This is a genomic window from Laedolimicola ammoniilytica (assembly GCF_025567165.1).
Classification (GTDB): domain Bacteria; phylum Bacillota; class Clostridia; order Lachnospirales; family Lachnospiraceae; genus Laedolimicola; species Laedolimicola ammoniilytica.
Genome location: NZ_JAOQKC010000001.1, coordinates 119215 through 233364, shown reverse-complemented (window position 1 = coordinate 233364; position 114150 = coordinate 119215). Strand labels below are relative to the sequence as shown.

Here is a 114150-nt window from a genome sequence, read left to right as displayed (position 1 = left end):
GGACGTTGGAGGCCGGGAGGCCGTCGACGCCGTCTTTATAATCTTTATAGCGCACTACTTTGGATCCCCCAAACTTCATGCCCTCCGGGCTGTTCAGGCCCTCGCGGATCTGGGCCATGCGCTTGTCGGCTTCGGCGCCGTTGAATTCATAGGTTTTGAGAGTTGTCTCATAGTGTCCGTACTTGGCGTACAGGTCATCCAGGGCATCCCAGACCGTCTTGCCCTCGGCCTTGTAGGTATCGGCCATCTCACAGAACATCATGGCTGCGCCTACGGCGTCTTTATCGCGTACATAGCTGCCGATGAGGTAGCCGCAGCTCTCCTCGAAGCCGAAGACGTAGCGGTCTTCCTCTCCTGCCTGTTCCAGCTTGCCGATCTGCTCGCCAATCCATTTGAAGCCGGTCAGGGTCTGGATGACTTCCACACCGTAGGCTTCCGCGATACGGTCGACCATGGAGGTACTTACGATGGTGCGGACAGTCACCGGATGCTCCGGCAGGGTTCCTGCTGCCTTTCTGCAACGCAGGATGTACTCCAGTAAAAGAATGCCCACTTCATTTCCGTTCAGGCGCTCATATTTGTCGCCCTTTTTCGCCACCACGCCCAGACGGTCGCTGTCCGGATCCGTGGCAATCAGCAGATCCGCGCCGGTCTTCTCACACCACTCCAGGCCAATCTTCAGGGCGTCCGGAGACTCCGGGTTCGGGTAGGGGCAGGTGGGGAAGTCGCCATTGGGCTTTGCCTGCTCGGTGACGATCTGCAGATCTTTGATACCGATGTATTTCAGGATACTGGTGACCGGAATCAGGCCCGCGCCGTACAACGGCGTGTAGACTACCTTCAGGCCGGAGGTCAGCTCCTTCTTCGTCCGCTTGCGGATGATAGCCGCCAGGAACGCTTTCAGGGTCTTCTCGTCGATCAGGACGATCTGTCCGTCCTCCACGTACTCTTCGAAGGTCTTGCCGCCCCGGGCCTGGCTCTTATCTGCTGCCCAGATATGCTGTTGAATCCGATCCGCCGCCTCGTTGGTCACCTGGCAGCCGTCGGAACCATATACCTTGTAGCCGTTGTATTCCCGGGGGTTATGGCTGGCGGTCACTACGATTCCCACAGTAGTCTTCAGATGACGCACTGCGAAGGAAAGGGTCGGGGTCGGCATCAGCTTCGGGTAAATGTATGCCTTGCAGCCCTGCATGGCCAGCACCCGGGCCGCCTCGCGGGCGAACTCCTCCGAATGGTTCCGGCTGTCATAGGCCAGCGCAGCGCTTGGATGATCACTCTGCTCTTTCGCGTAAGCCGCTACGCCCAGGGTAGCTTCCTGAATGGTCTCCAGATTCATATGATCCGGTCCCGGTGCCATGGTGGCGCGCAATCCGCCTGTTCCAAATTTCAGATTCATATTCTTACCTCACTTTCACTCCTCTGTCGAGCGGAGAAGCTGTAATGTTCCGATGATTTGATAGGATCCTGTCTCTTTCGGAAGGTAAATGCTGTCTCCAGCCTTCAGGGACATTTCCCCGAAGCTGGTCTTCAGGACGCCTTCGCCTTCCAGAATCAGAAGCGATTGAAAGCCTTCGGCAGTATCGCCTGCCACACTTTCGCTTATCTCATATAATTGTACCACAAAATACGGACATTGCACTAATAAAGTTCTGGAATATCCATTTTTCCGGATACGGGGACCCATGGGGCGGTGTCCGGCCAGGGGCGGCATGAAGCCTGCCACCAAGGCGGCTTTCTCAATGTGGAGGGGGCGCTTCTCATGGTTGGCATTTTCCCGGTTGTAGTCGTAAACCCGGTAGGTCACGTCGGAGCTCTGCTGAATTTCCGCCACGGTGATGCCGGCGCCGATGGCGTGGAGGAGGCCCGCCGGGATGTAGAAGACGTCGCCCTTCTTCACAGGCATTTTCCGGCAGACCTCCAGAATGGTCTGGTTCTGGATGCGCTTGCGGAATTCGTCCTCGGATATCTTGTGCTTCAGGCCATAATACAGATATGCGCCCGGCTCGCAGTCCAGCACATACCACATCTCAGTCTTGCCACTTTTATGTTCCTTTTCCTCGGCAAATGCATTGCCCGGGTGCACCTGTACGGACAGGGCCTCCCGGGCTTGGATGATTTTAATGAGCAGGGGAACGTCCTCCAGGCCCTCGTTGAACCAGGAGAGCATCCAGTCTTCGGTACCCCAGATGTACTCTTTTCGGATGGGTGTCAGCTTCTGTGGCTGTGTGGGCTGCATGCGTGGCGTCCCCCTTTCTCTTTTTAAATATCATATTTTCCCAGTTTTTTACTTTTCTATTTATCGCTGCGCAAAATCGCCGGTCTCATAACGCTCGCAAAACCACTCGTAGGTCTGACGGAGTCCGGTCTCCAGATCGATCTTCGGCTCCCAGCCAGTGGCCCTGATACGGCTGATATCCGTGAGTTTTCTGGGCGTTCCGTCGGGCTTCGTCGGATCCAGGACAATCTCGCCCGCGTAGCCGGTCACCTTTTTCACCAGCTCGGCCAGCTCACGGATGGTCACTTCCTGACCGTAGCCCACGTTGAAGAAATCGTCGCCGTCATAATGATCCATCAGATACAGGCAGGCGTCTGCCAGATCGTCCACGTTCAGGAACTCCCGTAAGGGCTTGCCGCTGCCCCAGACCGTGACAGTGGGCGCATGGTTGATTTTCGCCTCATGGAACTTGCGGATCAGGGCCGGAAGCACATGGGAATTCTCCAGGGCGAAGTTGTCATTGATGCCGTAGAGGTTGCAGGGCATGACACTGATATAGTGGGTGCCGTACTGACGGTTGTAGAAGGCGCACATTTTCAGGCCGGCGATTTTCGCCAGGGCGTAGGCCTCGTTAGTCTTCTCCAGGTAACCGCTTAAGAGGTACTCCTCCTTGATGGGCTGCGGGCAGTCTCTGGGGTAGATGCAGGAGCTTCCCAGGAACAGCAGCTTCTGCACCTGATTTTTGTAAGCCGCGTCAATGACGTTGGTTTCGATCTGCAGATTTTTCATGATGAAATCTGCCGGGTAGGTATCGTTGGCGTGGATGCCTCCCACTTTGGCTGCGGCCAGAATCACGTAGTCCGGCTTTTCCTCAGCGAAGAAGGCCTCCACATCGGCCTGACGGGTCAGATCCAGCTCGGCGTGGGTTCTCGTTACAATATTTTTAAATCCAGCCTTTTCCAGGCAGCGAACCAAACCGCTGCCGACCAGGCCACGGTGGCCTGCCACATAGATTTTTTTGTTGCGGTCGAGGGGTTCGACTGCCTGGGTATTCTTTCTTTCTGCCATGATATTCCCTGCTTTCTTCTTACATTTTTTACCAATTTTAAAAATATATTTCTTTTTACTTCTCTGTTGTACCACTATACAATTATTCTCATTCAGATTTACTTTCTCACTATCTTTGCATGAGTTTTAACTGTCTGATCTTTTTATTTCAACACGCCTGCCGTTGTGGAATTCTTCACCAGCTCCATATCGTGCTCTGTCATAATCTTCACCAGCTCGTCAAAGGATGTCTTCCGCGGATTCCAGCCCAGGGTCTCTCTGGCCTTAGTCGGGTCGCCCAGCAGCAGATCTACCTCCGCCGGACGGAAGAACTCGGGAGATACCTCCACCAGCACCCGGCCTGTAGCCACGTCGATGCCCTTCTCGTCCACGCCCTCGCCTTCCCAGCGAAGCTGTACGCCCGCATGGGCAAAGGCCGCCTCCGTGAACTCACGGACGGTTCTTGTCTCGCCGGTGGCAATGACGAAATCCTCCGGGGTGTCATGCTGGAGAATCATCCACATGCACTCCACGTAATCCCTGGCGTAGCCCCAGTCGCGCTTAGCGTTCAGATTTCCCAGGTACAGCTTCTCCTGACGGCCCGCCAGAATGTTGGCTACGGCCAATGTAATCTTTCTCGTTACAAAGGTCTCGCCCCGGCGCTCGGACTCATGGTTGAAGAGAATGCCATTTACCGCAAACATACCGTAGGCTTCCCGGTAATGCTTCGTGATCCAGTAGCCGTACAGTTTCGCCACCGCATAGGGAGAACGGGGATGGAACGGCGTAGTCTCCTTCTGGGGAATTTCCTCCACCTTGCCGAACAGCTCGGAAGTGGACGCCTGGTAGATCCGGGTGGTTTTTGTGAGACCTGCGATGCGGACTGCTTCCAGCACCCGCAGCACGCCGATGCCGTCCGCGTTGGCGGTATATTCCGGCTCCTCGAAGGACACGGCCACATGGGACTGGGCAGCCAGGTTATAGATTTCGTCGGGCTTGATTTCCAGCATCAGGCGCACCAGATTCATGGAATCGGTCATGTCGCCGTAGACCAGATGCAGACCGTCGCCTTTCGCTTCCCGCTCCTTTAAAAGGTGCTCGATACGCTCCGCAGTGTTAGTAGAACCCCGGCGGAATAAGCCGTATACCTCATAGCCCTTCTCCAGCAGAAGCTCCGCCAGATAGGAGCCGTCCTGTCCTGTAATTCCTGTGATTAACGCTGTCTTTTTCATCTTCGTTCTCCTCATTTTTCTGCGCCTTCCGCTGCAAAGCCTCCGGCTGTACTGATCGTTACAAAATATGGCTCAGTTCTATCTCATCCCAATGAAATGTGATTCGATTGATATCCTCATTTCCGCTGCTGGTTCCCACATGAATCTCGATGTACTCGAAATCGTGGAAGGCCTTGACCGCGTGCCGCTGATTTTTGCGGATGCAGACGGCTTTTCCCTGGCTTAAGGGAATCTTCGTGCCCTCCAGAATCAGCTCGCCGGTGCCCCGAAGGACAGTCCAGATCTCATCCCGGTGCTCATGATAGTGATAACTGGAGGTCATGCCATCATAAATGCAGATCTTCCGGGTCAGGGTCGTCTGTCCCTGGCTCTCAGTGTCGTCCAGAGTCTCCAGAGTACCCCAGCGGCGCTCCTCGAACATGGGCCGGGAATCAAAGGCTGACGCAATGGCTTTCACATTGGCAGTCTGGCTCTTGTCTGCCACCAGAATGCCGTCCTGGGCGGCCACCACCACCAGATCCCGGGTTCCCATGACGGCCACGGGCATCTTCAGTTCGTTGATGACCTGGGTGTTCTCGCAAGTGTCGTCCAGCACCACATTTCCGATGGTGTCGGTGCTCATCTGGTCTGCCAGGGCGTCCCAGGTTCCCAGATCTTTCCAGTATCCGTCGAACTCCACAGCGGCCAGGTGCTCCGCTTTTTCCAGCACCTCGTAGTCGAAGCTGATTTTCGGTAGGCTCTCGTAGGCTGCACAAAGGGCGTCGTAGTCCTCCGGTACGCCGTACTTCTTCGTGCGCTCCAGGATATCGCCGATCTTCACGCAGAATACGCCGCAGTTCCAGAGAGCCCCTTCCTTCAGAAGAGCCTCTGCCTTCTCCTCGTCCGGCTTCTCCGCGAAGCCCCGGACTTTAAACCAGCCATCCTTCTTTTCTCCCGGCAGGATGTAACCGTATTTAGTGGCCGGGTAGCTGGGCGCTGCGCCCATCAGTCCTACCTCTGCGCCGGATTCCCGCATGATCGCCTCCAGCTTCTTTACCGTCTCAAAGTAGCTGCCCTCGGTGTAGGGATCCACCGGCATGATCGCCGCATAATCCTCCCGGCTGGCTCCGTGCTTCAGAAGCCAGGAGCAGGACAGCAGCACAGCCGCGAAGGTGTCCCGGCGCCCCGGCTCCACTGCGATCCGCGCCTCCTTCACCTGACTTTTGATGAGCTCCACCTGCTCACTGCCAGCCGTGATGACGGCCTGCTCTGCGATGCCCGCTTCGCCCAGCTGCTCCCAGACTCTCTGGAGCATGGAACAGCGCTCCATGGAATTATTTTCTTTATTGACTACCTTCAGATACTGCTTGGGCCGCGCGTCGTTGGACAGGGGCCAGAGCCGTTTTCCGGATCCTCCGGACAGTAATACGTAGTACATACAGCTTCTCCTCTGCGAAATGATATTCTCACATTAAATATGTATTTTATTGTTTACTTTCCCTTTTGTCTTTCTCTTGCTTTTGCAAGTATATACCTGTATATTAGAATTAACAAGTGAGGATATTGCCGGAAACAGGTATTATATTGCTGTTTCTATTTTCCGCAGGAGGTCTTTTCCCATGAAAAATTATTTCGATAAATTCCCCGATTCCTATCTGGAAAGCTCCAGGCGGCGGATTCAGACGCCCAGCGCCTTCGCCCGGTCTGCTTTCTTCTATGTGCAGGAAACCGGCTACCTGAAGCTTCGGGAAAGCCATGTGGCCAGCCGTAAGAATCTGGAATCCTATCTGGTGGTGCTGGTGCTGTCGGGCAGCGGCGTGCTCATGTACGACGGAACCCTCTACGAGCTGCAAAAGGGCTCCTGCTTTTTCATTGACTGTATGGTGCCCTATTATCATCAGAGCAGTGAGACCGATCCCTGGGAGCTCATCTGGGTGCATTTTAACGGCTCCTCCTCCCGGGAATATTATCAGTATTTTGCGGCCAACAGCGCGCCCGCCTTTCTGCCGGCGGACTTTGATACGCTCCGGCAGAAGCTTACAGGGCTTCTGGATCTGAATGAAAATTCGGATTTTCAGACGGAGATCAATTCCGCCCGCCTGATTGTAGATATTCTGTCCATTTTATTGCAGGACATTACGGAATCCCGGGAAGAAAAATACCCCGGCCGTCTGAAGATGACCGAGGTAAAAAAATATCTGGATGAACATTATACGGAAAAGTTTTCCCTGGACGAGCTCTCGGAGCGGTTCTTTCTCAGCAAATACCACCTGTCCCGGGAATTTCACCTGTATTATGGCACGACTCTGAATCAGTATGTGATCTCCCGGCGGCTGACCCAGGCCAAAAAGCTGCTGCGTTTTTCCGCCCTGACTCTGGAGGAGATCGCCCGGGGCTGCGGCTTCTATGACGCCAGCTATCTGAATCGTCAATTTAAAAACTCCGAGGGGATAACCGCCTCGGAGTTCCGTAAAAAGTGGAAAAATTAGGTTTTTCTCTGTTTTATTTGTAAGTCAGGGCCTGGGTGGTGGCGTCATCCGCATTTTCCGCAGTGATCCAGTAGTAACCGGGCTCGATAACAGACGCGTTGTCCAGACCGGCGATGGTGCGGAGCGCCGATACCATACAGGCATACCCCATGCCGAAGGCGTCCTGAGCCATGACGCCGGACAGACTTCCATCCTTCACAGCATCCACCAGCCTGGAGGAAGCGTCAAAGCCTGCGGCCACGACGGTCTGTCCTTCCGGCGCGAACTTGGACACCACTGCAGCCAGCACACGGGTCACATCATCATTGGATCCGAAATATGCCTTCAGATCCGGGTGATCCGCCATAACGGCAGCCACGATCTCCTCAGCGCTGCGCTCATCCTGGTTTACATAAGTTGTATCTATAATCTGTACATTCGGATGATTCTGTTCGATTTCCTCCCGGAAGCCCTTCTCGCGCTCGATGCCGGTCTCGGTCTCGGAGTTGTGTACCAGAAGCGCCACCTCGCCGGAATCACCGATGGCCTCGCAGAGCTTCGCTGCGGCTTCTGCAGCCGCTTTACAATTATCTGTCTTGGTCTCGCTTACAATCAGGGCATTGTCAATGCTGGAATCTACTGCGAAGACCGGTACGCCGTTGGACTCCGCCAGCTCCAGCTGGGTCTTGCCGGAATTCACATCAATATAACCTACGATCAGGGCGTCCGGATTCTTGTCCAGCATTTGGTCGATGATATCGATCTGCTCGGACACGCTCTCTTTGGCCGGAGCGTCATAGGTCACCTTCACTTTTGCGTTACCGGTGTAGCCCAGAGCTTCGTTTAGGTCTGCCACAGCCTGCTCCGCACCTGCTTTCACGCGTTTCCAGAAGCTGCTGGCGGAATCCTTTCCGACCATGGAAATGGCGGTTCCTTCCGGAACTTCAATACCTTCTATGGAAAGATAATTGATTCCATCCGCTTCCATGCTGAACAGTTCCCGGAAATTCTCCGGCATCGCGTCCTCGTCCGGATTCTCTGCCGTCTCGGCAGTCTTCTTCGGTTCTTCCGTCTTCTGCTCCGTCTTCTCTGTCTCTTTTTCCTGTATTTCTTCTGTCTTTGCTTCCTGCTTCGGCGCTGTAGTCTTTTCTCCCCCTACTGCACAGCCTGTCAGAACGCCTGCAACGCAAAGAAATACGATAAACTTTTTCATCATGTTCTTCTCCTGTATATCTTTTGCAGCCTTCCGGCTTATCTCTGCCCATGGATGGGTAAAATTTACGTTACAAAGTATAACGTAAAAAGGGATATGCCGCAAGACATATCCCTGAAAATACCGAAAATCTTAAGAAAATTGTTACTGTTTACACAGTAACACGCTTTAGTTGATAACTACGCCCTTCTGCAGCATGACATTGGCGTACACTGCGCTCTCGCCGGTGGCGATGATCGCGTAAGCCTTCTTCGCCTCCTCATAAAACTGGAAGCGCTCGATATTGCCCACGCAGGCAGCGCCACGCTCGTCGTGTTTCGCCACGATCTCCTTGTAGGTATCCCAGATCGGAGTCTTTACCGGATCACCCGGCATAACCTCCATCAGATTCATGGGCTTATCCACATAGGTGTCCAGAGGAATCACCTGCAGGATCGCGTCCAGAAGCTCCGGCACGCCATGTCCGTCACAACGGATCACGATCGCGTCCTTACCCATGGATTCGGCCGGGAAGTTGCCGTCTGCGATTACGATACGGTCACTGTGTCCCATTTCACAGAGCACCTTCAGCAGCTCCGGGGACAAAATCTTCGGAATTCCTTTTAACATAATACTTCTCCTTTTCCCATACCGGCCGCAGGCCGGCATATTTTAGAAAGGGCACACCAGCCGGTGTGCCCTCTGTAATTTTTATTTGGTTTTCAGATATACTGTCTGACCAGATTACTCGTACAGGTTCTGTGCGATCTCTGCGTCACCGCAGTTCTCTGCTGTATACCACTGGCATCCTGTATCTGTATCCTTAACAGCTGCGGTGTTTCCTGTAGCTGCATCGTACAGAAGCTGAACCAGAGTTTCACCCATAGCTACCGGAGCCTGAGTAATGGAACCAAGCAGAACGCCATCCTTAACTGCCTGAATCTGAGCTGCGCCAGAGTCAAAGCCTGCTGCAACGATCTTGCCCTCGCCAACGCCGCACTTGTTCAGGTTCTCATTTGCGGTGATGATAGCGTTTGCGGAATGCTCGTTGGAGCCGTAGATTGCGATAGTATCCTTCTCGTTCATCAGAGCGGTTGCATCTGCTGCAGACAGCTCAGAGGTAACGCTTGCCGGTACACGAACGTCGATAACAACGTCAGCGCCATCGGTCTTCTCAGCCTTGGAATCTGCGATGTACTTGTCGTTTCCAACTACGTTAGAAGTCTTGCCATCAGCCTTAGCCAGCTCAGCGAACTTGTCGATGAAGCCAAGACCTCTGTTGATAACGGACTCGGAAGTAGCATCCTGAGCTACTACACCAACACGAACCGGAGCGGTTGCGTTAGCTACCTGATCCTTAACTGCCTCGTAAACCTTCTCTGCTGCCAGAGCGCCTGCTGCGTAGTTGTCAGTAGAGCAGTTTGCAAGTACGGATCCTTCCGGAGCGCCCGGAACACCAGAGTCAAATCCGATTACCGGAATCTTGCTGTCCATAGCCTTCTGAAGCAGATCCTTAACGGATTCTGTATCCAGAGCTGCCAGACCAACTGCTGTCGGGTTAGCGTTCAGAGCACTCTCAAGCTGCTGAACCTGCTGGGAAATGTTGGACTCACTGTCCGGACCTACGAAGTTAACAGTAACTCCGAGCTCTGCAGCCTTCTGCTCAACACCCTTCTTCACTGCCTGCCAGTACTGATGCTGCAGACCCTTGGAAACGATTTCGAAAGACATGTTGCTTGTGTCAACTGCCGCTGCTGCGTCGTCTGTAGTCTTCTCAGCTGCGTCATCCTTGGTCTCCTCTGCTGCCGGTGCGTCGGTTGCGGCATCCTTGGATCCACCACCGCAAGCGGTCAGGCCTGCTACCATTGTCGCTGCAAGAATTGCTGCTAATACCTTCTTTTTCATGTAAAATCCTCCTTTTATTAAGTTCTCCTTATTGGATTCTTTTTATATGAACTGCTCGCCGCAGTACACATCGTTATATCATTTTTTGATACTTATTTGTCCAGCTTCTTGTTCTTCAGAACGTCGATGTAGACCGCTACAATCAGAACCAGGCCGATGATAATCTGCTGATAGTTTGCCTGAAGTCCGATAAGCGGGAGTCCTGTCTGGAGTACGGACATAATGAATACTCCCAGGATAGTACCGGAGATGCTTCCGGCTCCACCGCTCATGGATGTTCCTCCGATGATAGCTCCGCCGATAGCGTTCAGCTCTACGCCACCGCCGCCTCCGGGTGCCATGGACTGGAATGCGGAGCTGTAAGCCAGCGCTGCAAGTCCTGTGAAGATACCGGAGAATATATACGCCATAGTCTGATATTTCGCTACGTTGATACCGGACAGGCGGGTTGCCTCTTTGTTACTTCCGATGGCGATGATGTAACGTCCTGTACGTGTCTTATTAAGCACGATGCTCATAACCACTGCCAGAATCATGACCCACAGGAAACACAGGGGAAGTTTGAGCTCGCCTACTGTCAGCTTGAACAGGCTTCTGGTCCAGCCGTTGGGTGCGGTAGCGCCCGGCCAGGTTACACTGGCTCCGCCGGTGGCGATAGCGCCCAGACCTCTGGCAATCATCATGGTACAGAGGGTTGCCAGGAACGGAGCATGTCCGCCCTTGGAAACAATCAGTCCGTTGATAATTCCCATTACCAGACCGCAAATCAGGGTTGCCAGAATACCTACGATAACCGGCATTCCCTGACGTGTAATCAGGTATCCGCCAATCAGTGCGTAGCAGAACATACCGGTTCCGATGGAAAGGTCAACACCGCCTGTAATCAGGCAGAAGGTTACGCCGATTCCAAGGAATGCCAGGTAGTATGTATAATCCATGATACTTAACAGTGTAGAATACTGCCGGAATGAGGGGCTTACCGCGCTGAAGAACGCTATCAGGGCAATCAGCACAATCACGACGACAATTTTCTGTACACCAATCGCTCTCACAAGCGGATTGTTTGTAAAAGCATTTCCGTTTTTCTTGTCTGTCATTGTCTTATTCCCTCCTAATTTCTAAGCGTTGCCGCGTGCATGATCCGCTCCTGTGTGGCTTCTTCGATTCCCAGCTCGCCGGTCTTTCTTCCCTCACACATGACTACGATACGGTCACTCATTCGCAGAATCTCTGTCATCTCTGAAGAAATCATGATAATGGATTTTCCTTCCGCTACCAGCTCATTCATCAGGTGATAAATCTCGCTCTTCGCGCCTACGTCGATACCTCTGGTAGGCTCGTCGAAAATCAGGATGTCACAGTTTCTTACCAGCCACTTGGCGATAACCACCTTCTGCTGGTTTCCTCCGGACAGGTTGACTACCAGCTGATCCACGCTGGGTGTCTTGGTCTTCAGGGCCTCTACATATTCCTGAGCTACATCCTTCTCCTTTTTCTTATCAATGAAGATACCCTTCATGAAGTTCTCCATGGTAGCCATGGTGGAGTTCTCAGCTACTGTCTTGTCTACTACAATACCGAAACGCTTACGGTCCTCGGAGAGGTAACCGATACCGCATTTAACAGCGTCCTGCGGAGTCTTGATCTCTACCTTCTGTCCATTGACATAGATATCGCCGCTGTCCTTGGGGTCTGCTCCGAACAGCGCTCTGGCTGTCTCGGTACGACCCGCGCCCATCAGTCCGGAGAAGCCGAGGATTTCGCCCTTATGAAGCTCGAAGCTTACATCCTTTACCATTCTTCCCGCATTCAGGTGCTCTACCTTCAGAACTACCGGCGCGTCCGGCGCAACCTGGCTTTCTGTCTTCGGGTCCTCATAGATAACACGGCCAACCATCATGTTGATGATGTCGTCCTTGGTGGAATCCTTGGTAATCAGGGTTCCTACATATCCGCCGTCACGCATAACGGTTACACGGTCTGTGATAACCTTAATCTCGTCCATACGGTGTGAGATATATACGATACCCATCTGCTTGTCGCGCAGGTCGCGGATAATCTTGAACAACTCCTCGATCTCTGCCTCGGTCAGCGCCGCTGACGGCTCGTCGAAGATAATAACCTTTGCGTCGTGGGAGATAGCCTTCGCGATCTCGCACATCTGCTGCTTTCCGACTGTCAGGCGGCTCATGGTCTCCTTCGGGTCGATATTGATACCAAGCTGATCGAACAGCTTCTTTGCTTCTTCATTCATCTTCTTATCGTCGATGAGCTTTCCGTTCATGTACTCACGGCCGATAAAAATGTTCTGAGCTACGGTCAGATGACCCATCATGTTCAGCTCCTGATGCACGATAACGATACCTGCATCCTGGGCCTCTCTCGGATTGGTGAATTCTACTTCCTTACCCTCGTAGGTAATGGTTCCCGCATCCTTATGGTAAATACCTGTCAGAACCTTCATCAGAGTTGACTTGCCCGCTCCGTTCTCACCCATCAGGGCGTGAACCTCTCCCTTGCGGACCTCCAGGTCTACGTGATCCAGCGCATGTACGCCGGGGAACGACTTGTCAATTCCCTTCATGGTTAAAATTACGTCACCCATTTTTCGCTTCCCCCTTCCGATTAATTCCGTCTGCGCCGGCTTCTAAGGTCAGCGTAAACAACCACCAGTACGATGATACCAGTAATGATATACTGATAATTGATCTGGAATCCCATAGCCAGGATTCCTTCCTGCAGAAGGGCTATAATCAGAACTCCTACCAGAGTTCCGGCGATGGATGCCACGCCACCGGTCATGGAGGTACCGCCCATTACGCAGCCCGCGATTGCCTCGTTGTTGAAGGTATCGCCCAGACCCGGCTGAACGGTGGTGTATGCTCCTACATAGAAGATAGCTGCAAGTCCTGCCAGCAGGCCACAGATGATGTAGGCAAGCATTTCCCATTTCTTTGTATTTACACCGGACAGACGAACCGCCTCGCGGTTGCTTCCGATACAGAGAATGTATCTTCCGGCTTTTGTCTTATTTAAAATAATGGAGCAGATAACCGCGCCGATAACCAGATAGATAAGGCCGGTCGGGATATCCACGCCGTTTACTTTCATCTTAACCAGATTACGGAACCAGCCGTTGGCGTCTGCTGACTGGGGCCAGCTGACAGACTGTGTCTTGGTAAATACGGAGCCGACGCCCTTGGCAATCATCATGCTCGCCATGGAGGTGATGAAGGAAGGCAGTCCTGCGTAAGCTACCAGGAAGCCATTGATGATACCGAAGATGGTTCCTACCAGAATGCTCACCAGCAGACATACCGGAAGCGGAACTCCTTTCAGAGTCAGCAGGTATCCGGAAATCAGTGCTGAGCAGAACATCACCGGTCCAATCGAGAAATCGATACCTCCTGTCGCAATTACGAATGTTACACCCAATGCAAGAAATCCTAAAAAGTAAGCGTAGTTCAGAGCACTTACGATTCGAGAATAACTTACAAAACTTGCATTTGTCTTAATCAGCGGCGTCGCAATGGCAAACAGTATGTACAGCACCACCATAACACACAGCAGAACCAATGTGTTAAAGCCAATTTTCTTGACGAACGCATTTTCCTTTATCTTCTCCACTTTCCTTCCTCCTAACTTCTGACTGCTCCCCCGTCTCACCCCATAAGAGACAAAAGGAACGGAACAACCATTTCTTCAGTCTTGTCCGCTCTGTCAATCTATGACTATTATATGTCCAAAATATGAATAAAGTAATAGAAAATCTTTTTGGAAAAGTTGAAAATCTTCTTTAAATCAACGCGAATAGGGTAAAAATCTACTATTTTCCAACATAAACAAAGATTTAACAAGCCCGGCGCATACGCGCCGGGCCTGCTAAACCTTTATTTCGTCACCGGGAAGAGCAGCTTCTGGTTCTCCTGGGTATACATATTCTCTTTTGTGATCAGCTCCGAACCGGAGTCGATGCTGGTCTCGGTCTTCCGTCCGCGCGTCACGTCCACCGCAGTCTCCACGCTCAGGTATCCCATGTTAAAGGGCTTCTGAACCACCAGCGCGTCAAAGACGCCAGATTCCAGGAACTGGATCTGTTTGATGGAGCTGTCGATGCTGCCCATGTGGATAGTTCCGGTCTTTCCCTGATTCCGGACTGCCCGGGCCGCGCCAACAGCGGAATACTCGTTCAGCCCCACGATGAGATCCATGGATGGATATTTCTTCAGAAGATCTTTTGTCTGCTCATAAGCCTTATCTGAATCGGAATCACAGAAAACGATCTCCGCCACCTGCGTCCCGGCTTCTCCCAGGCCCGCCCGGAAGCCGGCCTCCCGGCCCACCGCCGTGGAGCTGCCCTTCACATGGCCCACGATTCCGATGACGCTGTCTGCTTTCACAAATTGCTTCATATAACTTCCAAGCTTATACCCGGCTGCGTAGTTGTCCGTAGCCACTACCGCGCTGCCCATGGGCTGATCCATGGTAGAATCCGCCAGCACCAGCCGGATACCGGCCTGTTCGATCTGCTCCGCGTAAGGGACTGTCTGATCTGTACTGCAGGGACAGAGTACGATGGCGTCGGGCCGGGCGGCAATGGCGTCGAGAATCATCTGGTTCTGTGCGTCGATCTCCCGCTCATTTTCCGGGCCCTCCACGGTCAGGTTCACATTATATTCCTCCGCCGCGGTCTGGCCGCCCAGATACACTGAGGTCCAGAAATCCGTATCATCCAGCGCCTTCTGAATCAGTACGATATTCAGGGGTCTGGCCGCGTCCCGGCTCTTTTTCCAGTACCAGAGACTTCCTGCCAGCACGATCAGGGTCGTTCCGGCAATCAGAAAAAGTCTCGCTCTTTTCTTACTCATTTTCAACTGCCGCCACGTCCTTTCCCGCCGGAATCACCACGATGGCGCAGGTTCCCCTGCCCGGCTCGCTCTCGTACCGGAGCCCGTATTCCGGGCCATAGAACAGCCGGATGCGCTCATTCACATTGGAGACGCCCACGCCGTTTGATTTGGTGTCCCGGACGTGCTTCTCGAAGATGTGGGCCAGGGCCTCGGCGTCCATGCCGATGCCGTCGTCCTCCACCTCCAGCTGAATGAGGCCGCCCTTCCGGAAGCCCCGGATTTCGATGGTACCTTTTCCTTCTTTATATTTGATGCCATGGTAAATGGCGTTTTCCACCAGAGGCTGCAGCAATAATTTTACAATTTTTTCCTCTTTTATGTCGTCTTCGATGGAAATGGAATATTCCAGCTTGTCCTTATATCGCATTTTCTGGATAGTCAGGTAGGCCCCGGTGCAGTCAATCTCCTCGCCGATGGTCACCAGCTCCTGTTCGTTGCTGATGGTCCGCCGGAGCAGTCTGGCCAGGGAGGACGTCATGGTCACAACCTCTTTATTCTTCCCCCATTCCGCCATCCAGATGATGGAATCCAGGGTATTATACAGGAAATGGGGACTAATCTGGGACTGGAGCGCCTTCAGCTCGTACTTGCGCTTGGCCCGCTGCTCCCGCTCGGTCTGGTGCATCAGGTTCTGGATCTCTTCGGTCATAATATTGAAGCTGCGGGTCAGGGAGCCGATCTCATTGCCGTCCCGGACCTCCAGGGCCGCATTGCTGAAATTGCCCCGCTCCACCTCCTTCATGGAACGCTCCAGGCCCTTGATGGGCCGCGTGATGGCGCTGGAAAGTAGATAGGCCAGAGCCAATGCCACAAGAAAGAGCACCAGGGCCATTACCACGTAGATCAGCCGGGCCGCGTCCGCGTCTGCCATCAGCTCCGCCACATTGGAGACGCCCACCACGGTCCAGCCGGTGGCCTCCGACCGGGAGATGGTGTACAGCTTCCCGTCCTCCGTCAGGAAAGAGGAAGCCGTGCTGTCCATAACCTCAGAAATCCGTTCATGCTTCATGCCGCTGTAGATCAGCTGCTGCTGGGGATGGTAGACGATACTTCCGTCCTTGTCCAGAATATAAATATAGCCCTTATTGCCCAGGCTGATACGCTCGCACAGCTCCCGGATGGAGTTGTAATTCAGATCCACGAAAAAGACGCCGCAGACACCGGGATTGGCCTTATTGGTGATGCTCCGGCTTAAAGTTACGACCCAGTCATACTTGTCCCGCACCGCGTTCTGCACATGGGAGGAGGAGATGGCCGCCTGACCGTCAAGCTCCAGGGCCTCCTGATACCAGGACAGTCCGCTCACCCGGATATAGGGATTCAGCTCCGCTTCCCCATCGTTGATGACCGGAGCCCGATCCTCAGGCAGCAGCGCTATATTCGTGATGTCGCCGCGGGTATCCACCACAGTCCGGAACACGGTGGTAATTCGATCCCGCAGCTCCTGTGCCCGCTCGTCGCTTAAGTTCTCTGTGAAGAGATAATCCCGGACGTCGTAATTGCTGGACACGATATAGGAAATATTTTCCATATAATTCATGTAGGAATCGATATCGTTGTTTACCTGGCCGATGAGCTGCGCAGTATATTCCTGGGAATTTTTCAGAATTGTATCCTCTGTGTACTTCAGCGAAATCAGCAGATAGGTCAGCAGCGCAAAGACAATCAGCACGCTGAAAGCCGCGATGATGGATGTACGGATACTGTGAAAACGCATCAGCAGATTCTTTTTCATTTCTTCCGTTTCTCCTTCGCGTACTCCGTGGGGGTCTTGCCGGTGGCCTTCTTAAAGGCCACGCTGAAATAATGGGGATCGGAGAAGCCCACCTCCCCGGCCACCTCATAGGCCCGCTTAGACGTATTTTCCAGGAGCTGCTTCGCCTTCTCCATCCGCTTCCGGGTCAGGGCCTCGATAAAGGTCTCGCCGGTATGGGTCTTGAACATGGTGCTGAAATAGCTGGTGCTCATGGCCAGATAGGTGCAGACTGAATTCAGTGTCACGTCAGACTTCATGTAATTATGCTCGATATATTCCATGGCCCGGCCGGCCTGCTTTTTGCCGTAGCTGTCCCGCTGCTCATTCAGAAGTCTTGAGATACTCTCACAGATGGCAATGATGTCCGTGGACATGTTCCGGAGCCGCTCATAGGTATAGAGCCGGTTCATCAGCTCTTTTTCCTCTTTATAAATCTCGTTCTCCTGCTCCTCCTCCAGATCGGCGCTGTTCACCACGCTCAGAAGCAGATTCTGCATGTAAATGATGGCGCGGGTCCGGTTCGTCCGACGCTCCCGCAGCTCCTGGGCGAAGCCCCGGATCTCGGTCTCGATCGCAGCCGAATCGCTGGCCTTGACAGCCGTCAGCACCCGCTCCGCCCAGTGGGGCACATCCACCGGAGCGCTCTTGCGCGCGTCCAGCATGCCGGACCAGAGTATCTGGGCGCCGCCCAGCAGCCATTTCAGCTCCAGGGCCGCCCTGGCCTTCTCGAAGGACTGATAGAGCTTCATCAGATCCGTCACATCCTCACCCACGCCGATGGTGGTATCGATAAGCAGCAGCTCTTTTACGGTCTTCCGGATCTCCGTCAGTGTCTCTTCCATCTTCCCGTCCAGTTCTTTCTTCGTATCCCCGCAGAAGATGATCACAGTCCGGGCGTCCATGTTCTGAAACACCACGCCCAGCCCTTTCTGCTCCACCAGTTCCTGGGTAATATTATAGATGGAAAATAAGGCCAGCTCCTCCCGGACGCCCGGATACTGATTCAGGAACGGCGACAGATCGTCGCCCTCCACAATGGCCGTATTATAGAAGGAACCCGGCAGAGAAATATCCAAATCCTTCATCTTCTCTTCCAGGTCCTCCGTTCCCTCGTCCCCGCGCAGAAGACTGTTCAGGAAACGCCCGCGCAAAAGAGGCCTGTTGCTCTGATAGGCCCCTTTTAATTTCTTTAATGTAGTTCGTTTGGCTCGTGCCTCCTCCAGGCGTTCCTTCGCTTTCAAAAGCACCCCGGTCAGCTCCGAGGGCGTAATCGGCTTCAGGATATATTCCATAACCTGATAACGCACCGCCTGCTTGGCGTACTCGAATTCATCGTAGCCGCTGATGATAATCGTCCTGGTATCCGGACAGTTCTCAAAGATATAGCGCGCCAGCTCAATGCCGTCCACATAGGGCATGCAGATATCCGTCAGCACCAGATCCGGCTTTTTCTGACGGATGGCCTCCATGGCGTCCCGCCCGTTCTCGCAAGCCTCCACCAGCTCAAATCCCAGTTCCCCCCATGGAATATTTTCGCCGATCGCCTCGCGGGTCAGAGCCTCATCGTCCACCAGCAATACCTTATACATTTTGCTTTCCCCCAATAACCTGTTTTATCCGATAAACTGATTAACCAGACTCATAATCCTGTCAAAAAACCGGGTAATGAAATTGCCGACCTGCTTCGTGTCTACCTTGCTCAGATCCAGTCCCATATCCTTCAGCTTGTTATAGATCTCACCGGCCTGCTTCGCCAGGGCATCCACGTCGATGTCCAGCTTGCTGATCTTGTGCATCAGGTCAATCAGCTGCTGAATCTGATCGTCGCTCAGCTTAATATCGAATTTTTCCATAGCGTCACGGATGATTTTCTCAATATCCGCATCACTGCTTACATTATTTTCCAGGATCTGCTGTTTGATGTAGGCTACCATGTCGGAAGCGGTCTCGGAATCGCCCAGGGAAGTGCCCAGGTCACCGGTCACCACCAACTCGTTCACTGCAGTCTCCAGGGCCTGCTCATCCACCTTGCTGCCGTTCATTTCCGCGTAGCCTTTGACTGCTCCGATCAGGGCGGAGGTTCCGGAGATATTGGACGGAGCCGCCACGTATACATTGGCGTCCTGAAGGCCTGCGGTCAGCAGCGCATTCGTGTACATGTCGATGGTGCAGTAGCTGATATTATAAGTAGTCACATTGAGGCCCTCTCCCTCGTCCGCCGGACGAATCAGCACGGATGACAGGGCGTGGGTGCCGATGACGCTGGAGGAGAGATAGGAATCCAGATACTGATGCTCCTCCGCATTGGTGATGCTGATCACGTCATAGTCGCTCAGGTCGCTCTCGCTGATACCCAGAAGCCCCAGCACGGTCGCCCGCTGATCGGCGCTTAAGTCCGCGCCCAGAGCCAGAATCGGCTTGTCGCCTTCTGCCGCCTGGGCTGTCACACCCATACCAAGTACCAGCGTAAATGCCAGTACCAATGCCGTAAGTTTCTTTATGCTTTTCATGATTTTTTACCTCCTGCTTTCCGCCGCGGATCGCTCATCCGCACGTACAGCCATGCGTAGAGATCCTTGTAGACCGTAGCCCGGTCCGTCTCATTCAGGATCTCATGTCTGTCATTTTCATATAAAATCCAGGTGACATCCTCCATGCCCACAGCCTGAAAGGCTTTCCGTACCTGCTCCACGCCTTTTCCGAAATTGCCCACCGGATCCTCGGTTCCCGATACGAACAGAATCGGCAGATCCTTCGGCATTTTCTGAAGATTCTCCGGTTTGGAGGCGTCCTCGATGCTGTAAAACAGGTTATAATAGCCGTTCAATGTAAACAAAAAGGTGCAGCGCTCATCCTTCAGATAAGCATCCACAATCCGCTCGTCCTTCGTCAGCCAGTCTCTGGTGGTCCGGGCCGGTCGGAAATGCTTATTATAGCCCCCGAAGGCCAGATTGTCAACAAAGGGCCAGCGATAGCGCCATCCCTTCACCTTTGCCACGGCCCGGCAGAGGTTCTGGCCGAACCGCAGGGCCGCCATGGGCTGGGTACCGGTTCCCATGATAATCGCGCCGTCCAGCTCGTCGCCGTAGCGGCACAGATACTGGCGCAGCAGAAAGGATCCCATGCTGTGGCCCAGGATGTAATAGGGCAGAGCCGGATACCGCTTCGCCGTCTTTTTATGCAGGGTTCTCACATCCCGCAGCAGAATCCCGTTACCGTTCTTCTCCGCGAAATATCCCCAGTCCTCTTTCTCCACGATGGAGCCGCCGTGGCCCAGATGGTCGTTGCCCACCACCAGGAAGCCCTTTTCCGTCAGATAGGACGCGAACTCCCCGTAGCGCTCGATATATTCCACCATGCCGTGGAAAATCTGAAGGATCGCTTTCGGTCTGCCTGTCTCCGGCCTCCATTCCACCCCGTGGAGCTTCGTCCGCCCGTCCGCGGACGCATAGGTAAATTCCCGTTTTACTGCCATTCTGTTTTCCTCAAAAAAGGGGCGTCCCAGAGCATCTCCCGCGCGCATCTGCACGGAGACCGCTTTGAGATACCCCTCTCATCTCTCTGTATCTTTTATTTTCCTGCAAGCATATTCTCCGCGAAATCCTGAATAGCCTTTGCCGCCCGCTCATAGGTCATCTGCGTGGTATTGATGCACAGATCGTAGTTCTGCATGTTCTCCCACTCCTGACCGGTGAAATAGCGATAATAATCGCGGCGGTACTTATCTGTCTTGCTGATGAACTTATCCGCAGTCTTCCAATCGATCTTCTGACGGTTCATCTCTTTCTCGATGCATTTTTCCCGGGACGCGTAAATGTATACACGAACCAGTCCCGGCTTATCGCGGAGCACATAATCCGCCGCGCGGCCGATAACCACGTAATTGGACTCGTCTGCCAGCTCCCGGAGCACCTTTGCCTGGTAGTTGAACAGGTTATTGTTCGAGGTGAAGTCCTCCTTCTCCGGCGGGATCAGTCCGCCGCTGTATACCTTCTGGGACGCCCGAAACAAAAGGCTCTGCTTCTGATCCTCGTCCGCTCTGGCAAACAGCTCCTCGCTGATACCGCTGTCGTCCGACGCCAGACGCAGGATATTCCGGTCATAAATCTCCACGCCCAGATTCTTTGCAAGAATTTTTCCGATAGAGGTCGCCCCGCTTCCGCAGGTTCTGGTGATTGCAATTATGAATTTGTCCATATACAAGCCTCCTCTTTTATCTGCTTATAGTTATTTTTATTGTAGTTTTTTTTCGTAGGTTTGTCAATTGCTGTTTCGCTTGTCAAACGGAGACTGCTCTGCTATTATCAGATTAGATTTTCATCTGATTTTTCCATAGTATATAAAATAAGGCAGGTATCCTCTTTATGAAGCATATCACTACAAAATTTCAAAAGCTCTCCACGCCTGCGGCCGTCCTGGTGTCCCTGGGCGCAGCCCTGGTTCTGGCGCTGGTATTGGAAATCGGGGTTTTTCAGTTTTCTTATTTTACACAGGGCTCCGGGAGTTATGCGGAAACAATGCTTGATCTCTCCGGGGTGGAGGGGTGGAACGGCGAGGCCCTGGCGCTGCTGCCGGAGAATCCATCGGTCTCTCTGGACGGATTTTCGCTTCCGGTCCGCAGTGCGACCATCACCACAGCCGGTCCGGCGAAGGTGCTGACCGGGACGTTAGGGATCTGTGACGCGGCCAGCCCGGCGAAGACGGCCGGGGCGGGCACCTTCACGGTGAATCCCGGCGGCCGTGAGAATACTGCTACGGTGCGGATCCAGAGCCGCGGCGATCTGACCCGGCTGCGTCTGACCTTTGAGGAACTGAATGAGCCGGTTTTTCTGATCTCAGTCACCCTGAATGCCCGACAGCCCCTCACCATTCACTGGCTTCGTGTATTCCTTCTGACCGGACTTCTGGCCGCGCTGTTCCTGGCCTTACGCTTCCGCCTCTATGCACAGGATTATCAGCCGGACAGGCGCAGCCATAAGCTCCTGAATCTGGGCGTGCTGCTGCTTGCTCTCTTTATCTCTGCTGGAATTCTGTATGGAAGCGACGCTTCCCACCAACTTCTGCGGCCCTACCCGACCCTGGAGGAGGTTCGCTCCCCGGAGATGGTGGTGGACGCTTACATGCAGCAGCTGGACGCCTTTGAAAAAGGACAGCTGGAGCTTGACCTGGACGTCAATCCGGCCCTGGAGGAGCTCGGCAATCTCTACGATAAGGGCGAGCGGGATCTGAACCACATCACGTATCACTGGGATCGGGCCTATTACCACGGGAAATACTATTCCTACTTCGGACTTGCACCACTCTTTATGGTCTATTATCCCATCTACTGGCTGACCGGCATGCTGCCGACGACTGTTTTCGCCGGATCCTGCCTCACGGTTTTTGCTATTCTATGTATCTTCGCGGCCATTCAGGGGCTTATGCGGCTCTTCCGGCCCAAGGCCAATCTGCTGCTTTTCCTGCTGGGGGAAATGGCCGTGGTCGGCGGAAGTTTTCTGTGGCTTTTACAGGCTTCGGCTTCCAGCTTTTATTATCTGCCGCTCATCGCCTCCTTTGGCTGGCTGGGCGCGTTTACGGCATTGGCCTGCTATGGATATCTGGCGGAAAAGCCCTGGAAACGGGTACTGCTCTTTGCGCTCTGCGGCCTTTCTGTGGTCATGCTGGTGCTGTCCCGGCCCAATGCGGCGCTGCTGGCAATGGCCTTTGCTGCTCCGCTGTTCCTGCGGATTCTCTTTGATAAGAAGCGGTCGGCGCGGCAGCGGTTTCTGGAGAGCGCCCTGCCGTTTTTGATACCGGTTCTCATTGGGGCAGCCGGAATTATGTATTATAATTACATCCGGTTTGGTTCGTTCTTTGAGTTTGGTACTTCTTATCAGCTGACGGAGAGCGATATCCGGTTTAATTCGGTGACTTTCAGCCTGCATCATTTCGGTTCCATGCTGTATCACTATTTTGCGGAGTCCTTTGTATACACAGAATTTTTCCCCTTCCTGCGTTTCACCACGGAGAAATGTGTGGATTTCGGCAACTATCTCTATCAGGAATACAGCGCAGGACTCCTGCAAATGCCGCTGAATCTGGGCATATTCCTGTTGATTCCGGCCGTATTCACGCGGTCTTCTTCCTCTGACCAGAACGGGCTTCTGAAAAAACAGACCGGCGTACTGGTTCTGCTGGCGGCTCTGGGCCTGGGGTATCTGGATTTTATGCTGGGCGGAATCCATATCCGCTATGTCTGCGACCTGACCCTGGCTCTGTCAGTGCTGGCCCTGTTCCTGATACTGGAGCAGATCCATTTTGACGGAACGCGTTCCGCGCGGATTCTGTACGTAATAGTGCTGTGCGCGATACTGGTGACGATTGGGAGAGGAGTTCTTACGATTTTCTCGAATGAGACCAATGATGTGTTACTAAAGAATCCGGACTTCTATCTGTATGTGAGCCGGATATTCCACTCATAAATGCGATAATATTTTTTATGTAATAAAACAGGGCTGTTACAGCAGAATATTACAGTTTTCCATATCCCATGTTCGCCCGTTTCTCGTTACAGCAGTATGCCTGGCTCAGACTAAAGTCTGCTCCATTCATACAGCTGTCTCGAAAAGGCGGACATCTGGATATAGGAAAAACTGTTTATACTCTCTGCAACAGCCCTTTATACTGCATTTTACAAGCTACGCTTAGATGTTCAGCAGCTCGCTGTAAGCCTTCAGCGCTCCGTCTGTATCATGAGCCAGTACGCGCTTTGCCAGCACCTTACCCAGCTGTACGCCCTCCTGGTCGAAGCTGTTCAGGTTCCATACAAAGCCCTGGAACATGATCTTATTCTCAAAATGAGACAGCAGCGCGCCCAGTGTCTCCGGAGTCAGCTGATCGCCCACGATAATGCTGGAGGGACGTCCGCCCGCGAAGTACTTGTTGCGGTTCTCATCTTCCTTGCCGCAGGCGAAAGCTACCATCTGGGCAACGACATTCGCGCAGAGCTTCTGCTGGCTGGTGCTGTCCTGAATGTCCACGTCTACGCCACACTGGTTGTTCTTGAAGCCGATGAACTGCAGCGGTACGATATCGGTTCCCTGATGGAGCAGCTGATAGAAGGAATGCTGTCCGTTGGTTCCCGGCTCACCGAAGATCACCGGTCCGGTTACATAATTTACCGGCTCGCCGAAGCGGTTCACGGATTTTCCGTTGGACTCCATATCTGCCTGCTGCAGATGTGCCGGGAAGCGGCTCAGTGCCTGAGAGTAGGGAAGTACTGCGGTGCAGCCCATGCCCAGCACGTTGCGCTCATATACGCCAATCAGAGCGTCCAGCATAGCCGGATTCTCCAGAAGGTTCTCCTTCTTTGCCAGGACATCCTCTGCGGCTGCGCCTGCCAGGAAGCGGTCAAATACCTCCGGTCCGAAGGCCAGGGATAATACAGCGCCGCCTACCGCGGAGGTAGAGGAATAACGGCCGCCGATATAATCGTCCATGAAGAAGGCTGCCAGATAAGCATCGCTCTTTGCCAGCGGGGAGGTCTCGCTGGTTACGGCTACCATATGCTTGGAAGCGTCCAGTCCTGCCTTTGCAAGAGCGTCCTTTACGAAGGACTCATTGGTCAGGGTCTCCAGGGTGGTGCCGGACTTGGATACCAGCACGAACAGGGAATGTGCCACGTCGATGGACGCCAGTACGGCTGCCGCGTCGTCCGGGTCTACATTACTGATAAACTTCGCTTCCATCTTGAAGGTATCATGTTTTTTCGCCCAGTTCTCCAGTGCCAGATACATAGCCCGGGGACCCAGGTCGCTGCCGCCGATACCGATCTGTACGACGGTAGTGAATTTCTCGCCTGCCGCGTTGGTAATCTCACCTGCGTGTACTTTATTGGCAAATTCTGTTACTTTTTTCTGTTGCTCTACGTAAAACGCGCGCTTGTCCACGCCGTCCGCTACGACTGCGTCGCCCAGCTGTCCACGGGTCAGCTGATGCAGAACCAGACGCTTCTCACCGGTATTGATGACCTCGCCGTTATAGAGCGCCGCGAACTTCTCTGTCAGCTGCGCTTCCTTTGCCAGCTTCGCCAGTGCCTCCAGCACCTTTCCGTCCACTGCCTTGGCAGCGTAGTTATATACCATGCCTTCTGCCATGGGTACACTGTATGTTTTGACACGCTCTGCTCCGTTTTCTCCGGACATCACCTCTGCCAGATTTACGCGTTCCGTGTCCTTCAGCTCCTGATAAGCTTTCAGGGTATCCAGATTCTTCCATTCTACCATTATAGATTTTTCCTCCATTTCTGTTATTCCGATACCACAACCTGTATGCAGAATCACCTGATTCACCCGCATTGTACCATATTTATATCTTGCGATCTACCCCTGCAAAAATTTTACACAAATTTTTTTCATTTTTTTTAAATTTTTACTGGACAAACCTGTTCACTTGTGCTATGATATCATTTGTTGACGGCAAGTCGCTAAAACGGCGTGTGGCTCAGCTTGGTAGAGCGCTACGTTCGGGACGTAGAGGTCGCAGGTTCAAATCCTGTCACGCCGACGAATGAAAAGGAATCCTTGGAAAAGGGTTCCTTTTTTGTTATAGAAATAAGAAAGAATGTGCCAATGGCACATTCTCGCGCACTGATTTTCCGGCGCTTCACTCTTTCGTTTTATACCCGTCTCTTCTTTTTCTTTTTCGCCAACGGCCGGAACACGGTCACCCTGCCGATGAAACACACAAGCTGCACCAGTATCACACCGACGGTGATTCCGATGCTGTCGATAGCCACATCCCGTTTCGACGGTCCGCGGCCTGCCACAAAGGACTGGTGATACTCGTCCAGGGCCGCGAAGCCCACACAGAAGCCGCCTGCCAGTAGCAGTAGCCAGATGCCCCGCACGCCGTACACATACAGCGGAAATGACACTGACACCGCCAGCAGAAAATATTCGGTCATATGGGCCAGCTTCCGCACCGGATGTTGGATTTTCTGGATATACTGCGCCTCCTCCTGCGCAGTCCAGTGCAGATCGAACGCCTCATTGGCCGTCTCCACGATGATTTCACTTACCTTGTAGCTCAAATTGCCCGAGGTTGTCCCGTCCTGAGCCGAAAAGCCGTAGATGACGTACATCATGGCCAGGGCCGGAAGGAAGGACAGGGGTTTTAAAATTGCTCTTAAAAATGCTTTTATCATAACGTGGCTATCATAGCACCATTTTCCCGGGCTGTCCAGCGGGGCGGCAGAAGATTAAGGATTCTATAAGATTTCATAAAAAAACCTGTATCTTCAGCGGCTTGGGCGTCCGCCAAAGATACAGGAATCTTTCTTTTTCCCATTTTCTTACAGTATTCCAAAATGAGCCAATGCCTTCGCGATTCCGTCATTCCGAAGATCGTCCGTCACATAATCCGCGAAAGCTTTCAGCTCCTTGCAGCCATTTCCCATGCAGACCCCGATTCCCGCGTAGACAAGCATCTCCCGGTCGTTCTGATTGTCGCCAAAGGCGATGCATTCGCTGTCCCGGATGCCCCATTCCGTCAGTACCTCTGCAGTCGTCCGCATTTTATTGACGCTGGAAAGCATCAGGTCGCTGCTCTCGCCGTCGATCCGGACGCCTACGCAGCGCCCCCGAAAATGGGCATTGAACGCTGCAAGCGCCTCATCGCCACAGCCCAGATTGCCGCCGTCGGGGCAGCGGGTCTTGTGGATATCCGTGACGCCCTTTACGATCATACTGCGGGAGGATTTGGTTTTATGATAGAAGTTTTCAAAAACCGGCTTGTAGATGTACTCATAGACCTTGTCCGGGTATTTCCAGAGAAGTCCGATGTCATGTCCCTTGCAGTAGTCGTAGACCTCTGAAACCAGTTCCGTATCAAAGGTATATTCTTTTACTATTTTCCCTTCCCCGTCGATGACCAGGTGGCCGTTGGCGCACACGATGGCGTCGGGAATCACACCTTCCCGGAGGATCACCACGGCTGTCAGCGGCGGGCGGCCCGTAGCCAGGACCACCCGGACGCCCTTTGCCTGCAGCTTCTTCAGAGCCTCGATGGCGCTTGGGATAAATCTTTTATTCTGTCCGTCATAGAGAGTCTCGTCAATATCAAATACCGCCGCGCGAATCATAGACTCAGCTTCTCGCCGCTGTGATGAACGCCTTGGCGTTATCATAGTCGATGGGGTTAAACAGATAATGATCCTTCTTCAGGGTGGTGCCTACTACAACCATATCGCAGTACTTCAGCATCTCCTTGATGTTATCCGGATTTGCACCGTTGTTGAAGTTGATGGGGATATCCGGATTCAGTGCCTTGCATTTGGCTATCATGGACTCGGAAGGCTTCTCGTCCTTCTTCGGGCCGTTCATAGAATAGCCAGCCACCGGCGTGTCCTTGTAGTAGGTGTTGAACATCTCCTCGGTGCTGCGGGTGTCCAGGCTGCTGCCGTTGTGGGGTTCGAAGCTGCTGTATACGGCCACATCCGCCGCGCCGATGGATTTGGCGTAGCGCCAGATGTCACCCGGGGTCTTGCGGATCTCGCCGTAGTTGCCCACCTGAGAACCAAGGAAGAAACCTCGACAGAAGACAGCTCCCACAGCTTTTGCCACAGAAATGGCAGAATAGGGGTCGTTCATGATACCTACGCCGAAGGGAATGGTCAGCTCCCGGGATACCTCGGTGACGATTCTGGTGTACGCTGCCAGCGCGCCCTCGCCGATATGCTCCACATAGGGGAAATCTGCTTCATTGGCAAATACGGCTCCGTCGAAGCCCAGCTCCATCAGAATGTGGGCCTCCTCCTTCAGGTCCGCCACATGCTGCTCCATGGTATAGGAGGGATCCCAGAGCGGCGTACCCGGCAGGGCCCGCAGGTGCAGGCAGCCGATGATGGGCTTCTCGCATCCGAAACGCTGTTTGTGCTCTTCCATTAAATTTCTTCTCATGATGTCTCGTCCTTTCTGAAAAGCGGGTACCGTGTTCGCGGTACCCGTTGTCTGTGATTGATGATGTATTATGCCAAAATTCCCAACAGTCCGCACAGGATGCCGACTACAAAGAGAATCAGAATAATCTTGACCGGTTTCATTCCCTTATTGACCATCCGGTAGCAGCCTAAGAAGGCCAGCAGCGGAAGGAGCTTCGGAAGAATGGTGTCCAGTACGGTCTGCAGCTCTACGGTCGTCTGTCCGAGAGCGATAACCAGCGGCGTGGAGATGCTGATACTGGAGGCTACCAGGCTTCCCAGAACCATGATACCCAGGACGCCCAGGGCGTCTGTCACTGCGGAAAGCTTGCCGCCCGCCAGAAGCTTTGTAACGGAAGCCTTACCGGATTTATAGCCGGTGAAGTATACGAAATGGCTGAAGCCCAGGGTATATACAGACATCAGTACCACGAAGAGGATGGGGCCGAGGATATTGCCGTTCAGCGCCAGGTCGCAGGCGATACCCAGAAGTACCGTCTTTACTAGGCTCTGGGTTACGGTATCGCCGATGCCTGCCAGAGGTCCCATCAGAGCTGCTTTGATGCTGTTGATACTGCTGTCGCTGATGGCCGCGCCGTTGGCCTTCTCCTCCTCCATACTGGCTACGATACCGGCGATGGAAGCGCCCCAGTTATTCTCGGTGTTGTAATAGTTCATATGGCGTTCCAGGGCTTCTTTCCGCTTCTCCACGTCGTCCGGATAAAGCCGTCTGATAATCGGGCACATGGCGTGTGCAAAGCCGAGTCCCTGCATGATTTCGAAGTTGTAACACTGCTGTCCGAAGGTAACCCAGAGCAGCCAGGATTTTGTCAGATCATTTTTTTCCAGCTTTACACCCATTTTATTCTGCCTCCTTCTTTGATGTATACATGAAGTGCATGATGGCGAAGCCTGCGCCAATCAGAGCCACCGGCATGGTTCCCAGTCCCAGATAAGCAGTCGCTACGAAGCCGAAGATAAAGAACGGGACCATGCTTCCCTTAAACAGCAGGTTCATCAGCATACCAAGTCCGAGAGCCGGCAGGATATGGCCGACACAGGAGAGACCTGTGGAAATCTGCGGCGGGATCACTGCCAGGATGCTGTCCAGGGCAGAGGAACCGAAGTAAATGATAATAAAGCCCGGAATAAAGTAAATCAGAAAGCCCCAGAGAAGCGGAGCAATGGTGTTCATGTAAGCGACGCCCTTTAAGTTGCCTGCTTCCGCGTACTTTCTTGCCTTTGCCACCCAGATGGTATTCAGAGTTTTCTCCACCGGAGAAATCAGGGAACCGAGTACGCCCAGGGTAGCCGCAACCGTGATTCCTACGGATGGATCCGCGCCGGCCAGCATACTTGCCGTTACGCCGATGTAACCGCCCAGGGTTACGTCGCTGGCTACCGTACCTCCGATAACGGTAACGCCGATATAGACCAGCATGATCGTTCCGCCCATTTCCAGACCATAGCTGATATTTCCCATGATGATACCGTTCAGAAGTCCTGCCACCAGCGGGGCTCCCATGCCCAGCGACCATTTGGACCACATCGGCGCGCCGGTCTTACACATCCAGGCCAGAAAGGCCATCAGTATTGCTTGAAATAACAGTAACATAACACTCTACCTCCTATTTTATATTTTTTTCATAATGTCTACCTGAGCGTCCTGGGGAAGCTTCTGGATATAGACATTGATGTTCTTCTCATGGAGTCCGCGGACGATATCCTTCTCGGCGTCGGAGATATACACCTCTTTGGTGATGGCCTTGCGGCCCGGGGCGCTTCCGATATTGCCGATGTCCAGCTCCTCCAGCGGGTATCCGTAGTTCACCAGAAGGCCCGCGTACTTCAGTTCCTTAAATAACAGCATGACGTTATCTTCTGAGGTATCCTCACTGAGCTCCGCAGCCGCGTCCGCCGCGCTCCGCACCTCCACCTTGACGCCCTGGGGGGCGCTCATGGATAAGACCTCCTGCATAAAGCTGTCCTGGACAATCTCGTCGTCCACCAGAATAATTTTCTTAATCCAGTATTTTTTCACCCACGCCGTCATGACCTGTCCGTGAATCAACCGTTCATCTACTCTTGCAAAGCTTGCTTTCTTCATCCTGCTTTTACCTCCTTCAACTGACTCTTCAAATCCACGATACCGCCGCCTCCGGCCTCTATCGCTGTCTTTTTCAATTCCTGAATATCTGCTGTCTCTATGTCTCCCGCAACCGCCAGAAGCATCGGCAGGTTGCAGCCTGTTATAACTTCCATTTTATCCCAGTTGTTCTGGATAATCTGCATACAGGAAAGGAACGGGGTTCCTCCCAGCAAATCTGTGACAACCAAAATGCCTGTGGCCTCATTTTCGCGGACACACGCTTCCAGCTCTTTACGATACTGGCCGATGTCCAGCTGCTCCGGCATATTCTTGAACGCCAGCTGCGGTACCTCGCCATAAATCAGGCTCACGGCATGTACAAATGCCTCCGCCAGATTTCCATGTGTCAGGACCAACACCTTACACCGCATTTTGTTCCCTCCGTTTCTTCGTTGCTTTGATGAAACTTATTCTATATTTGCGCTTCTTTATTGTCAAATTTGACGGGGTTCTATCCGTATCCTCCTAGTGTGTCAGTGTATTTTGACACATTCGCACCTCCCTCTCGCTCCTTTTTGTTGACGTTTTTCCTCTTCTGTGTTAGTATTCTTCTTGTTTCAACACACTTTTTGCATTTTCGAAGTTTTTTCGACACACTATCAAGGAATTTGACACACTTTTTTAAGGAGAAATTTATGATTTCCAGAAAAGACAAGATTTACGACTATGTAAAATTACACACAAAGGAAATGATTGACACACACTCCCTGGAAAACAGCGGTTCCGACGCCCTGTCCATCGCTCTGGATCTGAAGCTGGACCGCACCAATGTGTCCCGGGAGCTGAACACCCTCTGGAAGGAGGGACGGCTCATCAAGCTCCAGGGGCGTCCCACCCTCTATCTGGACTGCGAAGCCCTGAAGACCGAGTATCCCAATCACTATATTCCTCTGACTGTGTCCGCCGGTTCCTCCCTTCTGGATTTTATTCAGAAGCCCCAGAAAACTCAGAAGCGGGAGCTTCCCTTCCATAAGACTGCCCTGGACGCCATCATTGGCAGCGCCGGAAGCCTGAAGAACGAGACCGCCCAGGTGCTGGCCGCTATCTCCTATCCGTCAGGTGGCCTCCCGGTTCTCCTGGTCGGCAGCGCCGGCGTGGGCAAGCGGAAATTCGCAGAATCCCTGTTCCTCTATTCCCAGGAGACCGGCGTTTTCGACGAGAACGCCCGGTTCATCATCATCAACTGCCAGGATTACGCCCACTCCGAGGAGCGGCTGATGCTGCAGCTTCTGGGCCACACAAAAACCAGCGCTCCGGGGGCTCGTTCCGCGAAGGGTCTGCTGGACGCGGCCAACAAGGGCATTGTCTACTTTGATGGTTTACATAAGTTACCATCCAAGTCCATCGATCTGGTCATCGACCTTCTGAAAAATAACGCCTACACCCGGGTGGGAGAAAACCGGCCCCGGCCTCTGGAGGCCGTCATCATGGCTTCGGTCCGCGATAATTTGGACGCGGATTTCATGGACACCCTGCGCTCCAATTTTCCCATCGCTGTGTCCCTGCCTGATTTCTACCGGCGCAGCTCCCAGGAAAAGATTGAGATGATTCTCGACCTGGTCACCCGGGAGGCCTACTCCATCCACAAGAATATCCGGCTGGATAAATCGGTGCTGACCGCCTTCGCGCTGCCCCATTATCCCAGAAATGAATCCCAGCTCCGCAGCGAGATTCAGTCTGCCTGCTCCAAAGCCTTTGTGGAACCGAAGAATCAGGACGCCTGCTTCCTCACCATTACCTTTGACCATCTCTCGGACTTCGTACTGTCCGCTGCCAATACCTGTCCGGATGATAATCACGCCTTCATCCGGACCCTGGCATTGTACAAAAACAACTCCATTATCTGCGAATCCAACGGCCACTGTGACGCCCTGGACTTCTATAAGGAGCTGCCGCTGTCCTCGGACGAGTCCACCTCTGATGGAGCCGCCGGATCCGATTCCCCCTCGGCAGACGCCCGGCCCTCCCTCCTGATCGTATGCCACGGACACGCCACAGCCTCCGATATGCAGGCCTACACAGCCGCCCAGGCCGCCCAGGCCCATGTGCTGACTGCCGCCATCGATTACACCGGTGAGGCTTCTTTAAACAGCCTTCTACTGCAGATCTGCGACGCGGCCCGCCGTCTGAACCGCGGCGCCGGCGTCTTAATTCTGGCGGATATGGAGCCTATCACGGGGCTGGAAGCTTCGGTGCAGCGCCGTCTGGAAATTCCCTGCCGGATTCTGCCCTCGGTGACCCTGGCCTTTCTGATGGACTGCATCGATAAGTGCGCTTCCGGCCTGAGCCTCGACCAGTTTGCTTCCCCCGGCGTCGCGTCCCTGCCTCCCCGGAAGGAACTCTCCCAGGAGGAATTCATCAATCATCTGGTCAATGACATTCTCTCCCGGACGTTACTTTATGTAAACCCGAAGAAAGCCACCGACGTGCTGCTCTACTCCCTGAACACCATTCTCGATCAGCTGGGCATGCAATATTCTCAGGAAATCGCCGTGAAATATCTCTCCCACGGCGTCCATATGCTGGAGCGCATCATCAAAAATGTGCCGCTGCCCTATTATCAGCTCAGGCAGTTCACCAACACCAACCACCAGCTCATGGACACCATCGCCCAGAGTCTGAACGTGGCCTCCGATACCTTTGGCGTCTCTATTCCCTCCAGCGAGATTGCCTATCTGGCGGAAATCTTTCTGGCGGAGCGCCCTTAGGCCTCCCGCACCGCGTCCTTCATGGACTTCACGTACTCTCTGACCTTCGGCACACACTCCGCGCCGTAGGCTGCGCAGAGCTTCACGATGGCGGATCCTACGATGGCCCCGTCAGACTGGGAGGCCATCTTCTTCGCCTGCTCCGGAGTGGAGATACCAAAGCCCACTGCGCAGGGAATGTCCTTCGCCTCTTTCACCAGCTTCACCATGGCTCCAATGTCCGTGGTGATCTCGGTCCGGGTTCCGGTGACGCCCAGGGACGATACGCAGTAGACGAAGCCGTTTGCCTCCTTTGCGATCAGTTTGATACGCTCATGGGATGTTGGAGCAATCAGGGAAATCAGGTCGAGACCGTATTTCCGGCAAGGGCTGTCAAATTCTTCCTTTTCCTCAAAGGGCACATCCGGGAGAATCAGGCCGTTCATGCCGATGGCCGCTGCCTTTCGAATAAAGTCTTCGGTGCCTTTTCCGTAGGAAAATACCACATTGGCGTAGGTCATGAATACCATAGGGATGTCGGTTTTCTGCCGGATCCGCTCCACCATAGTGAAGATCCTGTCGGTGGTCACACCGCCTGCCAAAGCCCGCATGTTGGCCGCCTGGATGACCGGTCCTTCTGCGGTCGGGTCTGAGAACGGGATACCCAGCTCGATTAAGTCCGCGCCCGCCTCCTCGCAGGCGTAGACCAGCTGCTCCGTTACCTCCAGCGACGGGTCGCCGCAGGTGATGAACGGAATAAATGCTTTTCCATTTGCAAATGCGTCTCTTACTTTCTTACTCATGAAGATCCTCCCCTCTGTAACGGGCAATGGCTGCGCAGTCCTTGTCGCCCCGTCCGGAAATCGTTACCACTATAATCTGATCCCTACGCATGGTCGGCGCCAGCTTTCTCGCATAAGCCACCGCATGGGCGCTCTCGATGGCCGGGATAATACCCTCGGTCCGGGACAGATATTCGAAGGCGTCCACGGCCTCATCGTCGGTCACCGGCACGTACTGAGCCCGGCCAATATCGTAGAGGTGCGCGTGCTCCGGCCCCACGCCCAGATAATCCAGCCCCGCGGAAATGGAGTACACCGGCGCGATCTGTCCGTATTCATCCTGGCAGAAATAAGATTTCATGCCGTGGAAGATCCCTAAGCGTCCGGTGGCGATGGTGGCCGTTGTCTCCGCCGTGTTCACGCCCCGTCCTGCCGCCTCGCAGCCGATCAGCTGTACTTCCGGGTTCTCGATGAAGTGATAGAAGCTTCCGATGGCATTGGAGCCGCCGCCCACGCAAGCCAGCACCGCATCCGGCAGCCGTCCCTCTTTTTCCATCAGCTGCTGCTTGGTCTCTTTGGAAATAACTGCCTGGAAATCTCTTACCATCATCGGAAACGGGTGCGGTCCCATGACGGAACCCAGCACATAATGGGTATCCGCGATCCGGTTTGTCCATTCCCGCATGGTCTCGGACACCGCGTCCTTCAGGGTGGCTGTTCCACTGGTCACTGCGTGAACCTTCGCGCCCAGGAGCCGCATCCGGTATACGTTCAGCGCCTGCCGCTCCGTATCCTCTTTTCCCATGAAAATCTCACATTCCATGTCCATCAGCGCCGCCGCGGTGGCAGTGGCTACGCCGTGCTGGCCTGCGCCGGTCTCGGCGATGACACGGGTCTTGCCCATCTTTTTCGCCAGCAGCACCTGACCCAGCACATTGTTGATCTTGTGGGCTCCGGTGTGGTTCAGATCCTCACGCTTCAGATAAATCTTCGCGCCTCCCAGATCCTTCGTCATGCGCTCCGCGTAGTAAAGTCTGGAGGGCCGTCCCGCGTAATCGTTCAGAAGCTCTGTGAGCTCCCGGTTGAACTCCGGGTCGTCCTTGTAATGGTTGTAGGCCTCTTCCAGCTCAATCACTGCGTTCATCAGTGTTTCCGGAATGTACTGGCCGCCGTGGATTCCAAATCTTCCTTTTGACATTGTATTCTCCTCTTTCCTTTGCTGTATTTTACTTATTTTTCTTATTTCGCTGTTTTATACTGCCAGACGCAGCTGCTCAAGCGTCCCGCCGTTTAACTGCCGCAGGGCCTCGCCCTTATCGTGGCTTCGCATCAGGGTCTCGCCTATGAGCACCGCGTCCACATCATTTTCGTAGAGAACCCGGATATCCTCGAATCCTTTGATGCCGCTCTCGGAGATAAATACCACATCCCGGGGAGCCATGTTCCGAAGCCGGATACTGTTCTGCATATTCACCTCGAAGGTTCTTAAATCCCGATTGTTCACGCCTACGATCCGCGCGCCCGCGTTCAGGGCCATCTCCACCTCCCGCTCATCGTGGGCCTCCACCAGGGCGTCCAGTCCCAGCTCCTCTGCTATCTGCCGGTATTCCCGCACCTGCGCTTCCTCCAGGATGGCACAGATGAGAAGCACCGCCGACGCGCCCAGCTCCTTCGCCTGGTAAATCATGTATTCGTCCACGGTGAAGTCCTTCCGGAGAATCGGGATGGATACGTTCTGTACGACCTCCTGAAGATACCGGTCCGCCCCCTGAAAATAATAGGGCTCCGTCAGACAGAAGATGGCCGACGCGCCTGCCGCCTCGTACTCCCGGGCGAGCTCCACATAGGGGTAATCCGGGGCAATCAGGCCTTTGGACGGCGATGCTTTTTTCAGCTCGCAGATGTAAGACATACCCGGCGCGGCCAACGCCCCGTAGAAGGAGGGGGCTTGTCTTTCCTGCTCCCGGATTCTGTATTTCAGATCCAGAAGGCTCTGCTTTCTTTTTTCCTCCTGAATTCGTTCCCTGGTTCTTCCTGCGATTTCGTCTAAAATATTCATATTGCTTTCCCTCCAATAAGAGAATCCTGCTGCGCAGGATTCTCTGCCGCAGTGCGATGATTTTTTTATGCAATAGGGAATTCCATCCGAATTTCCTATTGCATAAAAAAAATCCCTGACAGACTTTTACATCTGTCAGGGACGAGTTCTACAAAAATATATGCTACCCGCGGTACCACCCTGCTTCACGGAACGACCCGTGCTCTTGCGGAATACCTTCATATTCCCGGCAACTGACGTATGCCTTACGTCGCAGAATACTTGGTTTACATAACATAATCCTTTGACTGCGCCCTCAGCGGTCCATTTGATATCCTGCATCTCGATCCGGCTCCCACCTCCCCGGACTCTCTGGGCGCGCATGAACATCGTTATCTCCGCTTCAACGGTTTAGTTCATTAAATTTTTTATTAACTTACCACGATAGTAGGGATTTGTCAACCCATTTCTTTAATTTTCTCCGGTATGGCTCATGACTGCTGCGGAATAGGGTGGCATATAGATCTCAATCGCTCCGTCACTGACCAGATAATGGGCTTTTTCCAGATTGAACTCCTCTTCCATAGACAATACCTGGCGCTCAAACAGCTCGCCGTCCGGAATCTCAAGCTGCCAGACCGGAATCGTCATGCGCTCGGCCTCCTCTGTATTATTAATGATGGTCAGCACATGGTTGTCGCCCAGAAATCTGCCGAAAGCGAAATGTCCGCCTTTGGCGTACACCGGGATACCGCTGCCCCGACGACAGGCCGGATTCTCCTTGCGGACGCGGATCAGTTCTTTGTGGTATCGGATCAGATCCTGATCCTCATGGCCCCAGGGATAGGTTCTTCGGCTGTCGGGATCGGTGAATCCGCAGACGCCGGCCTCGTCTCCATAGTAAATGGTCGGCGCGCCGTGCCAGGTCATCATCATGGCCACCGCCTCCCGGAAGACCGCCTTGGAGACGCCTTCCTCGGCCGCCTTGCTGCCCAGTTCATTCACGCGGCCCACCTTATGGTTGGTGCGAGTCAGAAAACGGGAATGGTCGTGGTTGGAAAGCTGGTTCATGGCAATCAGGAAGGACTGGCCTGTAAAGGCGCAGGATTTTTCCCGCAGGGTATCGATAAAGACATTCACATTGTTCATCAGATCCGGCTCCCTGCTGTCGCTGTGCTTCTCCATGCCGGTCAGATACCAGGTGATGGGCTCCATGAAGGTGTCGTAATTCATGATGGAATCCCACTCGCCGCCCTTCAGCCAGCTGGTGGCGTCGCCGTAATGCTCCGCGTAGATGACGGCGTTTGGGTTGGCCTCTTTTACATTTTTCCGGAAATCCTGCCAGAACTTGTGATTGAAATCAGCGGACAGGCCCAGATCGGCCGCCACGTCCAGACGCCAGCCGTCCACGTTATAAGGCGGAGAAACCCATTTCCGGGCAATGCCCATGATATAATCGTAAAGCTCCTGAGAGGTCTCATAGCTCAGCTTCGGCAGGGTGTCATGGCCCCACCATCCGTCGTAATAGGGATTGTACGGCCACTCATGGGTATTATTAAACTTGAAGAAATTCCGATATGGGCTGTCCTCAGAGACGTAGGCGCCCTTTTCATAGTCGCCATCGCCCTCGTAGATGCACTCCCGATCCAGCCATTTATTGAAGGAGCCGCAGTGATTGAAGACACCGTCCAGCAGCACACGTATGCCGCGCTTGTGCACCTCCTCCACGAAATGGATGAAGAATTCGTTGCTGGCCTCCAGATTTTCCTTGCTGACCACGCGCTTAATGTACTTCGTTGCCTTGGTGTTATCCAGCTCGCCTGGCGGAAGCAAGTCGCCGCCATCCTCCTTGATCACGGTATAGTGGGGATCGATATAGTCGTAATCCTGACAATCGTACTTGTGATTGGACGGGGACACGAAAATCGGGTTCATGTAAATGACCTCCACGCCCAGATCCTGCAGATAGTCCAGCTTATCCAGAATTCCCTGCAGATCGCCGCCGTAGAACCGACGCACATCCATACCCTCGGGCGGGGCGCTCCAGTCCTTCACCTGCTCCACCTGCTTATGGATGTAACTATATTCTCCGGTCAGTACATCGTTGGTGGAATCGCCGTTGCAGAAGCGATCCACGTAGATCTGATACATGACCGCGCCCTTGGCCCAGTCTGGCGTAGCGAAGCCCGGAATGATACGAAAGGCATAACAGTCCTGCAGATTGTCCGTGACACTCAGCTTATTATAAAAAAGCCGCTCCTCATTGGAACGGATTTCAAAATAATAATAGATGGTATCAGTTCCTACTTTGGTCTCGATTTCGTAATAGTCAAAGCGGCCTGCGGAACAGACCTTCGTCATCGGATTCCGTTCCTTTCCGCTGATAAAATATACACTTTCCACATTATCTTTCGCCGTTCGAAAGCGCAGCTTTACCCGATCGCCTGCCTTCGGCTCCAGCGGAATCCGAAAGCCCTCCGACTCTTCCACGAAAAGCGCCTGTCGGTTAATCTTTCCCATAATTCTCTCTCTTTCTGTCACAGCCGCTCTCCCGCGGCCGATTCCCGATTATCATTTTATAATACCGGTTCTTTCATTTCAACATTTGTTTATTCCGTAACAATCTTTACCCACGTCACTGTTTTTGTCCTATATATTCCGTCTCTGCCGGTTTCACGGATGTTTTTACATAAAGTGAAACAGACAGCTCGCGCTGTCTGTTTCAGGAGAAGGTATTTCTTTTTACTTATGGGGTGTAGCAAAAACTATATAATGTATTGGGGGTTTTACGAGTATTATTATAACATAAAGTCGCGATAAGTGTGCACAAACTTCACAAAAATCATTATCTGTTTTTGTGAAATATTCACAATGCCATTCCGTCATAATGACGGAAATATAAATTCGAAACGAATCGAAAAAGGGATCCCACCAACCAGCGGAATCCCTAAATGCTTACTCTTATACAGCCGGTACGGCCTCTTCCTTTTCAAACAATGCCTCGAACTCTTCTCTGGAAATCTTCTCTTTCTCCAGAAGCAGGGCTGCCGCTGCGTCCAGGACGTCGCGGTGGTCCAGGATGATGGCTTTGGCCTTGTCGTAACACTCGTCTACGATACGTTTGACCTCGGAATCGATCTTGCTTGCCACGTTCTCGCCGTAGCCCTTGGTGTGGCCGTAGTCGCGGCCCAGGAATACTTCTTCGTCGGAATCGTAGCTGACCAGGCCCAGCTCGTCGGACATGCCGTACTTGGTGACCATGGCGCGGGCCACACGGGTAGCCTGCTTGATATCCTGGGAAGCGCCGGTGGTGATATCGTCAAAAATCAGCTCCTCGGCGATACGTCCGCCTAAGGATACCTCGATATCCTGCAGCATCTTGCCCTTGGTATTGAACATCTCATCCTTCTCAGGCAGCGGCATGGTGTAACCAGCCGCACCGACACCCGTGGGGATGATCGATACGCTGTATACAGGTCCCACATCCGGCAGCACATGGAACAGGATCGCGTGCCCTGCCTCGTGGTACGCGGTGATGCGCTTCTCCTTCTCAGAGACGATACGGCTCTTCTTCTCCGCACCGATACCCACCTTCACGAAGGACTTGCGGATATCTGCCTGAGTGATATAAGGACGGTTGTCCCTGGCTGCCAGGATGGCCGCCTCGTTCATCAGGTTCTCCAGATCCGCTCCGGTCATGCCTGCGGTGGTCTGGGCTATCTGCTTTAAGTCTACATCTTCTGCCAGCGGCTTATTTTTCGCATGAACCTGTAAGATCTCTTCTCTGCCGCGTACATCCGGTCTGCCCACCATAATCTTCCGATCGAAACGGCCCGGACGTAAGATAGCCGGATCCAGGATATCCACACGGTTTGTCGCCGCCATGACGATGATGCCCTCGTTCACGCCGAAGCCATCCATTTCTACCAGTAACTGGTTCAGGGTCTGCTCGCGCTCGTCGTGGCCGCCGCCCATACCGCTGCCACGGCGTCTCGCCACCGCGTCAATCTCATCGATAAACACGATGCAGGGACTGTTCTTCTTGGCGTCCGCGAACAGGTCGCGCACACGGGAAGCTCCTACGCCGACGAACATCTCTACAAAATCCGAACCGGAGATACTGAAGAACGGCACGCCCGCCTCGCCTGCTACAGCCTTGGCCAGCAGCGTCTTACCGGTTCCGGGAGGGCCCTCCAGCAGCACGCCCTTGGGAATGCGGGCTCCCACCTGGGTGTATTTCTGGGGCAGCTTCAGGAAATCCACGATCTCGCGAAGCTCTTCTTTTTCTTCCTGCAGGCCTGCCACATTTTTAAATGTGGTGTTAATCTGCTCCTGGGTAGTCATGCGGGCCCGGCTTCTGCCGAAGTCCATCATCTTGCCGCCACCGCCGCCGTTGGCCTGACGGTTCATCAGAATCATCATCACGACCACGGCTACCACGGCCGCCAGAAGGGGCGCGCCCAGGGACGCCATCCAGTTATTGGTGCTCACCGCAGCGAAGGCTACCGCCACGTCCCTGGACTCCAGAAGCTCTCTGGCCTCGGTGGTGTCCGCCACATTCACATCCTGACGGCTGCCGTCCTTCATGGTCAGGCGCACCGTACCGGTGGGGGTGGCTTCGGACTGGCTGATCACGGCGGATACTACCTCGCCATTCTCCACGGCAGTCTCAAACTGCTGATAAGTATACAGATTTTCCATGTCCATCCGTCTTACGTAGGTGCTGAATAGATAGATCAGCAGCGCCAGAAAAACCAGATAGGCTCCGGAAATCCGAAATTGTCTGTTGTTCAAAATGGTTCCTCCTTATATCCGTACGTTCAGCAGCGCCATTCGCAAAACCGTTAATCCACAAACTCTAACACTCCGATATACGGCAGATTCCGGTACTTCTGATCGTAGTCCAGGCCATAGCCTACCACGAACTCATCCGGAATGGTAAATCCGGTATATTCCACATCCACGTCTACCACTCTGCGATCCGGCTTGTCAAGCAGGGTGCACAGGGTCATGGTTTTCGGATTCCGCTGTCCCAAAAGCTTTACCAGGTGGCTTAAGGTCCGTCCGGAATCAATGATATCCTCCACGATAATCACATTCTTCCCCTGCAGCGGTTCGTCCAGATCCTTGCTCAGACGTACCACGCCGCTGGACTTGGTCTCCGCGCCGTAGCTGGATACCTGCATAAAATCGATGGTCACCGGCACGGTGATTCTCTTGGCCAGCTCGCATACGAAGAATACGCTGCCCTTCAGAATACAGATCAGGTGAACCTCCTCGCCTGCAAACTTCTCGCTGATCTTCTGTCCCAGCTCTTTGATCTTCGCGTCTACTTCCTCTTCGGGAATCATAACTCTGATTTTCTCAGCCATGTTCATTTCCTCCGCTTATCTGTACTTTTAAAATGTTCCTGGTGTCCTCCGTGACCTTATACGCCTCACTGATACGATACCCCGGAATCCACACAATATGCGATTCGTCCGCCAGCAGCCGTAACTCGTCCCGGTCCGCCGCCGGCACCTTTTCATCAATCAGATACGCCTTCAGCTTTTTGCGTCCATGCGCCCGGTTAATCTCCAGATAATCCCCGGGTTTCCGCCCCCGGATCTCCAGACATTTTTTTATTTTATCATAGTCGAACCATTTCGTATATGTTTTTTGGGGAATAATTTCAATTTTTTCCGCTGCCAACAGGGTAAATTCCCATATCTGCCCCCGAATCCGGACGCTGCCCGGAATCTCCGGGCAGATCGATGCAGGGCTGCCCTGCTGCCGCGTCGACTTCCCGCCGCGGCTGATCCGAACGCCCTCGTATTCCCGTCTGGCGCTGCGGCCATTTGGCAGGTCGATCCGGCTGCCGGTCTGCTTCTCCATGAGTTCCCGGATCTGCTCGATGTGAACCCGCTCCACGTCCTTGAGACCGCCAAGCTCCGCCATACATCGCCGGAGCACTCTGCCCCCGATTAGCGTCTCCTCCCTGGAAAATGCGTTTGCAAAGACAAAGCGGGCGTCCTCCTCCTCCCGTACCGCAAGCCGGTAGGCCGCATCCGTCTTCCGCTCCAGATACTGCTCCACTTCGCCCAGCTCCGCGGCTGCCTCGGCCACATGCCGGACCGCCTTCACGTTGATCTGCTCCCGGGCCGTCTTCAGGATATCGCCCCGGATCCGGTTCCGTGTGTAGTCCATGGTCAGATTCGTACTGTCCGTCCGCCAGGCGATGCCCCGTTCGGTAAGCCAGGCCTCGATCTCCTCCCGCTCCACGCAGAGCAATGGCCGGATAATGTTATCCCGCACCGGACTCATGCCGGAGAGGCCCTTAAGGCCGCTTCCCCGAAAGAGCTGGAATAGCACAGTCTCTGCCTGATCCCCCGCGTGATGGGCCACCGCAATCCGCGCGCCGCTTAAGATCCTTGCTTCCTCCGCGAAGGCCTCATACCGGCAGAGCCGCCCCGCCTCCTCCAGGGTCAGGTGCTCCCGGGCTGCCCTCTCCTTTACGTCAAAGGAAACGGTCCGCAGCGGAATCGTAAGCCGTCCGCAGAGCTCCCGCACATAGGCTTCGTCTCCGTCAGCCTCCGCGCCCCGCAGGCAGTGATTGACATGCACCGCAAAGAGCGACGCGCCCTTTTCCCGGCAGAGTTCGTGCAGCAGGAAAAGCAGGCACACGGAATCCGCTCCTCCCGATATGCCCGCCACGATCCTGTCTCCCGGACGAATCATCTGATATTTTTCTGTAAATGCACGCACGCGATCCAGCATTTTCCAGTTTTCCTTTCGTAGTTTTTCCATTACTTTTAGTATACCATATCTCTTTAATACTTTACCAGCCCCATCACCAGCACCGTCATATCGTCCGCGGGCTCCTTCTCCCGGTACTGGCGCACCCGGGCCAGAATGTAGGCGGCCAGCTCGGACGGATTTCCCGTATCATGCTCCAGGATGATGTCCTTCATCAGCTTCTCCTGATGGGCCGCAGGCAGGGCATCCAGCACCCCGTCTGTCACCATGATAACCATGTCGCCGTCGTAGAGCTTTCTGCTGGTGCAGTCCGGCTCCAGCTTGTGGAAGACGCCTGCGGGCAGGCTGGTGGAAGAGATGGTCTCCACCCAGTTTTCCCGCCGGATGAAGGTGGTGGACGCGCCCACCTTCAGAAATTCGCAGATGCCGGTATACAGATCCAGCGAGCTGATATCGATGGTGGAAAATACCTGGGCGTCCGACCTCACAATCAGGGCTGAATTGATCATCCGCACCGCCGTCTCCTTGGAGAAACCTGCCTCCAGAAACTGCTCCAGCAGGTCAATGACCATCTCACTGTCCCGGTAGGCCGCCATGCCGGACCCCATACCGTCCGACAGCGCCCCGATAAACTGCCCTTCCCGGCACCGGTGCAGGGAAAAATTGTCCCCGGAGATGGTTTCTTTGCTCTTGACCGCCTTCTCCACGCTGTAAAGCACCTGAAAATTCGTCCGCTCCACGAACAGCACCGTCGCCTTCTCGCTTCCCACAAAGGCCCGGCTGTCCTTGCCCGGCATCATGGCCTTCTTCATCAGCCTGGACAGAGCCTCCGCAATGTCCTTCGTGGCCACGCATTTGCGGTGACGGGTGCTGATGGTCAGATAAACCTCCTGCCGCCGGTGTTCCTCCTGGTAGACCATCACCGAATGGACACTGAGCCCCATACTCCGCAGCTTTTTCGCCAGCCGCTGCTCCAAATCCTCGTCGGGCTGTGTGTCCCAGGCGTATTCCACCGTATCAGTCATAATCCGCGCCATTTCATTAAGCTGTACCGCCACCGCCGCACGGTTTTCCTCCAGTCTCGTATTCCAGAGCAGCTTCATTTTCTCCGTCTTATCCAGCCGTTCCTCCTCCGGGACGGCCTCCGCCATCCGGCCTGGCGTGCCTGCGAAGCTTACCGCCAGGTTGTGAAAGGCCTCCCTGTATTCCGTAAGCCGCTGTTGTACCGGATGGGACTGCTCCTCCCGCTCCGTGGGAAGGGGTTTCAAAATCCACACCAGAATCCCGCCGCAGATCACGGTAAGAGAACATACCAAAAGTCCCTGGGCCGCTCCCAGAAGGATGGCGTAATCCCGATCCATCTGAAACATTCCTACGCCAATCTGCATCGCTGCCACGCAGCTGCCCGCCACGATTCCGTAGAGCCAGCCGTAATTTTCCTCTCGTTTCACGTTCTTGTTCCTCCTCGTCTTCCGTGTGTGTCTGTGTGATTGGGAATTATAGAGGACGGAAACGGATTATTTTGTCAAATGGGGGCGGGTGATTTCAGAAGTTTTCGGCAAAAGGGGACATAGAACGCTCTTTAAGAACCTGCCGGAAACTGAAAAGGCTGTCCGAACCCTTTCGGGTCCCGGACAGTCTCCGTGTTCATACATTATGTAAACCTGTTACTCTTTGGCCTTGAACAGAATCTCGTCGGGATAGACGAGTCCCAGCCGTTCCTTGGCCACCTCTTCCACATACTTCTTAGTCTGGACGTATTTGCCCAGCTCCTCGATATCCTTCGAACGCTGCTCTTCCTCTGCAATCTGGGCCATCAGCTGCTCTTCCTGCTTCTGGTAGGCCCCGTTCTTCTGCTGGAGCCGATGCTTCGCATAAAAACCCGTTACCAGCAGACACATCACAGTCAGTATGATTAGCCGATATCCCATGCGTTTTCTTCGGTTCATCCCGCGCCGGGTTTTTGTCGCCATAGCTCCTTTCGCCTCACTTTCGTTCTGAAACTGCTTTTAAAACGGCTTTCTTCTGCCGTTTCCCATCAAATCCACCTATTTGTGGGTACATTTATTTTATTATAGTCTTTTTTATTTATTTATGCAATTTTTTTCTGAGATTTCGGCATAAATTTCGGCATATTTTCGCAACCCGGAGGTAAAGAAGCATGCCCAGCACCACGGCCGTAACGGCGAAACCCCGGACGGCTCCGCTGTTCTCCCGGTACAGCATCCGGAAAATCAAGAATCCGCAGGTCAGCCAGTAGGCCAGATCCTCCAGCGCCATCCAGACCGTCCCATGGGATATCAGCCGCCGGAACACCTTCAGGCCCTCATAGGAGAAGGCCAGTGCCGCGCCATAGAGGAGGGCTTTTCCGAAAAACTGCAGTTCAAACATGATTCCCCCGCCCATAGGCTATTTGAACAGGCGGCCCAGCAGCGACGCGCCCGCCTTATGAAAATCCGTGACCTCTGAGTAGGCCATACTGTCTATCCGTCCCTCGATATCTACCTCTCCCTTCTCCAGGGTCAGACGGTTCACATGGAGATCGGCGCCTTTGATGGTCAGCATGCCCTGCTCCGTCTCCAGCAGGATTTCCGCGATATCAAAAGAAATCACGTCAGTGACGCCGCTGATGGTACCCGTCCGCCGGTTGCTTAAGAGCAGCTTGTGGGCTTTTGCGTACTGCTTTTCTTCCAAAAAAAGACCTCCCCATACACTTACTAGTTTACAACTAAATGTATGAAAAGGTCTTTCTCATTATTCCTGTTTTTAAAGATAACGGTAGAGCTCCTTGGCGTCATCCTTGCGGACGGTCTCCTGGACGTCCAGGACTTCCACCTTCACGGACTTACTGCCAAACTGAATCTCTATCACGTCGCCCGCCTTCACGTTCACAGACGCCTTGGCCACCTTGTCGTTGACCAGCACGCGTCCTGCGTCGCAGGCTTCATTGGCTACGGTTCTCCGCTTTATCAGACGGGAAATCTTTAAATATTTATCAAGACGCATAGATTAGTTCAGAGCATCCTTCAGTGCTTTTCCAGCCTTAAACTTCGGGGACTTGGACGCTGCGATCTGCATAGCCTCGCCAGTCTGCGGATTTCTTCCCTCTCTTGCTGCTCTCTCAGATACCTCGAAGGTTCCGAATCCAACCAGCTGGATCTTCTCGCCCTTCTTCAGCTCTTCTGCAACTACATCTGTGAAAGCCTTCAGAGCCTTCTCTGCGTCCTTCTTGGATAACTCAGTCTTCTCTGCGATAGCAGCAACTAATTCCATTCTGTTCATCTGGTAATTCCTCCTAAATAATACTACTACTCTTTTTGTCGACGATATGTCTGTGTGTGCGTTCTTCCATATCTTCTTTCCTATTTATACCCGTTTCTCATTTATTTGTCAAGGTATTTCGGGTTTTGTTACTCAAATATGGGAGCGATCGCTGCTGCCAGCGCATCCTTCTGGACCTGGGCTTCAGCCAGATCCTTTCCGAGTGTAGTAAAGTAGGTCTTGATCTTCGGCTCGGTTCCGGACGGGCGGACGATGACTTCTGCGCCGCCTTCCAGCTTGTACACCAGTACATTGGCTGCCGGGAGACCTGTCTCCTCGGGCTTCTTATAATCTGTTACCTTTACCACCGCGTAATCGCCGATCTTCGCGGGCGGGTTCTGGCGAAGGCCGTCCATGATGCCGGCCATCTTGTCCATACCGGACAGTCCCGGGAACTCGAAGCTGTCTACCTTGTTCAGGTAACGGCCATATTTCTCATAGATCTCTTCCAGACGCTGCTTGATGGAGGAACCGATGCTCCGGTAGTAAGCCGCCATCTCACAGATGAGCATGGAACCGATGATGGCGTCCTTATCACGCACATAGGGGCCTGCCAGATATCCGTAGCTCTCTTCGAAGCCGAAGATAAAGCGGTCTGCCTCACCTGCTGCTTCCAGCTTCGCGATCTGGTCGCCAATCCATTTGAAGCCGGTCAGAACGCTACGGAGCTCCACGCCGTAGTTCTTCGCCACCGCGTCTGCCAGCGGAGTGGATACGATGGACTTCACAGCCACCGGATTCTTCGGCATAGTGCCCTTCTCAATGCGGCCTGCGCAGATATAGTCCAGAAGCAGAACGCCCATCTCATTACCGGATACCAGCTCATAGCTGCCGTCCGGGCACTTCATGGCGATACCCACACGGTCTGCGTCCGGGTCGGTAGCCAGCATCAGGTCTGCTCCGGTCTTCTCCGCCAGCTCCAGTCCCAGACGGAGAGCCTCGAAGATCTCCGGATTCGGGTACGGGCAGGTGGGGAAGTGACCGTCCGGATACTGCTGCTCCGGTACGATGGTCACATCGGTGATGCCGATATCCTTCAGCACACGGGTTACCGGAACCAGGCCGGAACCGTTCAGCGGGGAATATACCAGCTTCAGGCCGGATGCAGCGCAGATACCCGGACGCACGCTGCGAGCCTCGATGGCCTGATACAGGGCTTCTTTACAGTCGTCGCCTACGTATTCGATGAGGCCTTCTTTGATACCTGCCTCGAAATCCATGACCTTCGCGCCGGTCAGGATGTCAGTCTTCTGGATCTCGGCATATACGATATCCGCCGCCTCATCCGTCATCTGGCAGCCGTCCGGGCCGTAGGCCTTGTAGCCGTTGTATTTCGCCGGGTTATGGGACGCGGTCACCATGATACCCGCATTGGCCTGATAATAACGGGTTGCGAAGCTAAGAGCCGGAACCGGCATCAGGGCGTCGTAAATGCGAACCTTGATTCCATTGGCTGCCAGCACGCTGGCTGCTGTCTTCGCGAACACGTCGCTGTTGATACGGCTGTCATAGCTGATGGCCACAAGCTGGCTGCCGCCCTGGGTCTTTACCCAGTTGGCCAGACCCTGGGTCGCCTGACGGACCACATAGATATTCATACGGTTGGAACCTGCTCCCAGCACACCACGCAGGCCTGCGGTACCAAATTTCAGGGCTACCGCAAAACGGTCCTTAATCTCATCGTCCTTTCCCGCGATGCCTTTCAGCTCCTCAGTCAGAGCCGGATCCTCCAGTTCCGTGTCCATCCAACGCTTATAATCGTCCAAATACATAACTGATACCTCACTTCTATCATTATATTTCAGCCTGAAGCACTCGCTACTGAAGGTGTAAGAAAGTGATTCAGGTCTGCAAAATCCCATCGGCGAAGCCGATTTTAAATGGATTTTGCAACGTAACTGCAAAGGGACTGAACAGTTACGTTATCTGTGTCTAATTTTAGAATATTTGTACAGGAAAGTCAATGTATTCGGGCATATTTTACAGCATATTTACGGTATCAATACGTCTTTTACCATTTTCTTCCTGCGCTCATTCTGGGTCAGGAATACCTGCAGCTTCTCAGCGCTCTTCTCCGGTACCCAGGCCTTATTCGTATGGTAATAATGATGGGCCAGCTTCCAGGCTTTCTCAGGGTAATAAAGGTTCGCAGCCAGGTAGGCCCGCTCCTCCCCGGACAGGGGAAGCTCCCGCTCGTAGGCGGTCAGCATCCGCCCTGCCAAGGATCCGTTCCAGTTGTGTTTCTCCATGATTTTCCGCAGGAACAGGCAGAGGTCATTTACCTGCACATTGATTTCAAAATGGCCGAAGTTCACCAGGGCCGTCTCCTGCCGGTGAAACATGATATTATGATGGACATACTCGCCGTGGCAGAGGTGTTCGCCCTCCACAGCCTGCCGGTAGAGCGCCTCACTCCCGGAAGCCTTCAGAAGATCCAGGGCCTCCGCTCCATTCTGGAAAATGGTTTCGGCGCATTGCAGATACAGCAGCTCGAAATCACCCTTTTTCTGCCGCGTCCGGATAAAATTCCGGGTCCGCTTCATTTCCCGGTTATGCTTTTCTAACTCTTCTGTCCGATCCGCGCCCAGAATCCAGCGGCGCTCCGCCCCTTCCGTGTGCAGAACGTCCCGAAGCTCCCGGTGGACCCGGGCCAGGAGACGCATACTCCGCAGCAGCTCCTCCTCATTCTTCGGGTCACATTCCCGGCCCGGCGGCCAGTCCTTGACGACGTAGGGCGTCTCGTAGTCGCCGATGGTAATGAGCTCTCCCTCCCGGCTTACCTGCACCCTGTCTACGGCGCAGACGCCCCGTTCCGTAAGTGTCCCAAGCACCCGCTGCTCCAGGGGAAGCTTTGCGCGCGAGCCTGCAAATTCTTTTATCATTTTTAAGCCGTCTTTTGTCTCCAACATAATTCCGCCCCGGCCGCCGTAGCTTTTCAGGACCTCCAGATCATACTGCTCCAGGATTTGCAGCGCTTTTTCGTTCACAAAAATCCCCCCGTTCCTTTCAAATCTATGAGGAAACGAGGGGTAATATTCTTTCTAAGAGATATTCTTTTGTGTTGTATTCCGGGTGCTCGATGACCGCCTCCAGCATCCGGTTCAGAATGATTCCAAGGCCCGGACCCGGCTTCACGCCCGCGTCGATGAGATCCCGTCCCGTTACGGCCAGATCCTTTAAGGACAGACAGTTCCGGGCTTCCAGAATCTCATTATACAGGCGCTCGGTCTCGTCTATGTTCTCCAGCTTTTCCTTTAGAAGCGCCGGATTCTGAGCCATGGAGTCTGCCCTGCGAAGCTTCAGGTAATCCGGGAACAGATCTGCTCCTATCCGGTGAATGGCCCGGCGCACGCCCCTGTGGTTCAGCGGGATCTGCCGGTCGTCATGGACCTCCACCAGCTTTACGATCCGTTTGCGGGTGTCGTTATCGAATTTCAGGCGGCGTAAGATCCCGTTGGCCATCTCCGCGCCCATCTTCGCGTGTCCGTGGAAATGATCGATTCCCTGCTCGTCGGTGGTGCGGGTGACCGGCTTTCCGATGTCGTGAAGCAGGGCAGCCCACCGGAGGGCTTTCTCCTTCTCCACGCCGGTCAATGTATACAGGATATGATCGCCCACGCCCCGGCAATGATGGGGATTGTGCTGGGGCGTCTCCATGCAGGCGTCGAATTCCGGCAGAATCACCGCCGTGATACCTGTCTCCCAGACTACCCGGAAGACCTCCGGGTGATCTGAGGTCAGAAGCTTCATCAGCTCCACCTGGATGCGCTCGGCACTGACCTTCCGAAGACGCGGCGCAAATTCCGCCAGGGCCGCTTTTGTCTCCGACTCAATCTCGAAATCCAGCTGGGCGGAAAAACGGACTGCCCGTAAGATCCGAAGGGCATCCTCGGTAAACCGCTCTCTGGGGTCGCCCACGCAGCGGATCTGACCACGCTCCAGGTCACCCAGGCCGTCGAAGGCGTCCACCAGGCCCTCTTTCTCATTATATGCCATGGCATTGATGGTAAAGTCCCGCCGTTTCAGATCTTCCAGAAGATTCGGCGTAAACAGCACCTGCTCCGGGTGGCGGCCATCCAGATATTCGCCGTCAATCCGGTACGTGGTGACCTCGAAGCCCTCTTTTCCATTCAGGACCGTCACGGTACCGTGCTGGAGCCCCGTGTCCACGGTTCTGGGAAATAAGGTCTTCACCTGCTCCGGCTTCGCATTGGTGGTGATGTCCCAGTCCGCCGCCTCCCGGCCCAGAATGGCGTCGCGCACGCAGCCGCCCACCACGTAGGCTTCGTAGCCGGCGGCGGTAAGGGTCGTGATGATTTCGTTAGCTTTTTCAGGAATCTGAATCTTCATGTGCGCGTGTCCTTTCTATCTTATTTCCGGGCGTTTTCCGTCAGAATCTATATATGTAAGATTCTTCCAGATAAGCTGTAATGGAAAAGCGGCCCGAGGGGGTTGGCCTCCAGCCGCTTCTCGTAACTGTTCAGTAGCTTCTCAGCCCTGAATCATTTTCTTCTATCATTTTTAGTATGCCTTGCCCCAATAAACAAGCGCCTTCGCAGGCTTGCCGCAGCATACGCAGGTGTCCGCGATGTGATCCTGCTTAAACGGCATGCAGCGTGAGGTTGCTGTGGTATCTTCCTTAATCTTGTCCTCGCAGGCCTGATCGCCGCACCACATGGCACGTACGAAGCCCGGCTTTTCATTGACAATCTTTACAAACTCTTCGTAGTTATGAGCGTCGTAGGTATGGGAATCCCGATGCTTTCTTGCCTTCTCCAGCATATCACTCTGCATGGTGGTCAGCACCTCGCCTACCTTCTCGGCCAGCTCCGGCAGGGCAACTACGATCTTCTCGCGGGTATCGCGACGGACAATCACAGCCTGATTTGCCTCGATATCCTTCGGTCCAATCTCGATACGTACCGGGATACCCTTCATCTCCTGCTCAGAGAACTTCCAGCCCGGGCTCTTGTCAGAATCGTCTACCTTCACCTTAAAGCCTGCCTCCAGTAGGGTGGACTTCAGCTCGTAAGCCTTATCCAGGACGCCTTCCTTATGCTGGGCAATGGGGATAATCATCACCTGGGTCGGCGCGATCCGCGGCGGCAGAACCAGTCCGCTGTTATCGCCGTGAACCATGATGATAGCTCCAATCAGACGGGTGGTCATACCCCAGGATGTCTGATGTACATACTGCAGGGTGTTGTCCTTTGCGGTATACTGGATACCGAACGCCTTGGCAAAACCGTCGCCAAAGTTGTGGCTGGTACCGGACTGCAGCGCCTTGCCGTCATGCATCAGCGCCTCAATGGTGTAGGTCGCCTCCGCGCCTGCGAACTTCTCTTTATCGGTCTTGCGTCCACGGATAACTGGCATAGCCAGAACCTCCTCGCAGAAATCCGCATACAGGTTCAGCATCTGCTGGGTACGTGCCTCTGCCTCCTCTGCGGTCGCATGGGCGGTATGGCCCTCCTGCCACAGGAACTCACGGGAGCGCAGGAACGGACGGGTGGTCTTCTCCCAACGCATAACGGAGCACCACTGGTTATATACCTTCGGAAGATCACGGTAGGACTGGATCTCCTTTGCGTAAAAATCACAGAACAGGGTCTCGGAAGTAGGACGGATACACATACGCTCCTGCAGCGGCTCCAGTCCGCCATGGGTCACCCATGCTACCTCAGGCGCAAAGCCCTCTACATGATCCTTCTCCTTCTGAAGCAGGCTCTCCGGAATCAGCATGGGCAGATATACGTTCTCAACGCCTGATGCCTTAAAACGCGCGTCCAGCTCCTTCTGAATATTTTCCCAGATCGCGTAGCCTGCCGGCTTGATCACCATGCAGCCCTTTACGCTGGTATAATCGGTCAGCTCCGCTTTCTTTACTACATCGGTGTACCACTGCGCGAAGTCCACGTCCATGGAAGTAATCTCTTCGACCAGTTTCTTCTCCTTTGCCATTCTTTTCTCCTTCTCGCCCATGGGGCCTTTTTCATTTATTTTTATTTAACAGTACGCTGTTATGATTATCACGCCCAGATGGGCGTATCTTTTTGTATTGTAGTACGAAAATGTCGATTTTGTCAAGGTTTTCGCGGGGATCCCGCGATTTCCTTTGACTGCTTTTCTGTAATTGGGTAAAATAGATTTATAATACGAAATATGAGATTGGAGGATTCCCATGAACGAACAGGAGATTCAGAAACTGGTGGCCCGGCAGCGGCGATGCTTCCGGTCGGGCGCGACGCTTTCCTATAAAAACCGGATGGCGGCCCTGACGCGCCTGGAACGGCTGGTAGCTGAACATGAGCCGGAATTTCAGGAAGCGCTGAAGCTGGATCTCGGCAAAAGCGCCGCTGAAAGCTATCTGTGCGAAACCGGCCTGCTTTTAAATGAAATCCGTTATCTCCGGCGGCATCTGCGCCTCTGGATGCGCGATCGTCTGGTCCCGACGCCTCTCGCGCAGTTTTGCTCGACAAGCTACCGGAAACCCTCGCCCTACGGCGTGACGCTGATCATGAGCCCCTGGAACTACCCGCTGCTTTTGACCCTGGAGCCCCTGGCCGACGCCCTGGCCGCCGGTAATACGGCGATTCTGAAGCCCAGCGCCTACTCATCCTGCACCAGCCGTCTCATGGGGCGCCTGATCCGGGCTTATTTTCCGGCGTCCCTGGTGGCTGTGGTGACCGGAGGACGGGCGGAAAATACGGCACTTCTGGAGCAGCATTTCGACTACATCTTTTTCACCGGCAGTAAATCGGTGGGCCGTTTCGTCATGGAGAAGGCCTCCGCACACCTGACGCCGGTGACCCTGGAGCTTGGCGGAAAAAGCCCCTGCATCGTGGACCGCACTGCGGACATCCCTATGGCAGCCCGGCGTATCGTCTTCGGCAAGTTTCTGAACTGCGGACAGACCTGCGTGGCTCCCGACTATATTCTCTGCGATATCCGGGTGAAGAACCGGCTGGTCGAAGAACTGATCCGGCAGATTCGCGCCCAGTTCGGGGAGAATCCCCTGGAAAATGGGGACTATGGCCACATCATCAATGAGAAGCATTTCCTGCGGATTCTGAATCTGATGAACCCGGCCAAGACTGTCTTTGGTGGACGGACAGACGCAGATGCCTTAAAAATCGAGCCTACCATTCTCGATCGGGTCACCTGGCGGGACGACGTGATGCAGGAGGAAATCTTCGGACCCCTGCTGCCGATTCTGACTTATGACTCCATCGACGACGTGATCCGCCTCATTAACGAGAAGCCGCACCCGCTGGCGCTCTATATTTTCACACGGAACCGAAAGCTGGCCGACCGAGTTCTGACCCGCTGTTCCTTTGGAGGCGGCTGTGTGAATGACACCATCATTCATCTGGCCACGCCTTACATGGGCTTCGGCGGCTTCGGGGAGAGCGGCATGGGCAGCTACCACGGCAAGGCCGGGTTTGAGACCTTTTCCCATCACAAGAGTATCGTGGATAAGAAGAACTGGCCGGACCTTCCGATGCGGTATCAGCCGTATACGGAAGGGAAGCGGCGGCTGGTGAAAATATTTTTGAAGTAAACTCCGCTGATATCTCTTATCTAAAGAATAATTATATCTATACTATAATTATTCTTTAGCATCTAGTAGTACATTTAACTCTGCAAAAACCAGATATGATACTACTAAAAATATCTTTTTAAATCATAAATCTACTTAGAAGAAATGTCATTTTCTGTAACTGACATTTCTTCTTTTTTATCTATATCTACCCGCTTCCACAATTCTTGAATCACCAGCACCGATAACGGCCCCAGCACGATCCCGCCCGCGCCGTACACCTTCACGCCTACATACACGCTGGCCAGCACCACGACGGGCAGGATCTTCAGGTGCGCGCCCACCAGTCTCGGCTCCAGAAGTTCCCGGGTCAAGGTGCAGATGCCATAGGTGACCGCCAGCACCAGGGCTGCCCGGTAGCGCTTCTGCCAGAACACCAGAATCAGAACCCAGGGCACAAAGACCGTGCCGGTACCAAAGATCGGCAGCGCATCCAGAAGGCCTGTACCCACACCCGCCAGCACGGGACTTTTCGCCGCCCCGGACAGCCAGATCCCCGCGGTACAGTTAAGCATCACCAGTCCCATGATGATCCCCTGGGCCCGCAGATATCGCCCTACTGCCCGGGAAATTCCCCGCAGAGACATGGACACCTTCTCATAAAAGCTCCACCGCTGTCCCATTTCCCGGATCTTCTCATAGTCAGCAGCCAGCAGAATCGTAGCAATCCCGGTCACAAAAAGTCCGGCAAGGAAGCTGCCGAGTCCCCGGGCCGCCTGCCAGGAGCTACCGAAGACGCCGGGCAGGATCTGCTCCCAGGTCTGAATTCCAAGGCAGGCCGCCTGCTCCTCCACAAAGGCCCGCACCGCGCCGTTATTTATCCGCAGCATTCCGCTCACCTCATCGCAGCAGCGACCCAAAAGCTCCTCCGCCCGCCCGGGATAACTCCAGTAAACACACAGCCGCTGTACCTGAATGTGCAGATTGCGGCCCACAAGAATGCCCACTGCACCCAGCGCGCATACTGCAGCCGCCAGCAGCACCGCCATGGACAGCGCCGGACGGAAACGAAACCGCCTCTTCAGCGCTTCCAGCAGCGGCCTGCACCAGTACACGATAGCTCCCGCGATCAAAAATGGAATCACCAGGGGCGCCAGATACTTCATTCCCAGGCAAACCGCCGCTGCGATTCCGATTTTCTTCCACAGATTCTGATATTTCCCTATCCACTCCATAAAGCCGCTCCCTTCGCATCTGCCCAGACTGACAGTCTCCCGAAAAAGCGGACGGCTTCTTCTCTGTCTATCCTAGTATCTGCAAAAATGAGAGTTTTACCCTGTGGATAAGTGATTTACATAAATTTCTGAAAAACCGGATTTTCCGGCTTCCGCTCAAATTCCATCCATTTTCCGGTGGTGGGATGGCGGAACTTTATCCGATATGCACACAGGGCCGGGAAAGAGTTATCCACATTATCCACATAGTTTTCAACCTTTCCGTATTTGCGATCGCCCACCAGAGGGGTTCCCATGCCTGCCATCTGCACCCGGATCTGGTGATGACGGCCCGTCTCCAGGCGGATTTCCAGCATTTCCAGGTTATCCACACACTTCAGAACCCGGTAGTGAAGCACTGCCTTTTTCGCCCCGGGGCGGCCCTCTTTTACGATCTCAGACCGGTTATTTTTTCCGTCCTTCCACAGGAAATCCACGCACTCGCTCCAGTTTTCCACCGAGTTTTCCACATTATCCACAGTTTTTCCACATGGATTTTCCTCATTGGGGATAGCTTGTGGATACTTATCCACATTGTACCGGATCGCCAGGTAGGTCTTCTGCATCTCTTTTCCCGCGGACTGCTTGCTCAAAGAAGCCGCCGCCTTCGGATTCAGGGCAAACACCACCAGACCCTCCACAGGCTGATCCAGGCGGTGAATCAGTCCCAGATAAGGCGCGCCGCCCTTCGGGTTCTTTCTATATAAATAGTTTTTCAGCAGGCTTTCACAATCCTTCGCTCCCACCCGCGCGCTCTGCACCGGCACCCCGGCAGGCTTGCGAATGACCAGCACATCCTTGTCCTCGTAAATGATTTCCAGTTCCTTCATACGCTCTCCATCTTACCGTTTATTCGGCGCTTAACGACTGCCCCGCGCCGTTTTTCTTTATCACACTATCGCTATTATAACTTTCTTATTCTCCCGCCGTCAATGCTTACCATTTCCTGCCGGCTGTGTAAAGATGGCCGACGTTACTGTTCACAGCTGCTGTTCCGTGAGCAGCCCCTGTCCATCCCCTTCTCCGGCCATTACCCCAGGAATTCTGTCAGCACGTCGTTCAGAACCTGCTCTTCCTGGGGATTCAGGCTTTTCCCGGAACTCCTGACTGACGCCGACTGCGCTGCCTCCTGCTGCCCGTCCACCTCTTTTTCCCGGGCCTCCTTCTCGAAATTCGGAAAGCTCTCAGAGGCCCGGGCCGACAGATTGCTGCGCAGCAGCTCCCGCTTGGTATCCTTCACCACCGAACGAATCTCCCGCACGTCCGCCCACAGATAAAGCACCACGATCAACAACACGGCCCAGGCCGCTATCATCACGATTCGAAACATCCTGTCCCCTCCCGTTTTTTTACTTCCGTATGCCTTTTCCATACGGAATTTTTTCTATCTTTTATTATAAAAGGCAGGCAGGTAAATAAAAAGAGCGGGCGCTCGTCATTGCCCGACAGGGGCTGACAAGCTTCCCGCTTATGTGACTTTCTCTTATCCTCTTTAGATTCTGAACGCCAATCTAGTATACATCCTCCGGAATCCGGGACACGAAGTCTTCTACCAGCTTCACGCTGTGCTCGATGGCCTGAGCCTCGAAGGTGGGATAGTCCATCGTGGCGCTGTTGTCGGCCTTGTCGGAAATGGCGCGGACGATGACGAAGGGTACCTTGTTCAGGTACGCCGCCTGCGCGATGGCTGCGCCTTCCATCTCGGTACAATAGCCTTCCGTCCAGGACGCGATCTCATTTTTCACGGAACGCTCCGCCACGAACTGATCGCCGGTGACTACCCGTCCCACAAAGACGCGGATATCCGGGTTCACTTCCTCACAGGCTGCCTTCGCCAGCGCGACAAGCTCCGGGTCTGCCGGAAAGCTGACCGTATCCATGCGGGGGATCTCGCCTCTGGCGTAACCGAACTGCCGCGCGTCCATATCGTGCTGCAGTGCGTCGGAGGATACCACGATATCTCCGATGTTGATCTCCGCTTTCAGGGAACCTGCGATTCCTGTATTGATGAGGTGGCTCACATTGAACACATCCACCAGAATCTGGGCACACATGCCTGCATTGACCTTGCCGATGCCGCTGCGCACCACCACAACCTCGCGGCCATTCAGATGACCCTGATAGAATTCCATGGATGCCTTTTTCACCACTACCTCTATTTCCATTTTTTCTTTTAAAAGAGCAACTTCCTCTTCCATCGCTCCAATAATACCTGTTCTGCCCATAGACGCCTCACTTTCTTCACTTCTCCACCCTCTATTTTACCAATTGTCGTATGGAATTGCAACACCAAGTATTTATCTGCACAGCTCCCGCACACTTCCTGTGATGACCTTCCTGACATTCGTAACCTCCCGGGACATCTCCTTCCGAAGCAATGTCTCCACCTTCTCCTGAAACACGAGACCATAGCGCCCTTTGATGCGGCATACATCCTCGAGGGTGCTTCTGTCACCGCAGGCCGGGCCCGATGCGATCATTTCCAGGTTATCGTCCATGATATCTGACAGAGTGATCCGCTAAATCTGCCGATCCGAACAGGCCTTCGCCAGCCTGCCGCCCTTCACAGCCTGATCGGTCAGGACCTCCTGAATAGCCTCTGTCCGGATAGTTTTTGCATCATTTCTTATCTCGCTCAGTTAGCCCATCTCTTTTCTGTGATATTTTTTCTATTATTATACCAGATATTTCTTCCAGTACAAGAAAAGCCGGTCGAAGTATCGGGTACTCCGGCCGGCTCGTCTTATCACATCACAAAACAACAGAACTCGCTTTTTTCAAAGCGTGTGGATCTTTACTTTTGGTTTTTTGGTTACTTACATGGTTCCTTATTCAGTTTTTTGTTTTCTTTATTCAGTTGTACATAAATGATTCGTGGATGGCTTTCGCCTGTTTTCTTCCGGTAGATTTCATCGCGTCCTAAGCTTCAAATTGGGAGTATGAATGCGGTGGTTAGGATGCGGTGAGGACACCAGTGCTGGTGGATGTGGTCTCCGTCGTTGAGCCTTCTGTTACAGAATGCACGCCTCTAACGTGATACTTGTAGCCTTTGGTTACAGAGATGTTAGCTTTGCTGCCATGGCAAGATGTAGTATTGGTTTCCTTAAAATGGTATTTAGCAATGTTTCCAAAGCTTTTTCCACCATCGGAACTCTCATCCAGATAAACTCCGACTTTAACTTCATCACATTTAGAATAAGCCGTTGTTGTACCAGACACATTCATCAAGCAAGTTCCCGCTCGTTTTAAACCACTAGTACCATCCTTTAAATAAGTTCCCCTTGCAATTCCATACCAGGTATCAATTACTTCATCTTCCGTATTCACGTACTCATGATAGCCTGGCATTTCTTCTGCGTGACTGATGATAGCCCCTATGTTGCATAATCCTCCTATAAACATAAGGCTCATCATCGCCATTGCGATTCTTTTCTTGTGCATATGCATTCCCCTCCTTCATAGTGCACTTCATTAACAGTTGCATATAAGAATACGAACGAGGGGAACTAAATCAGACACTTTTAAAATATATTTCTTCTAATATTTCTTCAAATGTTTCCAAGTCTAAATTTCCATCAATATAATAGTATGCGTTTCCTTGTTCTATTTGTGTGCTATACGTCTTCTTTCCATCACCTCTATCAGTTTCTATTATTTCCAATTTTAAACTATTATAAAATGTTTCTATTATATCTACATGTTTACCATCCAAGTTTTTTTCAAATGTTGCCTCATCCATCTGTTTATTTTCATAAACTGTCAGGATTTGTTCTTTATAAATAAATTCCATCTGGGCTTCGCCCATATTTTCATCTATATATACCTTATCTAAAACCATTTTCTGAGGTTTACTACCTAACCTCAACGCCTGTATTCCAAGCCTCTCCTCTATCTCCTCATAAGCCTCGTCCTCCGTCACTTCTTCATAAGAAGCAACATCCCCACTATTAATGGTCGTATTAAACTCCCTATCCTCCCCCGAATTCTCCACCTTCGGCACAAACAGTTTCGCGCCGGTGGCTCCGACTCCGGTTGCGACTACCAGGACTGCGGCGGCAGCCACGGCCAGGAGGACGCGTTTTTGCATACGGAAGGGCTTTCTCCCGGATGCAGGATGTTCTTCCAGCGAAACGACGTGATCTGTTCCGGTTTCCTTTTCCAGATCGTCGGTCTCAGCTTTCTTCCCGGCCTCGATGCGGCGCATCAGGTCGTCGAAGGAATCGTCCGGCATCTTCATGGCGGCAAGCTCCGGGTTCGCAGCTTCACGTTCCTTAAGACGTCTCTCCAAATCGTCCGCTTCCTTTTCAAATTCACTGCTTATCCATTCATGGAATTTTTTTTCACTCATATTCTTACCCTTATTGTAACAGCTCAGCTATTTCCCGTTTTCTTCCGGTTTCCTTCCCTTTTCCATTTGACAGATGGAGGGAAACCTATCATAATAACGGTAAACGATGTGTCAGTCCGGCGGTTGCGCCCTTCTGAACGGTTCTTTACGGAGGTGTAATTTTGAAACGAATTCTTTTGACCGGCGGCGGAACTGCCGGACATGTGACGCCCAATATCGCATTGCTGCCGCGGCTTCGCGAGCTCGGCTACGATATTTCCTATATGGGCTCCTATGACGGAATCGAGAAAAAACTCATCACAGAGTTCCAGATTCCCTACTACGGTATCTCTTCCGGCAAGCTGCGCCGGTATTTCGACCCGAAGAACTTCTCCGACCCTTTCAAGGTCCTGAAGGGCTACGGCGAAGCAGTTCGCATCATCAGGAAGCTGAAGCCGGACGTGGTATTTTCCAAAGGCGGCTTCGTGTCGGTGCCCGTGGTACTGGCTGCAAAGCGCTGTAAGGTGCCCTGCATCATCCACGAATCCGATATGACACCCGGCCTGGCCAACAAGCTGGCGATTCCGGCGGCTTCTAAGGTCTGCTGCAATTTTCCGGAGACTCTTCAGTATCTGCCCAAGGACAAGGCCGTTCTCTCCGGCTCTCCCATCCGTCAGGAGCTGCTTCACGGCGACGCGCTGGCGGCCCGGAAGTTCACCGGTCTCACCGATGACAAGCCTGTGATTCTCGTGATGGGCGGAAGCCTGGGCGCCGCTGCCGTCAATGAGGCGGTGCGGAAGATTCTGCCGACACTCCTGAAGGATTTCCATGTGATCCATCTCTGCGGCAAGGGTAAGCTGGACGCTTCCCTGTCCGGACTGTCCGGTTATGTACAGTATGAATACATCAACGAGGAACTGAAGGATCTCTTCGCCCTGGCGGACATTGTCATTTCCCGTGCGGGCGCCAACTCCATCTGTGAGCTGCTGGCCCTCCACAAGCCGAACCTGCTGATTCCGCTGTCTGCAGCGGCCAGCCGCGGCGACCAGATTCTCAACGCCCGCTCCTTCGAGAAACAGGGCTTCAGTCTGGTACTGGAGGAAGAAGCCATTTCCAATGAGGTACTTCTCCAGACCATCCACAGGCTGTACGATGAGCGCGCTTCTTTCTCAGAGGCTATGAAAGCCAGCCGTCAGACCGATTCCATCGATACGATCGTCGGACTGATCGAGGAAGCCGCTTCACGCTAGCTTTTTCATGCGGCGGAACTTATGATTCCGCCGCTCTTTCTTTGGTTGTCTCCTGCAGCATTTCGGCCGGAGTCATTTCCTAGTTGTTCGGGAAATTGTCCTTCAGCCATTTCTTACATCTTCTCAGATAGGTGTCAACGGTGCTAATCGGAATTCCCATTTTCTTTGCGATTTCCCGTTTCGGTATGCCAAAATAATCGAACAGTATCAGAATCTCGTACCACTTTTCGTTCTTTTCACGTACCTTCCGAAGGATATGATTACACCAGTCGGTATCGTCCAGGAACGCTGCGTAGCGATCCACCGGATCGTCCGCGCCGCGTACCAGAAGGTCGCTGTTCTCCTCGATCAGCTCGTGGTACTTCTTGCTGCGTCGAATCCAGTCGCAGGTCTTATTGTAGGATACCACATACAGCCAGCGCTTCACACCGCGCTCGTCCAGACGCCCCATGTAGCCATACAGCTTCAAAAATGTCTCCTGACAGATATCCTGTGCCAGGTAATAATCACTTGTCATATCATAGACTTGCCGAAATACCAGATTTTTATATTTTTCGTATAGTTCACGAAATTTCTCTTCTGTAATCCCCATACATATCCTCTGTATTTCGGTTTTAGTCTTCTTTTAACAGCCCTACCAGCTCCTCTTTCGCCTCGTCGGTCAGGCTGCCCTGCTTCCAGCCGATTCCGGCCTCGTCGTCCCTGTACCGGGGAATCAGATGCATATGGAAATGGAATACGGTCTGTCCCGCTGCCTCTCCGTTGTTCTGAATCAGGTTCAGGCCGTCACAGCCCAGTTCCTTCTTCATTCTGGTTCCCAGCTTTTTCGCCAGAAGGATGGCCTTCTGTGCGTGCTCTTCATCCAACTCAAAAAGATTCGCAAAGTGATCCTTGGGCACCAAAAGCGCGTGTCCTCTAGTAGCCGGATTCAGATCCAGAAACGCCCGAAAGTCGTCGTCCTCATAAATAGTCGCGGAAGGAATCTCACCGTTCGCAATTTTGCAGAAAATACAATCATCATGTCTCATTTTATGCTTCCTCCTTTTGTCGAACTTTAAGCTTTTTGTAGTTATTTGTAATTATTTGTCGAACTGTTCCATCTTGTCCTAATTTCTTCCCCGTGCTACACTTAGCTACAGGAGTGATATGGACTATGGATGAACTTAATTTTACAATTGCAAAAATCACACACGAAATGCGCAACCCGCTGACGCTGATTCACAGCTCTCTGCAGTTGATTCAGAGCACGCACCCCGAGGTTCATGATTTCCAATTCTGGGATCAGACCATGCAGGATGTGGATTATCTGACGCAGCTTCTGGAGGATCTGAGCTCTTACACCGATGACCGCCGCTTTTTCATGTGCGAGGTGGACATCCGGGAGCTTCTGCTCTCGCTGGAAAGCAGCCTCCAGCCTTACATACAGGAACAGGGAAAACATTTCTCCCTTCACCTGCCCGCCCAACTTCCTTCGGTCTTCGGAAATCCGGTGAAGCTGAAACAGGCCTTTTTGAATCTTCTGAAAAATGCCTTTGAAGCGACGGATGAAGGCGGCTGCGTGTCGCTCTCCGCCAGAAAATATCTGGATCAACTGATTATCCGCATCACCGACGACGGCTGCGGTATGACGCCCGAGACGCTCGCGGCGATTTTTACCCCCTTCTCCTCCGGCAAAGCCGGCGGTACGGGGCTTGGACTTGCCATTACCCGGAAGATTATTCAAGCCCATTATGGAATGATTGAAGTCGCCTCTACTCCCCACCGCGGGACGACTTTTACCATCACACTTCCTCATTTATAGGCATATTTTAGTATACGAATTCTCATAACGCAAGTAAATTTTTGTAAAAGTCAGTTTATTTGCAAAATGTCAGCGGCTCTGCACGTGCAGAGCCGCTTTTATGTTACCCTTTGGTGACATATTTAGAATTTCATAATGTCTTTGACTTCAGAGATAAAAATCGTGGCGCCGCCGATTTTCAGCGTCTTCTCGACCTGTACCATCATATTCCCGTTGTATTCCCATACCTGGCAGCTCTCTTTCCGCTCGGTGCAGCTCTCCCGGATGTAGTCCAGAATCTGTTCCTGCTGCTCATCCTCCACACAGATGAATAGGGTTTCGTTCTTCTTATTGGAATAGAGTCCGGATGTCTCGAACCTGGTCGCATGAATCCGGTTCCGGATAAGCAGTGTCGCCAGCTCCGCGTAATCCTGCTCCTGTACAATTACTATCATCAATTTCATGACATCATCCTCCTGCCCGCCCTGGGCGACGATTTCGATTTATTCTATATAGCCCCAGTATACCTGACCAAGAAGGATTTTACAACACCCAGGTAGGCGGGATACGTGTATTATCTCTTGTTCTCAAGATAACAAAAAAAGCACCGACCCCGCAGTTGTTCTGCAAAACCGATACTTTAGAGTGCGCGATCAGGGGTTCGAACCCTGGACACCCTGATTAAGAGTCAGGTGCTCTGCCAGCTGAGCTAATCGCGCTTATTTTGTTTGTTCGTTTTGGGCTGTCCCTCAACGCAAGATTTATTATACTGCATGGTTTTCAAAAATGCAAGCACTTTTTTTCATTTTTCTTGATTTTTTTTCAGAAGTTGTTTACAATGTAGAAAAAACCGCATATTTACGGGGTTTTTCGAGTCCCGGGGATTTGAAAAAAGTTACTTTTCCTGGTGATTTTTCTGCTTTGGGGCCGAAAAACCGCAAAAAATATTTTCCGTGTATCTAAGAAAGAATCCTGCGAAGCAGGATTCTCCGCCTGCGGCGGGTCGCATAAGCGACATGATTCCATTCCGCCGCAGTGCGATCCCCCGGAGGGGCTTTTTGCTCTATAGGAATCATGACTTTCGCACTTTAATGTAACACGGTATTTCCTATAGAGTGAAAAAGAATGTGCCATTGGCACATTCTCGCGCCGAGGCGCGGTTGCTTCAGCAACCATCTACCACTGCGCCGAGTGCGCATCTTTGCAAACTCTGCTTGCTTTTATGGAATAGGGAATTCTATCGGAATTTCCTATTCCATAAAAAAATACATGGATTGCGTGCAAAAAGGAGGACTATTTTGAGACTGAAGCATATTAAGGGGGCGGAGGAAGCCATTGCCGTCAATGAATTCGTGGTACACGACGCCAAGGAACGTCCTGGAAAGTGGCATGAGCTTTTCGGAAATGATCATCCAATTCATATAGAAATTGGCATGGGCAAGGGGCAGTTTCTGATGGAACTGGCCAGACGGAATCCGGATATCAATTATCTGGGCATGGAACGCTACAGCAGCGTGCTTCTGCGGGCGCTGCAGAAGATGGAGGAGGAGCCGCTGCCGAACCTGTATTTTCTGTGCGAGGACGCGGCGGAGCTGCCGGAGATGTTCGCTAAGGAGGAACTTAACCGAATCTACCTGAACTTCTCCGATCCCTGGCCCAAGGCGCGCCACGCCAAGCGCCGCCTGACCTCCACCGAGTTCCTGGCCCGCTACAACCAGGTGCTGGCCGCGGACGGTCATATCGAATTCAAGACCGACAATATGGATTTGTTTGATTTCTCCCTGGAGAGCGTGGAAGAAGCCGGTTGGAAGCTCGTCGGCTGCTCCCGGGATCTGCATCACGACCCGACCATGAATGAAGGAAATATTATGACGGAGTATGAGGAGAAGTTTTCGGCAAAGGGGAATCCTATCTACAAGCTGATCGCTGTCCGCTAGGAAGGGCAGGCCGTAAGGCCTGTTCTTTTTTCGCTCATTTTCAGGCACCTGTATTCCCGGATTTGTTCGCAATTATCAGATAATACAAACTATATTTCGACATTGAAAAAGTCAAGCCGATTTTCCACTTTTTCTCCGGCATTTGTGGTTTTATTTAATGTGTACAGAACGTCTGTTTCAAAAAATACTATGTAAACCTGTGTTTTGCACATCCAAAAATGTGGATAATGTGGATAACTTGGTTGATAACTTTATTTTATGGGCTTTTTTGTACTTTTCTGTGTGGATATCTTTTTCAGTTATCCACGTGGATTCGTGCATAATTTTACGGACAGGGGATTTCTTTGTGCAATCTGCAAGCGGCGATCTCGGTGGGTGACATAAAATTGTGTGTGGCTGTCTGATAATTTGGTTATGTTGTCTGATTTTAATTAGAAGCAAAAAAGAGTGCGATATTATTTGTTATGTAATAAGAAACAGGAGCTCTCTCGAGCTCCTGTTTCTAAATATGCTTTATACTATTGAAATTAGAAAATACGTCTTACACAGATAACACTCTTGTAGTTCGCCGGGGAAGTATACTTGATTCCGGTGGCCGGGGTGCTGGCGTGTACTACGGTGTTGTTGCCACAGTAAATAGCTACGTGACCGCTGTAGCAGATGATGTCGCCCGGCTGTGCCTCGGAAAGACTGACGCTGTATCCGACGCTTCTCATGGCGCTGGAGGAATGGGGCAGGCTCACACCGAAGTGTGCGTATACTCCCATAACAAAGCCGGAGCAGTCGGTTCCGTTGGTCAGGCTTGTACCGCCGTATACATACGGATTGCCCACGAACTGGCTTGCGAAGCCGACTACTGCATTGCCGCTGCTGCTTCCTGCGCCGCTGCCAACCACTGCCTTGGAACCGCTCTCAGCCTTGGTCTTGGCTGCCGCTTCCTGTGCTTTCTTCTTGCCTTCCTCTTTCGCTGCTGCTTCCTTGGCCAGGCGAGCTTCCTCTTCTGCCTTGGACTCTGCCTGCACGAAATCGGTTCTCAAATCTACGTAATCGGTGGATACCCAGCCGTCACCTTCCTCGATGGATACCTTTACGAAGCCGTCCTGCTCGTCGGTCACGGTCAGCTCCTCGCCCTCGCCAATCAGTCCCAGGACGCTGGCGTCTGTGGTCGCGTCCGTTCTGACACGCAGAGTCTGTGTGGTGACGGTCGCCACGCGCTTGCCTACTTCCTTGGCCAGCTCCTCGGCTGCGTCGCCGGTCACTACGTAATCGGCCTTCACATAACCGGTCACGCTGCCGGATGTAATCTTATACCAGCCGTTCTCCTCGCCGTCCACAGTTCCTGCAGATTTATCGTAAAGCTTTCCGAGAACTTCGCTATCCTCATTTGCTTCGCTTCTGACATTTACGTAATCATTTACCTTTGCAATACAGACACCCTCGAACTCTGACGGGGTCATATCCTCCAGTACCTTCTCATCTGCATCCGGATCTGCTGTCTGAGCCTCTGTCATAACAGAAGCGATTCCTTCCTCCGCCAGTGACAGGCTGCTTGCTTCTGCCCGAATTCCGCTGAAGCTGAAGCAAAGCGCTCCGGCAAGACATATCGTTGCAAACTTGTGCATGCTATCGTCCCTCCAATGTTATCTGTAGCAGCTCCGCCCTTCTCGTTGTACAGAGCTGTTGTCTCAATCTCATTTCTAAATATTACAAATTTGTTAAAACTTATGACTGAATTATAACAGGGTGATTTTGGTTTGTCAACCTTGACAGCCCTCTATCTTCCAGAATTTATATTTTCTTTAGAAATCATCCGGACCGCCTCTCGTATTTTCCTTTATTTTCCTCGTAAATTTCACATTTTCCATTGACATTTACAGATAATTTGCTAAAATAAAAGAAACAGTAACAATTATCATTATCAAATAAGGAGGGTCTTTATGCCAGCTTTAAAATACAGCCGTCAGAGAGAATCCATTATGCGCTTTCTCCTGTCCCGGTACGACCACCCCACCGCAGATACCGTCTATCTGCATGTAAAAGAAGAATTTCCGAATATCAGCCTCGGCACCGTCTACCGCAACCTGGCGCTGCTGACCGACCTGGGCGAGATTATCAAGATTACCACCGACGGAGCCGACCGCTTCGACGGACATGTGGAGCCCCACTCCCATTTTATATGTAGAAAGTGCCACGCGCTCTTCGACATCCATATGGACGACGAGTCCTTCATCGATGAGAAGGCCCAGAAGGTGTTCCCGGGCATCATCGAGGGACACACGGTGCAGTATTACGGCATCTGCGAGGAATGCGCGAAGAAGCGCACGTCCTGACGCCGTTCCTTCTATATATAACAGGAAATGAGACAGGCGGGCGCGCAAGAATTTGTTGATAAATATTTTTAAATATTGCTTGACGAACCCAGGAACGTGTGCTATATTAATATCAGTAACAGGAATCGTTACTGATATACATCAAAAAGAAATAGAACATCAAAATATTATTTTAAAAAGAAAAGGAGAACAAGATTATGAAGACATGGGTATGTACAGTATGTGGTTATGTATGGGAAGGCGAGACAGCACCGGAGAAATGTCCCCAGTGTGGAGTTCCGGCATCCAAGTTCAAAGAGCAGGCTGAAGGCCTGACCTGGGCAGCTGAGCATGAGGTAGGCGTAGCACAGGGCGTAAGCGAGGACATCCTGAACGATCTTCGCGCAAACTTCAACGGCGAGTGCTCTGAGGTAGGTATGTATCTGGCTATGGCTCGTGTAGCGCACAGAGAGGGTTATCCGGAAATCGGTCTCTACTGGGAGAAGGCAGCTTACGAAGAGGCTGAGCACGCTGCAAAGTTCGCAGAGCTGCTTGGCGAGGTAGTTACCCCCAGCACAAAGAAGAACCTGGAGCTGAGAGTTGCTGCTGAGCACGGCGCAACCGAGGGCAAATTCGACCTGGCAAAGCGTGCAAAGGCTGCTAATCTGGATGCGATTCATGATACTGTTCATGAGATGGCCCGTGATGAGGCTCGTCATGGCAAAGCATTCGAGGGTCTGCTGAAGAGATACTTTGCGTAAGCTATAAGGCATGCAAAAGCATAAGGAAATGGTTCAGAGGGAGCTTACTCACTCTGGGCCATTTTTTTACATTTTTATAGGGCGCCAGCCCTCCTCAACAAACAAAAAAGGGGAGCTGCCTCAGCAGCCTCCCCTTCTCTTTTTCTATCTTACTTAGCACTGTGCCGCGAACTCGCGGATCTTCTCTTTCATAGCCGGAATATCATCCTGCAGCTTCAGAATCGCGTAGATGGAGGACTGTATCGGACGGCCCTGGCCGCAGTAGATGGCGGCGATGGCGATGAAGCCACGACCGGCTGTCATATCATTTGTAAACAATCCCAGACGCTCCAGAGACATGTTCATTCCACCAAGCGCACAGCCTACAGCGCCAATCAAAATCGCTGCGTACTTATAAAAATCTGTATGGAGTCCGATGGCCTTCGCAGCCTCCTCGCTCTCACCAACTACTCGTACATAGATACCAAACTTCGTATGATACATGACCACATACATCAGGAAAATCATGATGAAAGCCAGGTATGTAATCACTGGATGTCCGCTTAGGATGCTTCCAATAAACGGAATTTCCTTGATAATTGGAATGTTGATTTTCAATGCGTTCAGGTTGAACTCCTGCAGGATAATATTAGAGGAGTTCAACATAACCAGCACGAATCCCGCTACCGCTGTGGATATCATGTTGATGGCCAGACCTATTATGATGACATTACCTTTCATGGTAACGCCAAGGAAAGAAAAGACCAGACCGTATAACAGGGTCGTCGCAATGGTAAACAGCACGGTCAGCGCCATATTACCTGTCATATAATAGGTAAGGATGGATACGAACGCGCCGTTCAGCATCATGCCCTCCAGCGCGATATTCAACACGTTCGCCTTATAGGCAAACATTCCTCCAAGTACACACAAAATAATCGGCGCACTGTGGTATACACAATCATAAAGAATACTTTCCAACAGCTGCATACCTATGCCTCCTTTCTCTTTGCGTGACGGCCAAATAAATGAAACCGTTCGTTGACAAACTTTACTGCCAGGAACAGGACGATCAGGCCCTGAATCAATGCTACAATTTCCTTCGGAACGCTGGTGTACATATTGATGCTGTCGGCTCCTGTCTTCAGTCCTGCATAGAAGATCGCTGCAATCAGGATACCGATGGGGTCGTGGCCGCCCATCAGGGCAATCAGCATACCATCCCAGCCAAGTCCCGGGCTTCCGGAAAAGCTTAAGGTGTAGCTGTACTGATCTTCCATCATCCAGCCTGCGCCCGCGATACCTGCCAGTGCTCCGAACATGGCCTCATCGCTTACTACATGTCCTCCCTCTGAAACAATGAAGTAATACCAGACGCGCGCCGGAAAATCGCAATGATTTTTAGCCTTGACTTTTCTCATTTTTTGCATATAATATGAATATAGTTACACATAGTTTTGAATACTACTTACAAAATTATTAAAAACCATGTTTATTTTAAAAACAACGAAAGGGGTTGTTACCATGAAGTTTGAAATCAAGGATCCGGGAAGCGCGATTACTCATTTTATCGGTATGCTGATGGCGGCTTTTGCAGCGACGCCGCTTTTAATTCGGGCGGCCAGTAATCCCGATAAGATACATCTCATTTCCTTAAGTATTTTTATCGTCAGCATGATTCTGCTGTACGCGGCCAGCACCACTTATCACACGCTGAATCTGTCCGAGCGGACGAACCGCATCCTGCGGAAAATCGATCACTGCATGATTTTCGTGCTCATCGCAGGCTCCTACACGCCGGTGTGCCTGATTGTGCTGGGCGGCAAGGTGGGATATACCCTCTGCGCCATCGTGTGGGGCATCGCCATCGCGGGCATTATCCTGAAGCTGTTCTGGATTACCTGCCCGAAATGGTTTTCCTCGGTGCTGTATATCGCCATGGGCTGGGTATGCGTACTGGCGTTTACACAGATTCTGAATTCCCTGTCTCCGGCGGCTTTTGGCTGGCTGCTGGCGGGCGGCATCATTTACACGGTGGGCGGTATTATCTACGCGCTGAAGCTGCCGCTGTTTAACGCCAGACATAAGTATTTTGGCTCCCATGAGATTTTCCACCTGTTCGTGATGGGCGGGAGTATCTGTCATTTCATTATGATGTATGTGTTTGTGGCAAGGATGCCCATTGGGCTGTAAAATCGGAAAACCAGAGAGGTTCTGCAAATCGCAGAGCCTCTCTTTTTGTTTAATCGAAGTTATATTTTAGCTCGATCTGTCCTCTCTGTATTTAATCTGATTTGCATGAAAGAGCTCCTTTATATATAATAGAAATGATCTACAACCGTATATTTCTACTATATATAAGGGAGTTTTTATCCCCTTTACCTGGGAGAAAATTATGAATTACACCTACATCCTCCGGTGCGGCGACGGCTCGCTTTACACCGGCTGGACCAATCATCTGACGAAGCGCGTGGCGGATCACAACGCGGGCCGCGGCGCCAAATATACGAAAGCGCACCTGCCGGTGGAGCTGGTCTATTATGAGATCTTTGAGACAAAGGAAGAAGCCATGAAGCGGGAATGCGCCATCAAAAAATTAAGCCGCCCCCAGAAGGAACGGCTTATTGAATCGGATATGAATTTACTTAAGGAAGCAGCTCCTTCGGATTAATGCTCTCCCCATCTTTCAACACCTGGAAATACAGATTGCTGCCCTCCTTGCTGTAAAAGCGGGTGGGCTCCGCCACATATCCTATCAAGTCTCCAGCCTGCACATAGTCTCCCTGCTGCACGGCCGGTTCTTTGATCTGTCCGTAGATGACCTCATAGCCGCTGCCGATATCCATGGTAATCGTCGTGCCGGTCTCGTCCCGATTTTCGATGGAGGTCACCTTTCCGACGGCAGCGCTCAGGACGCTCTGATCCACGCTTCCTTCTATTATAATAGCCGGATTGTACTTATACTGGTCCAACGTCGGGAAATACACGGTCTTGTCCATGCTGTAATCCACCAGAATATTACCGGCAATGGGCCAGAGAAGCTTCCCCGTCTCAGCTGAGAAGGACAGGGGCGGCGCTTCCGCTCCTGCATTGGCCTCGATGATCACCGGCTCGTCCACATTCATTTCCGCGTATTCACTCTCCAGCTCCGGGCTGTCCGAGGCCGTGTCCTCTGTCGGCGCTTCCGCCGTCTCCGCAGGAACTTCCTCGTCGGTCCGATCCCGCGATGCGCTTCCCGACGCCGCCTGGCGCTCTTCTTCAGCCTGCGCTGCCTTCTGCTCCCTGGCCGCTGCCAGCTCCTGCTCTCTGGCCTTCGCCGCGTTTTCCGCATCCGCCATTTCCTGCTCCAGCTTCTTCTGCTGCTCCTCAGTCTTTCCCACCGTGTACATGCCGAACATGGTCACGCCCGCCAGAAGACACAGGCTCAGCGCTACCGTCGCCATTCTTCTGCCCGCCGGGCCGGTCTGCCGTTTCTTTTTTCCTGTCATAAGCTTCACCTCTATGATTTATTCCGCTTGTTTCTCGCTATCCCTAGGATAGCCATTTTCGGTGATGCTTATACAATCCAGATTTTTATAAAAATATGTCAAAATTGCCCGATAGTCCTGCCCCTCCTCCGCCATCCGGTTGGCTGCATACAGGCTCATGCCGAAGCCGTGGCCCAGTCCTCGGGTCACGATACGGACGCCCCCGTCCGTCTCCTCCGCGGTGAAGCAGCTGGAGTTCAGGCCATAGCGGAAACGGAAGGCCTCGCCGGTCAGAATCTCGTCGCCTGCCTGCACCTCCGTCACATATCCGGCGCTGTCCCGCCCCCGGATCACCGGAAGCGTCATGTCCGGAAAATACGTGATCTTCAGATAATCCGCAGATTCCAAATCATTCTCACATTCCACAGAAGTCAGATAGGCGTAATCTGCCCCCAACGCGCTTCCGGCCCGGGTTTTTCCGGCGCTCACCGCATGGTAGGGCAGATCCGGCAGAGTTCCATCCAGGGCCAGCACCTGCCCTTTGGTCTCTTCGGCTGCCTGACGGCATTTTTTCAGATAGCGCTCCCGGTTTTCATAATTCCAGAGCTCCGCGGCTGTTTCCTCGGTGCAGGCAGTGAATCCCAGCGCCTCCAGGTCCGTTTCCTGAAGTTTCTCCGCCGCCTGCTGCCAGTCGTCTGTTCCATCATATTCCATCGCTTTTCGAAGCAGATTCGTCCGGATCACCACCGCCTGGGCCTTCAGGGCTTCCGGCTCGCAGGTCACCGGGATCTGCATGGGCAGAATCCCTGCCACGCAGCGCTCAATGGTCGGCTGTTCCTCCTCACCTCCTCCCACATTCACCTCACCCGTACAGAGCACCACCGCCACATAGGGCAGCAAAAGCAGGATCATCAAAATCGAAAGGACTGTCTTCATTTTTTCTCTCATTCTACAGCTTATGCATAAAAAAAGAGAAACAGACCGCCGCCTGTTTCTCTTTTTAGTTTACATAACTCTATTTCTCTCTATCTGCCAGAATCAGCTTCCGAATGGCCTCCACACTCACGTCGATAGCCGCCGTCATATCCTGACTTTCGCTGTCACTAAGGCCCTGCTTCCTGCGCTCCTGATTCCAGAGCACATTCAGCACGCAGCCCGCGCGCATGCCCAGGATCTGCGACACGATGAAGACCGCCGCGCTCTCCATCTCCGAAGCCAGGCAGCCTGCCTTGATCCAGGCGTCCCATTTGCTCATGAGCTCGTAGCCTGCCGGCATCCGTTCCGGGCTATGCTGGCCGTAGAAGGAATCCTTGCACTGAACCACGCCCGCGTGATACGTATGGCCCAGCTCCTTTGCGCTGTTTACCAGCGCATTGGTCACATCCAGATGGGCGATGGCCGGAAATTCCACTGGCACGTACTCCTTGGAGGTGCCTTCCATGCGGATGGCTCCGGTGGCCACCACCAGATCGCCGCCCTTCACCGGCAGGGCCATGCCACCGCAGGTGCCGATGCGGATAACCGTATCCACGCCAATCTGATGCAGCTCCTCGATGCCGATGGCCGCTGAGGGACCGCCCATACCAGTTGACATAACATATACTGGTTCCCCCTCAATCTCGCCCACCCAGGTGGTGTATTCCCGGTTTTGTGCCACAAATCGCGGATTTGCAAGGTGCGCAGCGATTTTCTCCACCCGCCCCGGATCGCCCGGCAGAATGGCGTAGCGCGCCCCGGCTTCATTGATAAATCCGATATGGTAAGGTTTCTGATGTTCATTATACATAAGCCTGACCCCCTTTTTCTTAACCATACACGATTTCACCCCATTTTGCAATGGAATTTCCTGTTACATGAAAAAGAATGTGCCATTGGCACATTCTCGCGCCGAGGAGCGGTTGCTTCAGCAACCATCTACCACTGCGCCGAGTGCGCATCTTTGCAAGCTCTGCTTGCTTTTATGGAATAGGGAATTCTATCGGAATTTCCTATTCCATAAAAAGGACAGACGCCCGAAAACGTCTGTCCTTTTGTCATCTACCCTTTATTTTGCAGCCTTTTTGCCGCTGACTTCCATATCTTCCTTCGGAAGCTCTACCGTCATCTTATCCAGATGCCAGATATCGTCCACGTACTCCTGGATGGTTCGGTCGGAAGAGAACTTGCCGCTGCATGCGGTATTCCAGAGAGCCTTCTTTGCCCACTGCTTCTCGTCTCGGTATACAGACTCGATCTTGGCATGGGTCTCTGCATAGGACCGGAAATCCTTCAGGATGAAGTAGGTATCTGCCCGATCGCTGTTGTTCGTATTCAGCAGAGAATCATACAGGTCGCGGAACATCTCCGGATCCTGGGGTGCATAATAACCATTGATCAGCTGCATCAGCACGTGACGGATATCCTGATCGGAATTGAAGATATCCATGGGATTGTAGCCGCCATGCTGCTCATAATTGATAACCTCGTCTGCGCTCAGACCGAAGATAAAGGCGTTTTCCTCACCCATCTCTTCTACCATTTCCACATTTGCACCGTCCATGGTTCCGATGGTCAGGGCTCCGTTCAGCATGAACTTCATGTTACCGGTACCGGACGCCTCCTTGCTGGCGGTAGAGATCTGCTCAGATACATCTGCTGCAGCGAAGATCAGCTCTGCGTTGGAGACACGGTAATCCTCGATAAAGACAACCTTGATCTTGCCGCTAATAGACGCGTCGTTGTTGATCACGTCTGCCACGGAGTTGATAAGCTTGATGGTCAGCTTCGCGCGGCGGTAGCCTGCTGCTGCCTTTGCTCCGAAGATAAAGGTTCTCGGATAGAATTCCATATCCGGATGCTCTTTGATCTTATTATACAGATACATCACATGCAGGATGTTCAGCAGCTGACGCTTGTACTCATGCAATCTCTTAACCTGTACATCGAAGATGGAGCGCGGGTCTACGGTGACGCCGTTGTGCTCCTGGATGTATTTCGCCAGACGCACCTTGTTCTGATACTTGATGTTCATGAACTCCTGCTGCGCCTTCTCGTCGTCTGCGTAGACTTTCAGCTTGCTGATCTGGGACAGGTCGGTGATCCACTCGTCGCCGATGTGGTCGGTCACCCACTGAGCCAGCAGCGGATTGCCGTGAAGCAGGAAACGACGCTGGGTAATACCGTTGGTCTTGTTGTTGAACTTCTCCGGCATCATCTCGTAGAAATCCTTCAGCTCCTGCTTTTTCAGGATCTCTGTATGCAGTCTCGCTACGCCGTTTACAGAATGGCCTGCCGCGATAGCCAGATGAGCCATCTTGACCTGTCCGTCGTAAATGATAGCCATCTTGCGGATCTTCTCCTGATCGCCCGGATATTTTGCCTGGATATCCAGTACAAAACGACGGTTGATCTCCTCCACGATCTGGTATACACGGGGAAGCAGACGGGAGAACAGCTCGATAGGCCATTTCTCCAGGGCCTCTGCCATGATGGTGTGGTTGGTGTAAGCGCAGGTCTTAGTCGTTACATCCCATGCCTCGTCCCACTCCAGGCCTTCCTCGTCGATGAGGATACGCATCAGCTCGGCTACCGCTACAGTCGGATGGGTATCGTTCAGCTGGAACGCCGCCTTCTCGTAGAACTTGCGGATGTCGTCATGATTTCTCTTATAACGGGCAATGGCCTCCTGCACGCTGGCGGAAATAAAGAAATACTGCTGCTTCAGACGCAGCTCCTTGCCTGCCATATGGTTGTCGTTGGGGTACAGAACCTCTACCAGCAGCTTCGCCAGGTTTTCTTCCTCTACGGCCTGCTGATAATCGCCCTTGTCGAAGGCGTCCAGGCGGAAGGTATTCATGGCCTCTGCGTCCCAGATACGAAGGGTATTCACTACGTTATTGCCATAGCCTACTACCGGAAGGTCGCAGGGGATAGCCCGTACGGCCTGATAGCCCTTCTGGATAAAATGGTTCTTGCCGTTCTGATCGACCTCTACGTCTACGTAGCCGCCGAACTTGACGATCTTCGCGTACTCCGGACGGCGGAGCTCGAAGGGATTGCCGTCCACAAGCCAGTCGTCGGGAATTTCTTTCTGATATCCGTTCTCAATTTTCTGCTTGAACATACCATAGCGGTAACGGATGCCGCAGCCGTATGCCGCATAACCCAGGGTTGCCAGAGAATCCAGGAAGCAGGCTGCCAGTCTTCCCAGAGCTGCGTCCGGCTCCTGATCCTCGATTACGTTCAGATCGCAGCCCAGCTCCTCCAGAGCTTCCTTTACTTCGTCATAATAGGTTAGGTTAATCAGGTTATTGCCAAGAGCACGGCCCATCAAAAATTCCATGGACATGTAATACACGATCTTCGGATCCTGCTTTTTCATCTGCTCCTGGGTTGCAATCCATGCGTCGATGATCGCGTCCTTGGTAGCCAGCGCTACCGCATGAAAAATCTGGTGCTGTGTTGCCTCTTCAATGGGTGTCCGGTACAGAGTCTTCACGTTGTAAACTACGCTTCTCTTAAAGAGTTCCTTGTCGAAGGGTCTCTTATTCATAATAGTTTCCTCCTCTTTGATACCGTTTATCACTGTTCACTCCGTTCACAGTGACACGCTTCGCAATGCACAGAAAGTATGCTGTCCGCATCATTTCGTGCTGCAAGACCAGAACGCGCTTACGCGCGCTCTACGCCCATGGTAACATTCTCGCCGTTGATACTCCAGTCCTTCACGTAGCCATTGGCCTCGTCGAACTTCACATCCACTGCCAGAACCTCGGACTTGATCTGATCCGCATTGGCCCTGATCAGCTCTTCGATCTTCTCATTGCCCTTGCAGGAAATCACGATCTTGTCGGTTACCTGGAAATCTGCCTCTTTCCGCATGGTCTGCACCTTGCTGATGATCTCGCGGACAAAGCCCTCCTCGATCAGTTCCGGTGTGAGCTTGGTGTCCAGCACTACGGTGATGGTATTGTCACCGTCAGATACAAAGCCTTCGGTCTGCGCCATGTCAATCAGCAGATCCTCTTCAGATAATACCACATTTGTACCGTTTACGTCAAATGTGAGGCTTCCCTTCTCCTTCAGCTCGTCCATGGCGGTATTGCCGTCCACCTCAGACAGGTGCTGGCGGATGCCGTTCAGGAACTTGCCGTACTTGGGTCCTACGGTCTTCAGCTGCGGTTTGAAGCTATATGTGGTAAATGCGCGGACGTCGTCGGTAAAGTCTACCTTTTTCACGTTCAGCTCGTCCTCGATAATCTCGCAGTAGTACTCAGCCAGCTTGTAGGGAGCCTTTACATACATCTGGGCAATGGGCTGACGGTTCTTGATGTTCGCGGTGTTACGGCACGCACGGCCCATCACAACGATCTTCAGAACCTCATCCATATCGCGCTCCAGCTCTTCGTTGATCCATGCCTTGTTTACAGTCGGGAAGTCGCACAGATGGATGCTCTCGGGAGCATCCTTGTCGATGCTTCTTACCAGATTCTGGTAAATTTCTTCTGTCATGAAGGGTACCATGGGCGCTGCCGCCTTGGAAATGGTTACCAGGGAGGTATACAGGGTCATATAAGCATTGATCTTATCCTGCTCCATGCCCTTTGCCCAGAAACGCTCACGGCTGCGGCGTACATACCAGTTGGACATATCGTCCACGAACTCCTGAAGGGCTCTTGCTGCCTCCGGGATCCGGTAATTGTTCAGGTTATCGTCTACCTCGCCTACTACGGTGTTCAGCTTGGACAGAAGCCATTTGTCCATGACACTCAGGGAATCATAATTCAGCTCATACTTCGTTGCGTCAAATTCGTCAATGTTGGCATACAGCACGAAGAACGCATAGGTGTTCCAAAGGGTACCCATGAATTTACGCTGTCCTTCCTGTACGGCCTTTCCGTGGAAACGGTTGGGCAGCCAGGGCGCGCTGTTGATGTAGAAATACCAGCGGATGGCGTCTGCGCCGTATTTATCCAGCGCGTCAAAGGGATCTACCGCATTTCCCTTGGACTTACTCATCTTCTGGCCGTTCTCATCCTGTACATGGCCCAGAACGATGACGTTCTCGTAAGGAGCCTTGTTGAACAGAAGCGTGGACTCTGCCAGCAGGGAGTAGAACCAGCCTCGGGTCTGGTCTACGGCCTCGGAGATAAACTGTGCCGGGAACTGCTGATGGAACAGCTCCTGATTTTCAAACGGGTAATGATGCTGCGCGAAGGGCATCGCTCCGGAGTCGAACCAGCAGTCCAGTACCTCCGGTACGCGGCGCATGGTCTTGCCACAGCAGGGGCATTTCATGGTGATCTGGTCAATGTACGGGCGATGGAACTCGACGGTCTTCGCGTTCTCGTCGCCGCTCATTTCATAAAGTTCTTCTCTGCTTCCGATGGACTCCTGGTGTCCGCAGCCTTCACACTCCCAGATGTTCAGCGGAGTTCCCCAGTAACGGTTACGGCTTACGCCCCAGTCCTGAATGTTCTCCAGCCAGTCGCCGAAACGTCCCTTACCGATGCTCTCCGGGATCCAGTTGATGGTATTGTTATTGCGGATCAGGTCATCCTTTACCGCGGTCATTTTGATGAACCAGGACTCACGCGCGTAGTAGATAAGCGGTGTGTCGCAGCGCCAGCAGAACGGGTAATCATGCTCGAACTTGGGCGCGTCAAAAAGCTTGCCCTCTGCGTCCAGATCCTTCAGGACTTCGGGGTCAGCCTTCTTTACAAACATACCTGCATACGGCGTCTCGGCGGTCATGTTACCCTTGCCGTCCACGAACTGTACGAAGGGCAGGTCGTAGTTGCGGCCCACACGTCCGTCGTCCTCACCGAAGGCCGGCGCGATATGAACGATACCGGTACCATCGGACATGCTGACATAGTTGTCTACCGTTACATAGAAACCTTTCTTATGCTGCTTTGCAGCTGCCTCTCCGGCGCAGGCAAACAGCGGCTCGTACTCCTTGTACTCCAGATCTTTTCCGACATATTTTTCCAGAACCTCGTAGGCGGGCTTGCCTTCCTCTGCGAGACCGCCCAGCACCTTGTCTGCCAGGGCCTCTGCCAGGTAGTAGGTGTAGCCGTCTGCTGCCTTGACCTTTACGTAGGTGTCGCTGGGGTTCATACACAGACCCACGTTGGACGGCAGGGTCCAGGGGGTGGTGGTCCATGCCAGGAAGTACGCGTCCTCATCCTTTACCTTGAAGCGGACGATGGCGGAGCGCTCCTTCACCTGCTTGTAGCCCTGGGCTACCTCATGGCTGGAAAGGGGGGTACCACAGCGCGGGCAGTAGGGAACGATCTTGAAGCCCTTGTACAGCAGGCCCTTCTTCCAGATCTCCTTCAGCGCCCACCACTCGGACTCGATGTAGTTGTCATCGTATGTGACAAACGGATGCTCCATGTCTGCCCAGAAACCTACGGTGCCGGAGAAATCCTCCCACATGCCCTTGTATTTCCAGACGCTCTCTTTACATTTGCGGATGAACGGGTCCAGGCCGTACTGCTCGATCTGCTCCTTGCCGTCCAGACCCAGCATCTTCTCGACCTCCAGCTCTACCGGAAGTCCGTGGGTATCCCAGCCGGCCTTTCTCGGTACCATGTAGCCCTTCATGGTGCGGTATCTGGGGATCATATCCTTGATAACACGGGTCAGCACATGGCCGATATGGGGTTTACCATTGGCGGTAGGCGGTCCGTCGTAGAAGGTGTAGGTCTCGCCTTCCTTGCGGCTGTCCATGCTCTTCTCGAAAATGTGATTTTCATCCCAGAACTTTTCAATCTCTTTCTCACGGCCGACGAAATTCAGGTCGGTTGATACTTTGTTGTACATGATTTTTCCTCCTTTTGAAATCACTGAAAACCCTGTTCTCCAGAATTTCAGATTCGCGGGGCGGCGTCCGAAGGGACTTGTGCCTTTCGCGAAAAAAAACGACCCTTGTCCTGTAACAGGACAAAAGCCGATCGCTTCTGTGAAACCACCTTATTACAACATGCCATCACATGTGTCTCCCATAACGGAGGAGTCCCGCCGGAGCCTACTGGTATTGCTTTTCGGATACAAAACGCTTTCAGCCCGGAGCTCGGAAGTGATTTTCAAAAAGTCCTACTCGCACCGGGCTTCCACCATCCCCGGTTCTCTGTGCCTTTTGGCGCTTTTCTACTCTCTTCGTCTGTGCCTTTTGTTGTTTAGTTTTCTTGCTATTGGCTAGTATACCCCGTTTTTGCGGGATTTGTCAACCATTCGGCCGGATTTTACCCATTTTTTCTTAAGGAAATTTAAACTTTTCTCGGAAGCCCTTGCGCCCTTTCCGGAAATGACCTATACTTAGAATCAAAATGTTACAAATTTATTCCAGGAGTGCTTTTATATGAAGTTTTCACATAGATTTCGGTTTTTTACGGGTCTTCTGACCCTTTCCCTGATGGGTTCCCTCTGCTTCAACCCCGTTTCCGCAGAAGCTGCGAAAAAAGCCTCGAAAAGGACGGCCGCGCAAATCGCCGCGGAAAAGGCTGCCGCCGAGCAGATCGAGGCCGAGCGCCAGGCTGCTTATAATAAGGATATCGATTCCAACGCCATCGACGGCTGGCCCCAGGGCCCGCAGATTTACGCGGAATCCGCCATCGTCATGGAGGCTTCCAGCGGAGCCATCCTTTATAATAAGGATATGGATATGAAAAATTATCCGGCCAGCATCACGAAGATTATGACCGCGCTTTTAACCCTGGAGAACTGCTCGCTGGATGAGACGGTCACTTACTCTTACAACGCGACCCACACCATCGACGCGGGAAGCAGCAGCATCTACACTACTGAGGATGAGCAGCTCACAGTGGAGCAGTCCCTCTACGCGCTGATGCTGGAGTCCGCCAACGAGTGTGCCAACGGTCTGGCGGAGCATGTAGCCGGTTCCATTGATGCCTTTGCGGAAATGATGAATCAGAAGGCGGCGGAGCTGGGCTGTACCAACACCCATTTCGCCAATGCCAACGGCCTCCACAATGACGAGCACTACACCAGCGCCCACGACATGGCGCTGATTACCCGGGCCGCCATTCAGAACGAGGATTTTCTCCATATCTCCGGCACGGCCAAGTATCAGATGCAGCCTACCAACAAGCGTGACGAAATCACCTATATGACCAATCACCACTATATGATTGCCCCCTACAAGGGGATCACCAAGTACCTGGACGATTCGGTCATCGCAGGCAAGACCGGTAATACCAGCGTGGCCAAGGGCACTCTGGTCACGGTAGCGGAGCGGAACGGCATGACGCTCATCGTCGTGACCATGCGGACCCAGTCCACCGGTGAGAAAGGCGTGCCGCTGTTCACCGATACAGCCTTGCTTCTGGACTACGCCTCCGAGAATTTTACGCCCTTTAATGTCTCCGAAAATGAGACCAATTTCTCGGTATCCGGCTCCTCTTATATCGGAAGCGCCATCTTCGGACAGTCCAAGCCGCTGATTCAGATCGACACCGGCGCGGACATCGTGCTTCCCAACGGCGTCTCCTTTACGGACGCCTCCCCGGAGCTGACCTTCCAGGATGAAAATGCGGATTCAGATGTGATTGCCAGCCTGTCCTATACCTACAACGGGGAACCGGTGGGTACGGCGGATATTTCTCTTACTAAGGATAATTTACAGGAATTTACATTCGATAAGGAAACCGATTCCGGAGAAACCGCGGATACAGAAACTAGCGGAACCGAAGAACCGGTTCAGCAGACTCATTTTATCAAGATTAATGTGCGGCTGATTCTGATCGTGGCGGCAGTGCTCCTGCTGCTCTTCCTGCTGTACCGGCTGATCCGGCATCTGATGAAGACCTTCCAGCTTACCCTTCGTCTGCCGAAGCTACAGCGGAGACGCTCACGGAACCGACGGAGCTCCTTCCATGGCATGAAGCCTGCTGCAAAGAATAAAAAGCCGGAGAAACGGTATCATCGGACGCCAAAGGATCGAGGCGGATGGGATGATCTAGATCTTTAATATCCCTTTTGCCTCCGCCAGCCGTTCGTCAAATTGTTCATAGAAATCCCTGCCTTTTTTCCAGGGCTTCTGATAAAAACTTTTTAAAATATACAGATCCACCATTTTCTGGTATTTCTCACCGTCCTGCTCTCTGAGCCGGGCGGTGATTTCTTTCAGAAAATAATGCCAGTCGATGATGAATTTCTCATTGCGCTTCAGATCCGGCGTGTCGATCCATTTCTGCACCTTCACCTTGGACTTGGGCTCCTTAGGACATTCATGCACCTGCAGGAAATACTGAAAGCTGTGGTTCTCATAAAGCCTTCCCAGCGGAAAGATCCGGCAGAAGCCCGGCCGCAGCCCATGGATGCTGCAGCGCCCCTCCGCGTTCAGAAAGCCGCAGCGCTCCTGCTCTCCCGAAGTCTTCATATTCGGCAAAATGATGCCCTCCACCAGATTCAGTTCCAGTTTATCCTCCAAAAGCGCCTCGAAGCTGACGCCCAGCCCCGTGGTCAGCCGCCACACATCAAAGGGATCCAGAATAATCGTGCTTCCCATGCTCTCGCAGCACTGGGAACACCCCGCGCACCCGCCGCAGTCCGCCTTCACCATATCCCGGGGCCCGTAGAGCCTTCCGTCGGAGACCTCCTTCATATCAATTTCACGTTCCATCGTTTTTCTCCTTGTCTGTTTTCTTATTTTATGGTACACTCTTTAAGTGAAGTCAGTCAAGACTGACTCGCAGGTTTCTGTAGCTCAGCAGGATAGAGCGTCCGCCTCCTCAGGTAGAACCATGACGGAACCCTTTTGGAGAAAAAGGGTAGCGTTTGAGGGTCACTTAAGGATGCGAAATCTGAAAAATCAGAAGAGATAAGAAAGAGATAGTTCATCACAGAAGTGATAGAATTATAGATGATGGTAGCCGGAGCCAAAGGGTCGAAAAATCCCGGAAATACGGCATTTGTTCTCGTAGTTAAATGGATATAACAATAGCCTCCTAAGGTTGTGCTCTACCAGCTGCCTTACGGGGAAAAGTGATCGTTGCCAGTCTCAATTTAATATAAGTCTCTGTAGCTCAGCAGGATAGAGCGTTCGCCTCCTAAGCGAAAGGCCGTGGGTTCGAATCCCGCCAGGGACGCCAGCAAACACGCCGAAAACCTTTGATTTATCAGGGTTTTCGGCTTTTCTTATTTCTGCGGCTTTTGTGGCTTTTTTGCAAAAAACCTTGGTTTGCTAACATTTGCTAACGAGATTTGGCCTTTTGCTAAGAAAGGCGGTAAGTCAGAGGTTCGATTTTTACCAAAGGAACTTGCAAACATTTGTTAGCAGAAATTAGAGGAAGTTGCAAACAAAATCGCGAATTTGCTAACATCGCTCAAAAATGCTTTCAGAACCTTGCTAACAAAAAAAGTGTTTGGTCACTGTGCAAAGTGGTTCAAACGAAGAAAACCTCTCACAAAGTGAGAGGCGTTCTTCTGAGGGAGGGACTTTATAAAGCTTTTGCCAGCTGCTTGAGCAGTGCGGCAGTTTCGGGATTTTTAAGCAGTTCCAGTATCTTCGCTGCATCACTTTCATCACTTTCAGTGACGGCAGTATCCGCAGTTTTAGGCTCTGTATCTTCAACAGGGTCAGGGGTCTTGGATGAGTAAAATGCTTCCTCCAATCGCTGAGCGTTTATGCAGCGATCCTCGTCGATGATGTGAGAGTAGACATCTGCAACCATTTTTACCTGAGCATGACCAGAGTCGCCCTGGACGGATTTCATATCGCCACCATTGAGTTTCAGCTTGTAGGTGATACTGGAGTGACGGAGAGAATGGAATACAACATGAGGCAGTCCGTTTTCTTTGATAAGTTTATTGAAAGCACGGTTAATCACCTGGCTTTCCATCGGACGGCCATTGCTGGAGCAAAAGACCAGGTTATTGTCGATGTATTCATCTCCAAACAGATCCATCAGCTCATCAATTTCTTTTTTTCTCTCTACCAGCATATAGGCAACTGTTTTCGGCAGGTACACGCGGCGAATACTGGTTTTGGTTTTAGGCTCTTTCAGGACCAGAGCAGTATGGGTACTGGCTATGCAAGGTGGAAACTTCTTAATAACACCTTTGTCGCTCAAATCGTCCAATGCACCTCGTGTAACCCGTTGCAGCTCTTTGTTGACGAATATATAAGCTGAACCATTTTCTATGCTCTGTGGTGCAATATCAATGCAGTCCCAGGTAAGGCCCAGCATTTCACCAATGCGTAAAGAGCAGGAGAACGCCAGATTTAAGGCAAGGGAGAGGATAGGATCATCACAGACTTCCATAGCCTTGCTCAGCGTTTCGGCAGTCCATATATCCCGTTCTTTATGTTCTTCTTTGGGAAGTGTCGCATTCAGGACAGGGTTACGGCTGATTAGTTCCCAACGCACCGCCTGATTAAAGGCACTGCGAAGTAGCTTGTGAATTTCTCTTACTGTATGCGGGGTCAGATATTCGCTTGTGGGTTTGCGGTTGTTGACGCTTACCGTTTTCACAGAGAGCAGATCACGGTAATACTTATCCATCATCCTTGGAGTGATGTCGGATAGTAACATATCTCCGATAATAGGAGTTATGTAGTTTCTCGCCAGACCACGGCGGCTTTCATATGTTGACATTGCCCAGGTATTTACACCATAGATGGACATATATTCATCGAGCAGATCGTTCAGGGTCTTTGCCGTAGGAATAAAGAAGGTTCCAGAGTCCTGCTCATACTCAATTTGCTTTTTTCGTTTTTTTGCTTCTGCATTTGTGCTGAAGGTTTCCCAACGCTGTCTGCGTTTTCCGTTTTCATCTGTGTAATCATACACCACAGAATATTTGCTTTTACGCTTCACGATAGATGCCATTTTCATTGCTCCTTTCTGAGATTTTCACATAATGAGTTTGCTTTTGATACCAGGCTTCAAAACTGCTGGTAATGATACGAATTCTTCGATCAACCAAGGTCGTCTCAAAATAGCCCCTTTTAACAAGGTCATAAGCTGTGCCAGATTTCAGCCCCAAAAGATCCGCCATTTCCGGAACTGACATCGTAGTATGCCTCCATTTCTCTCCGGGCGGTGTACCATCCACTTTTTTATAGTGGAACTGGCCGGCATACCAATCTTCAAAGCTATCCAGCATAACTCTCATTCGTCCGGCCACTTGAATTGTTTTGAAATAGTTCTTTTTAACCAACCAGTAGGATTCTACTTTACCAAGCCCAAGCATTTTGCCCATCTCTGGTACAGACATACTGGTCTTTACTCTTTGTTTTTGCATGGCTTTTGCCTCCTCTATAAAGTTTTTCTTGCTATGGCCTCATTGTAAGAGAAAGCAGAAAAAAAGTTAAGGATGTCGATTTGGAGATCGGCATCCTTGACAAATCATTCATCTGCGTGATCCAGCCAGTCATCAAAGCTCTTTTTGGAAATGCGGATATGACCGCCGACTCTGACGCTGTGGAATACACCCTGTTTTACCAGATTATATGCTGTGGGACGACTGATACCCAGAATGTCCTGAATCTCATCGACCGTATAGGTTCTTTTGTCATAGCTGACAGGATTTTGTTCATTAAAGCGGTTCAATTCCGCAATTCTTGCTTCAAACATAAAAACGCCTCCTTTATCCGGTAAGTGGCCTTACGGAGCCTCCATTTCCTCCGGAATATGAATATCTAAACTAACTTGCAGAGCATCATCAATCGCTCTCATTTCTTCGCGAGATACGCGCCCAATGTACGATAAAACACGCCTTTTATCAATCGTTTTAATTTGCTCCAGCAGAACAACAGATTTCAGTCCAAGCTCTGGAACGCTCTCCAGTGCATAGTGTGTGGGCAGCTCCTTTTTCTTAATCCATTTACTGGTGAGTGGAGCTACGATCAAAGTGGGGCAGAAAAAATTCCCCACATTGTTTTGAAGAACCAGGACAGGACGGGTGCCGCCTTGCTCTGATCCAAAATAAGGGTTCAAATTGGCATAATATAAATCCCCACGCTTATAAATCCAATCTTCTTTCATGTTCATCCTCCTATGTTTTGAGATTTGATTATGTAAGAAGGAGGCTCTGCAAATTACAGAGTCTCCTTCAATTTAGCGCCTGTTTTATCCCTTACTTGTCCACGACACCCCAGGGATTTGGGTAATCATTAAGCCGCAGGTGGCTGGCCTGCTTCTCAGGAGTTTCACCTCCACTTCGTTTGGTCTTACCCATGGCCTGCGACGGTTATTATCACGCTCGGACTATGGCTGTAAGAGAGCTTTCCTCCTTGTTATGCCATGACCGGATGCCATCCGATGTATTCCAGCCTGATATATTTCTGATAAACCGAAAACTCATCTATACAGCAAAAATGGGTTGGCCTGTTATGCGAGTGGCAGCTCTCAGAAAATATACCGCTGATGTAGCGGCTATTACGCCCAAAGAGGATCAAACTTAATGATTCGTATATGAGGTTGTCAAGGTGCAAGTGAAAGGATTTCCCTCTCACTTGCTACTGCCACTTTTTTAGAAAATCGCAACCAACTTTTTTATTTTTTCTTCAATTTTTTTCAATCGCTTATCTGCGGCTTGCCGAGTAATACCATATCGTTGGGCTAAACAAGTTGCATTTGGTATTTTCATTTCATAATAGGACAATATAAAATCTCGTTCTGCTGGACTCAGTTTCAATAGAGCTTGGTGTAAATCCTCAAGAAGTAAATTCTGAATAGCTTGTTCCGCAGTATCAACAGATTCATCCACAAACAAATCTGTATCCTGATAACCTTCCTCTGTGCCGTCACGATCTCCCACATGAGAAGCCGGGAATATAGAGCGACTTTTCTCATGTTCCTGGAGATAGCGGCTGTGGCGGTCCTCCTGTTGGTATTTTTCAAAATCTTTGCGAGAACATTCCATGATAATGCGGTCATCTTCATCACGGAACATTTTGACTGTTTCAACAAAAAAGCGCCCAGTAAAGCAACCATTGCGGCGTGCCTTACTGAACGCTGAAAAACTGATTTCCTCCCATTCCTGTGGGCTGTTATTTTTCCAAATGAATACTCTCGTCATATCCTTTCCTCCGTTCAAATTCTTGGTAGTCAGCGAATTTGAACGGTGTCATGGATATTTTGCTATGTACGCCTCCCAGCGCATACCGGCCTCCTAATACCGGGCAAAGAAAAAGGCCGGAAGTGTTTTCACCTCCAGCCATGTTCCTGCCGCCATATTGCAGCAGGAATGAAAAAAGCCCGGTTAATGCCGGGCCTTATGTAGAAATGTATTCAATTTAGCGCATTCCTGCCACTATAACAAGTATAGCAGGTCGGAAGTCGGAAGGGAGTAGGGATTAGGTCGGGGATTTGTCGGGATTTAGTCGGGATTTAGTCGGGGCAGCTCCTCCAGGACTTCTGGAATAGAATATCCAAACAAGCAAACAGAAAATAAATAGATGGCTTCTCGTTTTCGGTCATAAAAGACACTGCGCTCTATATTTAGTTCTTCCAGCAATTCTTTCTCTGTACTGTTGAACCGATAGATAAATTGCTTAGTCAAAATTTCATAGTAAAGTTCTCCTCGATCCGGATACCGTTTCAGACGAAGGAGTGCACGGTCAATAATATTGACCAGCATTTGATTTTGAACAAGGCAGCAAACTTTTTCTTCAAAGGCTTGCAGTTCAATATCTGGTGCAAAATTTTCAAGATAGCAGAGGCCAGACTCTATATCTTGTTCTCCCATAATCCAAGCAGTTTCTTGTAATTCTTCTGCCCGTTCACTCAGAACCCAGACTACATCACGGTAAATCTTTAGAATCAGCTTACTTCTATGAAACGCAGCGTCGCTGTTAAGCCCCAAAGCTGTTAGCCTGCTGTTACATTTTTGGATTGTTGTGCTTTCTTTTCTCATAGAACATCCCTCCTTGTTCGCAATATTGCGAACATATTAGGTACAAAATAGCATAGCAGAGGAGCGTGAGAGAGGGCAGTGCCTCTCTCTATTCCCCCATTTGGTTATATCAGGTTTCTGGATTTTAGACGAATCTGCATTGCTTGCTTGGAAACCTCAAAAATATTTGCCATTTCAGCAATGAGCTGTTCATCTGTCCGGCCTATTTTAAGCCGGTAAAAACATTTTTTGATCTGCGGTAAAGGCATCAGCAGAGCAGAAGCCAGAGTATCCGCCTGACGCTCAATTATGCCATGACTTTCGTCGGAAGAAACATTTCCGTTATAAGCAGCAACATCTCCAGTACCAGAGTACAACTTCTTATGTAGTACCCAATGAGCCAGCTCATGGGCACAGGTAAAACGGAGCCGCCCTAATTTTGACGGATCACAAAGCCGTTCATCAATTAAGATTGTACCGGCTCTTACTGCAATCATTCGATACTGTCTCTGTATCTGGTCATATAAGACAACAGCACCGTCATCGAAAATTGTTTCCCCTAATATCTTGGGGTTTTTTCTTAGTGTATGAAACTCCAGGATTAGATCAAACTTTGTCTCGATAATGGTTTCGATTGGCACAGGACATGGTTGCCCGGATAGCAGAGAGGGATCATATTCCATCAGGATTTTTCGCCCTACTGCCTCGATTGCTTCTGTACGGATTTGTGGAATTGACAAAGCTCTCCCCCCTATCGTTTACGCTCCTTTAGCATTTTCATAAATGTCTGCCATTCTTCATCGGTAGCATCTACTTCTTTTGCCACACGCAAGGCTGCCCGAACAATATCTTTTTCCATGATATAGTCTGGCAAATCAGCAGATACTGTATTGCGTGATTTTGCAGCCAGATCCAAAAGCAACTCATGTTCTGATTTATCCAAATTCAGAAAGGCAGAGATGCGTTCCACAAAATCTCCATTGGGTGCAGGACGGCGGCTTTGCTCAATATCACACAGATAACCGTAAGCAATATTCAAATGCTTGGCTGTATCGCGTAAATTGAATTTGTGCGCCTTGCGTTTCTCGGCTATAAATGATCCAAAAGTTATATTGCCCACAGCATTCACCTCTCATTTGTTCGACGAACTGCGAACATCTTGCTTATATTGTATATCGAACATCTGTTCACTTCAAGGATAAAAATTTCATTTGAAAAGAGGTGTTAAAAATCAATAACACCTCTTTTGCGCTATATAAATTCCTGAGCGATTTGCTGCATTTCCGTAATGCACTCTTTGGGAGAGAGAATTTTTATTTTCCCTTTGAATTTGAATATCCAGCCATAAAAAGTTCCACTGGGGTTCACTTCAATTTTGGCTGTGAAGTGTGTATCATCATACCTATCAACAGCAGCATCTTCTCCATAATGATCTATGATTACTCTCATCAATTCGTTTTCACATAGAAGGGTTACTTCCTTCGATGACTCCGATGTAAACATATCAACCATTTTATTTGTATAGGAGGCTACATCAAATCCCTCTATCGGCATAAAGTAAGTTTCCAGATTTTCTACACTTGTTAGCCGATCTACACGGAAGTGAGCAATTTTCTGATGCTTCAGAGAAAATCCAATCAAATAGTAATGGTCATTTTTCCATTCAAGCGCATAAGGATTTACGACATAATAATATCCATCATGCTTTAAGATTTTCTTTTTTTCTTGAGTATATTCATAGTATTGGAACCGAATTTGCTGATGGTTTCCAATCGCTGTTTGGATATTGTCAATGATGTAGTAAACCTTTTCATTATGCGGTTTGACACGGCTGGATAAAGCAGCAAATTTTTGAAGCTGCTTTGCCTGATGTAGACTGGTCAGACGGCATAATTTCTGCACCAGCTCCTCAGACTTCTTGGCAGAAATGATCTTCGAGGATGCTACTGCGTCTGTCAGCATTTTCAGTTCTGGATACTCAAACAGGCGGTTTCCCATAAAATATTGGTTTTGGGTACTCTTAACCACCACAATATCAATCCCCGCATCGATCAGCGCATTGGTATCTGCGTAAACAGTCTGCCGCACTGCCTGAATTCCTTTTCCATTCAGATGGGCAATGATGTCAGATACTGTGGCGGGATGGTTTTCATCGGTCCGCTCATAGAGAAACCGGAGTAATTCCAGTATCCGCATATTTGTTGAATTCTGCATACTTCACCTCCTCGATTCTTAAAATGGCCTATTTTGTATGGTGTCCAGCCCCAAAGACCAGAAGCAGGGCGACAGCACAGAGAAGCAGGCCGATCCAATTTCGATCTATAATCAGCTTGATCACCGCCACAAGCAGAAGTCCGCCTACCAGGAGCACAACGCCATTCATTCAGCGTCCTCCCGAAGCATAGTTTCCCATGTTGATGTCCAGCACCCCTCTGGGCGGCTGGATCAAGGCATCTTCATATTGGCACTTCCACTGGATCTCCCGGCACATCTGGCCATCCGCCACGCCGTCTATGGTTTCCCCATCCTCAATGGGGTTATCATGCTCCAGAATATAGGACGCTGCATTATAGGCGTGGTTTACCACCCAGTTGGGGTCCATGCCGTGGAAGTGGTACTGGAGATCCGGCAAAAACAGGGTGCTCATGCCCACCGTGTCGATGAGCATATCCTCCGTGCCCTCGATGTTGAAGAAACGGACATTGACGCCAAAGCGGATGAACCGATCCGGCCCCTCAATCTGATGGGAGCGCACATCCTCTGCCAGAAACAGCTTACCGCAGTTCTGGAAATAGAACGCCTCACAGGTGGGGTACAGCTCTGCCAGAGCCTCCAGAAAGTCGGCATCCAGGTTGGCACGCTCCAGCGCTGGAAGCGCCGCAGTCAGCATATCGGTGGCCACCACCTGATATTTGCACTCCCGGAAGATCCGGTCACGGTCCTCCTGGCAGTCCCACATCTGGCTCATCAGAAAGGCATCAAAGCCTTTGCCCTTGAACTTGTCGCATTTCATCACCATCAGCTGTACCGGGCACTTGCCGTCCTGAAATTCCGCGACATGATCCAGGGCGGCAAAGCCGGCCATTTTCTTATCATAACAGAAGCACTCTGTTGATCCGATGTGCTTCTCCATTATGGCAGTCATTTTTTCTTTATCCGGCATTTCTACCGGCTCTTTGAACAGCATCTGAATGAGATAGGGACCTCCGGGCTGGGGGCCTTTTTTGTCGTCCAGATTTTGCTGGAAAGCTTTATTGCTCATTTGGTTTCCTCCTTAATAATCAAGCAGGATAGGCACCTGCTGTTCCTCGGCAAACCGCATGGCCCGCCAGAACATGGAGAAGGCGAACTTGGCCAGGGATTGGGTGTCATACTGGGTGTGTTCCGGGATGTCTGCCTTGCTGTACTGTCCATCTGAGTCTACGGTTCCATCTACCGGGTATCCCTCCGTGTCTGCCCAGCCAAGGATGGTGTCCTCATCGGCCTGCCATGCCAGCTGGTTCAGCTTTTCCAGCTCCTTCCGCAGTCCGCCCAAGGTGGCGATAGCGGCGGTGTCATCGGTAGGCAAGGACCCTTGGAACAGAAAGCTGTCAGAAAGAGGGAGCCACCAGGTAGCCCCACGAAACAGGGACCACACCCGCTCCTCATCTGATGCAAGGCGGGCGACCAGAGGATGCTCCCCGAAGATCCAGTCCTTCTCCACGGTGGAAGGCACCGGTTCCTCGTATGTACGACAGGCGGCCACCAGCAGCATAGCGCCAAAGGCATCCCAATCCGGCTTATCGGTGTAATAGGGCCGCTCGTTGTCCTCCGGCCATGGAGTGTAGGGCGGTTGGTTCGGCTGGGAAATGGCGGCTAAGATCTGATCCCGCCAGTTCTCCACCGCCGCCTGAACCTCGGCCGAGGACAGCTCCTCCTCGTTGTCGGCGGGTTCTCCATCCGGGGTGATGCGGTTGAAAGAGTATCCGTTTTCCTCCGCCCACTGCTGCACAACAGTTTTCCAGTTGTGAGAATAGTACCGGGTCAGCGTCCCGGCGTAGATGTCAAGTCCCATAGTAATGTCTCCTTTTCAATCAAAATCCATCCAGACCAGGTGTTTTCCGCAGTGGAGGCACTGGAACAGATAGCATTGCAGATGCCCGCCATTGACAGATTCCCGGATCATTTCTTTTTGCTCATCGTCCCACATCGGATCGTCCAGTACCTCCTCCAGCACACCCAGGGCCCGCAGTTCCCTGGCACCCACATGGCCCAGGTAGGCGCAGTAGTCGCCGCAGTGGGCGCGCCAGTATTCCTGCTGCCAGCCGGAGTAGCCGGGGGTGCGGTGGATCAGCTCGTCCAGCTTCTCCGGATCGTCTACACCATCATCCACAGAGAAATCATCTTGAAAACTACCGTCATATTTCCGGGCTGCTTCGCCGTTGGCGATGCACTCTGGGCACAGATATGCAATATCCTCCACGGCGTAAAAGGGGGCTGTATAGAAAATATGGGTCGTCTTGCCACAGCAGTCGCAGACAACGCCGTCTGCGGATTCCTCAAAAGCCCCAGTTTCCAGAGGGTTTGGGTGATACCGGAAGGCGGGCAGGCCCAGCTGGGCCTGCCGTTCCTTCTCTTTCTGCTTTTCCTCCGGCGTTTTGGGCTTGGGGAGAGCATAATGATTGCCCCAGTTTTCCGCATAGTCCTTCAGCGTGCCCAGCCGCTTGAGGGTCTTTTTATCGGAACGATTTCCGATTTGGCAGAGCAGTTCGTAGGCGTCCTTCTTAAAGTCCAGCAGGTCATATACATCCACCAGCACTTCCTTGGCCTGCTGATCCTCACTCTGCTCAAGTTCTTCCTTGAAGGTATATAGAGCGCGGACATTGTCTGGACCTTCATTGGTCGCAACAAACTGTTTTTTTAGTTCGATATAGGTTTTCTGATATTCTGTCATTGGTCGCACCTCCCATCAATCCCACCAGAAATACCAGACAGTGGACTGCCACAGGACATCTGCCAAGGAGCCAATGCTTCCATCCTCATTCTGATCCAGATCTGGGCAGAAGCCATATTGCTCCACAGCCACTTCCATAGCTCTTTCCTTGGAGATCGGAGTCGGAAGTTCAAACTCCAATTCATCGTGGCTCATGGCGGCAGGGATGGCACCATGCTGCTCGAACCAGTATTTCGCCACTGCCATCAGGTCCGGCGTGTCGGGGCACTCATTCCAATTTCCAAAGGGCAGATAGGCGAAGATCTCCCAGGGGTTCTTGACCGGAATTTTGGCCAGAATGAGCGGATAGGTCATGTGGCTATCCGAATCCCAATAGCAGGAGAAGCGGTCATTGTCATAGCCGCCCTCCATCTCGCCCAGGACTTCCGCCTCCCAGTCCATGTCATCGTCCTCGGCTTCTTCCTTGCGCTGGCCGGTCAATTCCTCCAGAACCGCCTTTCCGTCCTTGATGGGAGCGGAGAGCATCTTCTTTCGATACTCCTCTACTGTTTTGAGGTCAAATTCGTAGAAGTCCGCATTGTGCTCCGGATCGGCGTTCATCACCAGACACTCCAACAGCGTTTCATCATCCGCCTTGATGAGCACGGGAACAAAGCCCTCCCGTACCCCCAGCCGCTGGGCGTAGCTGTATGCCGACATGATGGGGTCATCATCTGCCATGGATGGGAAATAGGTACACTCGCAGTCCAGATACTCCATGATGGCCTGAGCAACCTCGGAAGGCTCCAGCGTGTCCTCGTCGAAGTCCTGTCCCTGCCAGTTTTCAAACCGTTCCCCGATCACCTCTGCCATAGCCTGATAGTAGTCCTCGTCAAAGGGGATGAACAGGTAGGCTTCATCCTGGAACTCATCAGAGTGATACCGCTCCGGGCCGAAGAAGCGGAGGGCGTTGTCGTCAACATCGGCAGGATAGTAGGGGCTGTCGCCCTCTCCGTAGTAATAGCCTGCAAAGGCACGGCCTTGCTGATTGAATAGCACAGAGAACAGACAGCCGTCCAGCTCATCCCGGATAAACTCCCGCAGATCCACACTGGCAGGATCAGCTTTGACCTGTTTGGCCACTTCGCTGTATTCTTTCAGGAAGTCCTCACCCATCAGGTCGTGCTCCATGCACCAGCGCAGGTAGATGGCCATGTGGTTATAAGCGTTGATGGGGTCAATTGGCAGTTCCTTCTCCTCAATGCTCTCGATATGATAGGAGGCATCGTCCATCTCACCGTCAAAATCATCATTGGAAAGGGTGCCACGGGTGATAGCATCCTGACGATCAGGCTCCACCACAAAGCTGATGCCGTTCATTTTGCCCAGCAGGGCGTCCGCGTCATGGGCCAGCTTATATTCCAATTCATCCCGGTAGAGAGGAATCACCTGATAGAAGTTGACCTCCTCGCCACTCGGCAGAATGCAGACCTCGCTGCCATCTTCGGTATCCTGGGGACCAGTCAGAATGGCGGCGCACAGCTTTGTGTCCTTTGCAAAATCCTCCTCATTGTCCATGGTATGGCCGAAGCCCAGCCAGGTATCGCTGGCAATGGGAAGGCGGGCCAAGGATTTCAGCAGGCGGATGGGCCAGTACCACTTTTCGTCTTTCATGGACTCTTGATCCAGCTTCCAGTCCGCAGGCAGGGCAATGGCCAGCTCCGCCCGCTCCAGCTTATATTCCGCCAGTTCCTCCGGCACATTCATCCGGTGAGCGCCCATGCCCATGGTGACCAGGGTGCAGTAGTCCCGCTCCTCAGAGGGCGGCACCACGCAGATGTCCACATGGATGTCGGGAGAAACCAGCTCATGGAACACATTCTCGAACTTGCCGAAATACTGCTCAATGTGCCCCTCGACGGCTTCCATCTCCTCCTCGGTGTAGACTTCGGGATTACTGAATTCTTCCTCATCCTGCGTGTCATCATTGTCTGAGTGGTCGCAGCTGTCATCCTCCGGATCTCCCTTTATAGGCTCGTAACCGATCTTCAGGGTCATCTGTTCCTCCGGCAGGGAGACGCCGGGGCTGCGGGTGATGGTGTGCTTATCGTCCGCAGAAAAACCGATGGTCTCGCCGTCTTGCAGTGTCACATCACACGCCAGCACATAGGAGGCAAGGCTGGCCAAAAAGTCCCGCAGTTCCTCCGGCTCAGCGTCGGTGTTCAACACCTCCATTTCCTCCTTGCCAAACACATCCATGCCGTAGGTGTAGCCGTTTAGGCCCCCCTCGCTCCGGTACAGGCCGAACCAAACCCAGTTGAAGATGGGCAGTTCGTCCTCTTTGAGCATATCGGCAAGGCCCTCATAGAAACGAGGCTCAAATACCACGCCGCTGGTGTAGACACCGGTGGCGTATTTCTGCTTGCAGCACACTGCCATCGCCTTGGTGAACAGCTTGCCCCGTTCCAGCAGTTTTTCCTCCTCGCCCAATACAGCCACCATGATATGGGCCTTGTGCGCTTTGGCCACCTCTACGGCCTCTGGCCACATATAGTTGTTTTCGGCGTTGATCTCTGCTTCATTGTCAGGGATGTGACCGTGGAATAGTGTCACGATCAGCATCATATTGCCGACCCGCATTACCACAGCGTCATCGCTGTTCTCAACATCTTCGTCGCCCTCATCCGGCTCCTCATCTACGATGCCCCATTCTTCCCGCAGATCCCGGATCAACTGCTCCTTGTCCCACTCTGCTTTGGAGAGGAGCACAGATCCGGCAAAGGAACCCTTACGGTCAGTTTCCTCCTCGTCGGCGTCATCCTCAAGATCCTCTACATCTTCATCCAGATCATAGAGGGATTCATGTTCCAGTCCACAGATGAACTCCTCAAAGCTGTCTGCCAGATGGGTGATTTTATAGTCATTTTCCTGATCCACATGGACCACCGCAGGCTCTCCCTGGGGGCCGCAGGCACGGTAGTCCAGGAAAATCATATCGTGTCCGGCGCTGGGACAGTCGCAGATGGCCACACCGATGGCAGGATACTCCCACTCATCGATCATAAACTGGCTGCCCAGCTCTCCGCAGAGAGAGCAGCTCTTTTCTCGCCCGATGCCGAAAATGCCGGTGATAGCCACATGGTCATCTGCCCAAGAGGTAGGCTCATCGCAGGGATAGCAGGTATTCACCGGAATGCCGCCGTTGTGCTGCTTCATCAGCCAGATATAGGCGGCAGGAAGTTTATAGCCCAGTTCCTCCTCCACGCTGGCGATCAGCTCATCGGAAGGCGGATCGCTGACATACTCTTTCAGCGCATACATACTGTCGTCCCAGAAGTTGGTGAGGTCGAAGCCCTCGAAGGGGGTATCACCGGGCACGAATTTGGCCTTCTTCCGGCTGCGCTGGCGTTTCCGGATCTCCGCCTTACACTCCTGAATCACCGCCGAGGCATTTTCGTCCTCTGGGTCCAGTTCTGCCCACCGCTGGGCGTAGGGAATGGCCTTTTCCTCCTGACCATAGAGATACTGATAGCCGTAGGCCATCCGCATATTCCACTCCGCCTTGTCCTGGCCTTCCTCCCGGACGGACTCCAGCACCTCGATGGCGCGGCACAGGGCCTTGTCTCCCTTATAGCGAGGGGTGCCCTCGTCATGGTCCCCGATAATGGCGTAGTTTTCCAGCGCCCGTGCCAAGGCGTAGGCGGTGCGATAGTTCCTCCAGTCCTCTGGGATGGCATTCAGTGCCTGGATACAGCGGGTGTACTCATCCTCGTCGTTCCACTGCTCCAACTGAGCGAAGAATGCTTCGGCGTTCTGTTGGGTATAAGGAATATAGTCCATGCCCGTCAGCGCCTCGTCCAACTCGTCATCCTGATTCTCAGTTTCTGACCCAGCATCTTGTTGCTTTAGGGGCACAGAACCTGCTTCACGGCGGAAGGTGTGGAAGATGGCCCATGGGATGTCCGTGCCTTCAAAGAACTCTTTCGCCATGTTCAGTGCCTCTCGGATGTCCCAGGCGATGAAGTCCACATAGCCGCAGTAGAGGCCGGTGGCCCCGCCGGTGAGAGTAAGCACTTCCGAACCGTCCCCGATGGTGAATAATTCTTCCAGCTTGTCCCGGAAGTCGAAGATCTTCTGACTGCCTTCCTCCTCCCGCAGGGTATCCAGGGGATAGCAGAAGAAGCCCGCTACCGCGCCGTCGGCATGGAGATCGTCCATAAAATCATTGTCGGCATTCAGATAGCCGTTGATGAGCGGCACACAGCAGGTGGAGCCGGCCATCACATCCAGCCGCCAGTCGGCTTCCGGGTTCTTATTGGGTTCCATTTTGTAGCCAAGGTAGCTCTCCAGATAGGCATTTGGATCAGTGGAGAGCTCCAGGCCCTGCTCCCGCAGTTTGTCGGGCAGCTGGGACAGGAGGAAGGGCGGCTCTGCCTTGGGTTCCTCCAGCACATCAAAGCTGTCTATATATCTCATGTGGGGGATCTCGCCCAGCACTTGGTCGGTGAGGGTAGTGAGCATCCACCAGACCCGGCCCTCAGCCTCCCGGAGCATAGGTAGCAGCTTTTCGCAGTAGGCAGAGATGGCGAAGCTGTTTTCGCCCTGCTTCTCCAACCAGATCTGCACATCCTCCCCGGAGATTTCCCAGCCATCCTCGGTACGCAGACCGATGTTCTGGAGGGGCTGACGGCCCACCAGGATGTTCCAGTGCTTCAGCATCTCTTTCGGAGCGTGCTTCTGGAAGTAGACCAGCTCAAACAGCTTGACCTTGTCACCCTCCGGAGTGAGGATCAGCTCGTACTTCTCGCCGTTGAAGCCCATTTCAAAGGAGATTTCATCAAAGACCAGATTCAGGGTTTCCTGCATTTGGTCCACGAGTTCTGCGCCGCGGGTGTGGTCTTTGTCGTTGTCCATCATCTGGCGCAGCTCTGCTTCCATCTCGGCAAAGGTTTCCCACCAGTTCTCTGTCCGCTCCCGGAAGCACTCCCAGAACTGCGGCAGAGAAATACCCTTTTTGCACCGGTCGATAAACTCTTTGGTGTCCTCGTCACCAGGTCGAGCTTCCAATGCCTTTTCAAAATATCGCAGAGCCCGGCCCTCCTGATCCAGATAAAAGTAAGAGTAACCCATGCGGAAGTTCCAGTAATAGTCGTCCTCGAAGTATTCCTCATGGGGCTTTAGCAGAGCGAGGGCCTTTTTGAGCATTTCTTTGCAAGTTGGCTTATGTGGGTCTGCCAGATTGTTATAGGCGCGGGCCAACTCGCTGTCCATCTCAGGGGTACGCTCCTCGGCGGGGATGGCCTCCAGCGCATCAATAATTTTATGTTGTTTGCTCTCCTCATGCCACTTCTGGCACTGCTTCAAAATGTCCATATCAGGGTCCTCCTCGTCCTCATCTGGTTTCCAGTCTTTAATCTGCTGGAACACGCCATTTTCATCCCGCTCAAAGGCGCAGGGAGCGGGTGTATGCAGCAGAGGAATGATGTCGGGGTCGTCGTTGCAGATCGTATTCAGCTTGTAGATCCCAGCATTGTTGGGGTCGTCCATGTACGCCTCGCTCTCGTCACCGGCGGTGAAGCGCCAGCCGCTGTCCCAGCCGCCGTCCGGCTCCTCCCTGTAGCAGTAGCCCACCTTGCGGCCCTCTACTGTGATGCGGTTGGTGGCGATGCAGCCATCGGCACCCTTCCAGTCAGGGAGCAGAGATTTCACATCCTCCGCTTTCACATGGTAGTCCCGGTTGCGGCCAGCGGCCTCGTACAGTTCCTTCCGCAGCGCCTCCAGATCCCGAGCCATCTCCTGGATCTCCTCGTTGTCCATCATCTCACTGAGGTCATATTCCAGCGGATTCTGGGCAAAATCCGCCAGTGCCTTGTTCATGGCGTCATGCTCCTCTGGCGTGACGGTGATGCGGATGCGGCGGGCAGGGGTGTTGTACTCGTCCAGATCCTGAAGGTTTACACTGCCGCTGACGCTGCACTCCAGCAGGATGGCGGCCAGATCAGTGACCACATCAATGGCGAAGTGGAAGTCCATCTCCACGCCATCGGAGTGTGTAAACTCCAGATACTCCACGGTCTGGCGGAAGTCCCAGTTTTGTTTGTCCAGCCCAATCTTGGCAAATATCTCGCTGAGGGGGATCTCCTCTTTCTTCTGGTCTTCCAAAAATGCCACAAGGTTCAGGCTGTCGTCCGAGCCTCCGATAAAGTTACCCCAGTATTTTTTGATATACATTTGTTACGCCTCCTGTTCCGAGATTAGTCGCTTGATGAGCCAGTCCAAATGCTCTGACCACGCAGGAGCGATCTCACCGCTGTCCTCGTTCTTCCAAAGATCCACAATCTCACGGATGCCGTCCTCGTCCGGCACCTCGTTTTTGATGTCGGTGAGCTGCCGCAGCAGGAAAGCAAGGGCTTCTTTGGATGCTGTGAAACCGGTGACTTTATCCCATATAGCTTCTTCATGATCGTAGTCCAGCTTGCCATTATCCTTCCATTGGAAATACAGCTCCGCCAGAGCCATCGCAGTATTGTCAAAGAGGAAGTCGATTTGTGAGAAGTCAGCTCCCAGCATGACTTCCTCTTTCATCAGTTCGATCATCTCGCCCAGATCCATTACCGGATGCTCCGGTACATATTCATTTTTGAGGATGTCCAGTACATCCAGTCCTTCGTCACGCTCTAATGCTTTTATGCCCCATGCTCCCATGTCGGCACCTCTCTTTCTTTATTTTGTATGAAGCTTCTATTGTCAATCATAGTTCTCCAGCCGAATGATAGGCCGATAAAAGTCATAATCTCCGTTTAGTTCATTGTCCTCCTGCACTTCCGGCTTACAGTGGGGCGAACAGGGTAGGAAACCGAGAAATGGACCCAGCCCGCCGCAGATATTGCACCCGCCGTCACCACCGCAGGTGGTAAGCCTATCAGCCTGCACCACTTCCCGCATATAGGGATCGTAGGCGATGGACAGGCCGAAGAAATTGGGTTCCTCCATGTCGTAGGACCTGTTCTCGTCCTCATCCATGTCCTCAAACCAGCGCAGGCGCATGGAGTAGTCCAGCCCATCTCCCCAGGGGAACAAGGTTTGGCAACCACCGCCGCACAGGTAGGCCCACTCATCTGCTGTGGGCAGCGAAAGCCCCTGCTTTTCCAGCCCGGTAAGAAGTTCATCGTAGTCTGTGCGGTTATAGATCCAGGTCTGAAATCCATCTTCCGTCCGTTCTATGCGGGCCGACTGGTGCAAGGTAAGACTGCTGCTGTCACTCCAGGCAAAGTCACGGAACTCCTTCAGCCAGTCAGGGTGGGCGGTCAGCCTGGGATCGTCCATCTTGACTGACTCCCAGCAGAGTTCCTCCAGCTCCCGGCCCACCAGCATGGGGCCAATGGCCGCTTGCCGGACGGGAGCCATGCTTTCCCGGATCATCTCCTCCGGGTTCTGCGGTTCCATTTCCCATTCCCGGAACAGATACTCCAATTCCTCCCGGCTCTCCTGATTCAGTCCCACGGCAAACTGCTCCCAGCCCAGGGTGACGGTATCGCCGGGAACAAAGACAAACTTCCGGCCATCTTTTTCGAATATGCCGGTGGTGCAGCTCTGGCCCCAGCGGTCAAAAGTATGTAGACCGAGAAAGGTCATATCATAACGGGCAGCCAGGCTTTCCATCAGCGTCTGCTTCTCGGTTGTATCCATTTGATTGAATTGGGTGCGGAATAGTCTTTCGTTCATAACAAGTCCTCCTACAGCCTATCCAGGTTTTCCTGTAAATCGCCCTGCATCAAGTGCTGGGCAATGGCTTGGTTCAGTGCCTTATGGGGGTGATAGGCTGCCTGCTCTACATCGTGCAGGCACTCCTCCATCAATGCCTCCGGAGAAATGCCTTCCCGTTTGCCATAAAGATGGCCGAAGGCATAGCACACGGACTTGAGAAAGCCGAAAATATAGTCGTGATTTCCACGCATACTGGGCAGGTCGTTGAACGAGCCCATACCTCCGTATGCCCGAAGATGGTGGGCAACCTCCCGCTGCTGGTTCCAGTCCTGAATGTCCCGCTCCAGCCAGCCGATCCAGTTTTGGAACTCTGGATGGTCTGCCAGAAGGATGGAGCGCAGACAGGTCAGAGCCTCGGTATAAATATCAGACTGTTTCATTGGCCATCGCTCCCCCAAATACCTCCATAAAGCACACCATCTTTTCCAAGGAACAACATCCGGCTGCGAAGCAGGCTGCACTGCTCCACAGCGACCTTGTTTCCGTCACAGGTGGGAATAGCCTCCTGTTTTTTCCCAAGGTGATCACCATGAGCGGTAAGGAAGTAGAATTTATCCCGTTGCTGGTATCCGCCTTGAAACAGGAAGGTATTGCCGGACGGGGCAACAGAAAAAGCTCCGCTTCCTTCGATTGGCAGTTCAAATACAAAGTCCTCTTTGAAGTTCGTCCGCACCAGCCGGAATTCATCGTAATAATAAAACCACAGGTTTTCTTCTTCGTCCAGGCTGATGGCGTAGCAGTCATAGATGGAATAGTTCTCATTCTTCCAGAGAGGAGTTCCCTCCGATGTCCATGCAATCAGGCCGCAAGCACCCAGAGGTTCATCCCAACCGTAATTACCAAATACACCTTCGTCAAAGTAGCTGGTAATGATGGTGCCATCTTTTTTTACCACACAGTCTTGAATGCCATCCCCCAGGCAGAAACGGGACAGCACAGCTCCGTCCCGGCTGACGATCCAGGCGTTCTGGTCGGGGCCGTTTTCCCGATAGGCGCATCTTGCCCCCAGCAGGAGGAAGTGATCACCTGCGGGCCGCAAATAATGAAACTGGAACTTCAAGAGGCCAAGAGGAAACAGCGTCGTTTCCAGCACCCGCTGTTCCGCCCAATCCAGCTGGATTTCCACTGCGGTATAGGTGGAAGGAGTGCTGAGCCAGTCCTTACCCTGTGTTTCGGACGGCTGTTCCATGAGAAGATAGACTTTTCCATCCCTTGCCGTGAAAAAGTCTGTCACTTCTGTGCCCTCCAGATGTTTTTCCCGGCGCAGCTGGTCCAGGTCAATGATGGAGAACAACGGCAGATTTTTGGCTTTTATAGGTTTGTTCATAGTGTCTCCTCCTGGCTACTTTAACGCTCCATCATAGGTGTGGCTTTCCCAGGCGGCCTCAAATTCCGCCTGCTCTATGACGCAGGCGTGGAACTCCTCACCCCAGACATGGGCGTTCAATTCCTCCACGGTGGGGATCGGCGTGATCTCGATGGCGCCGTCGTAAAGGTCAGGGATATTGCGGGTGCGGCCATCTGCAAAGATGTCAATGGAGTGGAGGGCCAGCCGCTCATTTTCTGTATCCACTTCATAGAGGATCACCGACGGTTCTCCCTCCGGTGCGTCCTCCCAAAAAAGCTTGATGTACTCCATCATTCCATTTCCCTCATTTGAACCAATGCCACCCCGTCATGGTGCCGGTTACCTCATCTATCTGTATTGCAATATCATAATTGCCGCGACAGCCCAGCAAGGCCGCGAGATGATCGTTTTCCATAATCAAATCATAAAACTCAACCGCTATGTCTTGGAATTCCTTCGGAATTTCCAGTGCAGAGAAGAAATCCACTGATTGAGCATTTTGGAAAAATTCAATGGCCGTTTTACTGCATTTTACTATAATCCCTGTTTGAGTAGTCAAATCTTTCATGCTTTCGCAACCTCGCTCATGTTCAGATACATCCCCATCGTTTTTTCATTGTCACAGGCCGCCCGGATCATTTTGGACAGCAGCATCAAATCGTCGATGTATTGGGAGTACACGCAGAACACATCCTCGTCAGAGTCGAAGTGAAACAGATCCACGCCGCTGTTATTTTCCTCGAACTCCTGGATCACGCCCCGGACCAGCCGCTCCCAGTCTCCGCTGCTTCCAGTCAGTCCCAGCCGACGGAATACTTCCGTCCGGAATCCATTGTTGATTTTCAGCAGAAGGGAGAGCGCATAGGGGTGGTGGGGAATGAGAAAGAATGGCGCAATCTGCTCCGGCTTCACCCAGATTTTGAAGGGCGGACGCGGGTCAGGTATCCAAGGCAAGATTTCCCATTCGTCCTCCGGCCGGTTTCCGTATTGGCAAAGGTCTTTCATAGTGTTCTCCTTTGTTCTGTCACATTTTTAATCCTGCTCTCGATAACTGGCTTCAATGTCAATGAACCGCACATACACGGCGCAGATTTTGCCCTTGGCGTCATACCCGAAGTAGACAGGATAGTAACCATCCCCCCAGCCGGAGGCAAAGATGGGCAGGTTGCAGTCCGTGCCCGGCACTGTCCAGTTGAGCCAGTCGCCGCAGTCCCCCTGATATTTGGGGTAGGCTTTGGCGTTTTCTTCCAGAAGATCGCAGAACAGGTCGTTGTAGGGGTCGATGTCCGGGTCTTCTTCTAAACGCTTGGCCCAGTATGCCTTGAAGGCCGCCTGGGTCTGGATGTCCGCGACACAGCCCATCCCGGCGTCTACGCCAAAGCCAAAATACTCGTCCTCTCCCAGTTCCTCGTCCAGATCCTCGTTGCCCACCATGCCCAGCTCATAGCGGACAGGCTTTTCCTGAGAAACCTCCACCTTGACGCAGGCATAGCGGTCGCCGTATTGTTCGCTGGGCACCACGCAGATTTTTACGGGATAAGTTCCGGCGGGGATCGTTTGAAGGAACGGCAGAGTGTCCTCCAGTTCCACCAGCGGATCACAGGCGAAAATCTGCCCGCTGGGGAAATGGACGGTGCCGATGTCCAGCACATCCACCGCCATGTTCCCAATCACTTTCTCTGTGAAATGGGCCTCCAAGTCATCTTTACAGGTCAATTTATCCTTGATTGCTTCGTATTTGTTCAGCCATTCAGTTGTAGGCATATCAGTTTCCTCCTGTTGATTCTGTTTCTTGATGTACACACTCTTTGAGCCGTCCCAATAGCAGTTCACACACCGGCCATCCTGAAAATGATGGTCACAATTCGGGTAGCCATAGAGAACATGGGCACATTCTGGCACAGCCCCATCATCTGTGAGGAGCCTTTGAAAAACAGGCTTCCGCACTCATCACAAAGGGCCAGTTCTTTTTCTGCCATAGGGTTCACCAGTCCCGTTCCCGGATGGCCTCCTCGGTGTCAATGGGGATGCCAAACCACTCCAGAATGTAGGCCACGGTTGCCGCAATACATTCCCGCGCCACCGTTTCGATCTCGCTGTCGTTCTCGTCAAACTCCTCCTGGAGATCATTGATGCCGCAGACCGCCTCGTCCAGCGTTTCCTGCACCACTTCGGTGTCGGTTTCGCCACTCTCCAGCAGGGCGATGACCTTCTGAAGCTCGTCCTTTACCTTGTCCACCAGAAAAGCAGGATAGTAATCGTCCTGATACATCTCGTCCAGCAGCTTGTAATTGGGGTCAAATGCTTTCATAGGGATTGCTCCTTTCCTCGTGTATGTCAGTCACGCTCAGCTCTCATGTGTGATACAGAAAATCTCCTTGTTCAAATCAAAGTAGATTACCATCAGTTCGTCGGTAATCTCCGGGTTAAAGGACAGATCCAGAATGAAAACTTGCTGGTTCATCTCGCTATCCACCAGACTGCCGAACCGCTTGAGCTTCAAAAAGTCAACCATCTCAGCAAAGGACAGTTTGGCTGGGTCGGTTCCCGGAAAAAGTTCCGCCACAATATCCGGGCCTACATCGTCCCGATGGAACTCCATGAAAAATGTCACAACGCTATGGTAGCGGCTGTCCTCGTCTGCCAGCGCCGCTTTGATGGCGGCTTTGGCCTTCTCCGCCAATTTCTCCGCCTCATCCAGCATTTCTCCCACCGCATCCATGACAGCAGGATCGCCGGTCAGTTCTTCCTCTACATCGAAGATAAAGGGTAGTCCCGATTCCTCGGGAAAGTTGAAGATTTCCTCACCGGGTGTATATGTAAAATCAATGCGTTTACAATTCAGTTTCATAGATATACCTCTTATTTCAATTTCAGCACAAATCCCCAGATACTCACCACAATCAGGAGAACACCCAACAGAAAGAACACCACCCGCCGGTATCCTCTGCTGTGGCGGTGGGCATCCCGCGTACCAGTGGGGTCGCAGAGCCAGTTCCAGTTGCGGGTCGCTCCAATTAAAATCACGGCCCCGATGAGCACCGAGGCAATATACCAATGCTCTTGCAAAAATACTGTGATCTGTTCGCTGTTCATTTATATATAACCCCCTTTTCATCATCGGGAGTTTCCCGCCGAATAAATTCCTCCCGTTCTTTCAAATCTATTTCCAAGGCTTTTTCCTCCTCAAGATATTCCTCGCAGTCCCGAACCAGCTTTTGGGCGGCTGGGTCATCCGGGACCAGGGCCAGCCAGTGCTTGGCGTATTCATAGGCGGAGGCGGCGGAACGGTATGCCATCAGGCAGGAATAGCCCATCCGGGCGTTCCAGTAGGGATCGTTCTCACCCTGGGCGCGGACGGACTCCAGCAGCTCAATGGCGTGTCGGATGAGATCCCCGTCCACTTCACCGTCGGTCCCATGCTCTCCATGATCTCCCAGCACCGCCAGATTGCTGTAAGCCCGACTCAGCTTGACGGTCAGCAGATAGCCCCGCTCCTGTTCCGGGATGGCTTCGATGGCCCGGATACACCGGGAATACTCGTCCTTCTTATTCCATTGCTCAAGCTGCTCCAGCAGCTCTGCTTTTTCTGCCTGATTCATCATTTCACCGCCTTTTCCGTGTCATTCTTTGCCTTTTTTGAAGTGTCCGCTGCCTCGCCAGGTGTTGACCACACAGGTGAAGATCTGGCCGCAGTGCTTGCACCGGATCATGTGGGCCATGATTTCATCCGCCCAGCCATCCTCTGTCTTTACCTTCTCCAGTGGGCAGGTGGATTCCTCTTGCATCAGTTCAAATTCCCCCTCCGACACCAACTGCTGAATGTAAGCAATACAGGCCAGATAGTCCTTTGGGGCGTCAAATTTTCTCCATGTTTGAATGTTTCGGCAGTGCTCGCACATACAGAGCCCTCCTTACGCAAATACTTGCTGGTATTTCTCTTTCAGTTCCTTGGGCGCCGTCTTGATGACCTTGCTGCCGCCGTTTTCAGAGGCTGTGCCCCAGATGGCCCAGAGCACATCACGCCACAGGTAGGCCAGCGCCCTTTTGTCATTGCCGGATTCTTCCGGCAGGTAATATTCCAGATGCCCTTTGATCTCCATCAGAGCATCCAAGCTCTCCTCATTGGCAATCAGGGTGCGGAACTCCTTTGCGGGCTTCAGATTCTGCATGGACTGGACACCGTGGACCAGCACCGGCAGGGACTGAGCAGTAAACCCGTACTTCTTAAAAAAGGTGTGAATAAACTTTTCTTGCAAAGAGGAGTGCTCGTCATCACAGCGATCCAGGTAATCGCACACCAGCCGCCACCACTTCGGCCCTTCCAGTCCCAGGGCAAACACGGCAAAGGTGCCAGGCATGGCGCAGGACTCATCAGAGAGGTTGTTGTACCACTCGTCCTCCTGCATGGCCAGCCGAGCATAATTCTCCATCCGGACATGGAGACGGGGATACCGCACCGCACAGGCAAAAAGCTGATGGACACCCTTCTTGGGCAGGCCGGGGATGGGCAGGTAGATCTTCTCCGGTCCGCGAAACTCGATGGAGTAGCTGCGGGGGAACTCCGGCTGCTCCAAAATCTCAATCAGATAGCTGAGAGCCTCCTCACAGGCCCCCTCGCCGCAGTCTCTGGCGGTAATGCGGATGGTGGCGAAAGCGTCGTTAGCCGAGGCGGTCAGGTGCTTTGTTTTCCGCTTTTGGATATTAGGCGGCAATTTGCCGCTGCCATTGGTTTTCAGTTCCTTTACCATGTCAGGACGAATCTGGGAAACCAGGCCAAGGATGTGTTCAGTGGTGAGGGATTCAAAACTCTGCCCATACACCGTATGGCAGATCGCCACATAGCAGGCAAAGCGCAACAGACCTTCGTCCACATCCTCCGGGCGCAATTCCGGCAACACCGTGCAGGGCGGAAAGACTGTAAAGCCATCTTCACGCTCTCCCACAAGGAAATAGCGTTCCTGCACCTGTTTTTCTATGTACTTCTCCAACTCATAGCAGATCTCTTGCCAGCCCACCAGCCGCCGCATGGCATCGCAGAGAAAAACAGCATCCTCGTTGGGAAATCCCTTCAGTGGCAGACTGATCAGATAGCGTTCCAGCAGCTGATCCGGAAGGAAGGGCGTTCCATTATGGTTTCGCACCACGGTCGGGTAGGCGGAGTGATTTTCACGGGCGGTGCCGTTCAGCACATCCTGAATACAGATATCCGCTTCCGCCAGCACCTCTGGAGAAGTGTCCGGTTTATGAATCAGATAGTAGCGGTCTTTTATGCCGTCGCGTTTTGGCAAACTCATGCTTGATCACCTCTTTTCAGACAATAAAAAAGCCCCACGCCGCACTGTCATAAAGACAGTCTGACGCAGGACATGAAGAAGCCGCGTTGAAGGAGCCGCATCCACCAGCAGATGTAGTTTCTTCAACAACCAAAATATTTTTTTCGTATCTTAAAGCAGCAAATTGCTGTCCAATATATTTGTTCATAGCGGCACCATTTGTTCTGAGCGTAGTTTTATATCTTATTATATCACAGCACCCCTTCAATGAAAATATTTTGTTGGAAATGCTAATGAAAAATTTTTGTGAATTTGTTAAGGCGCAGGGGCTGTTATCTCCATAGTGTCTGGATGGATCAGAGTGATTACTTTTCCCTGATGCAAGGCATAGTTGACTGTCTGTGCTGTACCTGAGCGCAGCTTTTTCTGATTATCAAACACACCGATAAGGTACTCTGCATGATCGACCATATAGTAATTCCTTTTTTTATAACTGGAAACATCCGCAGAATGTGAAATAACAATGGAATCGTTTGCGTTTTGGATCAGCTTTTTCAATCTATGTCTACTCTGATCCGGCCATTTAGAGTCATAACCGATGAAGGGAACTACAACGACAATTTTAATATCTTCGTATCCCGTTTGTGCCCTCAATGTCAGCAGCTGTTCTCCAGCCCACATATCCACACCAAGAGCACCGCCGACAAAAAAAGTACGGACAAATTTCTCGTCATGAAGTATCCGAAACTGCTCCAGGAGACATTCTTTTAATTTTTGGCATAGGGGATCTTCCTCATTATATCAAAAGCAAAATCTTGTTGGTCGGTGGCCGGTAATGGCGCAGGCATACTGATTCATATAAATCACCCTTGATAACTGCCTTGATTACGCATATAAAGCAAAAATAACGCAAATAATAATGCGTATAAAGGTTGTATTATAAAATTATAACACAATACATACGAAGTATCAAGAATTGCTTTCTGCTATGCTAAAAGTGCAGAGAGGTGAGCGTATGGACGAAGAATTTATCCGCAATCGGATCACAGAATTGCGATTGAAAAAAGGTGTTTCAGAATATCAGATGAGCATGGAGTTAGGGCAGAACAGAAGCTATATTCAGGCGATTTCCTCTGGGCGTTCTATGCCGTCTATGAAGCAGTTCCTCAACATCTGTGAGTATTTTGAAATCACACCGCTTCAATTTTTTGATGCACAGGAAAATAACCCTCAGCTTATCAAGAAGGCTTTGGACGGAATGAGAAAGATGTCAGATGACGATTTGATTATGCTGATTGGTTTTATAAGTCGCTTAAACACAGAAAACTAACGATAGGAGGCAGTAAGCGTCCCGTCGTTAGTTTTTCATTTTATGCGCAGCATATTGTGGCAAGCAATGCTTGTGGCTATCCATTTCGCCACAAGCTGCTTGTTGAGGGCAGCGCCCCCAAGCCCCTTTGAACACAGAATTTCATTCTGTGGCTGCGCGTTCTGCGAACGCTTTTGACCAGGACCAGCTTACCGCTGGCCGTGGTCTTTTTCTTTTTCAACATCCTGTTCTACCTCCATTTTCAGCACTCGGTCTACATTAGCCTTTGCCGTTAAAAGCTCCCGCATTTCTTCACGGGAACGCCGGTACTCGGCATAGGTCTTTTTCTTTTCTTCCAGCAATTTCGCGTACTCCGTCTGCAACTCTTTGACCTTGGGCAGCTTCTTGACGCCCATCTCATCAAAGGCATTCTTAGCAGCCTGGTGGAGCAGAATTTCTTCCTCATGTTCCTCCCGGAATTTCTTAGAGTAGCCGGCCTTGCGGTAGTCCACATAGACCTCACGGGTCTTGGCATAATTTACGATGTGAGTACGCAGAACAGCAATCTCTGCCATGCGCTTTTCAGCTGCTTTGATCTGTGCCGAAAGCTCATTGTGATGTGCCGTGGCAGCCGCAGCCTTTTCTTCCAAAACCGCATACTCCAGCAGGTTATGCTCTGATAGGTAGTTCATGGTCTGCGCCATTTGCTTCAGATTGAAAACTTTAGCCCATCGCGCATAGCCAGCACCTTTTCCTGCCTGCAATTTTGCCTGAATGTCCACCAGCAGATTGACCTTCTGCGTCTCTGCCTGTGTAACTATTTTCTTTCGTGGGGTATGCGCTTTCTTCCCGGAGAGAACCGCCTGCAAATCATCTAATCCATATCCTTCGCCCAGGCTGTCCATTCGGGCGGCTTTCTCCCAACCGGGGAGCTTCAGGCGATACGATTTCCCGCGCTTTGATACCTCACAGCCGGACTCTTGCAGCAGCCTCAGCAGCTCCTCAAAATTAGCAGGACTTTGTGATAATGCGTTGTCAATCGCTACACGCAGCAGCTCTCGGTGAGAGGGCTTTGCCTGATCGCCCAGCCATTTGTTATAGCTCTTTCCGTGAGGTTTCGGATTCTCCACAATGGACAGTCCGTTTTCGATGCAGATGGTGTCACTTAACTGTCGGACTGCCTTGGTGCTGCCCCAAAAGTTTCGGAATTTCCGGTCATATTCTAAGCTGACCGATGACCAGATAATGTGATTATGAATGTGCGATTTGTCTATATGAGTGCAGACCACAAAGGCATGATTGCCCTTGGTAAAACGCTTGGCAAATTCCACACCCAGCCGGTTCGCTTCTTCCGGAGTGATCTCACCGGGGCGGAACGACTGGCGCACATGATAGGCGATCACATCATCCGCGCCGCGCACTCGTCCGGTAGCGGCAATGTACTGCCGCTTTGCCAGAAGGAACTCCGCATCCACAGTCCGGCTGTCACACGCATAGCCGGTAATGAGTCTGCCGTCATCTGTTTTCTTTGGGTTGGCCACATAGTCGATGATGTCACTGATCGCCCGACTTTCTGTGCGGCCCTTGCCGACATGAAGCGGCATGATTCTCGTGGTTGCCATAGGTCAGACCTCCTTCCCGAAAAGAAAACGGCCTGCCATAGCAGACCGCTCAGACTGTAGACAAAACGCTTTTGGTCAGCACTCCAGAAGCGTTTTTCTTGTTTTGGGTTCAAAAAGTGTGTACTTGATCAATAATAAACACTTTTGGGTTCCCCTTTTTCCCTTCCTGGCTATCATCTTTGCCAGTTTTTTCAGATTCATGCAGGCAAACGTAAGCCCGACTTTCATTTCCATCCGGGCTTTTCCTATCATCTGTGTATAGCGTAATCCGTGGTTTTCTTTTGCTGTTCCGAAGAGGCGCTCTACGGTCTCTTTCCGTTGCGCATACACTTCCTTCATCCCAATCGTATGCCGGATATCCTCACACTTTTCCATGTACGGCTCCCAGATATGCCGGGTCACTACCTTCACATGATCCCTGCTTTCTGTGCACTGCTTCAGATATGGACATCCTTCACAGACGATTCCGCAGCTCTTGTATTCCCGGTATCCGGAACGGTTCGTCGTATGATAAGCCAACACCTGATCGTTCGGGCATACATAGCAGTCAAAATATTCATCATACACATACTCGGTTTTTTTGAAAAAACCATCTTTGGTCATGGGGCGTTTATACGGCAGAAGCGGTGTGATACCATCATCCAGAAGTAACTTTGCTATCGCTGGTGTTTTGTATCCTGCATCGGCTACCAGTGTCTGAATGCCAATGTCTTTTATCTTATCATACAGGGATTTAAATGTCCGGCTGTCATGCTGGTTGCCGGGATTTACACTATAACCCAGAATCCATCCGTTTTTGTCACAGGCTGTCTGCACGGAATACGCAAAAACATTTTTATGTTCACCCTTTCGGAACCATCCGCTTTCCGGATCCGTTGTACTTTCCTTGACCGTTTTTTCTTCTTTTCCATCAGAGCTGCCACCACAGGAGGGGGGATCTTTGGGATCTTCCTTCTTTTCTTTCAGAGGCTTTTTCCCATGCGCTTCCCGGTCTTCATTGATTTCCTTCTTTAACTGCTCTTCGAAGAACAGTGCTTCCTCATCTGCAATCCGTTTCCGCATCTTTTTGCTGTTTGCCCGTGCTTTTACATGGGTGGCATCCACGAAGACCTCGGAAGGATCAATCAGTCTGTATTTATAGCATTCCTGCAGGATACGGGAAAAGATCTGTTCAAAAAGATCAGTATTCTTAAAGCGTCTGGTATAATTCTTTCCAAACGTAGAGAAATGGGGAACCTTGTCCATCATTTCCAGACCGAGGAACCATCGGTATGCGACATTGACTTCGATTTCTTTTACTGTCTGGCGCATGCTTCGGATGCCGTACAGATACTGGATGAATGGAATTTTAATGAGCATGACCGGATCCATGCTGGGGCGGCCATTGTCTGCACTGTATTTATCGATCACAAGATCATAGATAAAACTCCAGTCGATTGCCTGGTCAATCAGGCGCAGCAGATGATCCTGCGGAACAAGGTCATCCATGCAGAACATCTGAATCTGTTCTCTTTTCTTATCTGCATTCTGTGTCATCATAGGAAACACCGCCTTTATTTTGATACTTTCATTATACCAAAAAAGTAGTGAAAAGTCCCGTAAATACGGCATTTTCACTACTTCTTATATGCTTGTAAGTACATAATTTTTGCAGTCATGACACAAGAAAAGCTCCCTCACAGGAAGGAGCTTTGTCTACAGTCTGAACGGCCTGCCATAGCAGACCGCTTTCACTATTCTATAAAACTTTCTTCATCGAAAAAATTGAACTCATCATCTTCTAAGTGTCTTGGTGGAAATCTCATTTCATATTGCTCTTGCGCCAATGCACGGACATCAGGCCGCCTATCCTTTAGTCGATTTTTCAGCCAGGACAACTGCTCTTTCGATAGCCTCCATGGAAGATTCAAAAGACGATTCAGTGTCATCAGTTCAGCCTGCGTTTCTGCTGGTAGCGAAGCACAGGATTTACAAATGTGGGATGCATGACCTTTGCCTGAAAATTTTTCGTTGGCTTTGTATTCACCACAAACTTTACAATAGTGTCCATGCTTTTTCATAAGCTGATGCCCTTCTCGCAAAGAACATATAACCTGCGAATTGCTTTCATAATCACATCCCATTCCAAATCAGAAGCATAAGAAAACTTTTTACGGTATGCCTCCCAAAGTTTTTGCATAACCGAATCATTTTCCACTTCGTCAAAAACTTCTTCAGCCTGGTTAAGATACTTCTCCGATCCCCGTTTATGAGCAGTTGCCAGAAGCGCATCATGTAAAATTTTCGGGTTCAGCGTGGTTCCATGCAGCTGTTCTAAAATGTAAATATCGTAGAAATCTCTCATGCGGGTATTGGTTGTGGTTCTGGTAATAATGGTTTCCAGTTTTTCTGCCAGCACAGTTTCTAAATTATAAGCCCAAATATCAATGGAGCGATCTTCCAGCATAAGTTTGAATGAATACCGAACCTCTCTTGGAGTGATTGCATCTCCCGTAGAAATATCAATTTTCAAAGGGGTCACTACACCATCGAATGTTGTACTCATGCTGACACGAATCCCCGGATACTCTGCTTCATCCATAATCTCCGAAATACTTTTCAGCTGAAATTTAACACCATCATCAATCGGAACAGTTACGATTGATGAAATTAGATTCTCAATATCCTCCACATTAACATTAGCTCCTTTTATGGTTGCATCCAAATCCATCGTAGAGCGGGCATCCAATCCAACCATAGCCGCTACCAACATACCACCCTTCAAGATAAACTTATCACGATACTCAGAAAGAGAAATACGCTCCAAAAAACGCTCCATCATGTAGTTCCTCATTAAAATCTGAGCATCTGCGGATTTTTCTCTGGAAAGGTTTCGTATTAAATCTTTAAGCTGCCTTGCTGTTTTTATCATAAAAGTACCTCCAAATACTGTCGTAAAATTTTTTCCACCTTGAACATCCCAGCATATTGCATTAAAGCTCGCAGGTTCTTATCTTTTCTACGGGCATACGCTTTCAGTGCTCCCTGAAAGGTCTGAATTTCAATTCTGCTACGGCTTCTGAGCAAATCACAGATCGTTCGCTCCATATCATAAACCGGCACAGTATGCCCGAACGGAGTTTTCGCTGTTGTAAGTCCTACATCATGTAAGTCTGCTTTAATCGTAAAAACTTGAATGCCTTCTGCTTTCATTTTGCTTGGATTGCATCCAGTTTTGACCGTAACTGTATATTCTATTGGTTCACGGTCTGTCAGATCGTGAAAAAATAAAGCTGTTTCATGTGAAAATACTGCTTGTTCAAATCGCAAATGAAGCAGATACATGGCATCCACCCAGGAATCTTTGGACAGATAAATCCCATGTGCGACTCTATCCAAATCTCGTGAACGCACATAATCATAAAATACCGGCTTTGAAATTCCCGAAGATACGACCTGCGATGTTCGCAGCATTCCTTCTTGTGCTGTTAGCATCTGATCCAGCTGTTCAAATTGTCCCATCATGTCACTTCCTTTCGTACTAATATTATATTCAATATTAGTTCAAAAGTAAAGTCGTGGATATAAAATTCCTTTTCCCAAATTTAACAGACGGTGTCTGGCATTTTTATGGTTTTGCGTATTTTTATCCATAAACCAACTCCTGAATTGCAAATTTCAAACTCTGCACCTTGCCCAGTAGCCAGATTGCAGCCAGTGGCAGCCCCATCGGGCTAATCAAAAATGCCATAACCAGCAAAATCACACCATTCTGCGGGGAATAGGTAATAAGCACAGCCACGCCAAGCAGAGCAATTACAGTGCTGAGCAGACCAAGCACCAGACCGGATATGTAGATCAGCCCCGTGCAGAGCCAGACAAAAAGCGTCAGCACCAAAGTGACCGGTGCAGTTATAATCATCAAAAGCCCTTTCAAAATCTTCATGTTATTTCCTCCTTGCAGCGTTCTTGGTATCTTTTCTAATCATATTATCCGGCATGGGCAGGCAAAAGACAAGGATACCGATAAAAAGAAAAAGCGGAGAGAGGAGCAGCGAAGTAATGCCGTTCCTCCCTCCGCAAATGGAGTATCTATCCCTGTTATAAAAGTTTGGAAAGCTGGGTAAGAATTTCCTCTACGCCCTCCCATAACTGTTCCTGCCGCTGGGATATATCCTCCAAGTCAGCATCATAAACCCGTCCAGTCTCATGCACTTTACGGGTCAGCTGGTTTAAGTTGTTGCTGCTTCGGCGCATCAGGGAAACAAGCTCCTTCAACTCCGGCAGCTCCAGCTTGACTACATACCCATCCAGCGCCATTTTTCTTAGATAGGCTTCACGGTTGGAGGTTCCAAACTGAGACATTTTTTGCTCAATCACAGCAAGCTCCTCCGCTGAAACTCTAAAGTTTAATTGCATATCCCGCTTACGCTTTGCCATAGTTATCGCTCCGGCTCCCGTTTCTTCGGGGCGGCAGGCTTATGGGCAGGCAGCTCCTGTTTGAGCTTATCCCGTACTGAGGGGCGGGACGGTTGCAGTTTTTCTCCCTGAGTACGGCTGCGCTGCTGTTCTACACGCACCAGATCAATAAAGCCATCCAGCACAGCAGGGTGGCTGTTTAAGGCATAACCACAACGGACAGTTTCGGGATTATCGTTGGGAATGGTCTTAGCCCATTCTTTGTTGCGTCGGGAGTAGCGCCCATCCCAGTCCTGAAGCTGGACGGTGTTAGCCAGAACCATAGCCACACGCTCCATGCCATAGATCTCGATCACACCCTTTGCCGCATCGTGACTGAGATACATTCCGTCGAAGTGTTCCCGCACCGCCGCTTCAATGGACTCCTTGCATTGGAGATTTGCATTGTTGGAAGCCCGGTACTGCTCCAACTCCCCATGTTCTCTCGCATAGGCGGCAGAATGGGGATAGACCGGTGTTGTTCGCAGTTCCTCTTTGGCTCTGCACACATCATCGGCACGGTTCTCAATGCTGTCCCGGATCACATCCATATAACCGGTCTCCAACTTTTCAAAATAGCGGTACACATCCGCCAGCGGAGAGGGAGATTCCAAAAGTGCCTGAGCCTGGGCATCAGTCAGCTCCAGTTCCTCCATCGCCATCACAATGTCCTCACGAACCGTGTACTCATAGGTGTGGTGCAGGATTTCTTCCGGGGGCTGTCTTTTCAGCCAGTCCCGGAACTTGTCCTGTTCGGCAGCCATCTTTTCATAAAGGGCTGTATTCAGATCGTTAGTATTCATGTTATCGCACCTCCTCAAGCTGTTTTGGTTTCTTGTCTGTACTGCGGGGTTGCACCGGGCGTTTTAGGTTATCCAGCACCGAAGGCCGTGTACTTTTGGCAACAACAGACTCGGTGTGTGCCTGTCCCTTTCCGTCGATGTTGAGCAGGGTATCCAGCTCCACCAGACGGGCGTTTTTGCATCTCAGTTCTTCTTCATAAAGGAATGGCTTTCCGACTTCCTCCTTTGCCGCAGCTTGCTGCTGACAGAGGTTATCCAGCTGTGCCTTTGCCGACTCCAGACGCTGGGGCATCTGAGCAAGGGCATTGTCGATACGGGTAAGATTTCCGCGAGGGTCTGTACCAAGGGTTGCCCGGTGGGTCATCTGTCCTTTCAGCAGGAGCGTATACTCCTGTTTCCAAGCGGAAAATTCCACGGACATGGCATACCCCCGGTAGTTGCCGATCTGCACCGGATCGGAGGTTTTAACCTCCTTGCAGGCATCCAAAAGGGCTGCGCCGGCGTTCTCCTTATCGGTCAGCAGATCGCCACGGATTTCCATACCAGCAAAACCGTCCTCCGGGTGCGGGTGCGCTGCCAAAACCTCCAGATCGGATTCAAAGCCCTTGATAAAGCCCTTGTGCTTTTCAATCTCCTCCGGGAAGTATTTGAGCAGCTGGTCCTCCAGACGATATTGCTTGCTCTGGTGGTCGGCTTTCATCAGCTTCAGGCGGGATACCTCCACATCCAAATCCATGCGCTCCTTGATGCGGGGATCTCCGGCACACAGAGCCTTGATCTCTGCAAAACTGAGGGCGGTTTCATCCACATCATCGCAGGAGCGTACCGGC

113 protein-coding genes, 3 tRNA genes and 1 pseudogene (1 of these 117 only partly in view) are annotated in these 114150 nt (G+C 52.0%); 15 read left to right on the top strand and 102 right to left on the bottom strand.

What is annotated here, in order from left to right; all coding sequences use genetic code 11:
- From OCV63_RS01150 to OCV63_RS01130, 5 genes are all read right to left on the bottom strand, one after another.
- On the bottom strand, positions 1-1399 hold the 5' portion of the coding sequence (locus tag OCV63_RS01150; protein ID WP_158361501.1) for a phospho-sugar mutase. 92 nt of this gene lie to the left of the window's left edge; 1399 of the gene's 1491 nt are visible here — the first part of the coding sequence; it begins with the start codon at positions 1397-1399; its stop codon lies off the left edge, out of view.
- A gap of 15 nt (positions 1400-1414) precedes the next feature.
- Positions 1415-2239, bottom strand: a complete 825-nt coding sequence (locus OCV63_RS01145) for a class I mannose-6-phosphate isomerase (RefSeq protein ID WP_262670575.1) — start codon at positions 2237-2239, stop codon at positions 1415-1417.
- 60 nt (positions 2240-2299) lie between these two features.
- Positions 2300-3286: a GDP-L-fucose synthase family protein gene (locus OCV63_RS01140; protein WP_158361499.1), complete on the bottom strand. Its 987-nt coding sequence runs from the start codon at positions 3284-3286 to the stop codon at positions 2300-2302.
- Positions 3287-3429: 143 nt separating this feature from the next.
- Positions 3430-4497 carry a GDP-mannose 4,6-dehydratase gene (gene gmd / locus OCV63_RS01135; RefSeq protein ID WP_158361497.1) on the bottom strand — a complete coding sequence of 356 codons (1068 nt, stop codon included), beginning with the start codon at positions 4495-4497 and terminating at the stop codon, positions 3430-3432.
- 58 nt (positions 4498-4555) lie between these two features.
- Positions 4556-5914 carry a sugar phosphate nucleotidyltransferase gene (locus OCV63_RS01130; protein WP_158361495.1) on the bottom strand — a complete coding sequence of 453 codons (1359 nt, stop codon included), beginning with the start codon at positions 5912-5914 and terminating at the stop codon, positions 4556-4558.
- Positions 5915-6095: 181 nt separating this feature from the next.
- Between OCV63_RS01130 and OCV63_RS01125 the strand changes: the two genes are divergently transcribed.
- On the top strand, positions 6096-6965 hold the full coding sequence (locus OCV63_RS01125) for a helix-turn-helix domain-containing protein (protein ID WP_158361493.1): 870 nt from the start codon (positions 6096-6098) through the stop codon (positions 6963-6965).
- A 13-nt stretch (positions 6966-6978) separates the two neighbouring features.
- Here OCV63_RS01125 and OCV63_RS01120 read toward each other — a convergent pair whose 3' ends face one another.
- The 12 genes from OCV63_RS01120 to OCV63_RS01065 form a co-directional block, all read right to left on the bottom strand.
- Positions 6979-8160, bottom strand: coding sequence for a substrate-binding domain-containing protein (locus OCV63_RS01120; RefSeq protein ID WP_158361491.1), 1182 nt, complete (start codon positions 8158-8160; stop codon positions 6979-6981).
- A 165-nt stretch (positions 8161-8325) separates the two neighbouring features.
- A complete protein-coding gene (locus OCV63_RS01115; protein WP_158361489.1) occupies positions 8326-8766 on the bottom strand; it encodes an RbsD/FucU family protein in 441 nt (146 codons plus the stop codon).
- Between the two features lie 114 nt (positions 8767-8880).
- Positions 8881-10041, bottom strand: coding sequence for a substrate-binding domain-containing protein (locus OCV63_RS01110; RefSeq protein ID WP_158361487.1), 1161 nt, complete (start codon positions 10039-10041; stop codon positions 8881-8883).
- Between the two features lie 92 nt (positions 10042-10133).
- The gene (locus tag OCV63_RS01105; protein WP_158361485.1) at positions 10134-11138 is read right to left on the bottom strand and encodes an ABC transporter permease; all 1005 of its coding nucleotides are present in this window, start codon (positions 11136-11138) and stop codon (positions 10134-10136) included.
- A gap of 14 nt (positions 11139-11152) precedes the next feature.
- Positions 11153-12646 carry a sugar ABC transporter ATP-binding protein gene (locus OCV63_RS01100; RefSeq protein WP_158361483.1) on the bottom strand — a complete coding sequence of 498 codons (1494 nt, stop codon included), beginning with the start codon at positions 12644-12646 and terminating at the stop codon, positions 11153-11155.
- Between the two features lie 20 nt (positions 12647-12666).
- On the bottom strand, positions 12667-13668 hold the full coding sequence (locus tag OCV63_RS01095; protein ID WP_262670574.1) for an ABC transporter permease: 1002 nt from the start codon (positions 13666-13668) through the stop codon (positions 12667-12669).
- Positions 13669-13931: 263 nt separating this feature from the next.
- Positions 13932-14909, bottom strand: a complete 978-nt coding sequence (locus OCV63_RS01090; protein WP_158361481.1) for a substrate-binding domain-containing protein — start codon at positions 14907-14909, stop codon at positions 13932-13934.
- On the bottom strand, positions 14902-16686 hold the full coding sequence (locus OCV63_RS01085) for a cache domain-containing sensor histidine kinase (protein WP_158361479.1): 1785 nt from the start codon (positions 16684-16686) through the stop codon (positions 14902-14904). Before OCV63_RS01085 ends, OCV63_RS01090 begins: the two co-directional genes overlap by 8 nt.
- The gene (locus OCV63_RS01080) at positions 16683-18296 is read right to left on the bottom strand and encodes a response regulator (protein WP_158361477.1); all 1614 of its coding nucleotides are present in this window, start codon (positions 18294-18296) and stop codon (positions 16683-16685) included. The genes OCV63_RS01085 and OCV63_RS01080 overlap by 4 nt, the downstream gene beginning before the upstream one ends.
- Positions 18297-18320: 24 nt before the next feature.
- Positions 18321-19217, bottom strand: coding sequence for a DUF1002 domain-containing protein (locus tag OCV63_RS01075; RefSeq protein ID WP_158361475.1), 897 nt, complete (start codon positions 19215-19217; stop codon positions 18321-18323).
- A complete protein-coding gene (locus OCV63_RS01070; protein ID WP_158361473.1) occupies positions 19214-20182 on the bottom strand; it encodes an alpha/beta fold hydrolase in 969 nt (322 codons plus the stop codon). The genes OCV63_RS01075 and OCV63_RS01070 overlap by 4 nt, the downstream gene beginning before the upstream one ends.
- Before the next feature lie 95 nt (positions 20183-20277).
- Entirely contained in the window at positions 20278-20904 is a 627-nt protein-coding gene (locus OCV63_RS01065) for a cytidylate kinase-like family protein (protein ID WP_158361471.1), read from the bottom strand.
- 167 nt (positions 20905-21071) lie between these two features.
- Between OCV63_RS01065 and OCV63_RS01060 the strand changes: the two genes are divergently transcribed.
- Entirely contained in the window at positions 21072-23168 is a 2097-nt protein-coding gene (locus tag OCV63_RS01060; protein WP_158361469.1) for a hypothetical protein, read from the top strand.
- A 222-nt stretch (positions 23169-23390) separates the two neighbouring features.
- Here OCV63_RS01060 and OCV63_RS01055 read toward each other — a convergent pair whose 3' ends face one another.
- Positions 23391-24971, bottom strand: a complete 1581-nt coding sequence (locus OCV63_RS01055; RefSeq protein WP_158361467.1) for a glucose-6-phosphate isomerase — start codon at positions 24969-24971, stop codon at positions 23391-23393.
- 206 nt (positions 24972-25177) lie between these two features.
- On the opposite strand from OCV63_RS01055, the gene OCV63_RS01050 reads away from it, so the two are divergent.
- Positions 25178-25251, top strand: a tRNA-Pro gene (locus tag OCV63_RS01050).
- Positions 25252-25363: 112 nt separating this feature from the next.
- Here the strand turns inward: OCV63_RS01050 and OCV63_RS01045 are convergent.
- The 7 genes from OCV63_RS01045 to OCV63_RS01015 all read right to left on the bottom strand — a co-directional run bounded on the left by OCV63_RS01045 (position 25364) and on the right by OCV63_RS01015 (position 30184).
- The gene (locus tag OCV63_RS01045) at positions 25364-25891 is read right to left on the bottom strand and encodes a VanZ family protein (protein WP_158361465.1); all 528 of its coding nucleotides are present in this window, start codon (positions 25889-25891) and stop codon (positions 25364-25366) included.
- 147 nt (positions 25892-26038) lie between these two features.
- Positions 26039-26827 carry an HAD family hydrolase gene (locus OCV63_RS01040; protein WP_262670573.1) on the bottom strand — a complete coding sequence of 263 codons (789 nt, stop codon included), beginning with the start codon at positions 26825-26827 and terminating at the stop codon, positions 26039-26041.
- 4 nt (positions 26828-26831) lie between these two features.
- Positions 26832-27644 carry a BtpA/SgcQ family protein gene (locus tag OCV63_RS01035; RefSeq protein ID WP_158361461.1) on the bottom strand — a complete coding sequence of 271 codons (813 nt, stop codon included), beginning with the start codon at positions 27642-27644 and terminating at the stop codon, positions 26832-26834.
- Positions 27645-27712: 68 nt separating this feature from the next.
- Positions 27713-28525: a PTS system mannose/fructose/sorbose family transporter subunit IID gene (locus tag OCV63_RS01030; protein ID WP_158361459.1), complete on the bottom strand. Its 813-nt coding sequence runs from the start codon at positions 28523-28525 to the stop codon at positions 27713-27715.
- A 1-nt stretch (position 28526) separates the two neighbouring features.
- A complete protein-coding gene (locus OCV63_RS01025) occupies positions 28527-29279 on the bottom strand; it encodes a PTS mannose/fructose/sorbose/N-acetylgalactosamine transporter subunit IIC (RefSeq protein ID WP_158361457.1) in 753 nt (250 codons plus the stop codon).
- An 18-nt stretch (positions 29280-29297) separates the two neighbouring features.
- Complete coding sequence (locus OCV63_RS01020) at positions 29298-29771, bottom strand: PTS sugar transporter subunit IIB (RefSeq protein WP_158361455.1); 474 nt, start codon at positions 29769-29771, stop codon at positions 29298-29300.
- A complete protein-coding gene (locus tag OCV63_RS01015; protein WP_158361453.1) occupies positions 29768-30184 on the bottom strand; it encodes a PTS sugar transporter subunit IIA in 417 nt (138 codons plus the stop codon). The genes OCV63_RS01020 and OCV63_RS01015 overlap by 4 nt, the downstream gene beginning before the upstream one ends.
- 264 nt (positions 30185-30448) lie before the next feature.
- Here OCV63_RS01015 and OCV63_RS01010 point away from each other — a divergent pair, with 264 nt between their 5' ends.
- Positions 30449-32521 (top strand): sigma 54-interacting transcriptional regulator, encoded by a 2073-nt coding sequence (locus tag OCV63_RS01010; RefSeq protein WP_158361451.1) that lies wholly within the window; start codon positions 30449-30451, stop codon positions 32519-32521.
- Here the strand turns inward: OCV63_RS01010 and trpA are convergent.
- The 17 genes from trpA to proS form a co-directional block, all read right to left on the bottom strand.
- Positions 32518-33303 carry a tryptophan synthase subunit alpha gene (trpA, locus tag OCV63_RS01005; RefSeq protein WP_158361449.1) on the bottom strand — a complete coding sequence of 262 codons (786 nt, stop codon included), beginning with the start codon at positions 33301-33303 and terminating at the stop codon, positions 32518-32520. The two genes, OCV63_RS01010 and trpA, sit on opposite strands and share 4 nt — an antisense overlap.
- On the bottom strand, positions 33296-34480 hold the full coding sequence (gene trpB, locus OCV63_RS01000) for a tryptophan synthase subunit beta (protein ID WP_158361447.1): 1185 nt from the start codon (positions 34478-34480) through the stop codon (positions 33296-33298). The genes trpA and trpB overlap by 8 nt, the downstream gene beginning before the upstream one ends.
- 54 nt (positions 34481-34534) lie before the next feature.
- On the bottom strand, positions 34535-35341 hold the full coding sequence (gene trpC / locus OCV63_RS00995) for an indole-3-glycerol phosphate synthase TrpC (RefSeq protein ID WP_158361446.1): 807 nt from the start codon (positions 35339-35341) through the stop codon (positions 34535-34537).
- A 450-nt stretch (positions 35342-35791) separates the two neighbouring features.
- Positions 35792-37840 (bottom strand): glycoside hydrolase family 13 protein, encoded by a 2049-nt coding sequence (locus OCV63_RS00990; protein WP_262670572.1) that lies wholly within the window; start codon positions 37838-37840, stop codon positions 35792-35794.
- A gap of 441 nt (positions 37841-38281) precedes the next feature.
- Complete coding sequence (gene ftsH, locus OCV63_RS00985; RefSeq protein ID WP_158361444.1) at positions 38282-40114, bottom strand: ATP-dependent zinc metalloprotease FtsH; 1833 nt, start codon at positions 40112-40114, stop codon at positions 38282-38284.
- A 50-nt stretch (positions 40115-40164) separates the two neighbouring features.
- Positions 40165-40692 (bottom strand): hypoxanthine phosphoribosyltransferase, encoded by a 528-nt coding sequence (hpt, locus tag OCV63_RS00980; RefSeq protein ID WP_158361442.1) that lies wholly within the window; start codon positions 40690-40692, stop codon positions 40165-40167.
- Entirely contained in the window at positions 40685-42076 is a 1392-nt protein-coding gene (gene tilS, locus OCV63_RS00975) for a tRNA lysidine(34) synthetase TilS (RefSeq protein WP_262670571.1), read from the bottom strand. The genes hpt and tilS overlap by 8 nt, the downstream gene beginning before the upstream one ends.
- 53 nt (positions 42077-42129) lie before the next feature.
- Positions 42130-43506: a SpoIIE family protein phosphatase gene (locus tag OCV63_RS00970; protein ID WP_158361438.1), complete on the bottom strand. Its 1377-nt coding sequence runs from the start codon at positions 43504-43506 to the stop codon at positions 42130-42132.
- Positions 43507-43722: 216 nt separating this feature from the next.
- Positions 43723-44028 (bottom strand): FtsB family cell division protein, encoded by a 306-nt coding sequence (locus tag OCV63_RS00965; RefSeq protein WP_158361436.1) that lies wholly within the window; start codon positions 44026-44028, stop codon positions 43723-43725.
- 115 nt (positions 44029-44143) lie between these two features.
- Entirely contained in the window at positions 44144-44446 is a 303-nt protein-coding gene (gene yabQ / locus OCV63_RS00960) for a spore cortex biosynthesis protein YabQ (RefSeq protein WP_262670570.1), read from the bottom strand.
- Between the two features lie 18 nt (positions 44447-44464).
- A complete protein-coding gene (gene yabP / locus OCV63_RS00955) occupies positions 44465-44749 on the bottom strand; it encodes a sporulation protein YabP (RefSeq protein WP_158361432.1) in 285 nt (94 codons plus the stop codon).
- 72 nt (positions 44750-44821) lie between these two features.
- On the bottom strand, positions 44822-45061 hold the full coding sequence (locus OCV63_RS00950) for an RNA-binding S4 domain-containing protein (protein WP_158361430.1): 240 nt from the start codon (positions 45059-45061) through the stop codon (positions 44822-44824).
- Between the two features lie 3 nt (positions 45062-45064).
- Entirely contained in the window at positions 45065-45385 is a 321-nt protein-coding gene (locus tag OCV63_RS00945) for an HU family DNA-binding protein (RefSeq protein WP_262670579.1), read from the bottom strand.
- An 80-nt stretch (positions 45386-45465) separates the two neighbouring features.
- Positions 45466-47148, bottom strand: coding sequence for a phospho-sugar mutase (locus OCV63_RS00940; protein ID WP_158361426.1), 1683 nt, complete (start codon positions 47146-47148; stop codon positions 45466-45468).
- A gap of 219 nt (positions 47149-47367) precedes the next feature.
- Positions 47368-48363, bottom strand: a complete 996-nt coding sequence (locus OCV63_RS00935; RefSeq protein WP_158361424.1) for a phosphotransferase — start codon at positions 48361-48363, stop codon at positions 47368-47370.
- A gap of 25 nt (positions 48364-48388) precedes the next feature.
- Entirely contained in the window at positions 48389-49726 is a 1338-nt protein-coding gene (locus tag OCV63_RS00930) for a CCA tRNA nucleotidyltransferase (protein WP_158361422.1), read from the bottom strand.
- A gap of 171 nt (positions 49727-49897) precedes the next feature.
- Positions 49898-51337 carry a proline--tRNA ligase gene (gene proS / locus OCV63_RS00925; protein WP_158361420.1) on the bottom strand — a complete coding sequence of 480 codons (1440 nt, stop codon included), beginning with the start codon at positions 51335-51337 and terminating at the stop codon, positions 49898-49900.
- Positions 51338-51557: 220 nt separating this feature from the next.
- Here proS and OCV63_RS00920 point away from each other — a divergent pair, with 220 nt between their 5' ends.
- Positions 51558-52937 (top strand): aldehyde dehydrogenase, encoded by a 1380-nt coding sequence (locus OCV63_RS00920; protein WP_158361418.1) that lies wholly within the window; start codon positions 51558-51560, stop codon positions 52935-52937.
- Between the two features lie 131 nt (positions 52938-53068).
- Here OCV63_RS00920 and OCV63_RS00915 read toward each other — a convergent pair whose 3' ends face one another.
- The 7 genes from OCV63_RS00915 to OCV63_RS00885 form a co-directional block, all read right to left on the bottom strand.
- Entirely contained in the window at positions 53069-54151 is a 1083-nt protein-coding gene (locus OCV63_RS00915; RefSeq protein WP_158361416.1) for an AI-2E family transporter, read from the bottom strand.
- A gap of 116 nt (positions 54152-54267) precedes the next feature.
- Complete coding sequence (locus OCV63_RS00910) at positions 54268-55020, bottom strand: RluA family pseudouridine synthase (RefSeq protein ID WP_158361415.1); 753 nt, start codon at positions 55018-55020, stop codon at positions 54268-54270.
- Between the two features lie 200 nt (positions 55021-55220).
- Positions 55221-55520 (bottom strand): hypothetical protein, encoded by a 300-nt coding sequence (locus tag OCV63_RS00905; protein ID WP_158361413.1) that lies wholly within the window; start codon positions 55518-55520, stop codon positions 55221-55223.
- Between the two features lie 181 nt (positions 55521-55701).
- Positions 55702-56415: a 5'-methylthioadenosine/adenosylhomocysteine nucleosidase gene (locus OCV63_RS00900; protein WP_158361411.1), complete on the bottom strand. Its 714-nt coding sequence runs from the start codon at positions 56413-56415 to the stop codon at positions 55702-55704.
- A 72-nt stretch (positions 56416-56487) separates the two neighbouring features.
- Positions 56488-56700 carry a DUF4147 domain-containing protein gene (locus OCV63_RS00895; protein WP_317245520.1) on the bottom strand — a complete coding sequence of 71 codons (213 nt, stop codon included), beginning with the start codon at positions 56698-56700 and terminating at the stop codon, positions 56488-56490.
- A 442-nt stretch (positions 56701-57142) separates the two neighbouring features.
- Complete coding sequence (locus OCV63_RS00890; RefSeq protein WP_158361407.1) at positions 57143-57631, bottom strand: DUF6147 family protein; 489 nt, start codon at positions 57629-57631, stop codon at positions 57143-57145.
- Positions 57632-57701: 70 nt separating this feature from the next.
- The gene (locus OCV63_RS00885) at positions 57702-58538 is read right to left on the bottom strand and encodes a DUF4367 domain-containing protein (RefSeq protein WP_158361405.1); all 837 of its coding nucleotides are present in this window, start codon (positions 58536-58538) and stop codon (positions 57702-57704) included.
- Between the two features lie 161 nt (positions 58539-58699).
- Between OCV63_RS00885 and OCV63_RS00880 the strand changes: the two genes are divergently transcribed.
- Entirely contained in the window at positions 58700-59767 is a 1068-nt protein-coding gene (locus OCV63_RS00880; protein ID WP_158361403.1) for an undecaprenyldiphospho-muramoylpentapeptide beta-N-acetylglucosaminyltransferase, read from the top strand.
- A gap of 79 nt (positions 59768-59846) precedes the next feature.
- Here the strand turns inward: OCV63_RS00880 and OCV63_RS00875 are convergent, their stop codons facing one another.
- Both OCV63_RS00875 and OCV63_RS00870 read right to left on the bottom strand, forming a co-directional pair.
- Positions 59847-60359 (bottom strand): RNA polymerase sigma factor, encoded by a 513-nt coding sequence (locus OCV63_RS00875; RefSeq protein WP_158361401.1) that lies wholly within the window; start codon positions 60357-60359, stop codon positions 59847-59849.
- Positions 60360-60381: 22 nt separating this feature from the next.
- Positions 60382-60795 (bottom strand): HIT family protein, encoded by a 414-nt coding sequence (locus tag OCV63_RS00870; RefSeq protein ID WP_158361399.1) that lies wholly within the window; start codon positions 60793-60795, stop codon positions 60382-60384.
- Between the two features lie 125 nt (positions 60796-60920).
- On the opposite strand from OCV63_RS00870, the gene OCV63_RS00865 reads away from it, so the two are divergent.
- A complete protein-coding gene (locus OCV63_RS00865; protein WP_158361397.1) occupies positions 60921-61568 on the top strand; it encodes a sensor histidine kinase in 648 nt (215 codons plus the stop codon).
- 122 nt (positions 61569-61690) lie between these two features.
- Here OCV63_RS00865 and OCV63_RS00860 read toward each other — a convergent pair whose 3' ends face one another.
- Together OCV63_RS00860 and OCV63_RS00855 are read right to left on the bottom strand one after the other, a co-directional pair.
- Entirely contained in the window at positions 61691-62011 is a 321-nt protein-coding gene (locus OCV63_RS00860) for a cyclic-di-AMP receptor (protein WP_158361395.1), read from the bottom strand.
- A 182-nt stretch (positions 62012-62193) separates the two neighbouring features.
- Positions 62194-62266, bottom strand: a tRNA-Lys gene (locus tag OCV63_RS00855).
- A gap of 579 nt (positions 62267-62845) precedes the next feature.
- Here OCV63_RS00855 and trmB point away from each other — a divergent pair.
- A complete protein-coding gene (gene trmB / locus OCV63_RS00850; protein ID WP_158361393.1) occupies positions 62846-63484 on the top strand; it encodes a tRNA (guanosine(46)-N7)-methyltransferase TrmB in 639 nt (212 codons plus the stop codon).
- A gap of 527 nt (positions 63485-64011) precedes the next feature.
- Here trmB and OCV63_RS00845 read toward each other — a convergent pair.
- The gene (locus tag OCV63_RS00845; protein ID WP_158361391.1) at positions 64012-65106 is read right to left on the bottom strand and encodes a C40 family peptidase; all 1095 of its coding nucleotides are present in this window, start codon (positions 65104-65106) and stop codon (positions 64012-64014) included.
- Between the two features lie 315 nt (positions 65107-65421).
- Between OCV63_RS00845 and OCV63_RS00840 the strand changes: the two genes are divergently transcribed.
- Together OCV63_RS00840 and OCV63_RS00835 are read left to right on the top strand one after the other, a co-directional pair.
- Positions 65422-65814: a Fur family transcriptional regulator gene (locus tag OCV63_RS00840; protein WP_158361389.1), complete on the top strand. Its 393-nt coding sequence runs from the start codon at positions 65422-65424 to the stop codon at positions 65812-65814.
- 197 nt (positions 65815-66011) lie between these two features.
- The gene (locus tag OCV63_RS00835; RefSeq protein ID WP_158361388.1) at positions 66012-66554 is read left to right on the top strand and encodes an NADH peroxidase; all 543 of its coding nucleotides are present in this window, start codon (positions 66012-66014) and stop codon (positions 66552-66554) included.
- A gap of 153 nt (positions 66555-66707) precedes the next feature.
- Here the strand turns inward: OCV63_RS00835 and OCV63_RS00830 are convergent, their stop codons facing one another.
- Positions 66708-67523 carry an ABC transporter permease gene (locus OCV63_RS00830; protein WP_158361386.1) on the bottom strand — a complete coding sequence of 272 codons (816 nt, stop codon included), beginning with the start codon at positions 67521-67523 and terminating at the stop codon, positions 66708-66710.
- A 2-nt stretch (positions 67524-67525) separates the two neighbouring features.
- Positions 67526-67954, bottom strand: coding sequence for a hypothetical protein (locus tag OCV63_RS00825; protein WP_331485442.1), 429 nt, complete (start codon positions 67952-67954; stop codon positions 67526-67528).
- A gap of 103 nt (positions 67955-68057) precedes the next feature.
- On the opposite strand from OCV63_RS00825, the gene trhA reads away from it, so the two are divergent.
- Both trhA and OCV63_RS00815 read left to right on the top strand, forming a co-directional pair.
- A complete protein-coding gene (trhA, locus tag OCV63_RS00820; RefSeq protein ID WP_158361384.1) occupies positions 68058-68726 on the top strand; it encodes a PAQR family membrane homeostasis protein TrhA in 669 nt (222 codons plus the stop codon).
- Positions 68727-68928: 202 nt separating this feature from the next.
- On the top strand, positions 68929-69204 hold the full coding sequence (locus tag OCV63_RS00815; RefSeq protein ID WP_158361382.1) for a GIY-YIG nuclease family protein: 276 nt from the start codon (positions 68929-68931) through the stop codon (positions 69202-69204).
- Here the strand turns inward: OCV63_RS00815 and OCV63_RS00810 are convergent.
- The 5 genes from OCV63_RS00810 to ileS form a co-directional block, all read right to left on the bottom strand.
- Positions 69179-70021 (bottom strand): M23 family metallopeptidase, encoded by an 843-nt coding sequence (locus tag OCV63_RS00810; protein WP_158361380.1) that lies wholly within the window; start codon positions 70019-70021, stop codon positions 69179-69181. The genes OCV63_RS00815 and OCV63_RS00810 overlap by 26 nt on opposite strands.
- Before the next feature lie 18 nt (positions 70022-70039).
- On the bottom strand, positions 70040-70936 hold the full coding sequence (locus tag OCV63_RS00805; protein ID WP_262670569.1) for a SpoIID/LytB domain-containing protein: 897 nt from the start codon (positions 70934-70936) through the stop codon (positions 70040-70042).
- 79 nt (positions 70937-71015) lie between these two features.
- Positions 71016-71786: a uridine phosphorylase gene (udp, locus tag OCV63_RS00800; RefSeq protein ID WP_158361376.1), complete on the bottom strand. Its 771-nt coding sequence runs from the start codon at positions 71784-71786 to the stop codon at positions 71016-71018.
- A 258-nt stretch (positions 71787-72044) separates the two neighbouring features.
- Entirely contained in the window at positions 72045-74531 is a 2487-nt protein-coding gene (locus OCV63_RS00795; RefSeq protein WP_158361374.1) for a glycogen/starch/alpha-glucan phosphorylase, read from the bottom strand.
- 119 nt (positions 74532-74650) lie between these two features.
- A complete protein-coding gene (ileS, locus tag OCV63_RS00790) occupies positions 74651-77806 on the bottom strand; it encodes an isoleucine--tRNA ligase (RefSeq protein ID WP_158361372.1) in 3156 nt (1051 codons plus the stop codon).
- Positions 77807-78344: 538 nt separating this feature from the next.
- On the opposite strand from ileS, the gene OCV63_RS00785 reads away from it, so the two are divergent.
- Positions 78345-79973 (top strand): D-alanyl-D-alanine carboxypeptidase family protein, encoded by a 1629-nt coding sequence (locus tag OCV63_RS00785; protein WP_158361370.1) that lies wholly within the window; start codon positions 78345-78347, stop codon positions 79971-79973.
- On the opposite strand, the gene OCV63_RS00780 is transcribed toward OCV63_RS00785, so the two are convergent.
- Complete coding sequence (locus tag OCV63_RS00780) at positions 79962-80627, bottom strand: YkgJ family cysteine cluster protein (protein WP_158361369.1); 666 nt, start codon at positions 80625-80627, stop codon at positions 79962-79964. The genes OCV63_RS00785 and OCV63_RS00780 overlap by 12 nt on opposite strands.
- 392 nt (positions 80628-81019) lie before the next feature.
- On the opposite strand from OCV63_RS00780, the gene OCV63_RS00775 reads away from it, so the two are divergent.
- Positions 81020-81096, top strand: a tRNA-Arg gene (locus OCV63_RS00775).
- Between the two features lie 348 nt (positions 81097-81444).
- Here the strand turns inward: OCV63_RS00775 and OCV63_RS00770 are convergent.
- From OCV63_RS00770 to OCV63_RS00620, 31 genes and pseudogenes are all read right to left on the bottom strand, one after another.
- Positions 81445-82836, bottom strand: a complete 1392-nt coding sequence (locus tag OCV63_RS00770) for a tyrosine-type recombinase/integrase (protein WP_007862346.1) — start codon at positions 82834-82836, stop codon at positions 81445-81447.
- Positions 82814-83251 (bottom strand): helix-turn-helix domain-containing protein, encoded by a 438-nt coding sequence (locus tag OCV63_RS00765; protein ID WP_158361367.1) that lies wholly within the window; start codon positions 83249-83251, stop codon positions 82814-82816. The genes OCV63_RS00770 and OCV63_RS00765 overlap by 23 nt, the downstream gene beginning before the upstream one ends.
- A gap of 104 nt (positions 83252-83355) precedes the next feature.
- Entirely contained in the window at positions 83356-83583 is a 228-nt protein-coding gene (locus tag OCV63_RS00760; RefSeq protein ID WP_002569114.1) for a helix-turn-helix domain-containing protein, read from the bottom strand.
- Between the two features lie 30 nt (positions 83584-83613).
- Positions 83614-83994 carry a type II toxin-antitoxin system PemK/MazF family toxin gene (locus OCV63_RS00755; RefSeq protein ID WP_002569115.1) on the bottom strand — a complete coding sequence of 127 codons (381 nt, stop codon included), beginning with the start codon at positions 83992-83994 and terminating at the stop codon, positions 83614-83616.
- Positions 83995-84481: 487 nt separating this feature from the next.
- The gene (locus tag OCV63_RS00750; protein WP_006059623.1) at positions 84482-85030 is read right to left on the bottom strand and encodes a sigma-70 family RNA polymerase sigma factor; all 549 of its coding nucleotides are present in this window, start codon (positions 85028-85030) and stop codon (positions 84482-84484) included.
- A gap of 300 nt (positions 85031-85330) precedes the next feature.
- Positions 85331-85867 (bottom strand): hypothetical protein, encoded by a 537-nt coding sequence (locus OCV63_RS00745; RefSeq protein WP_002592913.1) that lies wholly within the window; start codon positions 85865-85867, stop codon positions 85331-85333.
- Between the two features lie 104 nt (positions 85868-85971).
- The gene (locus OCV63_RS00740) at positions 85972-86586 is read right to left on the bottom strand and encodes an ImmA/IrrE family metallo-endopeptidase (RefSeq protein ID WP_002592912.1); all 615 of its coding nucleotides are present in this window, start codon (positions 86584-86586) and stop codon (positions 85972-85974) included.
- An 11-nt stretch (positions 86587-86597) separates the two neighbouring features.
- Positions 86598-86966 (bottom strand): helix-turn-helix domain-containing protein, encoded by a 369-nt coding sequence (locus tag OCV63_RS00735; protein ID WP_002569119.1) that lies wholly within the window; start codon positions 86964-86966, stop codon positions 86598-86600.
- A gap of 131 nt (positions 86967-87097) precedes the next feature.
- Entirely contained in the window at positions 87098-88060 is a 963-nt protein-coding gene (locus tag OCV63_RS00730) for a helix-turn-helix transcriptional regulator (RefSeq protein ID WP_006773000.1), read from the bottom strand.
- 28 nt (positions 88061-88088) lie between these two features.
- Positions 88089-88229, bottom strand: a complete 141-nt coding sequence (locus OCV63_RS00725) for a hypothetical protein (RefSeq protein ID WP_006059618.1) — start codon at positions 88227-88229, stop codon at positions 88089-88091.
- A complete protein-coding gene (locus tag OCV63_RS00720; protein WP_008723407.1) occupies positions 88230-89108 on the bottom strand; it encodes a DUF4261 domain-containing protein in 879 nt (292 codons plus the stop codon).
- 12 nt (positions 89109-89120) lie between these two features.
- A complete protein-coding gene (locus OCV63_RS00715) occupies positions 89121-89900 on the bottom strand; it encodes a hypothetical protein (RefSeq protein WP_024724967.1) in 780 nt (259 codons plus the stop codon).
- A gap of 15 nt (positions 89901-89915) precedes the next feature.
- Positions 89916-90779, bottom strand: coding sequence for a CbrC family protein (locus tag OCV63_RS00710; RefSeq protein WP_020225633.1), 864 nt, complete (start codon positions 90777-90779; stop codon positions 89916-89918).
- 15 nt (positions 90780-90794) lie between these two features.
- Positions 90795-96989 (bottom strand): immunity protein Imm33 domain-containing protein, encoded by a 6195-nt coding sequence (locus OCV63_RS00705; protein WP_158361365.1) that lies wholly within the window; start codon positions 96987-96989, stop codon positions 90795-90797.
- Between the two features lie 3 nt (positions 96990-96992).
- Positions 96993-97463 carry a DUF4259 domain-containing protein gene (locus OCV63_RS00700; protein WP_008723398.1) on the bottom strand — a complete coding sequence of 157 codons (471 nt, stop codon included), beginning with the start codon at positions 97461-97463 and terminating at the stop codon, positions 96993-96995.
- 42 nt (positions 97464-97505) lie between these two features.
- Positions 97506-98483, bottom strand: coding sequence for a hypothetical protein (locus OCV63_RS00695; protein ID WP_158361364.1), 978 nt, complete (start codon positions 98481-98483; stop codon positions 97506-97508).
- 11 nt (positions 98484-98494) lie between these two features.
- On the bottom strand, positions 98495-98905 hold the full coding sequence (locus tag OCV63_RS00690) for a DUF6966 domain-containing protein (RefSeq protein WP_158361362.1): 411 nt from the start codon (positions 98903-98905) through the stop codon (positions 98495-98497).
- Positions 98902-99852: a hypothetical protein gene (locus OCV63_RS00685; protein ID WP_006773008.1), complete on the bottom strand. Its 951-nt coding sequence runs from the start codon at positions 99850-99852 to the stop codon at positions 98902-98904. Before OCV63_RS00685 ends, OCV63_RS00690 begins: the two co-directional genes overlap by 4 nt.
- Positions 99853-99867: 15 nt before the next feature.
- On the bottom strand, positions 99868-100167 hold the full coding sequence (locus OCV63_RS00680; RefSeq protein WP_006773009.1) for a DUF6881 domain-containing protein: 300 nt from the start codon (positions 100165-100167) through the stop codon (positions 99868-99870).
- A gap of 10 nt (positions 100168-100177) precedes the next feature.
- On the bottom strand, positions 100178-100441 hold the full coding sequence (locus OCV63_RS00675; RefSeq protein ID WP_006773010.1) for a hypothetical protein: 264 nt from the start codon (positions 100439-100441) through the stop codon (positions 100178-100180).
- Positions 100438-100878, bottom strand: coding sequence for an Imm51 family immunity protein (locus tag OCV63_RS00670; protein ID WP_006773011.1), 441 nt, complete (start codon positions 100876-100878; stop codon positions 100438-100440). Before OCV63_RS00670 ends, OCV63_RS00675 begins: the two co-directional genes overlap by 4 nt.
- A 27-nt stretch (positions 100879-100905) precedes the next feature.
- Positions 100906-101637: a DUF4241 domain-containing protein gene (locus OCV63_RS00665; protein WP_215630488.1), complete on the bottom strand. Its 732-nt coding sequence runs from the start codon at positions 101635-101637 to the stop codon at positions 100906-100908.
- A 65-nt stretch (positions 101638-101702) separates the two neighbouring features.
- Positions 101703-101852: a hypothetical protein gene (locus OCV63_RS17505; RefSeq protein ID WP_006059601.1), complete on the bottom strand. Its 150-nt coding sequence runs from the start codon at positions 101850-101852 to the stop codon at positions 101703-101705.
- A 5-nt stretch (positions 101853-101857) separates the two neighbouring features.
- Positions 101858-102184, bottom strand: coding sequence for a DUF5713 family protein (locus OCV63_RS00655; RefSeq protein ID WP_002588986.1), 327 nt, complete (start codon positions 102182-102184; stop codon positions 101858-101860).
- A 36-nt stretch (positions 102185-102220) separates the two neighbouring features.
- On the bottom strand, positions 102221-102724 hold the full coding sequence (locus tag OCV63_RS00650) for a DUF2004 domain-containing protein (protein ID WP_002588985.1): 504 nt from the start codon (positions 102722-102724) through the stop codon (positions 102221-102223).
- A gap of 11 nt (positions 102725-102735) precedes the next feature.
- Positions 102736-102969 (bottom strand): immunity 17 family protein, encoded by a 234-nt coding sequence (locus OCV63_RS00645; protein ID WP_015563522.1) that lies wholly within the window; start codon positions 102967-102969, stop codon positions 102736-102738.
- On the bottom strand, positions 102966-103478 hold the full coding sequence (locus OCV63_RS00640) for a hypothetical protein (RefSeq protein WP_252205440.1): 513 nt from the start codon (positions 103476-103478) through the stop codon (positions 102966-102968). The genes OCV63_RS00645 and OCV63_RS00640 overlap by 4 nt, the downstream gene beginning before the upstream one ends.
- 18 nt (positions 103479-103496) lie before the next feature.
- Positions 103497-103775 carry a hypothetical protein gene (locus tag OCV63_RS00635; RefSeq protein WP_008816751.1) on the bottom strand — a complete coding sequence of 93 codons (279 nt, stop codon included), beginning with the start codon at positions 103773-103775 and terminating at the stop codon, positions 103497-103499.
- Positions 103776-103787: 12 nt separating this feature from the next.
- A complete protein-coding gene (locus OCV63_RS00630; protein ID WP_117548301.1) occupies positions 103788-105170 on the bottom strand; it encodes a DUF6138 family protein in 1383 nt (460 codons plus the stop codon).
- Positions 105171-105186: 16 nt separating this feature from the next.
- Entirely contained in the window at positions 105187-105357 is a 171-nt protein-coding gene (locus OCV63_RS00625; protein ID WP_215656093.1) for a hypothetical protein, read from the bottom strand.
- A 107-nt stretch (positions 105358-105464) separates the two neighbouring features.
- Positions 105465-105938 (bottom strand): annotated as a pseudogene (locus OCV63_RS00620) (SLOG family protein); the annotation flags it as partial.
- 226 nt (positions 105939-106164) lie between these two features.
- On the opposite strand from OCV63_RS00620, the gene OCV63_RS00615 reads away from it, so the two are divergent.
- Positions 106165-106479, top strand: coding sequence for a helix-turn-helix domain-containing protein (locus OCV63_RS00615; protein WP_002576937.1), 315 nt, complete (start codon positions 106165-106167; stop codon positions 106477-106479).
- Positions 106480-106667: 188 nt separating this feature from the next.
- Here the strand turns inward: OCV63_RS00615 and OCV63_RS00610 are convergent, their stop codons facing one another.
- The 9 genes from OCV63_RS00610 to OCV63_RS00570 form a co-directional block, all read right to left on the bottom strand.
- Positions 106668-108080 carry a relaxase/mobilization nuclease domain-containing protein gene (locus OCV63_RS00610; protein ID WP_117504936.1) on the bottom strand — a complete coding sequence of 471 codons (1413 nt, stop codon included), beginning with the start codon at positions 108078-108080 and terminating at the stop codon, positions 106668-106670.
- A gap of 75 nt (positions 108081-108155) precedes the next feature.
- Positions 108156-109619 (bottom strand): IS1182 family transposase, encoded by a 1464-nt coding sequence (locus OCV63_RS00605; RefSeq protein WP_119623348.1) that lies wholly within the window; start codon positions 109617-109619, stop codon positions 108156-108158.
- 194 nt (positions 109620-109813) lie between these two features.
- Positions 109814-110140, bottom strand: coding sequence for a hypothetical protein (locus tag OCV63_RS00600; protein ID WP_006059593.1), 327 nt, complete (start codon positions 110138-110140; stop codon positions 109814-109816).
- Positions 110137-110991: a nucleotidyl transferase AbiEii/AbiGii toxin family protein gene (locus tag OCV63_RS00595; RefSeq protein WP_002595844.1), complete on the bottom strand. Its 855-nt coding sequence runs from the start codon at positions 110989-110991 to the stop codon at positions 110137-110139. The genes OCV63_RS00600 and OCV63_RS00595 overlap by 4 nt, the downstream gene beginning before the upstream one ends.
- Positions 110988-111584 carry a type IV toxin-antitoxin system AbiEi family antitoxin domain-containing protein gene (locus tag OCV63_RS00590; RefSeq protein ID WP_002595843.1) on the bottom strand — a complete coding sequence of 199 codons (597 nt, stop codon included), beginning with the start codon at positions 111582-111584 and terminating at the stop codon, positions 110988-110990. The genes OCV63_RS00595 and OCV63_RS00590 overlap by 4 nt, the downstream gene beginning before the upstream one ends.
- A gap of 121 nt (positions 111585-111705) precedes the next feature.
- Entirely contained in the window at positions 111706-112005 is a 300-nt protein-coding gene (locus tag OCV63_RS00585; protein ID WP_071698956.1) for a CD1845 family protein, read from the bottom strand.
- Positions 112006-112160: 155 nt separating this feature from the next.
- Positions 112161-112499, bottom strand: coding sequence for a plasmid mobilization protein (locus OCV63_RS00580; protein ID WP_006773030.1), 339 nt, complete (start codon positions 112497-112499; stop codon positions 112161-112163).
- A gap of 2 nt (positions 112500-112501) precedes the next feature.
- A complete protein-coding gene (locus OCV63_RS00575) occupies positions 112502-113320 on the bottom strand; it encodes a DUF3848 domain-containing protein (protein WP_050005928.1) in 819 nt (272 codons plus the stop codon).
- A gap of 1 nt (position 113321) precedes the next feature.
- The coding region (locus OCV63_RS00570; RefSeq protein ID WP_334308302.1) for a helicase at positions 113322-114150 on the bottom strand (829 nt) is incomplete at its 5' end.

Excerpts from the sequence above, each read along its gene's own strand:
- OCV63_RS00950 (WP_158361430.1), bottom strand. The coding sequence starts at position 45,061 with ATGCGTCTTGATAAATATTTAAAGATTTCCCGTCTGATAAAGCGGAGA.
- OCV63_RS00635 (WP_008816751.1), bottom strand. The coding sequence starts at position 103,775 with ATGTGCGAGCACTGCCGAAACATTCAAACATGGAGAAAATTTGACGCC.
- OCV63_RS00795 (WP_158361374.1), bottom strand. The coding sequence starts at position 74,531 with ATGAATAAGAGACCCTTCGACAAGGAACTCTTTAAGAGAAGCGTAGTT.
- OCV63_RS00930 (WP_158361422.1), bottom strand. The coding sequence starts at position 49,726 with ATGAAGATTCAGATTCCTGAAAAAGCTAACGAAATCATCACGACCCTT.
- udp (WP_158361376.1), bottom strand. The coding sequence starts at position 71,786 with ATGTATAATGAACATCAGAAACCTTACCATATCGGATTTATCAATGAA.
- OCV63_RS00585 (WP_071698956.1), bottom strand. The coding sequence starts at position 112,005 with ATGAAGATTTTGAAAGGGCTTTTGATGATTATAACTGCACCGGTCACT.
- OCV63_RS01070 (WP_158361473.1), bottom strand. The coding sequence starts at position 20,182 with ATGGCAGTAAAACGGGAATTTACCTATGCGTCCGCGGACGGGCGGACG.
- OCV63_RS00665 (WP_215630488.1), bottom strand. The coding sequence starts at position 101,637 with ATGCCTACAACTGAATGGCTGAACAAATACGAAGCAATCAAGGATAAA.
- trpC (WP_158361446.1), bottom strand. The coding sequence starts at position 35,341 with ATGAATATTTTAGACGAAATCGCAGGAAGAACCAGGGAACGAATTCAG.
- OCV63_RS00810 (WP_158361380.1), bottom strand. The coding sequence starts at position 70,021 with ATGACAGGAAAAAAGAAACGGCAGACCGGCCCGGCGGGCAGAAGAATG.
- OCV63_RS00605 (WP_119623348.1), bottom strand. The coding sequence starts at position 109,619 with ATGATGACACAGAATGCAGATAAGAAAAGAGAACAGATTCAGATGTTC.
- OCV63_RS00760 (WP_002569114.1), bottom strand. The coding sequence starts at position 83,583 with ATGTTTGAAGCAAGAATTGCGGAATTGAACCGCTTTAATGAACAAAAT.
- trpA (WP_158361449.1), bottom strand. The coding sequence starts at position 33,303 with ATGAGTAAGAAAGTAAGAGACGCATTTGCAAATGGAAAAGCATTTATT.
- OCV63_RS00785 (WP_158361370.1), top strand. The coding sequence starts at position 78,345 with ATGAAGTTTTCACATAGATTTCGGTTTTTTACGGGTCTTCTGACCCTT.
- OCV63_RS00865 (WP_158361397.1), top strand. The coding sequence starts at position 60,921 with ATGGATGAACTTAATTTTACAATTGCAAAAATCACACACGAAATGCGC.
- OCV63_RS00630 (WP_117548301.1), bottom strand. The coding sequence starts at position 105,170 with ATGAGTTTGCCAAAACGCGACGGCATAAAAGACCGCTACTATCTGATT.
- OCV63_RS00900 (WP_158361411.1), bottom strand. The coding sequence starts at position 56,415 with ATGGGCAGAACAGGTATTATTGGAGCGATGGAAGAGGAAGTTGCTCTT.
- OCV63_RS01025 (WP_158361457.1), bottom strand. The coding sequence starts at position 29,279 with ATGTTACTGTTATTTCAAGCAATACTGATGGCCTTTCTGGCCTGGATG.
- OCV63_RS00755 (WP_002569115.1), bottom strand. The coding sequence starts at position 83,994 with ATGAAAGAAGATTGGATTTATAAGCGTGGGGATTTATATTATGCCAAT.
- OCV63_RS01110 (WP_158361487.1), bottom strand. The coding sequence starts at position 10,041 with ATGAAAAAGAAGGTATTAGCAGCAATTCTTGCAGCGACAATGGTAGCA.
- OCV63_RS01030 (WP_158361459.1), bottom strand. The coding sequence starts at position 28,525 with ATGGGTGTAAAGCTGGAAAAAAATGATCTGACAAAATCCTGGCTGCTC.
- OCV63_RS00875 (WP_158361401.1), bottom strand. The coding sequence starts at position 60,359 with ATGGGGATTACAGAAGAGAAATTTCGTGAACTATACGAAAAATATAAA.
- trhA (WP_158361384.1), top strand. The coding sequence starts at position 68,058 with ATGAAGTTTGAAATCAAGGATCCGGGAAGCGCGATTACTCATTTTATC.
- OCV63_RS00940 (WP_158361426.1), bottom strand. The coding sequence starts at position 47,148 with ATGTATTTGGACGATTATAAGCGTTGGATGGACACGGAACTGGAGGAT.
- OCV63_RS00645 (WP_015563522.1), bottom strand. The coding sequence starts at position 102,969 with ATGAACAGCGAACAGATCACAGTATTTTTGCAAGAGCATTGGTATATT.
- OCV63_RS00815 (WP_158361382.1), top strand. The coding sequence starts at position 68,929 with ATGAATTACACCTACATCCTCCGGTGCGGCGACGGCTCGCTTTACACC.
- OCV63_RS00750 (WP_006059623.1), bottom strand. The coding sequence starts at position 85,030 with ATGACGAGAGTATTCATTTGGAAAAATAACAGCCCACAGGAATGGGAG.
- OCV63_RS00890 (WP_158361407.1), bottom strand. The coding sequence starts at position 57,631 with ATGCACAAGAAAAGAATCGCAATGGCGATGATGAGCCTTATGTTTATA.
- OCV63_RS00845 (WP_158361391.1), bottom strand. The coding sequence starts at position 65,106 with ATGCACAAGTTTGCAACGATATGTCTTGCCGGAGCGCTTTGCTTCAGC.
- OCV63_RS00990 (WP_262670572.1), bottom strand. The coding sequence starts at position 37,840 with ATGGGAAAGATTAACCGACAGGCGCTTTTCGTGGAAGAGTCGGAGGGC.
- OCV63_RS01145 (WP_262670575.1), bottom strand. The coding sequence starts at position 2,239 with ATGCAGCCCACACAGCCACAGAAGCTGACACCCATCCGAAAAGAGTAC.
- OCV63_RS01080 (WP_158361477.1), bottom strand. The coding sequence starts at position 18,296 with ATGTATAAGGTATTGCTGGTGGACGATGAGGCTCTGACCCGCGAGGCG.
- OCV63_RS01120 (WP_158361491.1), bottom strand. The coding sequence starts at position 8,160 with ATGATGAAAAAGTTTATCGTATTTCTTTGCGTTGCAGGCGTTCTGACA.
- OCV63_RS00905 (WP_158361413.1), bottom strand. The coding sequence starts at position 55,520 with ATGTTTCGAATCGTGATGATAGCGGCCTGGGCCGTGTTGTTGATCGTG.
- OCV63_RS00780 (WP_158361369.1), bottom strand. The coding sequence starts at position 80,627 with ATGGAACGTGAAATTGATATGAAGGAGGTCTCCGACGGAAGGCTCTAC.
- OCV63_RS00655 (WP_002588986.1), bottom strand. The coding sequence starts at position 102,184 with ATGAAAGCATTTGACCCCAATTACAAGCTGCTGGACGAGATGTATCAG.
- yabQ (WP_262670570.1), bottom strand. The coding sequence starts at position 44,446 with ATGTTTGAACTGCAGTTTTTCGGAAAAGCCCTCCTCTATGGCGCGGCA.
- OCV63_RS00610 (WP_117504936.1), bottom strand. The coding sequence starts at position 108,080 with ATGGCAACCACGAGAATCATGCCGCTTCATGTCGGCAAGGGCCGCACA.
- OCV63_RS00745 (WP_002592913.1), bottom strand. The coding sequence starts at position 85,867 with ATGAGAAAAGAAAGCACAACAATCCAAAAATGTAACAGCAGGCTAACA.
- OCV63_RS00705 (WP_158361365.1), bottom strand. The coding sequence starts at position 96,989 with ATGTATATCAAAAAATACTGGGGTAACTTTATCGGAGGCTCGGACGAC.
- OCV63_RS00695 (WP_158361364.1), bottom strand. The coding sequence starts at position 98,483 with ATGAACGAAAGACTATTCCGCACCCAATTCAATCAAATGGATACAACC.
- OCV63_RS00920 (WP_158361418.1), top strand. The coding sequence starts at position 51,558 with ATGAACGAACAGGAGATTCAGAAACTGGTGGCCCGGCAGCGGCGATGC.
- OCV63_RS01065 (WP_158361471.1), bottom strand. The coding sequence starts at position 20,904 with ATGGACAAATTCATAATTGCAATCACCAGAACCTGCGGAAGCGGGGCG.
- OCV63_RS00640 (WP_252205440.1), bottom strand. The coding sequence starts at position 103,478 with ATGATGAATCAGGCAGAAAAAGCAGAGCTGCTGGAGCAGCTTGAGCAA.
- OCV63_RS00720 (WP_008723407.1), bottom strand. The coding sequence starts at position 89,108 with ATGAGCAATAAAGCTTTCCAGCAAAATCTGGACGACAAAAAAGGCCCC.
- OCV63_RS00680 (WP_006773009.1), bottom strand. The coding sequence starts at position 100,167 with ATGATGGAGTACATCAAGCTTTTTTGGGAGGACGCACCGGAGGGAGAA.
- OCV63_RS00830 (WP_158361386.1), bottom strand. The coding sequence starts at position 67,523 with ATGCAGCTGTTGGAAAGTATTCTTTATGATTGTGTATACCACAGTGCG.
- OCV63_RS01125 (WP_158361493.1), top strand. The coding sequence starts at position 6,096 with ATGAAAAATTATTTCGATAAATTCCCCGATTCCTATCTGGAAAGCTCC.
- OCV63_RS01040 (WP_262670573.1), bottom strand. The coding sequence starts at position 26,827 with ATGATTCGCGCGGCGGTATTTGATATTGACGAGACTCTCTATGACGGA.
- OCV63_RS00870 (WP_158361399.1), bottom strand. The coding sequence starts at position 60,795 with ATGAGACATGATGATTGTATTTTCTGCAAAATTGCGAACGGTGAGATT.
- OCV63_RS01105 (WP_158361485.1), bottom strand. The coding sequence starts at position 11,138 with ATGACAGACAAGAAAAACGGAAATGCTTTTACAAACAATCCGCTTGTG.
- tilS (WP_262670571.1), bottom strand. The coding sequence starts at position 42,076 with ATGCTGGATCGCGTGCGTGCATTTACAGAAAAATATCAGATGATTCGT.
- OCV63_RS01115 (WP_158361489.1), bottom strand. The coding sequence starts at position 8,766 with ATGTTAAAAGGAATTCCGAAGATTTTGTCCCCGGAGCTGCTGAAGGTG.
- gmd (WP_158361497.1), bottom strand. The coding sequence starts at position 4,497 with ATGAAAAAGACAGCGTTAATCACAGGAATTACAGGACAGGACGGCTCC.
- OCV63_RS00670 (WP_006773011.1), bottom strand. The coding sequence starts at position 100,878 with ATGAAAGACCTTTGCCAATACGGAAACCGGCCGGAGGACGAATGGGAA.
- OCV63_RS01055 (WP_158361467.1), bottom strand. The coding sequence starts at position 24,971 with ATGGTAGAATGGAAGAATCTGGATACCCTGAAAGCTTATCAGGAGCTG.
- OCV63_RS00690 (WP_158361362.1), bottom strand. The coding sequence starts at position 98,905 with ATGAAACAGTCTGATATTTATACCGAGGCTCTGACCTGTCTGCGCTCC.
- proS (WP_158361420.1), bottom strand. The coding sequence starts at position 51,337 with ATGGCAAAGGAGAAGAAACTGGTCGAAGAGATTACTTCCATGGACGTG.
- OCV63_RS00860 (WP_158361395.1), bottom strand. The coding sequence starts at position 62,011 with ATGAAATTGATGATAGTAATTGTACAGGAGCAGGATTACGCGGAGCTG.
- hpt (WP_158361442.1), bottom strand. The coding sequence starts at position 40,692 with ATGGCTGAGAAAATCAGAGTTATGATTCCCGAAGAGGAAGTAGACGCG.
- OCV63_RS01045 (WP_158361465.1), bottom strand. The coding sequence starts at position 25,891 with ATGATAAAAGCATTTTTAAGAGCAATTTTAAAACCCCTGTCCTTCCTT.
- ileS (WP_158361372.1), bottom strand. The coding sequence starts at position 77,806 with ATGTACAACAAAGTATCAACCGACCTGAATTTCGTCGGCCGTGAGAAA.
- OCV63_RS00885 (WP_158361405.1), bottom strand. The coding sequence starts at position 58,538 with ATGAGTGAAAAAAAATTCCATGAATGGATAAGCAGTGAATTTGAAAAG.
- OCV63_RS00840 (WP_158361389.1), top strand. The coding sequence starts at position 65,422 with ATGCCAGCTTTAAAATACAGCCGTCAGAGAGAATCCATTATGCGCTTT.
- OCV63_RS01100 (WP_158361483.1), bottom strand. The coding sequence starts at position 12,646 with ATGGGTGACGTAATTTTAACCATGAAGGGAATTGACAAGTCGTTCCCC.
- OCV63_RS00715 (WP_024724967.1), bottom strand. The coding sequence starts at position 89,900 with ATGGGACTTGACATCTACGCCGGGACGCTGACCCGGTACTATTCTCAC.
- OCV63_RS01130 (WP_158361495.1), bottom strand. The coding sequence starts at position 5,914 with ATGTACTACGTATTACTGTCCGGAGGATCCGGAAAACGGCTCTGGCCC.
- OCV63_RS01075 (WP_158361475.1), bottom strand. The coding sequence starts at position 19,217 with ATGAAAAGCATAAAGAAACTTACGGCATTGGTACTGGCATTTACGCTG.
- OCV63_RS00805 (WP_262670569.1), bottom strand. The coding sequence starts at position 70,936 with ATGAAGACAGTCCTTTCGATTTTGATGATCCTGCTTTTGCTGCCCTAT.
- OCV63_RS00710 (WP_020225633.1), bottom strand. The coding sequence starts at position 90,779 with ATGACAGAATATCAGAAAACCTATATCGAACTAAAAAAACAGTTTGTT.
- OCV63_RS00765 (WP_158361367.1), bottom strand. The coding sequence starts at position 83,251 with ATGCAAAAACAAAGAGTAAAGACCAGTATGTCTGTACCAGAGATGGGC.
- OCV63_RS00770 (WP_007862346.1), bottom strand. The coding sequence starts at position 82,836 with ATGGCATCTATCGTGAAGCGTAAAAGCAAATATTCTGTGGTGTATGAT.
- OCV63_RS00595 (WP_002595844.1), bottom strand. The coding sequence starts at position 110,991 with ATGATAAAAACAGCAAGGCAGCTTAAAGATTTAATACGAAACCTTTCC.
- OCV63_RS01020 (WP_158361455.1), bottom strand. The coding sequence starts at position 29,771 with ATGAAGAAAGCAAGCTTTGCAAGAGTAGATGAACGGTTGATTCACGGA.
- OCV63_RS00835 (WP_158361388.1), top strand. The coding sequence starts at position 66,012 with ATGAAGACATGGGTATGTACAGTATGTGGTTATGTATGGGAAGGCGAG.
- OCV63_RS01085 (WP_158361479.1), bottom strand. The coding sequence starts at position 16,686 with ATGAAAAAGAATCTGCTGATGCGTTTTCACAGTATCCGTACATCCATC.
- OCV63_RS00725 (WP_006059618.1), bottom strand. The coding sequence starts at position 88,229 with ATGAATGGCGTTGTGCTCCTGGTAGGCGGACTTCTGCTTGTGGCGGTG.
- OCV63_RS00575 (WP_050005928.1), bottom strand. The coding sequence starts at position 113,320 with ATGAATACTAACGATCTGAATACAGCCCTTTATGAAAAGATGGCTGCC.
- OCV63_RS00650 (WP_002588985.1), bottom strand. The coding sequence starts at position 102,724 with ATGAAACTGAATTGTAAACGCATTGATTTTACATATACACCCGGTGAG.
- OCV63_RS00965 (WP_158361436.1), bottom strand. The coding sequence starts at position 44,028 with ATGGCGACAAAAACCCGGCGCGGGATGAACCGAAGAAAACGCATGGGA.
- trpB (WP_158361447.1), bottom strand. The coding sequence starts at position 34,480 with ATGTCAAAAGGAAGATTTGGAATCCACGGCGGCCAGTACATTCCGGAA.
- OCV63_RS00580 (WP_006773030.1), bottom strand. The coding sequence starts at position 112,499 with ATGGCAAAGCGTAAGCGGGATATGCAATTAAACTTTAGAGTTTCAGCG.
- OCV63_RS00590 (WP_002595843.1), bottom strand. The coding sequence starts at position 111,584 with ATGATGGGACAATTTGAACAGCTGGATCAGATGCTAACAGCACAAGAA.
- OCV63_RS00685 (WP_006773008.1), bottom strand. The coding sequence starts at position 99,852 with ATGAACAAACCTATAAAAGCCAAAAATCTGCCGTTGTTCTCCATCATT.
- OCV63_RS00675 (WP_006773010.1), bottom strand. The coding sequence starts at position 100,441 with ATGAAAGATTTGACTACTCAAACAGGGATTATAGTAAAATGCAGTAAA.
- OCV63_RS01035 (WP_158361461.1), bottom strand. The coding sequence starts at position 27,644 with ATGAGAAGAAATTTAATGGAAGAGCACAAACAGCGTTTCGGATGCGAG.
- OCV63_RS01090 (WP_158361481.1), bottom strand. The coding sequence starts at position 14,909 with ATGAGTAAGAAAAGAGCGAGACTTTTTCTGATTGCCGGAACGACCCTG.
- OCV63_RS00700 (WP_008723398.1), bottom strand. The coding sequence starts at position 97,463 with ATGGGAGCATGGGGCATAAAAGCATTAGAGCGTGACGAAGGACTGGAT.
- OCV63_RS01010 (WP_158361451.1), top strand. The coding sequence starts at position 30,449 with ATGATTTCCAGAAAAGACAAGATTTACGACTATGTAAAATTACACACA.
- OCV63_RS01015 (WP_158361453.1), bottom strand. The coding sequence starts at position 30,184 with ATGCGGTGTAAGGTGTTGGTCCTGACACATGGAAATCTGGCGGAGGCA.
- OCV63_RS00825 (WP_331485442.1), bottom strand. The coding sequence starts at position 67,954 with ATGAGAAAAGTCAAGGCTAAAAATCATTGCGATTTTCCGGCGCGCGTC.
- OCV63_RS00600 (WP_006059593.1), bottom strand. The coding sequence starts at position 110,140 with ATGAAAAAGCATGGACACTATTGTAAAGTTTGTGGTGAATACAAAGCC.
- OCV63_RS17505 (WP_006059601.1), bottom strand. The coding sequence starts at position 101,852 with ATGGCAGAAAAAGAACTGGCCCTTTGTGATGAGTGCGGAAGCCTGTTT.
- OCV63_RS00615 (WP_002576937.1), top strand. The coding sequence starts at position 106,165 with ATGGACGAAGAATTTATCCGCAATCGGATCACAGAATTGCGATTGAAA.
- OCV63_RS00730 (WP_006773000.1), bottom strand. The coding sequence starts at position 88,060 with ATGCAGAATTCAACAAATATGCGGATACTGGAATTACTCCGGTTTCTC.
- OCV63_RS00915 (WP_158361416.1), bottom strand. The coding sequence starts at position 54,151 with ATGGAGTGGATAGGGAAATATCAGAATCTGTGGAAGAAAATCGGAATC.
- OCV63_RS00625 (WP_215656093.1), bottom strand. The coding sequence starts at position 105,357 with ATGAACAAATATATTGGACAGCAATTTGCTGCTTTAAGATACGAAAAA.
- OCV63_RS01060 (WP_158361469.1), top strand. The coding sequence starts at position 21,072 with ATGAAGCATATCACTACAAAATTTCAAAAGCTCTCCACGCCTGCGGCC.
- OCV63_RS01140 (WP_158361499.1), bottom strand. The coding sequence starts at position 3,286 with ATGGCAGAAAGAAAGAATACCCAGGCAGTCGAACCCCTCGACCGCAAC.
- OCV63_RS00910 (WP_158361415.1), bottom strand. The coding sequence starts at position 55,020 with ATGAAGGAACTGGAAATCATTTACGAGGACAAGGATGTGCTGGTCATT.